Annotated in this window: 96 protein-coding genes, 4 tRNA genes and 1 pseudogene (2 of these 101 only partly in view); 74 read left to right on the forward strand and 27 right to left on the reverse strand. The window is 71.7% G+C overall.

Going from position 1 to position 115343, the window contains the following annotated elements; translation table 11 throughout:
* The 3 genes from Actkin_RS09425 to Actkin_RS09435 form a co-directional block, all read left to right on the forward strand.
* Positions 1–769, forward strand: partial view of a fatty acyl-AMP ligase gene (locus Actkin_RS09425; RefSeq protein ID WP_258906734.1) — the 3' portion only. The gene continues 992 nt to the left of window position 1, outside the view; only the last 769 of its 1761 coding nucleotides appear in the window; the start codon falls outside the window, past its left edge; it ends in the stop codon at positions 767–769.
* Positions 766–2226, forward strand: coding sequence for a glycosyltransferase family 39 protein (locus Actkin_RS09430; RefSeq protein WP_258906735.1), 1461 nt, complete (start codon positions 766–768; stop codon positions 2224–2226). The genes Actkin_RS09425 and Actkin_RS09430 overlap by 4 nt, the downstream gene beginning before the upstream one ends.
* Before the next feature lie 485 nt (positions 2227–2711).
* Positions 2712–3629, forward strand: coding sequence for a DMT family transporter (locus Actkin_RS09435; RefSeq protein WP_189213065.1), 918 nt, complete (start codon positions 2712–2714; stop codon positions 3627–3629).
* Here Actkin_RS09435 and Actkin_RS09440 read toward each other — a convergent pair.
* Positions 3547–4707: a trans-sulfuration enzyme family protein gene (locus Actkin_RS09440; RefSeq protein WP_258906737.1), complete on the reverse strand. Its 1161-nt coding sequence runs from the start codon at positions 4705–4707 to the stop codon at positions 3547–3549. The genes Actkin_RS09435 and Actkin_RS09440 overlap by 83 nt on opposite strands.
* Before the next feature lie 87 nt (positions 4708–4794).
* On the opposite strand from Actkin_RS09440, the gene Actkin_RS09445 reads away from it, so the two are divergent.
* Positions 4795–6189, forward strand: coding sequence for an aminotransferase-like domain-containing protein (locus Actkin_RS09445; protein ID WP_258906738.1), 1395 nt, complete (start codon positions 4795–4797; stop codon positions 6187–6189).
* A 435-nt stretch (positions 6190–6624) separates the two neighbouring features.
* Here Actkin_RS09445 and Actkin_RS09450 read toward each other — a convergent pair whose 3' ends face one another.
* From Actkin_RS09450 to Actkin_RS09460, 3 genes are read right to left on the reverse strand one after another with little or no spacing between them, the layout of a single operon-like run.
* The gene (locus tag Actkin_RS09450) at positions 6625–7176 is read right to left on the reverse strand and encodes a GNAT family N-acetyltransferase (protein WP_258906740.1); all 552 of its coding nucleotides are present in this window, start codon (positions 7174–7176) and stop codon (positions 6625–6627) included.
* A 41-nt stretch (positions 7177–7217) separates the two neighbouring features.
* Positions 7218–7874, reverse strand: coding sequence for a DedA family protein (locus Actkin_RS09455; protein ID WP_189213062.1), 657 nt, complete (start codon positions 7872–7874; stop codon positions 7218–7220).
* Between the two features lie 39 nt (positions 7875–7913).
* A complete protein-coding gene (locus Actkin_RS09460) occupies positions 7914–8378 on the reverse strand; it encodes a hypothetical protein (RefSeq protein ID WP_258906741.1) in 465 nt (154 codons plus the stop codon).
* Between the two features lie 136 nt (positions 8379–8514).
* Here Actkin_RS09460 and Actkin_RS09465 point away from each other — a divergent pair, with 136 nt between their 5' ends.
* Genes Actkin_RS09465 through Actkin_RS09475 form a run of 3 tightly spaced genes read left to right on the forward strand, consistent with a single transcriptional unit; the run spans position 8515 to position 12116 of the window.
* Positions 8515–8715: an MbtH family protein gene (locus Actkin_RS09465; RefSeq protein WP_189213060.1), complete on the forward strand. Its 201-nt coding sequence runs from the start codon at positions 8515–8517 to the stop codon at positions 8713–8715.
* Complete coding sequence (locus Actkin_RS09470; protein WP_258906743.1) at positions 8716–10371, forward strand: ABC transporter ATP-binding protein; 1656 nt, start codon at positions 8716–8718, stop codon at positions 10369–10371.
* Positions 10368–12116 carry an ABC transporter ATP-binding protein gene (locus Actkin_RS09475; protein WP_258906745.1) on the forward strand — a complete coding sequence of 583 codons (1749 nt, stop codon included), beginning with the start codon at positions 10368–10370 and terminating at the stop codon, positions 12114–12116. The genes Actkin_RS09470 and Actkin_RS09475 overlap by 4 nt, the downstream gene beginning before the upstream one ends.
* Before the next feature lie 4 nt (positions 12117–12120).
* Here the strand turns inward: Actkin_RS09475 and Actkin_RS09480 are convergent.
* Positions 12121–13876 (reverse strand): annotated as a pseudogene (locus Actkin_RS09480) (1-deoxy-D-xylulose-5-phosphate synthase).
* Here Actkin_RS09480 and Actkin_RS09485 point away from each other — a divergent pair.
* The 19 genes from Actkin_RS09485 (at position 13797) to Actkin_RS09575 (ending at position 32518) form a co-directional block, all read left to right on the forward strand.
* The gene (locus Actkin_RS09485; protein ID WP_258908104.1) at positions 13797–14036 is read left to right on the forward strand and encodes a hypothetical protein; all 240 of its coding nucleotides are present in this window, start codon (positions 13797–13799) and stop codon (positions 14034–14036) included. The pseudogene Actkin_RS09480 and the gene Actkin_RS09485 sit on opposite strands and share 80 nt — an antisense overlap.
* Positions 14037–14488: 452 nt before the next feature.
* Complete coding sequence (locus Actkin_RS09490; RefSeq protein WP_258906746.1) at positions 14489–14749, forward strand: hypothetical protein; 261 nt, start codon at positions 14489–14491, stop codon at positions 14747–14749.
* Between the two features lie 28 nt (positions 14750–14777).
* Positions 14778–15572, forward strand: coding sequence for a thiopeptide-type bacteriocin biosynthesis protein (locus tag Actkin_RS09495; RefSeq protein ID WP_258906747.1), 795 nt, complete (start codon positions 14778–14780; stop codon positions 15570–15572).
* Positions 15562–17961, forward strand: coding sequence for a lantibiotic dehydratase family protein (locus tag Actkin_RS09500; RefSeq protein ID WP_258906748.1), 2400 nt, complete (start codon positions 15562–15564; stop codon positions 17959–17961). Before Actkin_RS09495 ends, Actkin_RS09500 begins: the two co-directional genes overlap by 11 nt.
* 51 nt (positions 17962–18012) lie before the next feature.
* Positions 18013–18171 carry a hypothetical protein gene (locus Actkin_RS09505; protein WP_258906749.1) on the forward strand — a complete coding sequence of 53 codons (159 nt, stop codon included), beginning with the start codon at positions 18013–18015 and terminating at the stop codon, positions 18169–18171.
* Positions 18172–18947: 776 nt separating this feature from the next.
* Entirely contained in the window at positions 18948–19127 is a 180-nt protein-coding gene (locus Actkin_RS09510) for a hypothetical protein (RefSeq protein ID WP_258906751.1), read from the forward strand.
* 88 nt (positions 19128–19215) lie between these two features.
* On the forward strand, positions 19216–20367 hold the full coding sequence (locus Actkin_RS09515) for an ROK family transcriptional regulator (RefSeq protein ID WP_258906752.1): 1152 nt from the start codon (positions 19216–19218) through the stop codon (positions 20365–20367).
* A gap of 23 nt (positions 20368–20390) precedes the next feature.
* Positions 20391–21707, forward strand: coding sequence for an ABC transporter substrate-binding protein (locus tag Actkin_RS09520; RefSeq protein ID WP_258906753.1), 1317 nt, complete (start codon positions 20391–20393; stop codon positions 21705–21707).
* Positions 21708–21709: 2 nt separating this feature from the next.
* On the forward strand, positions 21710–22651 hold the full coding sequence (locus Actkin_RS09525) for a carbohydrate ABC transporter permease (protein WP_258906754.1): 942 nt from the start codon (positions 21710–21712) through the stop codon (positions 22649–22651).
* The gene (locus Actkin_RS09530; RefSeq protein WP_258906755.1) at positions 22648–23523 is read left to right on the forward strand and encodes a carbohydrate ABC transporter permease; all 876 of its coding nucleotides are present in this window, start codon (positions 22648–22650) and stop codon (positions 23521–23523) included. The genes Actkin_RS09525 and Actkin_RS09530 overlap by 4 nt, the downstream gene beginning before the upstream one ends.
* Complete coding sequence (locus tag Actkin_RS09535) at positions 23520–24767, forward strand: family 4 glycosyl hydrolase (RefSeq protein ID WP_258906756.1); 1248 nt, start codon at positions 23520–23522, stop codon at positions 24765–24767. The genes Actkin_RS09530 and Actkin_RS09535 overlap by 4 nt, the downstream gene beginning before the upstream one ends.
* Entirely contained in the window at positions 24755–25723 is a 969-nt protein-coding gene (locus Actkin_RS09540) for an N-acetylglucosamine kinase (RefSeq protein ID WP_309569126.1), read from the forward strand. The genes Actkin_RS09535 and Actkin_RS09540 overlap by 13 nt, the downstream gene beginning before the upstream one ends.
* Before the next feature lie 79 nt (positions 25724–25802).
* On the forward strand, positions 25803–28055 hold the full coding sequence (locus tag Actkin_RS09545) for a cellulase family glycosylhydrolase (RefSeq protein ID WP_258906757.1): 2253 nt from the start codon (positions 25803–25805) through the stop codon (positions 28053–28055).
* Positions 28055–29296, forward strand: coding sequence for an MFS transporter (locus Actkin_RS09550; protein WP_258906758.1), 1242 nt, complete (start codon positions 28055–28057; stop codon positions 29294–29296). The genes Actkin_RS09545 and Actkin_RS09550 overlap by 1 nt, the downstream gene beginning before the upstream one ends.
* On the forward strand, positions 29293–30195 hold the full coding sequence (locus tag Actkin_RS09555; protein ID WP_258906759.1) for a TolB family protein: 903 nt from the start codon (positions 29293–29295) through the stop codon (positions 30193–30195). Before Actkin_RS09550 ends, Actkin_RS09555 begins: the two co-directional genes overlap by 4 nt.
* 54 nt (positions 30196–30249) lie before the next feature.
* Positions 30250–30402: a hypothetical protein gene (locus Actkin_RS09560; RefSeq protein ID WP_189213042.1), complete on the forward strand. Its 153-nt coding sequence runs from the start codon at positions 30250–30252 to the stop codon at positions 30400–30402.
* Between the two features lie 90 nt (positions 30403–30492).
* Positions 30493–30840: a YciI family protein gene (locus Actkin_RS09565; RefSeq protein WP_189213041.1), complete on the forward strand. Its 348-nt coding sequence runs from the start codon at positions 30493–30495 to the stop codon at positions 30838–30840.
* A gap of 44 nt (positions 30841–30884) precedes the next feature.
* Complete coding sequence (locus Actkin_RS09570; protein WP_396122981.1) at positions 30885–32114, forward strand: RNA polymerase sigma factor; 1230 nt, start codon at positions 30885–30887, stop codon at positions 32112–32114.
* On the forward strand, positions 32111–32518 hold the full coding sequence (locus Actkin_RS09575; protein ID WP_189213040.1) for a PRC-barrel domain-containing protein: 408 nt from the start codon (positions 32111–32113) through the stop codon (positions 32516–32518). The genes Actkin_RS09570 and Actkin_RS09575 overlap by 4 nt, the downstream gene beginning before the upstream one ends.
* Here the strand turns inward: Actkin_RS09575 and Actkin_RS09580 are convergent.
* Complete coding sequence (locus Actkin_RS09580) at positions 32485–33336, reverse strand: substrate-binding domain-containing protein (RefSeq protein WP_258906762.1); 852 nt, start codon at positions 33334–33336, stop codon at positions 32485–32487. The genes Actkin_RS09575 and Actkin_RS09580 overlap by 34 nt on opposite strands.
* Positions 33337–33525: 189 nt before the next feature.
* On the opposite strand from Actkin_RS09580, the gene Actkin_RS09585 reads away from it, so the two are divergent.
* The 7 genes from Actkin_RS09585 (at position 33526) to Actkin_RS09615 (ending at position 42010) form a co-directional block, all read left to right on the forward strand.
* Complete coding sequence (locus tag Actkin_RS09585; protein WP_189213038.1) at positions 33526–34311, forward strand: alpha/beta fold hydrolase; 786 nt, start codon at positions 33526–33528, stop codon at positions 34309–34311.
* A 49-nt stretch (positions 34312–34360) separates the two neighbouring features.
* Positions 34361–35422, forward strand: coding sequence for an LLM class flavin-dependent oxidoreductase (locus tag Actkin_RS09590; protein WP_258906764.1), 1062 nt, complete (start codon positions 34361–34363; stop codon positions 35420–35422).
* Between the two features lie 76 nt (positions 35423–35498).
* Entirely contained in the window at positions 35499–36626 is a 1128-nt protein-coding gene (gene pstS, locus Actkin_RS09595) for a phosphate ABC transporter substrate-binding protein PstS (RefSeq protein WP_396122953.1), read from the forward strand.
* Between the two features lie 37 nt (positions 36627–36663).
* Positions 36664–39129 (forward strand): sensor histidine kinase, encoded by a 2466-nt coding sequence (locus tag Actkin_RS09600; RefSeq protein ID WP_309569127.1) that lies wholly within the window; start codon positions 36664–36666, stop codon positions 39127–39129.
* 72 nt (positions 39130–39201) lie between these two features.
* Positions 39202–39492, forward strand: a complete 291-nt coding sequence (locus Actkin_RS09605; protein WP_258906768.1) for a putative quinol monooxygenase — start codon at positions 39202–39204, stop codon at positions 39490–39492.
* 56 nt (positions 39493–39548) lie between these two features.
* Positions 39549–40217 carry a hypothetical protein gene (locus Actkin_RS09610; RefSeq protein WP_258906770.1) on the forward strand — a complete coding sequence of 223 codons (669 nt, stop codon included), beginning with the start codon at positions 39549–39551 and terminating at the stop codon, positions 40215–40217.
* A 605-nt stretch (positions 40218–40822) separates the two neighbouring features.
* The gene (locus tag Actkin_RS09615) at positions 40823–42010 is read left to right on the forward strand and encodes an exonuclease domain-containing protein (RefSeq protein WP_258906771.1); all 1188 of its coding nucleotides are present in this window, start codon (positions 40823–40825) and stop codon (positions 42008–42010) included.
* A 33-nt stretch (positions 42011–42043) separates the two neighbouring features.
* Here the strand turns inward: Actkin_RS09615 and Actkin_RS09620 are convergent, their stop codons facing one another.
* A complete protein-coding gene (locus Actkin_RS09620; protein ID WP_258906772.1) occupies positions 42044–45469 on the reverse strand; it encodes a DUF8742 domain-containing protein in 3426 nt (1141 codons plus the stop codon).
* Between the two features lie 148 nt (positions 45470–45617).
* Here Actkin_RS09620 and Actkin_RS09625 point away from each other — a divergent pair, with 148 nt between their 5' ends.
* On the forward strand, positions 45618–48275 hold the full coding sequence (locus tag Actkin_RS09625) for a DEAD/DEAH box helicase (protein ID WP_258906774.1): 2658 nt from the start codon (positions 45618–45620) through the stop codon (positions 48273–48275).
* Between the two features lie 16 nt (positions 48276–48291).
* On the opposite strand, the gene Actkin_RS09630 is transcribed toward Actkin_RS09625, so the two are convergent.
* A complete protein-coding gene (locus Actkin_RS09630) occupies positions 48292–49875 on the reverse strand; it encodes a DUF2079 domain-containing protein (RefSeq protein WP_258906776.1) in 1584 nt (527 codons plus the stop codon).
* Between the two features lie 121 nt (positions 49876–49996).
* On the opposite strand from Actkin_RS09630, the gene sph reads away from it, so the two are divergent.
* The 4 genes from sph (at position 49997) to Actkin_RS09650 (ending at position 62028) form a co-directional block, all read left to right on the forward strand.
* On the forward strand, positions 49997–50923 hold the full coding sequence (gene sph / locus Actkin_RS09635; RefSeq protein ID WP_258906778.1) for a sphingomyelin phosphodiesterase: 927 nt from the start codon (positions 49997–49999) through the stop codon (positions 50921–50923).
* Positions 50924–51147: 224 nt separating this feature from the next.
* Positions 51148–60048: a SpvB/TcaC N-terminal domain-containing protein gene (locus Actkin_RS09640; RefSeq protein WP_258906780.1), complete on the forward strand. Its 8901-nt coding sequence runs from the start codon at positions 51148–51150 to the stop codon at positions 60046–60048.
* A gap of 11 nt (positions 60049–60059) precedes the next feature.
* Complete coding sequence (locus Actkin_RS09645) at positions 60060–60527, forward strand: DUF4265 domain-containing protein (protein WP_258906782.1); 468 nt, start codon at positions 60060–60062, stop codon at positions 60525–60527.
* A 235-nt stretch (positions 60528–60762) separates the two neighbouring features.
* Positions 60763–62028 (forward strand): NAD(P)/FAD-dependent oxidoreductase, encoded by a 1266-nt coding sequence (locus Actkin_RS09650; RefSeq protein ID WP_258906784.1) that lies wholly within the window; start codon positions 60763–60765, stop codon positions 62026–62028.
* 152 nt (positions 62029–62180) lie between these two features.
* Here the strand turns inward: Actkin_RS09650 and Actkin_RS09655 are convergent, their stop codons facing one another.
* The 3 genes from Actkin_RS09655 to Actkin_RS09665 all read right to left on the reverse strand — a co-directional run bounded on the left by Actkin_RS09655 (position 62181) and on the right by Actkin_RS09665 (position 65958).
* Entirely contained in the window at positions 62181–62786 is a 606-nt protein-coding gene (locus Actkin_RS09655) for a hypothetical protein (RefSeq protein WP_229787383.1), read from the reverse strand.
* A 57-nt stretch (positions 62787–62843) separates the two neighbouring features.
* Positions 62844–64145 (reverse strand): glycosyl hydrolase family 18 protein, encoded by a 1302-nt coding sequence (locus Actkin_RS09660; RefSeq protein ID WP_258907889.1) that lies wholly within the window; start codon positions 64143–64145, stop codon positions 62844–62846.
* 250 nt (positions 64146–64395) lie between these two features.
* Positions 64396–65958 carry an MFS transporter gene (locus Actkin_RS09665; RefSeq protein ID WP_258906786.1) on the reverse strand — a complete coding sequence of 521 codons (1563 nt, stop codon included), beginning with the start codon at positions 65956–65958 and terminating at the stop codon, positions 64396–64398.
* A 106-nt stretch (positions 65959–66064) separates the two neighbouring features.
* On the opposite strand from Actkin_RS09665, the gene Actkin_RS09670 reads away from it, so the two are divergent.
* The 3 genes from Actkin_RS09670 to Actkin_RS09685 all read left to right on the forward strand — a co-directional run bounded on the left by Actkin_RS09670 (position 66065) and on the right by Actkin_RS09685 (position 68660).
* On the forward strand, positions 66065–66562 hold the full coding sequence (locus Actkin_RS09670) for a GNAT family N-acetyltransferase (RefSeq protein WP_258906788.1): 498 nt from the start codon (positions 66065–66067) through the stop codon (positions 66560–66562).
* A gap of 800 nt (positions 66563–67362) precedes the next feature.
* Positions 67363–67836 (forward strand): hypothetical protein, encoded by a 474-nt coding sequence (locus Actkin_RS09675; RefSeq protein WP_258906790.1) that lies wholly within the window; start codon positions 67363–67365, stop codon positions 67834–67836.
* Between the two features lie 671 nt (positions 67837–68507).
* Positions 68508–68660, forward strand: a complete 153-nt coding sequence (locus Actkin_RS09685) for a hypothetical protein (protein WP_258906791.1) — start codon at positions 68508–68510, stop codon at positions 68658–68660.
* A 35-nt stretch (positions 68661–68695) separates the two neighbouring features.
* On the opposite strand, the gene Actkin_RS09690 is transcribed toward Actkin_RS09685, so the two are convergent.
* From Actkin_RS09690 to Actkin_RS09710, 5 genes are all read right to left on the reverse strand, one after another.
* On the reverse strand, positions 68696–68839 hold the full coding sequence (locus Actkin_RS09690) for a hypothetical protein (protein ID WP_258906792.1): 144 nt from the start codon (positions 68837–68839) through the stop codon (positions 68696–68698).
* Between the two features lie 1793 nt (positions 68840–70632).
* A tRNA-Val gene (locus Actkin_RS09695) sits at positions 70633–70707 on the reverse strand.
* Position 70708: 1 nt separating this feature from the next.
* A tRNA-Cys gene (locus Actkin_RS09700) sits at positions 70709–70780 on the reverse strand.
* A 53-nt stretch (positions 70781–70833) separates the two neighbouring features.
* Positions 70834–70906 (reverse strand) — tRNA-Gly (locus Actkin_RS09705).
* Positions 70907–71010: 104 nt separating this feature from the next.
* Positions 71011–71436, reverse strand: a complete 426-nt coding sequence (locus Actkin_RS09710) for an SsgA family sporulation/cell division regulator (protein ID WP_189213027.1) — start codon at positions 71434–71436, stop codon at positions 71011–71013.
* A 389-nt stretch (positions 71437–71825) separates the two neighbouring features.
* On the opposite strand from Actkin_RS09710, the gene Actkin_RS09715 reads away from it, so the two are divergent.
* From Actkin_RS09715 to Actkin_RS09725, 3 genes are all read left to right on the forward strand, one after another.
* Positions 71826–72236 carry a TIGR02611 family protein gene (locus Actkin_RS09715; RefSeq protein WP_258906794.1) on the forward strand — a complete coding sequence of 137 codons (411 nt, stop codon included), beginning with the start codon at positions 71826–71828 and terminating at the stop codon, positions 72234–72236.
* Between the two features lie 51 nt (positions 72237–72287).
* Positions 72288–72359: transfer RNA gene (locus Actkin_RS09720), tRNA-Val, on the forward strand.
* Positions 72360–72868: 509 nt separating this feature from the next.
* The gene (locus tag Actkin_RS09725; RefSeq protein WP_258906795.1) at positions 72869–73531 is read left to right on the forward strand and encodes a YdcF family protein; all 663 of its coding nucleotides are present in this window, start codon (positions 72869–72871) and stop codon (positions 73529–73531) included.
* Between the two features lie 1790 nt (positions 73532–75321).
* On the opposite strand, the gene Actkin_RS09730 is transcribed toward Actkin_RS09725, so the two are convergent.
* A complete protein-coding gene (locus Actkin_RS09730) occupies positions 75322–76914 on the reverse strand; it encodes an alanine/glycine:cation symporter family protein (protein ID WP_189213025.1) in 1593 nt (530 codons plus the stop codon).
* Between the two features lie 783 nt (positions 76915–77697).
* Here Actkin_RS09730 and Actkin_RS09735 point away from each other — a divergent pair.
* Positions 77698–78039: a DMT family transporter gene (locus tag Actkin_RS09735; protein WP_258906796.1), complete on the forward strand. Its 342-nt coding sequence runs from the start codon at positions 77698–77700 to the stop codon at positions 78037–78039.
* Between the two features lie 222 nt (positions 78040–78261).
* Positions 78262–78429: a hypothetical protein gene (locus tag Actkin_RS09740; protein WP_258906797.1), complete on the forward strand. Its 168-nt coding sequence runs from the start codon at positions 78262–78264 to the stop codon at positions 78427–78429.
* A 169-nt stretch (positions 78430–78598) separates the two neighbouring features.
* On the opposite strand, the gene Actkin_RS09745 is transcribed toward Actkin_RS09740, so the two are convergent.
* On the reverse strand, positions 78599–79570 hold the full coding sequence (locus Actkin_RS09745) for a hypothetical protein (RefSeq protein WP_258906798.1): 972 nt from the start codon (positions 79568–79570) through the stop codon (positions 78599–78601).
* Positions 79571–79912: 342 nt separating this feature from the next.
* Here Actkin_RS09745 and Actkin_RS09750 point away from each other — a divergent pair, with 342 nt between their 5' ends.
* The gene (locus tag Actkin_RS09750; protein WP_258906799.1) at positions 79913–80617 is read left to right on the forward strand and encodes a hypothetical protein; all 705 of its coding nucleotides are present in this window, start codon (positions 79913–79915) and stop codon (positions 80615–80617) included.
* Between the two features lie 219 nt (positions 80618–80836).
* Entirely contained in the window at positions 80837–81943 is a 1107-nt protein-coding gene (locus Actkin_RS09755) for a ScoMcrA-related endonuclease (RefSeq protein WP_258906800.1), read from the forward strand.
* Between the two features lie 48 nt (positions 81944–81991).
* Here Actkin_RS09755 and Actkin_RS09760 read toward each other — a convergent pair whose 3' ends face one another.
* On the reverse strand, positions 81992–83281 hold the full coding sequence (locus tag Actkin_RS09760; RefSeq protein ID WP_258907890.1) for an LVIVD repeat-containing protein: 1290 nt from the start codon (positions 83279–83281) through the stop codon (positions 81992–81994).
* A gap of 392 nt (positions 83282–83673) precedes the next feature.
* Here Actkin_RS09760 and Actkin_RS09765 point away from each other — a divergent pair, with 392 nt between their 5' ends.
* Complete coding sequence (locus tag Actkin_RS09765; RefSeq protein WP_258906801.1) at positions 83674–84192, forward strand: DUF305 domain-containing protein; 519 nt, start codon at positions 83674–83676, stop codon at positions 84190–84192.
* 112 nt (positions 84193–84304) lie between these two features.
* Entirely contained in the window at positions 84305–86314 is a 2010-nt protein-coding gene (gene thrS, locus Actkin_RS09770) for a threonine--tRNA ligase (RefSeq protein WP_258907891.1), read from the forward strand.
* Positions 86315–87006: 692 nt separating this feature from the next.
* Here the strand turns inward: thrS and Actkin_RS09775 are convergent.
* Genes Actkin_RS09775 through Actkin_RS09785 form a run of 3 tightly spaced genes read right to left on the reverse strand, consistent with a single transcriptional unit; the run spans position 87007 to position 89833 of the window.
* Complete coding sequence (locus Actkin_RS09775; protein ID WP_189213018.1) at positions 87007–87786, reverse strand: ABC transporter ATP-binding protein; 780 nt, start codon at positions 87784–87786, stop codon at positions 87007–87009.
* Positions 87783–88829, reverse strand: a complete 1047-nt coding sequence (locus Actkin_RS09780; protein WP_258906802.1) for a FecCD family ABC transporter permease — start codon at positions 88827–88829, stop codon at positions 87783–87785. The genes Actkin_RS09775 and Actkin_RS09780 overlap by 4 nt, the downstream gene beginning before the upstream one ends.
* Complete coding sequence (locus tag Actkin_RS09785) at positions 88826–89833, reverse strand: FecCD family ABC transporter permease (RefSeq protein ID WP_189213016.1); 1008 nt, start codon at positions 89831–89833, stop codon at positions 88826–88828. The genes Actkin_RS09780 and Actkin_RS09785 overlap by 4 nt, the downstream gene beginning before the upstream one ends.
* Before the next feature lie 66 nt (positions 89834–89899).
* On the opposite strand from Actkin_RS09785, the gene Actkin_RS09790 reads away from it, so the two are divergent.
* A complete protein-coding gene (locus tag Actkin_RS09790; RefSeq protein ID WP_189213015.1) occupies positions 89900–90862 on the forward strand; it encodes an ABC transporter substrate-binding protein in 963 nt (320 codons plus the stop codon).
* 4 nt (positions 90863–90866) lie between these two features.
* Here the strand turns inward: Actkin_RS09790 and Actkin_RS09795 are convergent, their stop codons facing one another.
* Positions 90867–91421: an HIT family protein gene (locus Actkin_RS09795; RefSeq protein ID WP_189213014.1), complete on the reverse strand. Its 555-nt coding sequence runs from the start codon at positions 91419–91421 to the stop codon at positions 90867–90869.
* 134 nt (positions 91422–91555) lie between these two features.
* Between Actkin_RS09795 and pgsA the strand changes: the two genes are divergently transcribed.
* The 5 genes from pgsA (at position 91556) to Actkin_RS09820 (ending at position 95346) form a co-directional block, all read left to right on the forward strand.
* A complete protein-coding gene (pgsA, locus tag Actkin_RS09800) occupies positions 91556–92164 on the forward strand; it encodes a phosphatidylinositol phosphate synthase (RefSeq protein WP_189213013.1) in 609 nt (202 codons plus the stop codon).
* On the forward strand, positions 92161–93048 hold the full coding sequence (locus tag Actkin_RS09805) for a phosphatidylinositol mannoside acyltransferase (RefSeq protein WP_258906804.1): 888 nt from the start codon (positions 92161–92163) through the stop codon (positions 93046–93048). Before pgsA ends, Actkin_RS09805 begins: the two co-directional genes overlap by 4 nt.
* Before the next feature lie 32 nt (positions 93049–93080).
* Positions 93081–94199: a glycosyltransferase family 4 protein gene (locus Actkin_RS09810; RefSeq protein WP_258907892.1), complete on the forward strand. Its 1119-nt coding sequence runs from the start codon at positions 93081–93083 to the stop codon at positions 94197–94199.
* A gap of 29 nt (positions 94200–94228) precedes the next feature.
* Positions 94229–94681 carry an NUDIX hydrolase gene (locus Actkin_RS09815; protein WP_258907893.1) on the forward strand — a complete coding sequence of 151 codons (453 nt, stop codon included), beginning with the start codon at positions 94229–94231 and terminating at the stop codon, positions 94679–94681.
* A 170-nt stretch (positions 94682–94851) separates the two neighbouring features.
* Positions 94852–95346 (forward strand): hypothetical protein, encoded by a 495-nt coding sequence (locus Actkin_RS09820; RefSeq protein WP_258906805.1) that lies wholly within the window; start codon positions 94852–94854, stop codon positions 95344–95346.
* 42 nt (positions 95347–95388) lie between these two features.
* On the opposite strand, the gene Actkin_RS09825 is transcribed toward Actkin_RS09820, so the two are convergent.
* Positions 95389–97503 carry an elongation factor G-like protein EF-G2 gene (locus tag Actkin_RS09825; protein ID WP_258906806.1) on the reverse strand — a complete coding sequence of 705 codons (2115 nt, stop codon included), beginning with the start codon at positions 97501–97503 and terminating at the stop codon, positions 95389–95391.
* 202 nt (positions 97504–97705) lie between these two features.
* Here Actkin_RS09825 and pdxS point away from each other — a divergent pair, with 202 nt between their 5' ends.
* Positions 97706–98620, forward strand: coding sequence for a pyridoxal 5'-phosphate synthase lyase subunit PdxS (gene pdxS, locus Actkin_RS09830; RefSeq protein WP_189213010.1), 915 nt, complete (start codon positions 97706–97708; stop codon positions 98618–98620).
* Here pdxS and Actkin_RS09835 read toward each other — a convergent pair whose 3' ends face one another.
* On the reverse strand, positions 98621–99178 hold the full coding sequence (locus Actkin_RS09835; protein ID WP_229787375.1) for a helix-turn-helix domain-containing protein: 558 nt from the start codon (positions 99176–99178) through the stop codon (positions 98621–98623).
* Between the two features lie 76 nt (positions 99179–99254).
* Between Actkin_RS09835 and Actkin_RS09840 the strand changes: the two genes are divergently transcribed.
* The 6 genes from Actkin_RS09840 to Actkin_RS09865 all read left to right on the forward strand — a co-directional run bounded on the left by Actkin_RS09840 (position 99255) and on the right by Actkin_RS09865 (position 104171).
* A complete protein-coding gene (locus Actkin_RS09840) occupies positions 99255–99947 on the forward strand; it encodes an AzlC family ABC transporter permease (protein ID WP_258906808.1) in 693 nt (230 codons plus the stop codon).
* 199 nt (positions 99948–100146) lie between these two features.
* The gene (locus Actkin_RS09845) at positions 100147–100455 is read left to right on the forward strand and encodes a branched-chain amino acid transport AzlD family protein (RefSeq protein ID WP_189213007.1); all 309 of its coding nucleotides are present in this window, start codon (positions 100147–100149) and stop codon (positions 100453–100455) included.
* Positions 100456–100484: 29 nt separating this feature from the next.
* A complete protein-coding gene (gene pdxT / locus Actkin_RS09850) occupies positions 100485–101105 on the forward strand; it encodes a pyridoxal 5'-phosphate synthase glutaminase subunit PdxT (RefSeq protein ID WP_258906809.1) in 621 nt (206 codons plus the stop codon).
* A gap of 18 nt (positions 101106–101123) precedes the next feature.
* Positions 101124–101876, forward strand: a complete 753-nt coding sequence (locus tag Actkin_RS09855) for a YebC/PmpR family DNA-binding transcriptional regulator (RefSeq protein ID WP_189213005.1) — start codon at positions 101124–101126, stop codon at positions 101874–101876.
* Positions 101876–102388, forward strand: coding sequence for a DUF4262 domain-containing protein (locus tag Actkin_RS09860; RefSeq protein WP_189213004.1), 513 nt, complete (start codon positions 101876–101878; stop codon positions 102386–102388). The genes Actkin_RS09855 and Actkin_RS09860 overlap by 1 nt, the downstream gene beginning before the upstream one ends.
* Before the next feature lie 67 nt (positions 102389–102455).
* Entirely contained in the window at positions 102456–104171 is a 1716-nt protein-coding gene (locus tag Actkin_RS09865) for a metallophosphoesterase family protein (protein ID WP_189213003.1), read from the forward strand.
* A 15-nt stretch (positions 104172–104186) separates the two neighbouring features.
* On the opposite strand, the gene Actkin_RS09870 is transcribed toward Actkin_RS09865, so the two are convergent.
* Positions 104187–104471, reverse strand: coding sequence for a DUF4342 domain-containing protein (locus tag Actkin_RS09870; protein WP_189213002.1), 285 nt, complete (start codon positions 104469–104471; stop codon positions 104187–104189).
* Positions 104472–104647: 176 nt separating this feature from the next.
* Here Actkin_RS09870 and ruvC point away from each other — a divergent pair, with 176 nt between their 5' ends.
* From ruvC to Actkin_RS09925, 11 genes are all read left to right on the forward strand, one after another.
* A complete protein-coding gene (gene ruvC, locus Actkin_RS09875; RefSeq protein ID WP_189213001.1) occupies positions 104648–105214 on the forward strand; it encodes a crossover junction endodeoxyribonuclease RuvC in 567 nt (188 codons plus the stop codon).
* An 11-nt stretch (positions 105215–105225) separates the two neighbouring features.
* On the forward strand, positions 105226–105822 hold the full coding sequence (ruvA, locus tag Actkin_RS09880; RefSeq protein WP_189213000.1) for a Holliday junction branch migration protein RuvA: 597 nt from the start codon (positions 105226–105228) through the stop codon (positions 105820–105822).
* Positions 105819–106871 (forward strand): Holliday junction branch migration DNA helicase RuvB, encoded by a 1053-nt coding sequence (ruvB, locus tag Actkin_RS09885; protein WP_258906810.1) that lies wholly within the window; start codon positions 105819–105821, stop codon positions 106869–106871. The genes ruvA and ruvB overlap by 4 nt, the downstream gene beginning before the upstream one ends.
* Positions 106872–106962: 91 nt before the next feature.
* Complete coding sequence (gene yajC / locus Actkin_RS09890) at positions 106963–107310, forward strand: preprotein translocase subunit YajC (RefSeq protein ID WP_258906811.1); 348 nt, start codon at positions 106963–106965, stop codon at positions 107308–107310.
* Positions 107311–107478: 168 nt separating this feature from the next.
* Complete coding sequence (secD, locus tag Actkin_RS09895; protein WP_258906812.1) at positions 107479–109266, forward strand: protein translocase subunit SecD; 1788 nt, start codon at positions 107479–107481, stop codon at positions 109264–109266.
* A gap of 1 nt (position 109267) precedes the next feature.
* Complete coding sequence (secF, locus tag Actkin_RS09900) at positions 109268–110455, forward strand: protein translocase subunit SecF (RefSeq protein WP_258906813.1); 1188 nt, start codon at positions 109268–109270, stop codon at positions 110453–110455.
* Positions 110452–110976, forward strand: a complete 525-nt coding sequence (locus Actkin_RS09905; RefSeq protein WP_258906814.1) for an adenine phosphoribosyltransferase — start codon at positions 110452–110454, stop codon at positions 110974–110976. Before secF ends, Actkin_RS09905 begins: the two co-directional genes overlap by 4 nt.
* Before the next feature lie 187 nt (positions 110977–111163).
* Entirely contained in the window at positions 111164–113461 is a 2298-nt protein-coding gene (locus tag Actkin_RS09910; RefSeq protein ID WP_189212995.1) for a RelA/SpoT family protein, read from the forward strand.
* Positions 113462–113508: 47 nt separating this feature from the next.
* Positions 113509–114375, forward strand: coding sequence for a hypothetical protein (locus tag Actkin_RS09915; RefSeq protein ID WP_258906815.1), 867 nt, complete (start codon positions 113509–113511; stop codon positions 114373–114375).
* Positions 114359–114556, forward strand: coding sequence for a hypothetical protein (locus Actkin_RS09920; protein WP_258906816.1), 198 nt, complete (start codon positions 114359–114361; stop codon positions 114554–114556). Before Actkin_RS09915 ends, Actkin_RS09920 begins: the two co-directional genes overlap by 17 nt.
* Positions 114557–114563: 7 nt before the next feature.
* A complete protein-coding gene (locus tag Actkin_RS09925) occupies positions 114564–114737 on the forward strand; it encodes a hypothetical protein (protein ID WP_258906817.1) in 174 nt (57 codons plus the stop codon).
* Here the strand turns inward: Actkin_RS09925 and Actkin_RS09930 are convergent.
* Positions 114703–115343 carry the 3' portion of a helix-turn-helix domain-containing protein gene (locus tag Actkin_RS09930; protein ID WP_258906818.1) on the reverse strand. Its footprint extends 43 nt past the window's final position, so 641 of the gene's 684 nt are visible here — the last part of the coding sequence; its start codon lies off the right edge, out of view; it ends in the stop codon at positions 114703–114705. The two genes, Actkin_RS09925 and Actkin_RS09930, sit on opposite strands and share 35 nt — an antisense overlap.

Below are 115343 nucleotides of genomic sequence, written 5' to 3' on the forward strand. Positions count from 1 at the left end.
CCGGCACACCTACGGGCTGGCCGAGGCGGTCGTGATGATCTCCGTGTCGCCCGCGGGGAGCCCGCCCCGGCAGCGCACGTTCGACCGGGCCAGCCTGGCCGCCGGTCGGGCGGTGCCGGTGGAGCCGGGGGCGGAGCACGGCTCGACGCTGGTGTCCGCGGGCAGGCCGGTGGACCAGAAGCTGCGCATCGTCGACCCGGAGACCGGGGTGGTGCTGCCGGACGGGCGGGTCGGCGAGATCTGGTCCAGCGGCGCGAACGTCGGCGTGGGCTACTGGGGGCGGGAGTCGGCCGAGGTGTTCGAGGCCGTGGCGACCGACGCCGACGGCGAGCCGGTCGCGCCCTACCCGGGCCGCGCGGGCTGGCTGCGCACCGGCGACCTCGGCGTGGTGCTGGACGGAGAGCTGTTCATCACCGGGCGCATCAAGGACCTGATCATCGTCGACGGGCAGAACCACTACCCGCAGGACATCGAGGTCACCGTCGAACAGGCCCACCCGGCGATCCGCAGGCACACCGTGGCCGCGTTCGCCGTGGCCGGGCCGAGCGGCGAGCAGGCCGTGGTGGTCGCCGAGCGGGCCAAGCAGGTGGCCGCCGCCGACGTCGACACCGCCGAACTGACCGCGGCGGTCCGGGCCGCGGTGTCCCAGGCGCACGGCCTGGCGCTGCGGGAGGTGAAGCTGCTCGAACCGGGGGCGGTGCCGCGCACGTCCAGCGGCAAGATCCAGCGCTCGGCCTGCCGCGCCCGCTACGCCGAGGGCACTCTTTGACCGCGCCGCCGTTCGCCCGCGGGCCGGTGCTGGCCATCGCGGGCGCGGTCGGCGTGGTCCTGCTCGCGGTCAGCGGCCGCTTCGGCTACTTCGGCGACGAGCTGTATTTCCTGGCCACGGGCCGCTACCACCCCGCGTGGGGGTACGCGGACAACCCGTGGCTGCTGCCGACGCTGGCGCGGGCGCTGGACTGGCTGTTCCCCGGCTCGGTGGTCGGCCTGCGGCTGCTGCCGCTGCTGCTGACCTCGCTCGGGGTGGTGGTGTCGGCGCTGATCGCCCGCGAGTTCGGCGGCGGGGCGAAGGCGCAGGTGCTCACCGCGGGGGCGTACGCGTTGGCGTGGCAGATCCTGGCGTCCGGCCACGTGCTGGCGACGTCCACTGTGGACCCGTTCGCCTGGGTGCTGGTGAGCTGGCTGGTGGCGCGGTGGATCAGGGTCCGGTCCGACGGCCTGCTGTGGTGGGCGGGCGTGGTGACGGCGGTGGCGATGCAGGGCAAGTTCCTGATCGCGTTCCTCTGGCTCGCGCTTGCGGCGGGCGCGCTGATCGCGGGCCCGCGCGACCTGCTCCGCCGCCCCGCGCTGTGGGCGGGCGGGGCGCTCACCCTCGCCGCGACCGTGCCCACCCTGCGCTGGCAGGCGGCCAACGACTGGCCGTACCTGCTGATGCACGACGTGGTCGCCGAGCAGAACGCCCGCCTGCTCGGCGGCTCGGTGGCGATGGTCCCGCTGGCCGTGGTGATGGCGGGCCTGGTGGGCGCTTTCCTGGCCTGCCACGGGGTCTACAGCCTGTTCCGCTCGCCGGAGCACCGGCTGTTCGGGTGGGCGGCGGTGGTGGTGACGGTGCTGTTCGTGCTCACGGCGAGCCGGTACTACTACGTGGCGGGGCTGTACGCGGTCCTGTTCGCCGCGTCCGCGGTGCGGATCGAGCAGCACGGCATCGCCCGCTGGTGGCGGTGGGTGCCGACGTGGCCGGTGTACGCGCTGTCGGTGCCGATCGCGGTGTACCTGTGCCTCCCGGTCCGCCCGTCGGACGGCTGGACGGGGGTGGACCTGGTGGACTTCGTGGCCAGCGGCAGCCACGGCTGGCCCGAGCTCGCCGAGACCGCCGCCACCGCCTACCACGCCCTCCCGACCCGGGAGAACACCGCGATCATGGGCGACTCGTACTGGCAGTCAAGCGCCCTGGACGTCTTCGGTCGGCCACTGGGCCTGCCGAGGGCCTACGGACCCGAACGCGGGTACTGGTACACGGGCACGCCACCCGCGACCACGACCCAGGTCCTCTACGTCGGAGGCACGCGCGACTGGCTCACCCGCCACTTCACCGACGTCCACCAGGTGTCGACGGTCCGACTGGAGACCCCGGCGCAGACGGCGAACCAGGGGGTGCCGGTGTACGTGTGCACCGGACCACGGGCGCCGTGGCCGGAACTGTGGGACCGCATGCACCGCCCGTGAGGTGTGGTGACCGAGAGACCGGTGGCCGGTTCGGCGGGCGGCTTCGGTGAGAGCAGGCGGGCGTTGGTGTGTTGGGTGTGTGGGGTTGGCTTCGGCGAGGGCTGGGGTTGGTGCGTCGGGTGGGAGTTTGTGGGGTCGGCTTTGGTGAGGGCAGGCGGGGGTGGGGTGTTGAGCGGGAGTTGTGGGGTCGGCTTCGGGGAGGGCTGGCGGGGTTGGGTGCGCCAGGCGCGAGGCTGGCGGTCAGTGTGAGGGTCCGCTCGAAGAAATGCCCGCCCAACCCGCGCGCCGCGGTGGTCCTCGGCATAAAGGCGGTGGTCGATGCCCGACCGGCCGCTATAGTTCCCGTCGTGCACCGGTTGTTCACGATCACTCCGCCGCCCGCCGCCTAGGGCGGGGCGGGGGCCAGGGCTGCGGCGGTCGTCGCGGCTGTTCGGCGTGCGCTCCGCAGAAGAACGCATTCGTTCCTCTGACGTCGGAGCACATCCTTGTCTTCCACCAGATCCCTTCTCCTTCTCGTGCTCGCGGGCCTGCTCTGGGGCACCGGCGGGCTGGCGGGCGCGCTGCTGCAGTCCCGCACCGGGCTGCACCCCGTCGCCGTGGCGGCGTATCGGCTGTTGATCGGCGGCGGGCTCGCCACCCTGGCGTTGGCCGCGGCCGTCCGGGGCGTTCCGCGCACCGCGGCCGTCGGGCGCAGGTTGCTCGCCGTGGGCGGGCTCGTGGCGTTCTTCCAGGCCGGGTACTTCGGCGCCGTCGAGCTGATCTCGGTCAGCACGGCGACGCTGCTGACCATCGGCAGCGTGCCGGTGTTCGTCGCCGTCGCGTGCCGGGACCGGCGGGGGCGGACGCTCGTCGCCGTCGGGCTCGCCGTGGTCGGGCTCGCGCTGTTGGCGGGCGGGCCGATCACCGGCGACCTCCGGCGGACGGCCGTGGGCGTGGCGCTCTCGCTGGCCGCCGGGGCGGGCTTCGCCGCCGTCACCGTGGTCACCCGGCGGCCCATCCCCGGCCTGGGCGGCGGGGTGACCACCGCGCTCGGCCTGCTGCTCGGCGGTCTGCTGCTGCTCCCGCTCGCCCTGCCGCTGGGCATGGCCGTCCCGCTGCGCGCCGACGTGCTGGTGACCGCGGCGTTCCTCGGCGTCGTCCCGACCGCCGTGGCCTACGGCGCGTACTTCGCGGGACTGCGCGGCGCGCCCGCCGTCACCGCCGCCGTGGCGAGCATGCTCGAACCGCTCACCGCGACCGTGCTGGCCGTCATCCTGCTGGACGACCGGCTGACCGCAGCGGGGGTCGTCGGGGCCTGCCTGCTCGCGGTCGCGCTGGTGCTCACGGCAGTGCCTGCGCGATATCGGCCCACAGGTCGTCCGGGTGTTCCAGGCCCAGCGCGATCCGGACCGTCCCGGCGGTGACGCCCGCCCGGGCCAGCACGGCCGGGTCGACCGAGCGGTGGCTGGTGGTCGCCGGGTGCATGGCCACGGTCTCCGGGCCGCCCAGCGACCCGGCGTTGAGGATCAGCCGCAGCCGGTCGAGGAACGCGTGCGGGTCGGCCAGGTCGAGGGCCAGCGTGCCGCCGTAGCCGCCGTCCAACAGCTTGGTGGCGCGGGCGTGGCTGGGGCTCGCGGCCAGGCCGGGGTAGTGCACCTTCGCCACGGCCGGGTGCTCGGCCAGCCGCGAGGCCATCTCGGCCGCGGTCGAGCACGCCGCGGCCACCCGCAGGGACAGCGTCTTCATGCCGCGGATCACCAGCCACGCGGCGAACGGGTCCATGGCCGCGCCCAGCGTCACCGCCTGCCGCCACGCCCGCCGGTGCAGGTCGGCGTCGGCGAACACGGCGACGCCGCCGATCACGTCGTGGTGGCCGCCGAGGTACTTCGTCGCGGAGTGCACGACCACGTCCGCGCCGAACTCCAGCGGCCTGCACAGCATCGGCGTGGCGAAGGTGTTGTCCACGACGGTGGCCACCCCGGCCGCCCGGGCCGCGGCGACGAGCCCGGGCAGGTCGGGGACCACGCACGTCGGGTTGGCGATCGTCTCCATGACGAGCAGGCGCGTCCGCGGCCGCAGCGCCGCGGTCAGCTCGGCCGGGTCGTCCCCGGGGATGGACGACACGGTGATGCCCCACCGCTCCGCGAGCCCGCTCAGCGCGGCGTGGGTGCCGCCATACAGCGCTTCCTGGACGATCACGTGGTCGCCCGCGCGCAGCAGCGCGAACAGGACCGCGTTGATCGCGCTCATCCCCGATCCGGTGGCGAGCCCGGCGACCCCGCCCTCGAGGTCGGCGAGCCCGTCCTCCAGCGCGCGCACGGTCGGGTTGCCGTAACCGCTGTAGAGGAACGCCTGGTCGGGGCCGGTGAACGCGGCGGCGAGCTCGGCAGCGGTGTCGAAGGCGAAGATCGCGTTCTGGTAGAGCGGCACGCCCACCGGTCGCCCCTCGACGGGGGTGGGCACGCTCATCCGGGTGGCGCGGGTCGCGGGGTGCTGGGTCATGACCTCCACCCTGGAGCAGCCCGCGGCGGCCGCGAAGGTCCAATCGGGGGCAATTGGTTTGCCCGTGAGGCCACTACGCTGCCGGGTGTGCGGGTGTCGCTGGAGGAGCTGCGGTCGCGGCTGGGCCGCTGGTCGGCCGGTCGCGGGCCGCTGTCGGTGCTGCTGGCGGCCCGGCTGCGGCAGATGATCGACGACGGCGAGCTGGTCCCCGACGCCGTGCTCCCGCCGGACCGGACGCTCGCCGCCGGGCTCTCCGTCGGCCGGACCACCGTGGTCGCCGCCTACGACCTGCTCGCCCAGGAGGGCCGGATCGTCCGGCGGCAGGGCAGCGGCACCCGGGTCGCGCCCGCCCCGGCCCCGCTGCGCAGGCGCGACACGGCCAACCCGCTGTTCCGCCACCTGCTGGAGCCCGCCGACCACGTCATCCAACTCGTCTGCGCCGCCCCGGACGCCATGCCAGCCGTCGTGGCCGACGCCTACGCCACCGCTCTGCGGCGCGGGATCACCGACGACATCGGCTACCACCCCGCGGGCCACCCCCGGTTGCGCGCCGCCCTTGCCGAGCGGTACGCGGTCGACCCGGCGACCGTCCTGGTGACCACCGGCGCGCAGCAGGCGCTCTCGCTCATCGCGTCGGCGCTGGTCGCGCCGGGCGACCGGGTCGTGGTGGAGGCCCCGACGTATCCCGGCGCGCTGGAGGTCTTCCGCGACGCCGCCGCCGTGCTGCGGCCCGTGCCGACCACAATGGACGGTCTCGATGTCGGCGCGCTCGTGCGTGCGCTGGGGGAGCGGCCCGCGCTCGCCTACCTCGTGCCGACCAACCACAACCCGACCGGCACCTCCGTGTCCGACCTCGCCCGCAGGCGCATCGCCGCGGCGGCGGCCGGGACGGTGATCGTCGAGGACGAGGCCCTGGCCGACCTGGGCTTCACCGAGCCGCTGCCCGCGATCTCCCGGTACGCCCCGGACCGCGTGCTCACCATCGGCTCGCTCGCCAAGACCGTCTGGGGCGGCCTGCGGATCGGCTGGGTGCGCGGCCCTGAGCCGCTGATCCGCAGGCTGGCCAGGGCCAAGGCGGTGCACGACCTCGGCACGGACGTGCCAGCCCAACTCGCCGCGGCCGAGCTGGTGTCCACTTTGGATGACTTGCGCGCCCAGCGGGCCGCGCTCCTGCGACACCGCCACGACCACCTCTGCGCCCTGCTGCGCGACCTCCTGCCCACCTGGCGCTTCCGCCCAGCCGACGGCGGCCAGACCCTCTGGGTGGAACTACCCCACGGCGACGGCAACTCCTACGCTCAGACCGCCCTCCGCCACGGCGTCGCCGTCCTCTCCGGCACCACCCTCGACCCCAACGGCGACAGCGCCCGTTTCCTCCGCATCCCGTTCCTGTCCCCACCCGACGTCCTCACCGACGCGACCCAACGCCTGGCCAGCGCGTGGCGGGAGTATGCAGCGGGCCCGCGGTCATTGGTGGGTTGAGGGACGGCGACCGCGCAACGTTTGAAACGAGGGTCCGCGAGCTTGCCCGTTAGCTGGGCTATTGGGCAGAACGGCCGCAGACCAGGACTGCGGTCGCTGGTCGGCGAAGGCCGCCCGCCTGTCACGGCCGCGGGCCGCAGCCGCGGCCAACAAAGAAAGCCAGCCGCTCAGCGACGACAGCGCGGCGCACGGAACTGCTTTCCGCCGCTCGGCCGACCGCTCACGGCCCCTGGCGCCTGCTGAGGTGGGCGCGGTCCATGCTTCCTCGCTGTCGACACCGGTTGGCCACCCACCGCTCTCCCACCCACGGACGCCGCCACCGGTCGGCAGCGTGCCGCGTCAGAGCCGGGGCATCGGTCGGAGCGGAGTGGTTGTCAGGCGTCAGCGCTGCCGGAGTCGGGGTGCTCATCGGAAGCCAGGTCCGCCTGCCGAGCGTCACCGGTCGACCGGGCGGTCGAACTGGTAGACGTGGTGCTCCCGGTCGTCGATGGGGTTCTCCGGCTCCATCTCCACCGTCGCGATGCGCCTGGCGCCTGCTTTCTCCAGGGCTCGCCAGGATGCCCTGTTGGCCGCGACGATCGGGATGATGATGACTGACGCGTCCGGGTAGTCGGTCCAGGTGCGGGCCACCGCCCAGCGGATGAGGCGGGTGCCGAGGCCCTTGCCGGTGCGGTGCGGGTCGCCGATGAGGTAGTCGATCGTCATGGTGTCCAGCGGGGTGGGGACCGCCGCGGACAGCTGGTCGAACTCGTCGGCGTAGTCGGCCACGCGGCAGCGCTGGAACAGGGCGACCGGCTCGCCGTCCACCGAGACCAGCCAGTCCTCGCCGGGCTCATCGCCGCGGGCGGCGGCGCCGAAGTCGCGCTCCACCGCCTCCGGGGTGAACTCGTGGTGCCACCAGCGGTGCACGTGCGGCTGGGCCAGCCACCCGGCCAGCAGCGGGAAGTCGGCGGGTGTGACGCGGCGCCAGTCGATCCGGTTCTCCACCCGCCGACGGTAGTACGGCGCATCCACCGCGAGCATCCGATTTAGCGCGCGTGCTCCCGATGCCGCTTGCGCACGCGCTTGACCACGAACCACACGACCGCCGCGCCCACGCCGATGAACACCACTGTCTGGAAGATCGACGCGTACTGGTCCACCACGTGCCAGTTCGCGCCCAGCAGGTAGCCCGCGACGACGAAGACGCTGTTCCACACCAGACTGCCCAGCGTGGTGAGCAGCAGGAAGACGGCGAAGTTCATCCGCTCCACCCCGGCGGGCAGCGAGATCAGGCTGCGGAACAGCGGCACCATCCTGCCGAAGAACACCGCCTTGGTCCCGTGTCTGGCGAACCACCGCTCCGTGCGGTCGAAGTCCTCGACGTCCAGCAGCGGGATGCGCCTGATCAGCGCCCGCGTGCGGTCACGGCCGAGCAGCATGCCGAGCACGTAGACCACGACCGCGCCCGCCACCGAGCCGACCGTCGTCCAGATGAGCGCCGCGAGCAGGCTGAACGCGCCCTGGCTCGCCGAGAACCCCGCGAGCGGCAGCAGGAACTCGCTGGGCAGGGGCGGGAACACGTTCTCCAGCGCGAGCAGCAGCGCGGCGCCGAACCCGCCGAGGGCGTCCATGACGTCGACCGCCCACCCGGCCAGGCCGCCCACCGGCTCCTGGGCGGCGTCGGCGAGCACGAGGTCAGGCATGGGCGCTTCTCCCGGGGTAGGTGGTCGACAGGTGGTGGGCTACCCCGTTCCGCTCCCGGAATCCCCCGGCACCGCCGCGGGCGTGGCCTCGTGCCCGGGTTGCCCCGGGGTGCGGCGGTCGCGCTTGAGCCCGGCCTCCCAGAGGTGCCGCAGCCCGCCGGTCAGCTCCCGGCCCTCGCGCTCGAACGCGCGGAACGGCTCGTAGTAGGTGTCCTCGTAGTCCTCGACCACCTGGAACGTCCACCGCCCCGGCAGCACGTTGCGGCCGAGCAGCTCGGTCTCCAACCGCGTGGCCAGCCCGCCGTGCCCGGCGTCGCGCAGGGCCTTCACGGCCTCCTCCAGCTTGAAGTCGGCCGACCCGGTCAGCTGGTGGAAGGCGTAGAGGTGGCCGTGCGCGATCTGCACGGTCTCCCACGCCTCGGTGAGCAGGCCGACGGCCTTGACGGTGGCGTCGTCGACATCGATCTCACCGGTGAGGCGCGGGTCGCTGGGTTCAGGCTCCATGCCGGTCTAGTACCCCGTGTCCGCCGCCGCGATGTATGTCCGGCGCGGACAGGACAGTGACCGGGAGCACTGGGAGTAGTTTGGTAAGGCTTGCCTTGCTAAGTTCTCCGTGGTTCGGCGCTTGAGGAGGAGACCGGTGGCCAGCAACCCGTTCGACGACGAGTCCGGCACGTTCTACGTCCTGGTGAACGCCGAGGAGCAGCACTCGCTGTGGCCGACGTTCGCCGCGGTGCCGGAGGGCTGGCGCGTCGTGTTCGGGGAGGCCTCGCGCCAGGACTGCCTTGACTACGTCGAGCGGGAGTGGACCGACCTGCGGCCCAAGAGCCTGCGCGCCTGAATGGGCCTCCTGCGGCGCACGGTCGCCCGCAACGGCGGCAGGCTCTGGCCGGGAACCCTGCTGATCTGCCTGTTCCAGGCGTGTGAGGCGTTCGCGCCCGTGCTGATCGGCTACATCATCGATCAGGTCATCGCGGGCGGGGACGGGCTCGGCCTGGCGCTGTGGATCGGCGGGCTCGCCGGGCTCATCCTCGTGCAGACCTCGATGTACCGGCTGGGCGCGCGGCTGCTCATGCTCGCCATCGCGCACGAGAGCCACCGCCTGCGCGCCGAGGTGACCGAGCGCGTCCTCGACCCGCGCGGCATCCGCACCGACATGCGCGCGGGCGAGCTGCTGACGGTGTCGAGCACGGACACCGACAACACCTCCTACCTGCTCGACTACATCCCGCGCGTGGCGGGCGCGGTCACGGCCACCGCCGTCGCGGCCGTCACGCTGCTCTCGATCGACGTCGTGCTCGGCCTGGCCGTCCTCGTCGGCACGCCGGTCGTCCTGCTGGTCCTGCAGGTCGGCTCGCCCGCGATCACCCGGCGGGTCGCCGCCCAGCAGGAGGTCGCGGGCGAGGCGGCGGCGCTGGCGACCGACCTCGTCAGCGGCCTGCGCCCGCTGCGCGGCATCCGCGCGGAGGACGCCGCGCTGCGCCGCTACCGCGAGGTGAGCGGGCGGTCCCTGCGCGCCGCCGTGCGGGCGGCGGGCACCCAGGGCGGCTACCTGGCCGCGTCCAACGCCCTGTCCGCGCTGCTGGCCTGCGGGATCGCCCTGCTGGCCGGGTGGTTCGCGGTGCGCGGGGAGATCACCGTCGGCGAGTGCATCGTGGTGATCGGCCTGGCCCAGGTGCTCATCGAGCCGTTCGGCGTGCTGGCGATCGTGCCGGGCTGGGTCGCCGAGGCGCGCGCCTCGGCAGACCGTGTGTCCGCCGTCCTCACCGCGCCCACGTTGGTCAAGCCCGGTCCGGTCGACCGCGTCGAGAACGTCGAACTCACCCTGTCCGGGGTGTCCTACCGGTCGCTGGACGGCCTCGACCTCACAGTCCGCCCGGGCGAGTTCGTCGGCGTCGTCGTGCGCGGCCCCGAGGACGGCGAGGCGCTGACCGCCCTCCTCGCGGGCCGGGCCGCCCCCGACACCGGCGAGGTCCGCCTCGGCGGCGTCCGCGTCGACACCCTCGACCTCGACCTGGCCCGCGCGACCGTGCTGGCCGAGCCGCACCACACCGACCTGTTCACCGGCACCCTGGCCGACAACCTCGGCCCGGCCGCCGACGCCGACCTGTCCCGCGCGCTGGCCGCGTCGGCCGCCGACCAGGTGGTCGCCGACCACCCCGACGGTCTCGACCAGCTGGTGGCCGAGCGCGGGACCACGCTCTCCGGCGGCCAGCGCCAGCGCATCGCCCTGGCCCGCGCGCTGCTGGCCAACCCCCCGGTCCTGGTGCTGCACGACCCGACGACGGCGGTGGACGCGGTGACCGAGCACGCCATCGCCCACGGCGTCCGGGACCTCCGCGCCGGGCTGTCCACGGTGGTGGTGACCAGCAGCCCCGCCCTGCTGTCGGTCACCGACCGGGTGGTCATGATCGACGGCGGCCGGGTCGTGGCCGAGGGCGTCCACCAGGAACTCGGCGCGAGCCACGAGTCCTACCGCGCGGCGGTGCTGCGGTGAGCGCGCTGCCGGTCGCGTCGCCGCGGGCCACCCGGTCGTGGCTGTGGGCGCGGCTGCGGGAACGACCGGGCGAGGTGGGCGCCGCCCTGCTGGTCGGGCTGGCCGGGGCGGGCGCGCTCGTCGTGCCGCCGTACGCCCTCGGCGTGCTGATCGACCGGGTGAGCGGCGGGGGCGCGATCGCGCCGATCGCGGTGGTGATCCTGGTGGCCGCGGTCGTCGGCGGGCTGGCGTCCGGGCTGACGGCGTACCTGGTGGGCAGGCTCGGCGGACGGGTGCTCGCGCACGCCCGCGAGGCCACGGTGGCGCGCGTGCTGACCCTGCCCGCCACGACGATCGAGCGCACGGGCAAGGGCGACCTCCTGTCGCGGGTCAGCGCGGACGTGGCGACCGTGGGCAAGGCGGCGTCGGACGTCATCCCGACGGTCCTGTCCGCGTTCCTGCTCGGCGTGATGAGCCTGGCCGGGATGGCGGCGCTGGACTGGCGGCTCGGCCTGGCCGGGCTGGTCGCGGTCCCGCTCTACGTGGCCGCCCTGCGGTGGTACCTGCCCAAGGCCGCGCCCGGGTACGCCGAGCAGCGCGCCGCGGTGGGGGAGCGGTCGCGGCTGATGGTGGAGAGCATGCAGGGCGTGCGGACCGTGCACGCCTACCGGCGGGAGGCCGAGCACCTGCGGCGCATCGACGCCGCGTCGGCGCACTCGCGCGACATCTCCGTGCACGTGTTCTCGTACTTCACCCGGTTCGTCACCCGGGTCAACATCGCCGAGTTCGGCGGGATCGCCGCGATCCTCGTCGCCGGGTTCCTCCTGGCCCGCGCGGGCGCGGTGACCGTCGGCGAGGTGTCCGCCGCGGCCTTGCTGTTCCTGCGGCTGGTCGGCCCGGTCTCGATGCTGCTCTACACCTTCGACGAGGTGCAGTCCGCGGTCGCGAGCCTGGCCCGGCTGGTCGGCGTGATCGGCCTGCCCGGCCAGCCGGAGACCGCGTCGGCGACGGCCCGGCCCGTCGACGCCGGGCTCGAACTCGCCGACGTGCGGTTCAGCTACGACGGCGGCACACCCGTCCTGCACGGCGTCAGCCTGCGCGTGGAACCCGGCGAGCGGGTGGCGCTGGTCGGCTCGACCGGCGCGGGCAAGTCCACTGTGGCCGCGATCGCCGCAGGCGTGCTGCGTGGCCGCGAGCTGACCGGGAAGGTGCTGCTCGGCGGGGTCCCGATGGCCGACATCCCGACGGAGGCGCTGCGCGGGCAGGTGGCCATCGTCAGCCAGGAGACCCACGTCTTCGCCGGTCCGCTCGCCGCCGACCTGCGGATGGCCCGGCCGGACGCCGCCGACGACGACATCGCCGCCGCCCTGGGCGTGGTCGGCGCGCTGGAGTGGGTCCGCGCCCTGCCGGATGGCTTCGCCACCGTCGTCGGCGAGGGCGGGCACGACCTGACCTCCGCGCAGGCCCAGCAGCTGGCGCTGGCCCGGCTGGTGCTGCTCGACCCGCCCGTCGCCATCCTGGACGAGGCGACGGCCGAGGCGGGCAGCCTCGGCGCCCGCGCGTTGGAGGAGTCCGCGCGCGCGGCCACCGAGGGGCGCACCACCCTGGTCGTCGCCCACCGCCTGACCCAGGCAGCAGGCGCGGACCGGGTCGTCGTCCTCGAACACGGCCGCGTCGTCGCCGAGGGCACCCACGCCGACCTGGTCGCCGAGGGCGGCCACTACGCCCGCCTGTGGCAGGCGTGGGAGGCCGACACCGCGACCTGACCCGCTATCGCCGTCGTGCGGGCTGGACGCGGCGTGGCGGCGGGACCGGCGGGCGGGCGCCCGCGCCGAGCAGGCCGAGGACCGTGCGGGCGATGCCGGACGCGTCGAGTCGGTGCCCGCGCAGGACCTCCGGCCTCGGGCCCGGGGGCAGGAACGCGGCGGGGAGCCCCAAGGCGTGCGCGGGGGTCGTCACGCCCGCGTCGGCGACGGCCTGGGCGAGGCGAACCCCCACGCCGCCGACGCGGGTGTTGTCCTCGACGGACACCACCAGGCGGTGGGAGTCCGCGAGGGCGACCAGCGCCGGGTTCGGCGGACTGACCCAGCCCGGATCGCACACCGTCACCCCGACGCCCTGGTCGGCGAGCTTCAGGGCGGCCCGCACGGCGGTGACCGCCATCGAGCCGACCGACACGAGCAGGACGTCGCGGGCGGTGGACTCGTGCAGCACGGCCAGTCCGTCCCGTTCGCGCACCGCGGGCACGTCGGGGCCGGTGGCGCCGTCGGGGAAGCGCAGCACGGTCGGGCCGTCGGCGGCGACGGCATCGGCGAGCAGCGCGCGCAGCCGCCGCGCGTCCCGCGGCGCGGCGATCCGCAGCCCGGGCACGGCCTGCAGCAGCGACAGGTCCCACATCCCGTGGTGGCTCGGCCCGTCGCCCCCGGTCACCCCGGCGCGGTCGAGCACGAGCGTCACCGGCAGGCCGTGCAGCGCCACGTCGAGCAGCACCTGGTCGAACGCGCGGCTGAGGAACGTCGCGTGCATGGCGACCACCGGGTGCATGCCGCCCATCGCCAGCCCCGCCGCGCACGCCACCGCGTGCGGCTCGGCGATGCCGACGTCCAGCACCCGGTCGGGGTAGGCCTCGGCGAACGCGGTCAGGCCGGTGGCGCGCTGCATCGCCGCGGTCAGGCACACGATGTCGGGCCTGCGCGCGCCCAGGTCGAGCAGCGCGTCGCCGAACACGGAGGTCCAGGTGGGACCGGCAGGGCCGGGGCCGGGGGGGCGACACGGCGTGCATCCGGTCGACGGCGTCGTCCTCGGCGGGCGGGTGGCCCCTGCCCTTCGTCGTCACGCAGTGCACGAGCACCGGACGGCCCATCGACCGCGCCTTGCCCAGCGCCTCCTCCAGCCTGCCGATGTCGTGGCCGTCCACCGGTCCCACGTACGACAGGCCCAGGTTCTCGAACACCGAGAGCCGGAAGTCGCCGCCGTGCTCGCGCAACTGCGCCAGGTGCGCGCCGACCGCGCCGACGGTGGGCGCGTACGAGCGGCCGTTGTCGTTGAGCACGATCACCACCGGCCGCCCGCCGACGGCGAGGGTGTTCAGCGCCTCCCAGCTCATCCCGCCGGTCAGCGCGCCGTCGCCGACGACGGCCACCACGACGCCGCCCGAGCGCCCGCGCAGCGCGGCAGCCCGCGCCAAACCGTCCGCATAGGACAGCGCGGTGCAGGCGTGCGAGTTCTCCACGAGGTCGTGCGGCGACTCGGCGCGGCTCGGGTAGCCGGAGAGCCCGCCCGGCTGGCGCAGCAGCGGGAAGTCCCCGCGCCTGCCGGTCAGGATCTTGTGCACGTAGCTCTGGTGCCCGGAGTCGAACAGGATCGCGTCGCGCGGGGAGTGGAACACCCGGTGCAGGGCGATCGTCAGCTCGACGACGCCGAGGTTCGGGCCGAGGTGCCCTCCGGTGCGCGAGACCGTCTCGACCAGCAGCGCGCGGATCTCCTCGGCCAGGCCCGGCAGCGCGCAGGCGGGCAGGGCGCGCACGTCGTCGGGGCGGTGGATCCTGTCCAGCGTCGAGCCGGCCGAGACCCGGGGATCGGTGGCGGTCATCACGGGCCTTCCGAAGGGGGAGGAGATCGGCGGCAAGTCGATTCCCTGTGGACGTTGTCGGCAATCCACCCGAAAGGGCTTGATCGATTCCTGACCGCGCAATGGCGTCGGCATAAGCCGGTCGGATGGAAAGATCGCGGGCTTCACTCGTTCGGTGGGCGAATCGATCAGTCGATTTCGCGACGACCAGCCCGGATAACCGCTGATCACCTTGCGGCACTACCGGTGATCCGCTGTCCTGCCAGCTCTTTCGGGCGGTCGGGGCGGCACGGAGCGTGCCGAGGGGACGGGTCGGCCACCCCTTTCGGACGAGCGGAACCCGCCATCGAATGGTCGGAAACCGGTGGCCGTGTTTTGTTTCCCGGGACGCGTCGGGCGGTGTTAGCGTCATGGCGGGTTGGGAATCGCGCGCGAAATGCGCCGGAGGGCCGATGGCGGCCACCACCCCGCTCGCACCGGCGGGAACGACTCGCACCCCGCACGCCGACCGGTCTCACCACCCGCGGCCGTCATCCGCGACCGCACGCCACGAGCAAGGGAGCAGAGATGATCAGGAAGGCCCTGGCCGTCGCCGCGGTCGCCGCGCTCGGCGCGGCGCCCGCGTCCGCGCAGACCGAGCCGCAGCACACTGAACCCGCTGGCGGGCCATCGGCGCCGGTGCTCTTCCTCGGCACGCAGGACTTCTGCGAGCAGGCCGGGCTGCTCGGCCAGGGCCTCGGACTGCTCCCCGAGGGCGGATGGCAGTGCCAGGACGGGCTGATGTCCGCGGCCCCGCCCGCCGCGATCGTGCCCGCCATCGGCCCCTGACCCGCGCCCTCCGCGAAGGGAACCCGCCATGGCCGTGCCGCTGACCGAGCCCGCGCCGACGGCGACCGGCGAGTGGGTGCAGGTCGACCTCGCCGCGACCGCCTGCCAGGTCCGGCTCGTCTACCCGGAACTCGCCCCCGTCGTGCGGGAGTGGCTGCGCGACCGGGTGATCACCGAGTTCTTCTTCACGCACAAGCCGCCCGGCCTGCGGGTGCGCTTCGCCGTGTCCGGGGAGGACGCCGCGGCCGTGCGCACCGAGTTCCTGGTGCGCGCGCTGCGGTGGCGGTACGCGGGCCTGATCTCCGACGCCCGACCCGCGCCGTGCACCCCGGAGGGGTCCCGGTTCGGCGGCCCGGCCGCCATGGCCGCCGTGCACCGGCTGTTCACAGTGGACGCGCTGACCTGGCTCGACTTCCACTCCCGGCGGACCGGGACCCCGGCGTGGCGGCTCTCCCTGGCGATGCTGCGCCACGTGGTGCCCGAGGGCGTCGACACTGCCGTCTGGCCCGCGGTGGCCGCGGCGGGCAGACAGCGTCCGGCGCGCGCGCCGGACACCGCGCTCGCGGCGGCGGGCCTGCGCGCCCTGTGGCGGAGACCGGCGGACCTGCGCGCCGCCCTGCCCCCGGCGACGCTGGCCCTCGCCGACCGCCACGCCGTCCTGATCGACCCGCTCGTGCCGCGCTGGCCCGCCACGCCCGAGGCGCTGGCCTGGTACGTGATCTTCCACTGGAACCGGGCCGCCCTGCGCGTCGGCACCCAGATCCTCATCAGCTCGGCGCTCGGCGCCTCGACGGGTGAGGCGGGGAACGGCGATGTGCGCTGACTACCTCCCGACCGGTCCGGCCTGCCTGCTGCGGGTGGCGGGCGTGCCCGCCGCCGCCCTCGCCGAGTTGGGCGCGCCCGAGCTGTTCGACCGGCTCCGGGCGCACCTGGACGCGGAGTCGGGCTACCGGCGGTTCGCCAAGGCGCTCGCGCTGCGCGTCGGCGACGAGCTCATCCCGCACCCCGAGCTGACGCCCCCGCTGCGCGGCCTGGCCATCACCGTCACGCGGACGCTGCGCCGAGGCGACCTGGTCGACGAGCAGGCGTGCCGGAGGCTGGCGGTGCTCTCCGTGGCGGTCGGCATGGGGGAGGCGCTCGCCGAGAGCCTGCTGCGCGCCGGGGACCGGGCCGAGGGCCTGGCCGCCGCCGAGCGCGACCTCGCCGCCGCCGTCGCCGCCGAGCAGGACCGGCTGACCGGCCTGCCGTGGCGGATCATCACCGCGAGCCCGGCGCTGACGCGCATCATGACCGAGACCGCGCCCGAGGCCGTCGCCGAGATCCGGGCGCGGCTCGCCGACGGCCAGCGGTGGGACGCCAAGCGGCTGCGGCAGCGCGGGGACTACCTGCTGCGGCTGATGGCCCGCTCGGCGTTCAAGCCGACCCCGCGCGGGTGGCTGGGCCAGGTGGCGCTGGTCGACGTGCGGCCCGGTCCGGGGGAGCTGCGCGTCGGGGCGCACGCGGTGCACACGGTCGCCGACATCCAGGACGGGCGCCGCGCCCTGGCCGCCGCCGACGAGCTGCCCGACGCCTGGCTGAGCATGACGGGCCTGCACTGGGTGCGCGGCGACCGGCTGTGCTGCTGGGTCGACGACCAGGCGGGCCTGCGGTTCGTGCGCGTCCGGCGCACCCCGGCCGTGGACGCCGTGCGGCGCGTGCTGGGGCACACCGCGCTGCGGACGCCGACCGTGCTGGAACTGCTCGCCCCCGACCCGGACCGACGCGCGGTGACCCGGGACTTCCTGCGCCACCTGGTGCACCTCGGCGTCGTGCAGGTGTCCGAGCCGCCATCGGCGCGGCTCGACGGCTGGAACGAGCGCCCGCGCCGCGCCGACCGGCCCGGGTTCGTCGACGTCTACCGGCGCGGCGTCGGGCACGTCTCGCTGACCGACGCCGGGCGGTTGGGCGAACTCGTCGCGCAGGCGCGCAGGCTGGCCGCGGTGCTGGCGCCGAGCCCGCCGCGACGTCATCCCATCCTGTCTCTTGTGGACAGCAGGCCGCGGCCGGTCACCCAGGTCGTCGCGGAGTTCCTGGAGCACGAGCCGCCCAAGCGCTCGGCGCGCAGGGCGACTGCGTGGCCCGCGCCGCAGCCGGGCACCTCGTACGCGCGGCTGTGCGACTGGCTGGCTGAGCAGCCCGGCGACGAGGTCGACATCACCGCCGACGTGCTCGACGCGATCGGCGCGCCGCCCGCTGCGCCGCCCGCCTGGCCGGTGGACTGCCTGATCCGGCCGATGACCGACGGCCGGGACGTGCTGGAGGCGGTCATCCCCGCCGGTGTCGCCGACGCCCGCTTCGCCGAGGCGCTGGGCCGCCTGCACGGCCGCGTCCCGCAGGTGGAGGGCTACCGCGCGTTCCTGGCCCACACGGCGGCGCGCTGCGGGGCGGAGCCGGTGGAGGTCCTCGTGCCCCCGCAGGGGGAGCGCGGCGCCAACACCGTGCGCCGCCCGCGCTACACGTCCACGTGGACCGGCGACGCGGACCCGTCGGCCTACCTCGTCGAGCGCATGGGCCGGTATCTGCCGCTGCGGAGCATCACCGTCCGCGAGTCCGGCGGGCGGATCATCGCCGAGGACCCGTCCGGGCGCAGGCTGTGGCCGATCCACCACGCCACCGGCGCGGCGCCTCGGCCGTGGGAGGCCGTGCTGGCCCTGCTCACCGCGGCGAACCCGGTCGCTGAGCTGGTGGCCCCGTTCGCCGTCGGCGACCCGGCCATGGCCTTCCCCGATCGCGCGGTGCGTCCGAGGATCGTCCTCGGCGGCGGGCTCGTGCTCGCGGGCCGGACCGCGCTGGTGCCCCGCGACCGCCTGCCCGCCCCGGGCGCGCCGCTCGCGGCGCGGGTCAGGGAACTCGCCCGGCTGCGAGCGTGGACCGGCGCGCCGCGCTGGAACTTCGTGCGGGCGGCGGGCGGGCGCCGCCCGCTGCCGATCGATCTGGACAGCGTGGGCGCCCTGCGGGTGGTCGACCGGCTGCTCGCCCACCCCGAGGTGACCGAGCTGGCGCTGGAGGAGATGCTGCCCGACCCCGACCACCTCCCGGTGCGCGACGAGCACGACGCCCGGTTCGCCGCCCAGCTCGTGGTCCGGCTGCCCTGCCAGGCCGACCCGGCCCGACTCGCCGAGCGGGCAGCACGGGCGCTGCGCCGCGCGGAGCCGCTGGTGGTCGCGTCCTGACCCCCGAAGCACCACCGGAACCGCCGGTGCGACGAGTGAAACGAGGCAATCATGCGATCGCCGCTCGAACAGTCCGAACTCGACGAGCTGGTCGACCAGCTGGACACCCAGATCACCGAGGTCGCGGCGGACGACGACATCGCGGCCCTGTCCGGCCTGCTGTGCGGCCTGGACGACCGCGATGACGACGGCTGCCCCCACTGGCACTGAGGGGCGCGGCCCGGAGGGAGCGCTGATGGCGGGTCCGCAGGCCGAACGCGCCGTGCCGGACGACGCCGCTCTCCTCCTGGACGCCGCTCTCCTCCTGAACGTCGTCGGCGAGCGCGGCGCGGCCCGCCGCGCTCGCCGCCCTGGTGCCCGACCCGGCCGCGGGCCGGGCCTGGCTGCGCGGGGCGGTCGCCGCCGCGTCGGGCACCGCTCTGTCCGGCGGCCTGGGCGGCGTCGTCGCCGGACCGCGACCGCTCCCCGGCGCCGACTCCGCGGCCGATCGCGCCGCAGCGGTGCTCGCCCAGGCCGCCACGCGCCGCCGCCGTCGGCTCCACCGACCACGACCTGGTCAGCGGGCCGTCGGGCGGCCTGCTGGCGCACCCGGTGGGCTCGATGCCCGTCCTCCCCGCACGGCTGGCCCTGGTCGCGGACCACCTCGCCGCCCTGGCCGACGCCGACCCGGCGGGCCTCGGCGGCCACCGCGGCCATCCCGTGCTCGGCTGGAGCCAGGACGAGATAGTCACCCGCCTCGCGGGCCCGCACGCCATGCTGAGCCTGGCGGTCGCGGAGCCCGCCGCGGTCCGACCCAGGCGACCTGGCTGGCCGCGCGGGCGACCACCGACAGCCGAGGCATCCGCACCTGGTCCGCCCGCGGCCGGGGCGAGCCGGGCACCCTGGACCGCGACCCGATCGCTGGGCGACGAGGGCGCGGCGTTCCGCGCGATCGCCGTCGCGGCCCTGGGCCTCGCTCTGCGCCAAGTGCCACCTGGACGACCTCGGTGTCTGCCACGGCAGGCCTGCTTCTGGTCCCCGGCTGGCTTGCCGACCACATCCACGGCCGTCCCGACAAGGTGGTGCGGATGGGCGGCATGACCCCGCGGACGGGCACCCGGGGCGTCCTCACCGCCAAGCTCACCGTCCACGGCCGCGACTGGCTGCGCAGTCTCGCGCTGACCTGAGCGGCTTGACCCTTGACCCGTGCGCCCGCGCCGCCCTATCGTCCTCTTTTAGTTAGACATACTGCCTAATTAAAGGGGAGGCGGGAGCATGAGCCACCAGGCGGGGTCCGCTCGGATGCTGCGGGAGATCAACGAGGCCGCGGCGCTGGGCCACCTGCTGGACGGCGGCCCGCTGACCCGGGGCGACCTGTGCGCGCTCACCGGGCTGGCCAAGCCGACGATCTCCGAGGCCGTGCGGCGGCTGGAGGAGGCCGGGCTGGTCAAGGTGGTCGGCCGCACCAGCGGCGGCCGCGGCCCCAACGCCGACGTCTACGGCGTGAACCCCAACGCCGCCTACGGCGCCGCGGTCTCCCTGCGCGCGCGGGACTCCACGCTCGTCACCGCCCTCTGCGACCTGACGGGCGAGGTCCGGGCGCGGGTGGAGACGCCGGTCGACTTCGCCGCGACGGACCCGGTCGACGCCATCGCCGACGTGGTGGCCGCCGCCTGCAAGCAGGCCAGGGTCGCCGTCCGCCGCGTGGTCCACGTGCAGCTGGGGGTTCCCGGCTCCTACCACGAGAACGCCGGGGTGATCCGCTACGTCGACGTGCCCGGGTGGTCGCGGCCGGGCCTGGTCGAGGAGATCCGGGCGCGCCTGCGCACCGGGTTGAGCGTGGACAACGACGTCAACCTCGCCGCCGTCGCCGAGCGGTCGCACGGGATCGCCGAGGACGTGGAGGGGTTCGCGCTGCTGTGGCTGGGCGAGGAGGGCCTCGGTCTGGCCATCGACCTCGGCGGCAGCCTGCTGCGCGGCGCGCGCGGCGGCGCAGGCGAGATCGGGTACATGCCGGTCGGGCTGCCCGCGGAGGGCACCGTCCACGACTTCCACGACCTCGTCAGCGGCCAGGCGGTCCACGAACTGGCCGCGCGGCACGGCATCGCCGCCGACACCGGGTACGCCGCCGTCGCCGCTGCGGTCGAGGCGGGCGCGCGGGCCTTCATCGATGAGCTGGCGCTGCGCATCGCCGTCGGGCTCGCCGCGGTCATCGCGGTCCTCGACCCGCCGCTGGTCGTGCTCGCGGGCGAGGTCGGCCACGCGGGCGGCGCGGAACTGCACAAGGCCGTCGGCGCCGCGCTGCGCGAGCTGTCCGTGCTGGACACCGCGGTCGCCTCCACCGGCGTCACCGAGGACCCCGTGCTGCTCGGCGCCATGAACACCACGCTCACCGCGGTCAGGACCGCCCTGCTCGACCGCGGATAGTCCCCACACCCACCGGAGGTCCCATGGCACCCCGCCCCGCCCTGCTCGCCGCCGCCGCGCTCCTGCTCGCGGGCGCCTGCACCCCGGGCAGCACCGAGACCGATGACGTCGCGCCCTCGGGTGGGCAGGCGACCGGGACGGTCGACTTCTGGCACTTCTTCACCGCCCGCGAGGCCGCCGCCGTCGAGGCGGCGGTGGCCGAGTTCGAGCGCGCGCACCCCGGCGTGGACGTGCGGATCACCGCGGGCCAGGACGACGCCAAGGTGCTGCAGGCGATCTCCAGCGGCAACGGCCCCGACGTCGCCCTGTCCTACTCCACCGACATCGTCGGCAAGTTCTGCTCCGGCAACGCCTGGCGCGACCTCACGCCCTACCTCGAGCGCGACAAGGTCGACCTGGAGCAGTACCCGGAGACCGTGCGCTCGTACACGGCCTACCAGGGCAAGCGGTGCGCGATGCCGTTCCTGGCCGACGTCTACGGCCTGTACTACAACAAGGACCTGCTCGCCGAGGCCGGGTACACCGAGCCGCCCCGGACGATGACCGAGCTGGCCGACATGGCCAAGCGGCTCACCAAACGCGGGGCGGACGGCACCATCGAGGTCGCCGGGTTCGTGCCGCTGCTGAACTTCTACGAGCACACCCCCTCGCACGTCGGCCCGTCGTGGGACCTGCAGTGGCTCACCCCGGACGAGCGCTCGGCGATCGGCGGCGACCCCGACTGGGCGGCCATGCTGAAGTGGCACAAGGACCTCGTCGACTGGTACGGCTACGAGAACCTGCAGAAGTTCACCGCGGGCCTGGGCGACGAGTGGAGCGCCGACAACGCCTTCCACAAAGGCAAGATCGCCATGGCGGTGGACGGCGAGTACCGGGTGGCGTTCCTGCGCGACCAGGCGCCCGACATCAAGTTCGGCACCGCTGCTGTCCCGGTCCCCGACACCGCGCTCGACCGCCACGGCGCGGGCTACGTCACCGGGAACATCATGGGCGTCGCGGCGAACTCGGACAACCCGGAGGCGTCCTGGGCGCTGATCAGGCACCTGACGACCGACACGAACGCGATCGTCAGCCTGAGCAACGCGATCAAGAACGTGCCCACCACGCGCGCCGCGCTCGCCTCGCCCGCGCTGGAGGCCGACCCGGAGTTCCAGACGTTCCTGGACATCTTCGCCCACCCGCGCACCGCGACCACCCCGCCGAACGCGGCCGGGCCGAAGTACATCGAGCTGACCCAGGAGTACGTCAACGCCTACCTCTCCGGCCCGGGCGGCGATCCGGCTGCCGGGCTGCCGGACCTCGACAAGCGCATCGACCAGGCGCTCGACCTCGGCCGCTAGCGATGTCCACAGTGGAACGCCACGGGCGGTGGCGGCAGCGGATGACGGTGCTGGGCTTCATGGCGCCCGCCCTGGTCGGCATCGGCGTCTTCTTCCTGTACCCGCTGCTGTCCGCGGTGTACTTCTCCTTCACCCGGTTCGACCTGCTCACCGCGCCGGAGTGGGTCGGATGGCGCAACTACGCCTACCTGTTCGCCCACGACCCGCTGGCCGTCAAGGCGGCGCTGAACACGCTGTGGCTGGTGGCGGTCCTGGTGCCCGTGCGCATGCTCGCCGCGCTCGGCACGGCGCTGCTGCTGACCTGGGTGCGCCGCGGCGGCGGCTTCTTCCGCACGGTGTTCTACCTGCCCGCGCTCGCCCCGCCGGTCGCCGCGACGATCGCGTTCGTCTTCCTGTTCAACCCGGCGACCGGCCCGGTGAACGGGTTCCTCGGCTGGCTCGGCGTCGAGGGCCCGCTGTGGTTCGACTCGCCGGAGTGGGCCAAGCCGTCGCTGGTGCTGCTGGGCACCTGGGCGGTCGGCGACCTCATGGTGATCTTCCTGGCCGCGCTGCTGGCCGTGCCCCGGCACCTCTACGAGGCCGCCGAGATCGACGGCGCGGGCCGCTGGCAGCGGTTCCGGCACGTGACGCTGCCCGCGATGGCGCCAGTGCTGCTGTTCGCCGCGGTGACCGGGGTCATCCAGACCCTGCAGTACTTCACCCAGGCCGCCGTCGCCGCGAGCGTGGCCAGCGGCCAGGCCACGACCGGCGGCGGCATCTCGTCGACGTTCGGCTACCCGGAGGAGGCCACCCTGACCTACCCCCTGCACCTCTACGTGTCCGGCTTCCGCTACTACGACATGGGTTACGCGAACGCGCTGGCCGTCGTGCTGTTCGTGGTCGCGTTCGCCGTCACCCTGGTGCTGCTGCGCCGCTTCCGGGAGTTCGTGGGGAGCGAGCGATGACCGCCACGCTGACCAGACCGACCGCGCCACCGGAGACCGTGCGCGCCCGGCGGGACCCGTGGCTGGTCTGGGTAGCCCGCTACAGCATCCCGATCGCCGTGGCGGTCATCTTCATCGCGCCGTTCGGGTTCGTGGTGCTGACCGCGTTCATGACCAGCGAGCAGGCGCTGACCAGCGACCTGTGGCCGTCGAGCTGGCACCCGGAGAACTTCGTCGACATCTTCACGAAGCTGCCGATGCTGGACTACCTGCTCAACTCCATGATGTACGCGCTGATGGCGACCGGGTTCATGCTGCTGTCCAGCATCCCGGCGGCCTACGCGCTGGCGAAGCTGCGCTGGCGCGGCAGCCGCGCGGTGTTCGTCGTCGTCATCTGCATGATGATGCTGCCGCCGCAGGTGGTCACCGTGCCGCTGTACCTGATGTGGGCCAACGCCGGGCTCACCGGCACGCTGTGGCCGCTGATCATCCCCATGCTGTTCGGCGACGCGTTCAGCATCTTCCTGCTGCGCCAGTTCCTGCTGACCATCCCCGACGACTACCGCGACGCCGCCCGCATCGACGGCTGCTCGGAGTGGCAGGTGCTGCTGCGGGTCATCCTGCCGCTGGCCCGCCCGGCCGTCGCGGCAGTGGCGATCTTCCAGTTCTTCTACGCCTGGAACGACTTCTACGGCCCGCTGCTCTATACCAGCGAGAACCAGGAGAGCTGGACGCTGTCGATCGCGCTGTCGCAGTTCAAGCACCTGCACCACGTCGAGTGGAACCTGGTCATGGCCGCGTCGCTGCTGGTCATGGCCCCGGTGATCATCATGTTCTTCTTCGCCCAGAAGGCATTCATCCAGGGCGTGACGCTGACGGGGGTGAAAGGGTGAAGGTAGCCGTGGTCGGCGGAGGCTCGACCTACACGCCCGAGTTGATCGACGGGTTCGCCCGGCTGGACGCCACCGTGGACGAGCTGGTCCTGATCGACCCGGCCGCCGAGCGGCTGGCGGTCGTGGGCGCCTTCGCCCGGCGGATACTCGACCGCTACGGCCACCCCGGCACGCTGTCGTGGACCGATGACCTCGACGCCGGGCTCGACGGCGCCGACGTCGTGCTCATCCAGCTGCGCGTGGGCGGGCAGGCGGCGCGGATCAGCGACGAGACGTTCCCGCTCGACTGCGGCTGCGTCGGCCAGGAGACCACCGGCGCAGGCGGGCTCGCCAAGGCGCTGCGCACGGTGCCGGTGGTGCTCGACATCGCCCGGCGGGCCAGGGAGCGGGGCGACCCGTGGATCATCGCGTTCACCAACCCGGTGGGCATCGTGACCCGGGCGCTGCTCGACGACGGGCACCGCGCTGTCGGCCTGTGCAACGTCGCCATCGGGCTCCAGCGCAGGCTCGCCGCGTTGCTGGACGTCCCCGCCGCCGACGTGACGCTCGATCACGTGGGGCTCAACCACCTCACCTGGGAGCGCGCCGCCCGCGTGGGCGGTGTCGACCGGCTGCCGGGCCTGCTCGACGCCCACGGCGGCGAGCTGGCCGACCTGGTCGGCGTCCCCCTGGCCGTCCTGCGCGCGACCGGGACGCTGCCGTCGTACTACCTGCGGTACTTCTACTGCCACGACGAGGTGGTCGCCGAGCAGCGGTCCGCGCCGTCGCGGGGCGAGCGGGTCGCCGAGATCGAGCGCGACCTGCTCGCGCTGTACCGGGACCCGGCGCTGGACCGCAAGCCCGACCTGCTGGCCGAGCGCGGCGGCGCGTTCTACTCCGAGGCCGCGATCGGCCTGCTCGGCTCGCTCGTCGGCACGGACCCCGGCGGGGTGCACGCGGTGAACGTGCGCAACGCCGGGACCCTGCCGAACCTGCCCGACGACGCGGTGATCGAGGTGTCCTGCCGGGTGGACCCCTCGGGCGCCGCGCCGCTGCCCACCGCGCTGCCGCCGGACCTCGCGGGCCTGGTCGCGCACGTGTCCGCCTATGAGGAACTGGCACTCGCCGCTGCCCGCGACGGCGGCGCGGAGCGGGTCTTCCGCGCCCTGCTCGCCCACCCGCTCGTCGGCCAGGCCGACCGGGCGCGCGGGCTGGCCGACCGGCTCATCGCCGCCAACGCGGAGCACCTGCCGTGGGCACGCTGATCGCGGTCGACGGCGGGAACTCCAAGACCGAGGTGCTGGTCTGCGACACCGGGGGCGCCGTGCTCGGCCACGCCCTCGGCCCCGGGACCAACCACCAGACGGTCGGCGGGGTGGCCGAGGCGATGGCCCGGCTGGACCGGCTCATCGCCGAGGCGCTGGCAGGCCTGCCCGGCGACGACCCGCCGGACGTCGTGGTCTGCTGCCTGGCGGGCGCGGACCTGCCCGTCGAACTGGCCACGCTCACCGACGCGGTGGCGTCGGCGAACTGGGCGACGAAGTCCGTGCTGGACAACGACACCGTCGCCCTGCTGCGCGCGGGGACCGACGCCCGCGACGCCGTGGCGGTCGTGTGCGGGGAGGGCATCAACTGCGTCGGACGCGCCGCGGACGGGCGGACCGTGCGGTTCCCGGCGCTCGGGCCGATCAGCGGCGACTGGGGCGGCGGCGGGGACATCGGGCGGCTCGCCCTGTGGCACGCGGTCCGCGCCGAGGACGGCCGGGGGCCGGACACCGCGCTGCGCGCCGCGGTCGCCGTCCACTTCGGCCTGGCGACGGCCACGGACGTGGCGATCGCTGCCCATCTGGACCGCGCGGTCGCCGCCCGGGTGGGCGAGCTGGCGCCGGTCGTCTTCCGCGAGGCCGCGGGCGGGGACCGGGTGGCCCGCTCGATCGTCGTGCGCCAGGGGGAGGAGGTCGCTGCCTTCGCGGCCGCGGCGCTGCGCAGGCTGGACCTGGCCGCGTCGCCTGCGGATGTCGTGCTGGGCGGGGGAGTGCTGCGCGGGCGGGATCCCCTGCTGTTCTCCGTGATCGGCGACGGCCTGGCCGCTACCGCGCCGCACGCCCGCATCCGGGTGGTGACCGCCCCGCCGGTCGTCGGGGCCGCCCTGCTCGGCCTCGACGCGCTCGGCGCCCCGCCGCAGGCCGCGGCCGCGCTGCGCCGATGGTCCAGACCTTGACACCGGTTCGGAATGTATAGGAAAGTTGCCTAACAATTTCGTTCGTGACGGCCGCTCGGACCCCTTAGAGGAGAACGCCGTGTCCCGACGACGATGGACCTCCCTGCTCGCCCTCCCCCTGATAGCCCTCTCGATCCCCGTGGTGTCCGGCGCGCAGGCGGCGGAGACCGCCGCGACGCCCGTGGCCGCCAACGGGCAACTGCGCGTGTGCGGCGTCAAGCTGTGCAACGAGCAGAACCGGCCGGTGCAGCTGCGCGGCATGAGCACGCACGGCATCCAGTGGTACGCCGACTGCGTCAACGACGCGTCCATCGACGCGCTCGCCCACGACTGGGGAGCGGACGTCATGCGCATCTCCATGTACGTCCAGGAAGGAGGCTACGAGACCGACCCCGCCGGGTTCACCAACCGGGTGAGCGCGATCATCGACGAGGTCACCGCGCGCGGCATGTACGCCATCGTGGACTGGCACATGCTCAGCCCCGGCGACCCGCACTACAACCTCAGCCGCGCCAAGACGTTCTTCACCGAGATCGCCCGGCGGCACAACGGGAACAAGAACCTGCTCTACGAGATCGCGAACGAGCCGAGCGGGGTGAGCTGGTCGCGGATCAAGAGCTACGCCGAGCAGCTGATCCCGGTGATCCGCGCGGTCGACCCGGAGACGCCGATCCTGGTCGGCACCCGCGCCTGGTCGTCGCTGGGCGTCTCCGAGGGCGCGACCGAGACCGAGGTGGTCAACAACCCGGTCAACGCGTCGAACATCATGTACACGTTCCACTTCTACGCGGCGTCCCACCGCGACGAGTACCTGAACGCGCTGTCGCGCGCGGCCGACCGCATCCCCATGTTCGTCACCGAGTTCGGCACCCAGGACTACGCGGGCGAGGGGCCCAACGACTTCGCGATGGCCCAGCGGTACCTGGACCTGATGGCCCGCAAGCAGATCAGCTGGACCAACTGGAACTACTCCGACGACCACCGCTCCGGCGCGGTCTTCACCGAGGGCACCTGCCCGAGCGGGCCGTACACCGGGACAACGCGGCTCAAGGAGGCGGGCAAGTGGGTCCGCGACCGGGTGCGCGAGGGCGGCACGCCGGGCGACCCGCCCGGTGACGCCCCGCTGATCTCCCGGGGCAAGCCGGTCACCGCGTCCTCGGTGGAGACGTCGTCGCTGACGCCGGACAAGGCAGTCGACGGCAGCACCACCACCCGGTGGGCCAGCGCGGAGGGCATCGATCCACAGTGGATCAGGGTCGACCTCGGCTCCGGGTCGACGGTCTCCCGCGTGCGACTGAACTGGGAGACCGCCTACGCCCGGGCCTACCGGGTGGAGATCTCCGCCGACGGGACGAACTGGACCAGGCTGGCGACGGAGACCGCGGGCAACGGCGGGATCGACGACTGGACCAACCTCTCCGGCTCGGGCCGCTACCTGCGCGTGTACGGCACCGTCCGCGGCACGCAGTGGGGCTACTCGCTGTGGGAGTTGGAGGTCTACGGGGCCAGCGCGCCCAGCACCGGGGCGTTCACCGTGGTCGGCGCTGGCGACATCGCCGACCAGTGCACGGCGAGCCAGTCGACCTGCATGCACTTCAAGACCGCCGCGCGGGCGGAGGCCATCAACCCGGCGTTCTACATCACCATGGGCGACAACCAGTACGACGACGCGCACATCGAGGACTTCCGGGCGTACTACGACAAGTCGTGGGGCCGGTTCAAGGCGAAGACATTCCCTGTGCCGGGCAACCACGAGGCGTACGACGACTGGGAGAACCAGGACGAACGAGCCTACCGCGAGTACTTCGGCTCGCGCGCGACCCCGCAGGGCAAGATGTGGTACAGCTACAACCACGGCAACTGGCACTTCATCGCCTTGAACTCCAACCGCTTCGACGAGCGCGAGCAGCTCGACTGGCTGCGCGCCGACCTCGCCGCGAACACCAGGCAGTGCGTGGCCGCCTACTTCCACCACCCGCTGTTCAGCTCCGGCGACCACGGCAACGACCCGGTGTCCCGACCGGTGTGGCAGCTGCTGCGCAACGCGAACGTGGAACTGGTGCTCAGCGGGCATGACCACCACTACGAGCGGTTCGCCCCGCAGAACCCGGACGGCTCGGCCGATCCGAACGGGATCGTCGAGGTCATCGGCGGCACAGGCGGCAAGGACCTCTACGGAGCGGGCGACTCCGTGCAGGACAACAGCGTCACGCGGATCTGGGACCGCTTCGGCGTCGTCCGGCTCGACTTCACCGACACCACGTTCCGGGTGTCCTTCGTCGACGTGGACGGAGCCGTCCGCGACGCGGGCCCGACCCAGTCCTGCCACTGATGTACCTCGCCGCGAGCAGGGCACGGCAGGACACCGGCGACCCGGCGACCGCCACGGGCGGCCGCCGGGTCGCGGGGGCGGTGATCGCCCTCGGATCGGTCAGCCTGGTCACCGACGTCTCCTCGGAGATGGTCACCGCGGTGCTGCCGCTGTACCTCGTCATCGGCCTGGGCCTGAGCCCGCTGCAGTTCGGCCTGCTGGACGGCCTCTACAACGGCGCCACGGCCCTGGTGCGCCTCGCGGGCGGCCACGCAGCCGACCGCTGGCGACGGCACAAGCTGGTCGCGGGCACCGGATACGCCCTCTCGGTGCTGTCCCGCCTCGGACTGCTCGCCGCCACCCCCGCCGCCCTGTCCACCGCGATCGCCGCCGATCGCGTCGGCAAGGGCATCCGCACCGCTCCCCGGGACGCGCTGATCACCCTGCACTCCGCGGAACACCACCTCGGCCGCGCCTTCGGCGTGCACCGCGCGATGGACACGACCGGCGCGATGCTCGGCCCGCTGGTCGCCTTCGCGCTGCTGTGGCTGACCGCGGGCGCGTACGACGCGGTGTTCGTGGTGAGCTTCTGCATCGGCGCGCTGGGCCTGCTGATCCTGATCGCCTTCGTCCCGGGCGCGGCGGGGCGCGACTCCGGGTCGACATCGCCAGCGGCGCCCCGGAGCGGTCCCTCGCTGCGGTCCACCCTGGCGCTCGTGGGCGCGCCGGGCTTCCGGCGGGTTCTGCTCGCGGCGACGCTCCTCGGGCTCGTCAGCGTCACCGACGGGTTCCTCTACCTGGTCCTGCAGGACCGCCTCGACATCGACACCGCGTACTTCCCGCTCCTTCCCCTCGGCAGCGCGGCCGTGTACCTGGTGCTCGCGGTGCCGCTCGGCCGTCTCGCCGACCGGATCGGCCGCAGGACGCCGTTCCTGCTCGGCCACCTGGCCCTGCTCGGCGCCTACGCCGCCGTGCTGGTCCCCGTCGGCGGCCCTGTCCTGGTCCTGCTGCTGCACGGGATCTACTACGCCGCCACCGACGGCGTCCTGATGGCGCTCGGCGGCCCGCTCGTGCCGAGGGAGCGGCGGGCGGGCGGCCTGGCCCTCCTGCAGACCGGCCAGGCCACCGGCAGGCTCCTGGCCTCCGTCCTCTTCGGCGCGGCCTGGACGGCGTGGGGCATGACGCCCGCCCTCGTGGCGGCCGCCTGCGCGCTCGCCGTGGGCCTGGGCGCGGCCGCCGTCATCCTCAGGGAGGCACGATGAAGGTCATGGCCGTGGTGGCCGCGGGTGTCGTCCTGGCGGCCGTCGCCGTCGGCTACACCGTGCGCGCCGCAGATCGTCCCGCGCCGGAGACCGCGCCCGGCGCGATCGCCCCCGGCCTGCACGTGCGCACCGCGGACGGCACGGTCTCCGGCACCAGCCTGTCCTGCCACCGCTTCTACGCCGCGGGCGACGCCGCCGTCTGCCTTGCGGCCAAGCCCGGCTTCCCGCCCAAGACCACGGCCACCGTGCTCGGCCGGGACCTGACGATCCGCCACGAGGTGGAGTTCGGCGGCACGCCCAACCGCGCCCGCGTGTCCCCCTCCGGCCGGATGGTGTCGTGGACGGTGTTCGTCAGCGGCGACTCCTACACCGCGTCCGGCTTCTCCACCCGCACCGGGATCCTCGACACCCGGACCGGCTACCTCGTCAAGAACATGGAGTCGATCCAGCTCTACCTCGACGGCAGGCGGCACCACGCCCCGGACGTGAACTTCTGGGGCGTCACCTTCGCCGCCGACGACAACCGCTTCTACGCCACCGTCGCCACCGGCGGCCGGACCTACCTCGTGGAGGGCGACATGGCGGCGTGGACGGCGCGCACCCTGCGCGCCAACGCCGAATGCCCGTCGCTGTCGCCCGACGGCACCCGGATCGCCTTCAAGAAGCGCGTGCGGCCGGGCGCGGACGACCCGTGGCGGCTGCACGTCCTGGACCTGGCCACCCTGCGCGAGACCCCGCTGGCCGAGACCAGGAGCGTCGACGACCAGGCGGCGTGGCTGGACGACCGCACCCTCGCCTACGCCCTCCCCGGCCCCGACGTCTGGAAGGTCCCCGCCGACGGCTCCGGCGCGCCGGAACTCCTCGCCGCCGACGCCTCATCGCCGTCGATGGCCCCCTGACGGGTTTCGCCGCCCCGGCCCGGGCTACCCCATCGCGGCGAGAGGAGGCACCCTATGCACCGCGAGAGCGACAAGCACGGCCCCCGGCAGGACGACGAGCTGAAGCACCAGATGGAGGGCATGCTGCGGGCCAACCGCCCGACCAGGGCCGACGAGGGCCGCGACCAGGAACCGATGCCCGACGAGGACGAGACCGAACCGGAGTAGTCGGGCTGTGCGCGCGGGTTCTCCGGGCCAGGATGTCGAGATCGGGGCGGCCCGATCGTCCTAGGGCCGACCCCAATCCCGGAGGACACCGTGAAGTACCTGTTCCTGGTCTACGACTGCACCCCGCCCGCCCCCACCGACCCCGGCTTCGCCGACGCGCTGGCCAGGGTCAACGCGTTCGCCGAGGAGTGCAAGCGGCGCAACGTGCTGGTCACGCACGGCCGCCTGCGCGACGAGAGCGCCGCGACCACCGTCAGCGTCCGCGACGGCAGGACGCTGATCACCGACGGCCCGTTCGCCGAGTCCCACGAGCACATCGGCGGCTACTACGTCCTCGACTGCCGCGACCTCGACGAGGCACTGGAGCTGGCCGCGCTGTGCCCGCTGGCCGAGTGGAGCAGCATCGAGGTCCGGCCCGTCGTCCCCGACGGCTCGTGAGCGACCGGCTCGTCGAGCGGGTCGTCCGCGAGCACCGGGCGCGGATGCTCGCGGCGCTCGTCCGCGTCCTCGGCGACATCGAACTCGCCGAGGACGCGCTGCAGGACGCCTGCGCCACGGCGCTGCGCCGCTGGTCGGACGGCCCGCCCGACGACCCGGTGGCCTGGCTGCTCACCGTGGCGCGCAACCGCGCCTACGACCGGCTGCGGCGCGCCCGGCTGGACCGCGACCCGCCGCCGGGGGAGATCCCGGACGTCGCGGTGGCCCCGGACCTCACTGAGGAGCGCCTGCTCAGGATCGGCGACGAGCGGCTCAGCCTGATCTTCACCTGCTGCCACCCCGCGCTGGCCGAGCAGACCAGGGTCGCCCTCACGCTCCAGGCCGTGTGCGGGCTGACCGCGGGCCAGATCGCGCGGATGTTCCTCGTCGGCGAGGCGGGCATGGCCCAGCGCCTGGTCCGGGCCAAGCGCCGGATCAGGGACACGGGCATCGGCCTGCGGGTCCCCGCCGACCACCTGCTGCCCGAACGCCTCGCGGGCGTGCTCGCCGTCGTCTACCTGATCTACACCCAGGGCTACACCGCCCCCGACGGCGACCTGCTGCGTTCTGAGGCCATCCGGCTGGCCCGGCTGGTCGCCGCGCTCATGCCCGACGAGCCCGAGGCCCTCGGCCTGACCGCGCTGCTCCTGCTCCACGAGTCCCGCGCGCCCGCCCGGCGCGGCGGCGACGGGCCCGTCCTGCTGGCCGACCAGGACCGCGCCGCGTGGGACGCCGACCGCGTCGCCGAGGGCGTCCGCCTGCTCGACCGCGCCCTGCGGCACGGCGTCCCGGGGCCGTACCAGCTGCAGGCGACCATCGCGGCCGTGCACGCCCAGGCCCCGTCCGCCGCCGAGACCGACTGGCAGGCCATCGCCGCCCTCTACGCCGACCTGCTCGCCGTCGCCCCCACGCCGGTCGTCGCCCTCAACCACGGCATCGCCGTGGCCATGGCCGCCGACCCGGAGGACGGCCTCGCGCTGATCGATTGCGTCGACGGCCTGGACGACTACCACCTCTTCCACGCCGCCCGCGCCGATTTGCTGCGCCGCCTCGGCAGGCGGGCGGAGGCCGAGCGGGCCTACCGGCGGGCCGCCGACCTCGCCGTCGACCCCGCCGACCGCCGCTTCCTCGCCGACCGGCTCCGCGAGCTGGGCGCTGTGGCCGATCCGACACCCCGTTTCGCGCCCGAAGCGTCCGGGTACGCGACCGGTGACCGAATCGAAGGAGTGCCATGACCGCGACGCTGGTGCGCATCGGCGACACCGACCTCACCCTCGCCAACCCCGACGACGACGTCCGGGGCCGCGCCGTGTTCGACCGCAAGGGCGAGGAGGTGGGCTCGGTCGACGGCCTGATCGTCGACGAGGACGAGCGCCGGGTCCGGTTCCTGGAGGTCGCCTCCGGCGGGTTCCTCGGAATCGGGCAGCAGAAGGTGCTCGTGCCCGTGGACGCCGTGACCGCCGTCGGGCAGGACGACATCCGCATCGACCAGGACCGCGAGCACGTCGTCGGCGCGCCCGTGTACGACCCGGACCTCACCGTCGAGCGCACCTACGCCGACGACCTGTACGGCTACTACGGCTACGTGCCCTTCTGGGGCGCGGGCTACATGTACCCCGGTTTCCCGTACCGGCCCTGACGGGCCGCGAGCGGGGCGCTGGCCCGGGCGACGATCTCGCCGCGCAGCAGCACGTGCTCCTCGCCGCCCGTCGTCAGCAGCCGCACGAGTTCGCCGACGATCCGGTCGATCGGCTGGCGCACGGAGGTCAGCTCGGCGACCGCGGCCAGCGGCGAGTCGTCGAAGCCGGTGACCGCGACCTCCCCGCGCCCGGCGCGCAGCGCGCCGATCGCCACCTGGTCGTCCACGCCGACGATCGCCGTCGGCGGACGCCTTGAGCCCAGCAGCCGCAGGGCCGCCCGCTCGCCTGCGGCCACGGTGTCCTCCTCGGCCCAGACGACCTCGCCGCTGACCCCGAGGTCGGCGCAGGCCCGCCGCCAGCCCGCCAGCCGCTCGTCCACGCCCGCGGCGCGGGGCGTGCAGGAGCCGAGGAACCCGATACGCCGGTGCCCGAGCGCGACCAGCCCGCGCACCAGCTCCGCGGTCGCCGCCCCGCCGTCCACGTCGACCCACCCGCCGACCGGCGCCCGGCCGAAGGACACCAGCGGCACCCCGAACCCGGCCAGCGCCGCGTGCCGGGGATCGTCGACGACGGTGTCGGCCAGCACGAACGCGTCGACCGCCCGGCGGGCGGCCAGGTCGGTGTAGACCCCGACGCCCTCGGCCCCGGCGGGGGCGTTGAACAGCAGGACGTGGCCGCCCGCTGCCTCGACCCGGGCGGACAACGCGCGCAGGAAGGCGTCCATCAGCAGGTTGGAGCCGGTGTCGACGCAGTACCCGACCAGCCCCACCTCGCGCACGCCCGACTCCGCGGGCCGCTCACGCGCCGTCACCGCCATCAGCGACTCCTGTCATCGACCGGTCAAAACCGTCACCGATGCCCGGGAACCCCGTCAAGTGGTTTGGGCCAACAGGGTGATCACGAATTCGGCATCAGGCCCTCGGCGCTGACGAGAACGGGCGGGCCGGGAGTAGGGACATCGGCGCAAAGCGCCTCGGCGTTCGCCCTGGTGTGCTAAGCCATGGCCATGAGCACAGCGACCTCGGCGGACGGCACCACGATCGACTACGACGCCTACGGGAGCGGGCCCGCCGTGGTGTTCATCGGCGGCGCCACCCAGTTCCGGGCCATCGACGCGCGCACCACGACGGCCGCGAAGCTGCTGGCCGAGCGCGGCTTCACCGCCGTCGACTACGACCGGCGCGGCCGGGGCCGCTCCGGCGACCACCCGGACTGGTCGGTCGAGCGCGAGGTGGCCGACGTCGCCGCGCTGATCGCCGCCGTCGGCGGGACCGCGACGCTCTACGCGAGCTCGTCGGGCGCCACCGTCGCGCTGCCCGCCGCCGCGGCCGGGATCGGGGTGACCGGCCTGGTGCTGTACGAGCCGCCGTTCTTCCCCGGGGCCGACAACTCGGACAAGATCACCGAGCTGCGCCGCCTCCTCGACGCGGGCGACCACGACGCCGCCATGCGCCACGGCCTGACGGCGGTCATCGGCGTGGCGCCCGAGATGGTCGAGGGCATCGCGGCGTCGCCCGCCTGGCCCGCGATGGTGTCCGTCGCGCCCACCCTGCGCTACGACTTCACCGCGCTCAACGACATCACCCTCGACCCCGACTGGCCGACCCGCTGGGCGGGCGTCACCGTCCCGGTCGCCGTCCTCTCCGGCGACCGGACCTTCCCCGGCATGCCCGAGGCCGCCGACGCCGTCGCCGCCGCCCTGCCCACCGCGACCAGGACCGTCCTGCCCGGCCAGGACCACGGTCCGGAGCCCCGGGTGCTGGCCGACGCCCTCGCCGCGATCCTGGAATAACCCGCCCCGGCCCGGGTGTTTGCCGAGGCAACTACTCGGGAGGAGTGGGATGGACACCGACATCCTGGGCACACCGCAGGCGCCGACGTTCGGCCTGGACACCTTCGGCGACGTCGAGAACGGCGCGGACGGGCAGCCGATCGCCCAGGCCGAGGCGATCCGGCAGGTCGTGGCCGAGGGCGTGCTGGCCGACCGGGTGGGCGTCGACTACTTCGGCGTCGGCGAGCACCACCGCCCGGAGATGGCAGTGTCCTCGCCCGACGTCGTGCTGGCCGCGATCGCGGCGCGGACCGAGCGCATCCGCCTGGGCACCGGCGTGACCGTGCTCAGCTCCGACGACCCCGTCCGGGTGTACGAGCGGTTCGCCACCCTCGACGCGCTCTCCCGGGGCCGCGCCGAGGTGACGCTGGGCCGCGGCTCGTTCACCGAGTCGTTCCCGCTGTTCGGGTACTCGCTGGCCGACTACGAGGTGCTCTTCGCCGAGAAGCTGGACCTGTTCACCCGCCTGCTGGACGAGAAGCCGGTCAGCTGGGCGGGCACCGTGCGCCCGCCGCTGGACGGCGCGCAGGCCTACCCGCTCACCGAGTCCGGGCGGCTGCCCGCGTGGGTCGGCGTCGGCGGCACGCCGCAGTCCGTGGTCCGCGCGGCGGCGTACGGCCTGCCGCTGGTGATGGCCGTGATCGGCGGCTCACCCGAGCGGTTCGCGCCGCTGGCCGCGCTGTACCGCCGGGCGCTGCGCGAGGCCGGGCACGACGAGCTGCCGGTCGCGATGCACAGCCCCGGCCACATCGCCGAGACCGACGACCTGGCGGTGGCCCAGCACTTCCCGCACCACCAGGCGTCCTTCGCCAAGATCGGCGCCGAGCGCGGCTGGTCCCCGATGACCCGCGCCGACTACGACGCCATGGCCGGTCCCACGGGCGCGCTGTTCGTCGGCTCGCCGGAGACCGTGGCCCGCAAGATCGCCTGGGCCGTGCGCACCCTGGGCCTGTCCCGGTTCCAGCTCAAGTACAGCGCCGGACCGCTGCCGCACGAGCACCGGATGGCGTCGATCCGGCTCTACGGCGACCAGGTGATCCCCCGCGTCCGTGAGCTGCTCGCCACCGCATGACCCCTGGTCAGTGACCGGACCGATGTTCATCTATCGTTCATTTCATGGCGGTGGACGCGGGTTCCGGGCGGAGGACGTGGCAGTGACGAACAAGCGCGGCGCCGCCGCCGCGGCCGCGCTGTGCCTGGCCCTGTCTGCCTGCGGCAGCGACGTCAACACCGTCCGGTGGTCGATCGGGGGCGGCGACGCGCCCGCGCCGACGGCGACCGTCCCGGTCGAGTGCGGCGGCGAGCAGGCGCTCACCGGGGAGGGCTCCACCGCCCAGAAGGGCGCGATGGACGTGTTCATCGCCGCCTACACGCGCCAGTGCCCCGGCTTCCAGATGTCCTACACGGCCAGCGGTTCCGGCGCGGGCGTCAAGCAGTTCGTCTCGGGCATCGTCGACATCGGCGGCAGCGACTCCGCGCTCAAGGCGGAGAAGGGCGAGGTCGACGACGCCGCGGCGCGCTGCGGCGGCAACCCGGCGTGGAACCTGCCGCTGGTGTTCGGCCCGGTCGCGGTCGTCTACCAGGTCGACGGGCTGACGGACCTCACGCTGAACGGCGCGGTGCTGGCCGAGATCTTCAGCGGGGCGATCACCCGCTGGAACGACCCGGCCATCGCCGCCCTCAACGGCGGCACGGCGCTGCCGGACCTCCCGATCGCGGTCGTCTACCGCGCCGACGAGTCCGGCACCACCGACAACTTCCAGAAGTACCTGACCGCCGCATCCGACGGCGCGTGGACCAAGGGCGCGGGCAAGACGTTCAACGGCGGCATCGGCCAAGGCGGCCAGGGTTCCCCCGGCGTCGCCGAGGCGGTGGCCGCCAGCCGCGGCGCGATCGGCTACGTCGAGTGGTCCTTCGCCCAGGACAAGGGCCTGCGGATGGCGGCCATCGACAGCGGCTCCGGCCCGGTCCCGCTCAGCGTGGAGTCCGCGCGCAAGGCCATCGAGGCCGCGACCATCAAGGGCAAGGGCAACGACCTCGTCCTCGACCTCGACGCCCTCTACGCCAGCGACAGCCCCGGCGCCTACCCGCTGGTGCTCGTCACCTACGAGATCGTCTGCTCCACCGGGTACTCCCCAGAGACCGTGACGGCAGTGAAGGCGTTCCTCAACACCGCGGCGACCGCGGGCCAGGCGGGCATGACCGAGTCCGGGTACGTGCCGCTGCCGGACAAGTTCCAGTCCCGCCTGCTCGACGCCATCGCCGCCATCCGCTGACCCGCGCCGCTTGGCCGCCGCGGAGCAGACTGGGGTCGTGGAGAGCACACGCAGGCGCGGTGAGCTGCGCATCTACCTCGGGGCCGCGCCCGGCGTCGGCAAGACGTTCGCCATGGTGGGGGAGGCGCGCAGGCGGGCGGAGCGGGGCACCGACATCGTGGTCGGCCTCGTCGAGACGCACGGGCGCGCCAGGACCGCCGAACTGCTCGACGGCCTGGAGACGGTTCCGCGTCGCGGCGCCGAGATGGACATCGACGCCGTGCTGGCCCGCAGGCCCGAGGTGGCCGTCGTCGACGAGCTCGCCCACACCAACGCGCCCGGCTCGCGCAACGCCAAGCGCTGGCAGGACGTCGACGAACTGCTCGACGCGGGCATCGACGTGCTGTCCACGGTCAACATCGAGCACCTGGAGTCGCTCACCGACGTCGTCGAGCGGATCACGGGCATCCGCCAGCGCGAGACCGTGCCCGACGCGGTCGTGCGCCGCGCCGAGCAGGTCGAACTGGTCGACATCACCCCGCAGGCCCTGCGGCGGCGGCTCGCCCACGGCAACGTCTACGCCGCCGACCGGATCGATGCCGCGCTGGGCAACTACTTCCGCGTCGCCAACCTCACCGCGCTGCGCGAGCTGGCCCTGCTGTGGGTGGCGGACCAGGTGGACGTCGCCCTGCAGCGCTACCGCGCAGAACAGGACATCACCGACACCTGGGAGGCCCGCGAGCGCGTGGTCGCGGCGATCACCGGCGGGCCGGAGAGCGAGACGCTGATCCGCCGCGCGCGCCGGATCGCCCTGCGCGCGGGCGCGGACCTGCTCGTCGTGCACGTCCTGCGCGGGGGCGGGCTCGAGGGCGCGTCGCCGGGGACCGTCGCCCGCTGCCGCGAGGTCACCGACGACCTCGGCGCGACCTTCCACACCGTGGTCGGCGACGACGTGCCCACCGCGCTGCTGGACTTCGCCCGCGGCGTCAACGCGACGCAGCTGGTGCTCGGCACCTCCCGCAGGCCGCGGCTGGCCCGGGTGTTCGACGAGGGCATCGGCGCGGCCGTCATCCAGGCGTCCGGGCCGATCGACGTGCACATGGTCACCCACGACGAGGCCCGCCGCGGCCTGCGCTGGCGCGTGCTCCGCAGCTCGTTCCAGCGCTCGCGGCTGCTCGTCGGGTGGCTGATGGCCCTGCTGCTGCCCGCGGCGTCCGCGGCGCTGTGCCTGCTGCTGCGCGACCGGATCGAGCTGTCGACGGTGCTGCTCGGCTTCGTGCTGGCCACCGTCGTCGTCGCCATGGTCGGCGGGCTCGGCCCCGGGCTGGTGGCGGCGTTCCTGGGGGCGGGCCTGCTCAACTTCTTCTTCACCGAGCCGTACCACAGCCTCACCGTGGCCGCGCCGCGCAACATCATCTCGCTGGCCGCCATGGTGATCGTCGCCGTGCTCGTGGCGCTGGTGGTCGACCGGGCGGCGCGGCTGGCCCAGCAGGGCGCCCGCGCCCGCACCGAGGCCGCGCTGCTGGCGTCGTACTCGCGGGCAGTGCTCAGCCCGCACCCGCTGGCGCGGCTGCTCACCCAGGTCCGCGAGCACTTCGGCCTCGACTCGGTCGCCCTGCTCGAACGCCGCGACGGCCGGTGGGAGCGGGTCGCCTGCGTGGGCGCGCGGCCGTGCGCCGAACCCGACGACGCCGACGTCGACGTCCCGGTGACCGCCGACGTCCACCTGGCGCTGCGCGGGCGTTCCCTGTCGGCGAGCGACCAGCGGGTGCTGGAGGCCGCCGCCGGTCAAGCCCTCCTGGCGCTGCGCCAGCAGCGGATGGCCGCCGAGACCGCCGATGCCCAGCGGCGCGCGGCCACCACCGAACTGCGCACCGCCCTGCTCTCGGCCGTCGGCCACGACCTGCGCACCCCGCTGACCTCGATCAAGGCCGCCATCGGCAGCCTGCGCGCCCCGGACATCGAACTCTCCGCGGCCGACACCGCCGAGCTGATGGCCGCCGTCGAGGAGTCCGCCGACCGGCTGGCCGGTCTGGTCGACAACCTCCTGGACTCCTCCCGCCTGGCCACCGGCGCGGTCACCCCCCAACTCCGCCCGGTCGGCTACGACGAGGTCGTCGCCCAAGCCCTCGCAGGCATCGACGAACGCCGCACCGTCACCGTCGACGTGGACGAGGGCCTGCCCCCGGTCCTGGCCGACCCCGGCCTGCTGGAACGCGTCGTCGCCAACGTCATCGACAACGCCCTGCGCCACGGCGCGGGCGCCCCCGGCATCGCCGTCCGCGCCAGCACCCACGGCGACCAGGTCGAACTCCGCGTCGTCGACCACGGCCCCGGCCTGCCCAAACAGGCCGCCGACACGGTCTTCACCCCGTTCCACCGCTTCGGCGACCGCGCCACCCCCGGCATCGGCCTGGGCCTCAGCGTCGCCAAGGGCTTCATCGACGCCATGGGCGGGACCATCGCCGCCGAGGACACCCCCGGCGGCGGCCTCACCATGGTCATCTCCCTCCCCGCGGGCTGACGCCGCGCGCCGATGAGTTCGCCTGGGCCGGGACGTATCACCTGGGTGAGGCCATCGACGAGAGGGACGAGCATGGTGATCATCGCAGGGCACGTGGAGGTCGACCCGGGCGAGCGGGACGCGTTCGTGCAGGCCCACCGGGACCTGGTGCGGCGGGCGCGGCGGGCGCCGGGGTGTCTCGACCTGGTCATCGCCGCCGACCCGCTCGACCGGGGCCGGGTGAACAACTTCGAGCGCTGGGAGTCCCGCGCGGCCCTCGACGCGTGGCGGGCGGTCGCCTCGGCCCCGGACACCGGCATCGCGATCGTCGCCGACCGCGTCATGGAGTACACCGTCGCGGATGTGCGTCCGCCCTTCGGCTGACGTCGCGGAATTGTCGGTGGTCGAACGTATGGTCGATACCAACGGGAAGGAGGAGCATGCAGGACATCAGTTGGCGGCTCGTGCACGACGCGGTCATCCCGTACGGCAAGGCGGGATACGACACCGTGGTGCACGCGCGCGCGTTCGAGTCTGGATCCGACGACATCCCGGTGGTAGTGCTCGGTGAGTTCGGGGATCACCGCGGCAGACCCCTGACCCAGGCGTTCGCCGACGCCGCCGCGGCGGCGCAGGCCGCGCTGTACCGGCGCGGCGACCGGCTGCGGTTCGTCCACCACACCCCGCACGGGCAGCGGTTCCACGAGGTGCGGTTCCACGAGCGCCGCCGGACCACCGTCTTCTACCACCGCGGCGCGCCACCCGTGCGGCGCGGGCGCTCCGCGCACTGGTCAACCAGCGCCACCGCGGTCACCGTGCGCGGCGCCCGCAGGCACGTCTTCCAGCCGCCGCGCTGGCAGCAGGACACCCCATGGACCTTCCACGGCCCCAGCTGGACCGAGTTGCGCGTCGAGGGGACGCAGACCATCCCCCAGGCGCGGTCCGCGCAGCCCATGGCGCTGTTCCTGCCCGACCTGCTGGGCGACACCCCCATCCAGGTCTGGCCAGCGGACCGCTACCTGCCCTCGCTCATCGGCGGAGCCACGGCCCGCAAACTCGCCGACGCCCGCAACGACGCTCTCCTGCCGCACACCCCGGTTCTCTTCTAGAAGGGAGACAACGCGATCAGTGCCCGCGCCCCGCCATCGGCAGGCGCGCGCGGTGCAAAGTCCTCGGTCCCCGACTCGACGACGAACCGGCCCACGATGCCGCTGTCCTCGTGAGGACGCGGCAGCGGCACACGTATGACGTCGTCGGGTCGGTACGACCGCCCATCGCGAGCCGCACCTGCGCGCCATTCGACGCGACTATGACGCCCTCCGGCGCGGCCGGGTGCTCCGGCGGCGGCCTGCCGTCCGTCCCGGGCACCAGGAACTGCATGTGCGGGTACTAATCAACTTAGGTGGCTTGCGACCGCGCCGAACTGGTCGCCATGGCCTACCGCCACGGCCACGTCCACCCGGCCGGTCCCCGTCGGGAGCCCGAGACGGATATCCGAATCGAGGGGCCGCTAGCCCCCTCGGAGACGTTGACAGCTGATGGAGAGTCGCGGCCCGGGCGCTCCCGGACTTGTGAACCGCCGTCTCTAGTGGACGCGATTGGTCCAAATGAGTGATCATGGCCCAGCCGGTGACACGTCTGTGGCCGTTTCGCGAAACCACTCCCAAGTGGACGAGCGGCGGCGCGGAGGACCGGGATGGGTGCTGGGTACGCGGTGGTGGATGTGGAGACGACCGGTTTGGCGCCGGGGCGGCACCACCGGGTGGTCGAGGTGGCGATCGTGCGGCTCGATGAGCGTGGCCGGGTGATCGACGAGTGGTGCACACTGGTGAACCCGCAGCGGGACCTCGGGCCGCAGCACATCCACGGGGTCCGAGCGGCGGATGCGCGGAAGGCTCCGGTGTTCGGCGACATCGCGGGCGAGGTCGCCCGGATGCTCAACGGGCGGGTGTTGGCCGGCCACAACGTGTCCTTCGACGCGCGGTTCCTCCAGGCCGAGTACTCGAGATTGGGAATCGACCTTCCATTCACCGACATGCCTTCCTTGTGCACGATGCGATGGGCGGACAGCTTTCTCGACACCGCGGCGCGGACGCTGTCCGCGTGCTGCGCGGCGGCGGGAATCGAGTTGGAGCACACGCACTCGGCATTGCACGACGCGCGGGCTGCAGCCGAGCTGCTCGGGGCATATCTACGATGGGCGGGGGTCCCGGTTCCCTGGGAGGACATCCTCAGGGGAGCGGCTGGCTGGCCGTGGCCGGATCTGGCGTCCGGAGACGTCCGTCCGGTCCAGCGTGGACAGCGTTACCATGACGAGCGGCACTTTCTGGCGAAGCTCGTCGATCTTCTTCCCCGCGTGACGCAGCCGCCGCGGGCTGATGAGTACCTGGCGGTGCTGGACCGCGCGCTGCTTGATCGGCACGTGTCCGCGTGCGAGCAGGATGAGTTGCTGGAGACCGCACGGAGCCTGGGTTTGGGTTTGGCGGAGGTGCTTTCCCTGCATCGCGGTTACCTGATGGAACTCGGCAAGGCCGCGTGGGCGGACCATGTGGTCACCGACGAGGAGGCCGCAGACCTCGACCTCGTCGCCGCGCTGCTGGGACTCGGCGGCGACGATGTCGCCCAAGCATTGGCCCCGCAATCCCAGGTGCGGCTCACTGCCGGGGACGCCGTGGTGTTCACCGGGCAGATGCGAGAACCTCGAGAGGTGTGGGAGCAGCGGGCAGCGGCGTCCGGTCTCGTTGTCGGCCCTGGCGTCTCGAAGAAAAGGACTCGCCTGGTGGTCGCCGCGGACCCGGACACGATGTCGGGGAAAGCGGCGAAAGCGCGGTCCTTCGGCATCCCGGTTGTGTCCGAGGACTCGTTCGCCGGGATGCTCGCCGGACTCGGCCAAGGAGACTAAGCCCGGCGGAGCTGCGGCTCAGCTGTGGATGGGTTAGAAGGGCGCTGTTCCCGCCGCCCATGTCTTCGCCCAATCGATGCGGACGCCGGTGGCGGCAAGGTCGCCGAACTCCACGTTGGTGAACGGCATAGCCAGGTAGCGGACCTGATCGTGGTCGGGACCAGCCGCGCTGACGGTGACGAGCGCCAGCCGATAGTCCGGGCTGGCGTTCTTGGCTGTGACGACCTCGTTGTGGGTCACGTAGAAGTCCGTGGCACCCTCCAGTCGCGCCTTCACCTCGATGCGGATCGATGGTCCGTCGTCCGGTGGGACTGACAGTACGTCGTACCCGGGATTCGTGAACGCCTGCGGCTGCGGTGTTCGACCGAGGTTGCGTTCGACGGCCAACACCAGGTCTACGCCGCGCTGCTCGACGGCTTTGGTCTCCACCGCGCGGATCGGGGCGTCTGAGGGGAGGGCGTCCTGAACCGAGGCCAGGGGCAGCACCAGGGCCGCTGTCATGATGCGCGGAGGCTTCCCGGACAATTGGACCTGCTGGTCGAGGAGCGCCAAGCGATGCGCCCTGCGGACGAGGAGGTCCTGCGCCTTGCGGCGCAGGCTCTCCGCACTCTCGCGGACCTGCGCTCCGGCTGCCTCCCGCAGCCCCACCCGGCGTGCTTCCTGCGTCAGCCGCTCGGCTTCCGAGGCGAGGCGCTCGTCGACGTGGGCACGAAGGCGTTCGATCTCCGCGACCCTGCGAGGAGCCACTTCCGCGAGATAGTCCTGGAGACGGTTGTTAATGATCCACGAGCGGGCTTGTGTCTCGGCCTCGGGGAGCCACGGGAGACCCTTCGCCGACGCCACCGCCTTTGTCTCTGGCGTGGTGACGCAGTCCAGATAGGGTGCCGGACCCGCAGGCGTCACCTTCCCGGTGGAATCGACGTGCGCGTAGCCGAACCGCTTCGCGATGGACTCACCCGCGCCGTCGACGGCCTCCTCGACCAAGCCGACGAGGAGGCGCGGCTTACTCACCTCAGCGGACACGAGCACTGTGCCGCGTTCGAGGACGTGGTTCAACTGCGTGATGGTTAGGTCGATGACGGCGTCAAGCAGAGGATGACCAGGCGCGAGGAGTTGCGGCCGCGGCTTGGTGTCGTCGTTGACCCGGTCGATGTCGAACACGACGCGCTCATACTGCGACGCTATTGGGCCGTACTTGGCCACGGCCCGCACGCCTGCGGGAACTAACGTGATCTCGTATCGTCCCCGTTCCCGCCTGACAAGCCTGCCGCCGAGACGTTGGAAAGCATGCCGGAAAACCCATTCGACATAGTGCGGCTGGAGGCGGCGGGCCTGGGCCTCCTCCATCTGTCGCCGCATCCGACGCAGGTCGGTGTCGGACAGGGCGTCGTGGGTGAGGGCGCGTTCCTCGAGCAGTTCCTTGAGGCCGTGGGCGACTGACTCGTCGATGACCTGCGCCATCCGGGCACGGGTCTCGGGATGGTCGCCATAGCGGATCGCCTCGATCAGCAGATCCCGTAGAGGAGTCTCGTCGAACGCCGCGCCCAGAACGTCGAACACCTTCCCGCCGTACGCCTTGCGTTGTTCATCGATCTTCGCGAGCAGCTTCGTGAAGACCTCGCCCTCGCGAGTGTTTGTCGCTACGAGGTTCCACAACCTGCACACCTCGGTCTGTCCGATGCGGTGGACTCGGCCGAAGCGTTGTTCGATGCGGTTGGGGTTCCACGGAAGGTCGTAGTTGACGACCAAGTGCGCGGCCTGGAGGTTCAGGCCTTCACCAGCCGCGTCGGTGGCCAAGAGGACTCGGCAGGCGGGGTTGGTGGTGAATTCCTCGGTGATCTCGCGACGCTTGCCCCTCGCCACCCCGCCGTGGATGGCCTGGACCGCTTCGGACGTGCCGTAGAGAGACCGGATCTTGCGGACGAGGTAGTTCAGCGTGTCGCGGTGCTCGGTGAAGATGATCAGCTTTCGCAGTTCGGCCGCGTCGGGGTGGATGAGATCGTTGTCGGCCAGGATCCGCCGGAGTTCCACCCACTTCCGGTCGGAATCGAGGTTGCGCACCTGACGGGCGACCGAGACGAGCCGGTCGAGCTCGGCGAGCTCGGTGTCCAGTTCGGCGATGGTCCTGGCGGCGGTGGCCGCGTCCAACAACTCGTCCTCGAGCTGCTCGATCTCGGCCGCGTTGTGCTCGTCATCGTCCCACGAAGCCGGATCTATCGTGGGGTCGGGCGACACGCTTCGCCCCTTCGCCAGATCGTCGCGACGCCGTCGCAGACGGTCCACCCGTCGGACCAGTGACTGGTGGATGGCCTCCGGACTGGACGCCAGTCGCCGCTGCAGCACGGTGAGCGCGAATCCGACCGTGTTGCGCCGGGTGTCGCCCAAGCGCTCGGCACGGTTCATTCCCTCGCGCACGTACTCGGTGACCCGCTCGTACAGGTCCTGTTCGCGAGCGGTTAGTTCGTAGGGCACGGTTTGGGCGATACGCTCGGGGAAGAGCGGCTTACCCTCGAAGGTGAGTAGGTCCTCCTTCACCATGCGTCGCATGAAGCCCTTGGTGTCGGGAGGATTCGCGCCCGGACGCGCCCTCCCCGCGAAGCCGTCGCGGTCGAGCAGCGTGAGGAAGAGTTGGAAGTCGTCGGCCTTTCCCGCGTGCGGGGTGGCCGTCATCAGAAGCAGGTGCCGGGTTCGATCGCGCAGAGTCTCGCCAAGCTGGAACCGCTTGGTCTTGTCGACCCGCTCGCCGAAATAGTGCGCGCCCATGCGGTGGGCCTCATCCACGACGACCAGGTCGAACTCGGTCTCCTCAAGCTGTGAGCGCAGTTCGGTGCTGCGGGCGAGCTGGTCCATCCTCGCGATCAGCAGCGGGTATCGCTCGAAGACGCCGGCGCCGAGCGACGCGTCGGCCATCGACCTGCTCAGGATCTCGAAGCGCAGGCCGAACTTGAAGAACAGCTCATCCTGCCACTGCTCGACCAAACCGCCCGGGACTACCACCAGACACCGTTTCACGTCGTCGCGGAGCAGAAGCTCCTTGATGTAAAGACCCGCCATGATGGTCTTGCCCGCGCCCGGGTCGTCGGCCAGGAGGAACCGCAGTGGGGTCCGGTCGAGCATCTCCCCGTACACCGCGCGGATCTGGTGCGGGAGCGGCCGCACCTCGCTGGTGGCGACCGCCAGCATCGGATCGGACAGGCCCGCGTACCGGATCCGCTGTGCCTCGGCGACCAGGCGGAACTCCTGCGCGTCCGCGTCGAACGGTCTGCTGCCCGTGCTGGAGGGGGTGAGCGCGGACTCGTCGGACCGGAACAGCACCCGCTGGTGCAATCCGCCGTCGGAGGACTTGTAGGTCAGTTCGACCGCGTCGCGGCCGTGCCATTGCGCGGCGATTACGGCGACCGGTTCCCCGGGCACCACTCCCACGACCCGAACACCGGAGACGAGATCCTCCAGCCGCACCGAACACCCTCCCGACGTTCATCGCCAACCACCGCACTGTCCCTACCATCGCGGCCGAATGGACCGCGTTAACAGACAACGCGTAGGTTCGTCCGACCAATGATCTACCCTCGAGCACCCTTGGGAACGCATCGACCTACGGCGGGGCATGGACAGGACAGAGCGCGACGCGCTGCGCGACATCGTGGCGGATCTGCGTCAGTGGGGCGAGTGGGCGACCGCGATGCTCTCCTGGCATGAGTCCGTTCAGGCAGCGGCCAGGACCCATGAGCAACGGCTGATCGCCCGTGCCGTGGAGGTGAGCCGGGCTGGGCAGGCGGCTTGGCAGGTGGTGCCTCTTGGCGAGCCGGACGCCACCTCGGTCGAACATCTCGTCAATCGGGCGAACCTGCCGACGATGACCAGGGAGGACCGCGATCTGACCCGTCTGCTGGTCAAGGAGCTGCGTCCTGTCCTCGACGGTGTCAAGCCAGCGCTCACCGTGCGCCGATTCTTCGCTGGTTCGGCGAAGAAGCAGGCAGCGGTCGAGGCTGGTGAGTCCTTGCGCCGCCACCACGACAAAGCGACGGCCGAGGGCTGGGCGGCGCGTATCGACGAACTCGGCGAATGGGCCGACCGGGTCGACTGTGCACGCTCGGGGCTGGTGGCCCTGCTTAAGCCGGAGGTGGGCTTCTCGCTGGTCGCGCAGGCGAAAGCCTCCGGGGCGAGGATGCTGGAGCGCGCGGCGTTCCATGGCCTTCCCGAGGCGATTCGGGAGATTGATCAAGCCGTCGCAGGCGAGGAGGCCTACCGGAAAGCCGCGACCGAGGCCGGGCACAAGGTCCGCCAAGCCGACGTCGTGCGCGTCCTGGAAACGATGTCCGTCGACCTTCTCAAGTCAGCGACCCGCGACCGCATCCGCCTCAGCCCGCTCACCGATGCGGGCGTCACCACCGTGCGAGAGGTCTTGATCCGCGGGATGGCGCTGCGACTGCTTCCCGGCGTCGGGGAGACATCGGCGCGGCGCATGATCGCTGCGGCCGAGACGCTGCGCAAGTCGGCGTACGACGAGATGCCGGTACGCATCGACATCGGCAACCGCCATCCCGAGACCACCCGGCTGCTGGCCCGGTTGGCCGAGTGGGACGCGTGCCGCCGGACCCGGGGAGCGGCCGCCGACCTGGAACGCGCCCGCGAACTCGCACGACTTGGATCCGCTATCGACAGCGGGACGAGCCACTTGCTGGTGGTTCCCGTGCGGTCGCTGCCCGTCGATGAGCTGCGCGAGGGCATCGAGGTCGTCAAACGGCGCGCCGAGCTGCTGCGGACCGGCCTGCCGTCGGGTAAGCGAGCGGCGGCGACCGCCGATCCGTGGGAGGACTTCCTCGCCCGGCCCGCCGACTACTTCGCGATGCTGTCCGAGCTCGGTTTCCTCACTGAGGACGAGAAGGCCGCGCAGGGTGACCTTCCCGAGGAGATCATTCAGGCGGTGCGCGACCAGGCGCTAAGTGGTGAGCACCTCACCGCGTCACTACGCGGTTATCAGAGTTTCGCTGCCCGTTTCGCACTCGTCCAGCGCAAGGTCGTGATCGGTGACGAGATGGGTTTGGGCAAGACGGTCGAGGCCTTGGCCGTCCTCGCGCATCTGCGCAGTCGCGGAGAATCGCACTTCCTGGTGGTGTGCCCGGCCGCGGTGGTGACGAACTGGACGCGGGAGGTGCACGGCAAGTCGAAGCTCTGGGCGTACCGGATCCACGGGCCGGACCGCGACAGCGCGGCGAAGGCGTGGGCGCGGGATGGCGGCGTCGCCGTGACGACCTTCGAGACGTTGGCGTCGTGGGAGCCCGTCCTCCGAACCGTCCGTCACCTGGCGTGCGTCGTCGTCGACGAGGCTCACTACATCAAGAACCCGCGAGCCCAGCGAACCATCAGGACGAACGCGATCCTCTCCCGCGCGGAGCGCGCGGTGTTGCTCACCGGCACGCCGCTAGAGAACAAGGTGGAGGAGTTTCGGAACCTCGTCTCGTACCTCCGCCCCGATCTGCCGATCGGTGTCGCGGATCTGGAGCCCAAGGCATTCCGCAGGCGGGTCGCGCCGGTGTACCTGCGGCGCAATCAGGAGGATGTGCTGACGGAACTGCCCGAGCTCATCCAGGTGGACGAGTGGCTGCCCATGTCCGCCTCGGAGTCCGCGCTCTACTGGGAGGGCGTGCGGCAGAGCAACTTTGCAGCGATGCGACAGGCGGCGATGCTCGCGGGAGCCGGATCGCAGAAGTTGATCAGGCTGGTCGAGATCGTGCGAGAGGCTGAGGAGAACCAGCGGAGGGTGATCGTCTTCTCCCATTTCAGGGCGGTGCTGGACTTGGTGGCCGAGTCCCTGCCTGGTCCGGTGTTCGGCCCGTTGACCGGGTCGGTCGCCTCGCGCAAACGGCAGGAGCTTGTCGACCAGTTCTCGTCCGCCGAGCACGGAGCGGTACTCGTCGCTCAGATCATCGCTGGCGGTGTGGGCCTCAACATCCAGTCGGCGTCCGTGGTGGTGATTTGCGAACCCCAGCTGAAGCCGACCACCGAGGAGCAGGCCATTGCCCGCGCCCACAGGATGGGCCAGGTGCTGTCGGTGCAGGTTCACCGCCTGCTGTCTGAGGACAGCGTGGACCAGCGAATCACCGAGATCCTCGCCCGAAAGAAGCGGATCTTCGACGAGTTCGCCCGAGTCAGCGACACCGCCGACTCGACTCCGGACGCGGTCGACCTTACCGAAGCCGAGCTGGTCAGGGAGGTCCTCGAAGCCGAGCGGCGGCGACTGGCCGGACGGCCGCAGAGGTAAGGAGCCGAGGCGGGACTCAGCTTTCAAGCCGGTAGTACGCCGAACCCGCCACGGCGACGACGGTGATGTCCGAAACCCCGGGTCGGGCGACCGCGCGCCAGCCCGCGGGGCCGAGGTCGGGCGGGAGGCCGGGGTGGTGCAGCCCGGTGACGCCGCCGCCGACGATGCGGCCGAGCGGGTCGAGCACGAGGACGCAGTCGGCGGGGCGGCCGTCGATGGCGGTCCAGCCGGTGAGCACGGCGTCCGCGGTGGCCGGGCGGGTGTCCACCACGCCGTTCCCGGCGGGCAGGGGGCGGATGTGGGCGCGGTCGACGGTCCCGTCGAGTTCGTGGTGCCCGCAGCCGAGGGTGAAGTCGGTGAACGGGTACATGCCCATGGCCTTCGCGGCCGGGATGACGCCGCTCTGGATGCGCAGCTCCGCGAGGGCGGCGGGCGCCTCGACGCGCAGGGCGGCAGCCGCGACCTCAAGGGGACCGTACGACCGGCGGACGTCGGCCGCCTTGGGCGCGCCCAGGCTGAACGTGACCGCGCCGACGACCAGCACGCCGACGACGAGGTGCCTGCGCGGCAGGCGCTCGCTGAGCGCGAGCAGCCCGATCGCCGCGCACAGGGCGAGCGCGGCGACGATGGCGTACCGGCTGACCAGGCCGACGTTCCCGCCCCCGGTGGTCCGCCCCGCCCCGATCAGCGCGGCCAGGGCGACGGCGTAGCAGGCCAGGCCCACCCAGCCCGCGTCGGTGGCGCGCCGCCGTCCCAGCGCGGAGTAGGCAAGGAGGACGAGCACCCCGGCGGTCACGCCCCCGGCGAGGACGGCCAGGTCCGGGCTCTGCGCGGTCCACACCCCGCCCAGCGCCGCCATGGCGACGGACAGTCGGTCCGCGGGCTGGAACCCCGCGACCGCGCCGGAGTTCATCCCGTCCGGCTTGGTGAGGACCCACAGCAGCGCCACGGCGACGCCGACGGCGGCGGGGACCCACGCGCGGCCGCGGCGGACCCACACGACGAGCGCGAGCGCGAACCACACCGGCAGCCCGGCCCCGAACGACAGCGTCGCCAGTCCCGCGCACGCGTAACCCCAGGCCGTTCGCCCGTGGTGCGCGAGCGAAAGCGCGGCCACGCTGAGGAATACGGCGGGCGCCCAGCTGATCCCGTTGGTCGCCTGCGCCCACAGTTCGAGCGCGTGCGGGCTGAACACGAGGAACGAGAACCCGGCCGTGAGCGCCGCCCGCAGCGTCGGGTCCAGCGCGCGGGGAAGCATGGTGGCCAGCAGGACCACCACGCCCGCCAGCAGCGCCACGGTCATCACGGTCAGGGCGCGGTTGCTGCCGCCGAGCACCTGCGCGTCCAGCCAGAAGATCAACGACGGCACCAGGAACGGCTGCTCGAGGTGGTAGCTCGCGACCTGGCCGGGCACCAGCCCGCCCTGGTCGTCGGTGATCTTCGCGAGGACGTGCCAGTAGTCGAGCAGCACGTGCGTGCGCGATCCGCGCGCCGCCTGCCACAGCGCGAGCGCCGCGGGCGCGGCGGCCAAGACCAGGAGCGCGACGCGCCACAGCCTGCCCTGCTCCCGCGTGCGTCTGTCCTCGTCCACCGCCGTCATGGCTACCCCCTCGTCCTGTGGCGGCGGAAGGTTACCCGTCGGCAGGTGGCCGTCGAGCGCGCGGTGAACACTCGCCCGCCGTGCTTGTGCCCGGCGAGCGCGGGCCAGCATGATCGCCGCCATGAAGATGCGAACCCTGCTCACGTTTGGCCTGGTGGCCGTCCTGGCGGTCCCGCCCGCGCCCGCCGCGGCCGCCGTGGCGCCGAAGATCGCCACCTACAACGTGTTCATGCTGTCCCGCGCCCTCTACCCGAACTGGGGCCAGAGCACCCGCGCCGACCTGATCGACCGGGAGGGCGTCCTCGCCGGGCAGGACGTCGTCGTGCTGCAGGAACTGTTCGACAACGCCGCGGGCGACCGCCTGCTGGCCAACCTCGCCGACACCTATCCGCACCGCACGCCGACCGTCGGCCGCTCGCGCGCAGGCTGGGACGCCACCACCGGCGCCTACGGCGACACCACCCCCGAGGACGGCGGCGTCGCGATCCTCAGCCGGTGGCCGATCGCCGAGCGCGACCAGCACGTCTACACCACCGGCTGCGGCGCGGACCGCCTCGCCAACAAGGGGTTCGCCTACGTCCGACTGGCCTCGCCCGCCGGTCCCGTGCACGTGATCGGCACGCACATGCAGGCCGAGGACCCCGCCTGCGCTGACGCGGCGGCCGTACGCGCCACCCAGCGCGCCGAGATCGCCGCCTTCCTGGCCGCCGAGGGCATCCCCGCCGACGAGCCGCTGTACGTGGCAGGCGACCTGAACGTGATCAAGGACGGCCCCGAGTACCCGGCGATGCTGGCCGACCTGGACGCGCCCGCGCCCCCGTACACCGGGCACCCGCACTCGTGGGACTGCGCCGACAACTCCGTCTGCCGCGGCCAGTACGGCCCTGAGTACGCGTCCGAGCACCTGGACTACGTGCTCACCCTCCAAGGCCCGCTGCTGACCAACGAGACCCGCCGGGTGAAAAGTCCGGTATGGACGGTGACGTCCTGGTTCCGCACGTACTCCTACACCGACTTCTCCGACCACTACCCGGTGTTCGGCCACTGATCGCCCGATCGGCGGCCGGACGCGCCCGACTGGTCCGTCCGGCCGCCGGACGTTCGGGTGACGGCCGCGCCCCGCGGACCCGCTCCCGGTAGCAGTGGTGCGGGCGAACGTGGGATCTCCCGCCGGTCAACCGCGTCCGATCCGGTGACGGCCGCAACGCCGGGAACCGGTCGCGCGAACTACCTGCCGGTGATGAGCGCCTTCCGCGTTGGGGAGTGGTTCACGTGGCCGGATTCCTAGTCGATCGCCCTCGGACGGTCCGGGTGCTGGGCGCGTTCAGCGCGCTCGCGCTGGTCTTCTCCGGGTCGTCCGTTCCCCCGCAGGAGGCTGCCGGTCCGACGGTGGCGCTGGTCGCCGACCAGTGCGCCGACAGCGGCGCCGCTGCCGTGCGGACGGGCGAGCGGGCCGCGCGCGCCGAGGTGGGGCTGCCCGCCCACCAGGTGGTGGTGCGGCCCGGCGAGCCGGGCACGCGCACCATCGCCCACGAGGGCGCGAAGCTGCAGATCGGCCCGGACGCCGTGCGGCTGCCCGTCGGCGTCGGCATCACGCCGCTGGGCCAGGGCCAGCTGCCCGCGCTCGACTCCGGCATGACGAACGTGACCGGACCGCACAAGGGCTACCGGTTCACGCCGACGCCGCACACGTTCTCCGCCGAGATCACGGTGACCATGCCGTACGACCCGGCGCTGCTGACCCCGGACTTCACCGCCAACGACATCTTCACCTTCTTCTACGACGAGCTGGGCGCCTGCTGGAAGCCGCTGCGCCGCGTCGCCGTCGACGAGGCCAACCACCAGATCGTGTCGGCGACCGACCACTTCACCAACATGATCAACGCGACGGTGACGGTCCCCGAGCACGCCGAGGGCGCGTCGTTCGACCCCAACCAGCTCAAGGACATCCAGGCCGCCGACCCCGCGCAGGGCGTCGCGCTGATCGCCCCGCCCGGCCCGAACAGCCAGGGCGACAACCGGCTGAGCCATCCCATCGAGGTGCCGCCGGGCCGCGAGGGCCTGCAGCCCAAGCTGGACGTGCGCTACAACTCCTCCGGCGGCAACGGCTGGATGGGCACCGGATGGGACCTGGCCACGCCCGCCATCGTGACCGAGACCCGCTGGGGCGTCCCGCGCTACGACGACGGCCTGGAGACCGAGACCTACCTGCTCAACGGCGAGCAGCTGACCCCGGTCGCGCACCGCGGGCAGCTGCAGGCGCGCACGGCGGACAAGGTCTTCCACGCCCGCGTCGAGGGCGGGTTCGACCGGATCGTCCGGCGCGGCGACCACCCGTCGAACTACCGCTGGGAGGTCACCGACAAGACCGGCACGACCTACTTCTACGGCTCGGCCAAGGGCGCGCCCGCGCCGGAGCCGGAGGCCAGCCTGGCCGACGCCGAGGGCAACGTGCACCTCTGGGCGCTGCGCGAGGTCCGCGACGCCAACGGCAACCTGCTGCGCTACCACCACGCCAAGGTCGAGGACCCGGGCGTGGACGGCGGAGCCGAGCCCGGCCGCAACCTCTACCCGAAGCGGATCACCTACACCGGGCACGGCGACACCGAGGGCCGCTACTCCGTCACCTTCGTCCGCGACCGCGAGCTGGGCGAGCCGCTGCGCGCGGACAAGACCATCGACGCCCGCGGCGGCTTCAAGCGGGTGACCGGCGACCTGCTGCGCCGCGTCGAGGTCCGCATCGACGACCAGCCCGTCCGCGACTACTCCTTCGAGTACACCACCGGCGCGTTCGCCAAGACGCTGCTGAAGAAGATCACCCAGCACGACGCGACCGGCGCGCTGTTCACCGCGCACGAGTTCGACTACTTCGACGACATCCGCGACGCCGAGGGCCAGTACCAGGCGTTCGACCAGCTCGCGTGGACCAGCCCAGGCGACGACCTCGGCAGCGACGCGCTCAACCTGACCCCGGACGAGGCGGGCGAGGCGAGCGCGCTCAACGCGAACACCAGCGTCGGCGGCGGCGGGCACCTCTACGTCGGCGTGGGCAGCTCGCCGACCAAGTCCGGGTCGGTCGGCGTCAAGGTCGGCTTCAACCACGCCGAGGACAGCGGCCTGCTCGCGCTCATCGACGTCGACGGCGACTCCCTGCCGGACAAGGTGTTCCGCGACGGCGGCCAGGTGAAGTACCGGCGCAACCTCGCAGGCCCCGGCGGCACGCCCCGGTTCTCTGACGACGCGCGCGCGTTGGCCCTACCGGGCATCCAGAGCGAGAGCAGCAACAGCGTCACCCTCGGCGTCGAGGGCTACGCGGGCGCGGTCGCCGCTCAGCTGGACTACGTCAACACCTTCTCCCGCACCACGCAGTACTTCGCCGACGTCAACGGCGACGGCATCACCGACCTGGTGAACGGCACGACCGTCCTGTTCGGACGGCTCGGCGACGGCGGCGTCCCGGTGTACGGCGTCAGCGGCGACACGCCGGTGCCGATCGGCGCGGGGCAGGTCGACACCGACGGGCTGCTCGGCGACTACGCCGCCGACCAGGAACGGCTGATCGACTCCTTCCCGCTGCTGGACAGCGTCCGGCGCTGGGTCGCCCCCTACGACGGCCAGGTCCGCGTCACCGGCGGCGTCCGGCTGGCCCCGGAGACCGCGGCCGAGCGCGACGCCTCCACCACCGCCGACGGCGTCCGCGTCGCGATCCAGCACGAGGGCGCTGAGCTGTGGGCGCAGCGCATCGAGGCCGAGGACGACGCCGAGTACGCCCCCACCGGGGTCGACGCGATCACCGTCAGCCGAGGCCAGCGGCTGTACTTCCGCGTCCAGTCGGCCTTCGACGGCGGCCTGGACGAGGTCGTCTGGAACCCGGTCGTCAGCTATGTCGGCGCCCCGGCGGGCGTCGACGTCAACGGGCTGGCGCACCACACCTTCGACGCCGCGCGCGACTTCACCCTCGCGGGCCGCTCCGCCGAGGTCACCGTCCCGCTGACCGGCACCATGCGGCTGTCCGGAGACCTGGTGAAGAAGGCCGCCACGACCGACGACGTCACCGTGGTCATCACCCGCGACGGCGCGCCGGTGTTCGAGCAGACCCTCGCCGCGAACGCCACGGGCACCATCCCCGTCACCGGCGACATCGCCGTGCAGAAGGGCCAGAAGCTCAAGTGGCGGGTGCGGGTCGACTCGCCGATCGACGTCGACCAGGTGGAGTGGATCCCGAGGGCGCACTACACCGAGGCCGAGGGCGTCGACCGGCTCACCGCGCCCGACGGCAGCCCGCTCGTCGTCGTGCACCCGCCGTACGACCTGGACATCTACCCGGTCAACGGGCTCACCGCGCCGCAGGCGGCCTACGTCGTCCCGGCCGACGGCCAACTCGACGTGACTCCAGCGCTGACGTTCGACTTCGGCGGCGAGACCCCGACCGCCCGGGTGGCGTTCACCGTCAAGCGGCGCGGCGCGCTGGCGGGCAAGGGCTTCTTCGACATCGTCGCGGGCCAGGTCACCGCGCCCGCCCCGCTCGCGGTCGACGCCCAGGAGGGCGAGGAGCTGTTCTTCGACTTCAGCACCACCAGCCCCACCCTGCGCGACGCGCTCACCGGCAGCTCGGTGACCGTCGACGGCTCTGCGGCCCCGCACGCCTTCCACAGCGCGGCCGTGGAGGGCGCGTTCCCGCAGCCGTACCGAGGGTGGGCCACGATCGGCTACAACGGCAACCGCGACCGCGCGGGCCAGCCGATCGTCCAGGACGACCTGGTCATCGACGAGAGCTTCGCCGACCAGCTGCCGGACTCGGTCGATCCGCAGGCGCAGAAGGACGAGTTCGCGGCCGACCCGCGCATCACGCCGCCGAAGGTGGCCCCGTTCTCCCCGTCGCCGCAGGCCAAGCGGTGGAGCGCGGGCGAGCACAACTGGGTCGCCCGGGACCGGTCGAGCAGCTCGCGGCTGGGCGTGGAGTCGATCAGCCTGCCCAAGCCGGAGGACTTCGCCGGAGCCACGGCCGTGCCCCGGCTGTCGCGCTCGGAGCAGATCTCGCTGACCGGCAGCGTCGGCGGCGGGGTCGGCTCCCTCGGCGGCAGCATCGCCACCGGCGACAGCACCGGCGAGGTGGACTTCGTCGACCTCAACGGCGACCAGTTCCCGGACGTCGTGGGCGCGGGCGGCGTGCAGTACACCGACATGGTCGGCGGCCTCGGCGCCACCCGGGGCGCGACGCCGGACGGCGCGGTGCGCCGCTCCGAGACCGTCTCCGGCAACGCCAGCGCGGGCAGCGCGGCGCGCACCATCGGCACCGGGCGCGGCCACGCGTCCCCGCCCGGCCACGCCGCGGCCAACAGCGCCCAGTCCGGCAACGACATGCCGCCGCTGGGCGTGGGCGGCACCATCGGCGGCAGCGACGCGGACACCGCGTTCGACCTGATCGACATCAACGGCGACGACCTGCCCGACCGCGTCTACGAGGACGGCAGGGTCGCGCTCAACCTCGGCTACCGCTTCGGCGCGCCGGAGACCTGGCGCAACCCGGCCGCGGTCAACGACGGCGGCGGCTCGCACTTCGGCCTCAACATCGGGTTCAACACCGACTTCTACGGCTTCGCGGGCGGCGCGTCCTACTCCGAGGGCAGCAGCTCGGCGTCGGCGACGATGATGGACCTCAACGGCGACGGCCTGATGGACCGCGTGTTCGCAGGCACCCCGATCACGGTCGCGCTCAACACCGGCAACGGCTTCGAGCCCGCCGTGCCGTTCCACGGCAGCCTCACCGGCCTCAACGGCGACCAGAACGCCAAGCTCGGCGGCGGCGTGTACTTCACCTTCGGCATCTGCTTCACCGCCGTCTGCGTGGTGATCAACCCCGGCGCGGACATCTCGACCGGGGCCGCCCGCACCGAGCAGTCGATCCGCGACATCGACGGCGACGGCTTCGCCGACCACCTCGCGTCCACCCAGGACGACGAGCTGACCGTGGCGCGCAACAAGACCGGCCGCACGAACCTGCTGCGCTCGGTCAAGCGCCCGCTCGGCGGCTCGATGGAGTTCGACTACACCCGCGACGGCAACACCTACGACCTGCCGCAGTCGCGCTGGGTGCTGAGCCGGGTCGCCGTCGACGACGGGCACCCCGGCGACGGGCCGGACGTCCAGCTCGTCACCTACGAGTACGCTGGCGGCCACTTCGACCGGCTGGAGCGGGAGTTCCTCGGCTACGCCACGCTGACCGAGCGCCACCGCGACCCCGCCGACGGCGACGCCGTGCTCCGCAGCGTGGAACGCGCCTTCCACAACGACAGCCACTACACCCGGGGGCTGGTGCGCTCCGAGCGCACGCTCGACGCGGCGGGCAGGCCGTTCGTCGAGACCGAGCACACCTACCAGCTGCGCGATCTCTCCGGCGCGCCCGCGGACGCGGCCAGCACCACGGCCACGATCTTCCCGGCGCTGGTGCGCACCGACCGCCGCTACTTCGAGGGCGCGCCCAACCCCGGCCTGACCACGTTCGTCACCATGGACTACGACGCCGCGGGCAACATGACCCGCAGGCTGGACACCGCCGACGCGGGCCCGGCCGACGACGTCGAGACCCGGGTCGGCTTCACCGCAGAGGACGCTGCCTGCCAGGCGAGCCACATCATCGGCACGCCCAAGCGCATCGAGGTCATCGGCGGCGGCCAGCTCATGCGCCACCGCGAGTCCACGGTGGACTGCGCGTCCGGCGACGTCACCCAGGTGCGCGCCCGGCTGGCGGACGGGTCCGAGGCCGTCACCGACATGACCTACCGCGACGACGGGAACCTCACGTCGGTCACCCGCCCGGTGAACAAGCACGGCCAGCGGTATCGGCTCGACTACACCTACGACCAGGTCGTGGGCGTGCACGTGGAGTCGGTGACCGACAGCTTCGGCTACCGCTCCCTGGCCACCTACGACCTGCGGTTCGGGCTGGTGGAGACGACCACCGACTTCAACGGCCACCAGGTGCGCAACACCTACGACGCCGCAGGCCGGGTGGACACCGTCACCGGGCCGTACGAGGCCGCCGAGAACCGGGTGACCATCGACTTCGAGTACCACCCCGAGGCGCCCGTCCCGTACGCGATCACCCGCCACGTCGACCGGCAGGCCGACGGCACGGTCCGCCAGGACACCATCGACACCATCACCTTCGTCGACGGCCTGCGCAGGCAGGTCCAGACGAAGAAGGACGCGACGGTCCACACCGGACCCGACACGCCGCCCGCCGACGTCATGACGGTGTCCGGCCGCACGGTCTACGACACCCTCGGCAGGCCGGTGGCCCTGTCGTACCCGGTGACCGAGCCGAAGGGACCGGCGAACGCCGAGTTCTCCCCGGCCGTCGACCCGGTGCCGCCGACGCGGGTGGCCTACGACGTGCTCGACCGCAAGACGTCCACCACCCACCCGGACGGCACGGTCGACACCACCGAGTACGGCTTCGGCGCGGACCGGTCGGGGACGCAGCGCTTCCAGATGGTCACCACCGACGCCAACGGCAAGTCCAAGCGCACCTACGACAACGTGCGCGAGCTGACCACCTCGGTGCAGGAGTTCAACCCGGCGGGCGGCCAGCCGGTCATCTGGACCAGCTACGACCACGACCCGCTCGGCCAGCTCACCGCGGTCACCGACGACCAGGGCAACGCCACCACCGCCGAGTACGACCTCTTCGGGCGGCGCACGGTCGTCGACAGCCCGGACTCCGGCCGCACGGTCACCGAGTTCGACCTGACGGACAACCCGATCCGCAAGGTCACCGCGAAGCTGGCCCAGTCCGGCCACGCCATCGAGTACGACTACGAGTTCAACCGGCTCAGCAAGATCCGCTACCCGCTGTTCACCGCCAACGACGTCACCTACACCTACGGCGCGCCCGGCGCCCCGAACAACGGCGCCAGCCGGGTCGTGGCGATGACCGACGGCGCGGGCTCCCTCACCCGCGAGTACGGCCCGCTCGGCGAGGTGACCCGGGAGAGCCGCACGGTCACCGTCCAGGGCGGACAGGTGCGCGAGTACGCCACGCAGTACCGCTACGACACGTGGAACCGCGTGCTCGACATCACCTACCCCGACGGGGAGGTCCTGTCCTACCGGTACAACAGCGGCGGTCTCGTCGACGGCGCCACCGGGACCAAGGGCGGCATCGATTACACCTACCTGAGCAGGCTCGACTACGACAAGTTCGAGCAGCGCACCCTGCTGGAGACCGGCAACGGCACCCGCACCGTCTACCGCTACGACGACACCACGCGGCGGCTGGACGGCCTGCACGCCCGCCTCGACGCCGAGCACGGCGACCACGTGTTCCAGGACGTGGCCTACGACTACGACGCCGTGGGCAACGTGACCTCGATCAGGGACACCGCGCCGGTGCCCGGCGGGCCCGAGGTCGGCAGGCAGGTCGGCGGGCCGAGCACGCAGACCTTCGTCTACGACGACCTGTACCGGCTCACCCGGGCCGAGGGCACGTACCAGTCCCGCAACCCGAGGACCGACCGCTACACCGTGGACCTGGTCTACGACTCGATCCACAACATCACGAGCAAGAACCAGGTCCACCAGCTGGTCAGCGGTGGCAACACCATCACCCAGCACAAGACCACCTACAACCACGCCTACGGCTACGGCGGCGCCAAGCCGCACGCGCCGGACCGGCTCGGCCCGTTCACCATCGCCTACGACGCCAACGGCAACCAGATCAGCCGCTCGCAGCAGCCCAAGCCCACGCGGCAGCTGATCTGGGACGAGGAGAACCGGCTCGCCTGCACCCACGAGAACGTGCAGTCGCAGGTCCTGCCGCAGGTCCCGACGTCCTGCGACAACGCGGGCGGCACCGCCAACCGCGCCCGGCACCGCTACGACGACCAGGGAAACCGGGTCGTCAAGGACGGCGCCCAGTTCCACGTCTACCCGAACCAGAACTACTCCACGCGCGGCAACCAAGAGTTCAAGCACGTCTACGTCGGCCCGACGAAGCTGGTGACGAAGGCCGTCGAGCCCGACCACCGGCCGGAGGACCGGCAGTACTTCTCGCACGGCGACCACCTGGGCTCCACGTCGTTCGTCACCGACGACCAGGGCGGCCTCGCCGAGCACGCCAAGTACTTCGCGGCGGGGGAGACGTGGGTCAGCGAGCACCCGTCGCAGCCCGTCCCGCACCAGTACACGGGCAAGGAGATCGATCCCGAGACCGGGCTGTACTACTTCGGCGCGCGCTACTACGACCCGCGCACGCAGCTGTGGCAGAGCCCGGACCCGGCGATGGAGTCCTATCTGGACGGCGCGCCCGCAGGCGGGGTCTACAGTCCGGTCAACCTGGCCTCCTACACCTACGCGGGCCACAACCCGATCCGTGTCAGCGACCCCGACGGGCGCTGGCTGAACGTGGTGGTCGGCGCGGGCATCGGCCTGGTGGTCGGCGTCGGCATCGAGGGCGTCCGGCAGGCGGTGACCGGCGAGTTCAACGCGGGCAGGCTGGCGGGCGCGGCGGGCGCGGGCGTCATCTCCGGCGCGGTCGCCGGGGCGACCATGGGCGCGTCCCTGGTCGTGCAGGGCACGGCCGCGGTCGGCGCGGGCGTCACCGGCGGCGTCGTCTCCCGGGCCATCTCCGGCGAGGAGCAGACCGCGGGCGCGATCGCCACCGACGCGGTGATCTCCGGCGTCACGTTCGGCGTGGTCAAGGGCGGCGGCGCGGTCGTGCGGTCGCTGCGCGGCAGCCCGCCGCCCGCGGCGGCCCCGCCCACCACGCCCACGATCCGCCCGGCCACCCAGCAGCCGATGGGCGGGGCTGGCCAGGTCCTGCGGGACGGGCAGGGCGCGACGGCGGCCGAGATCGCGGCCAGCACCGGCGGTCCGACCGGCGGCTCCCGCGCGGGCCAGCAGGCGGTCCGCAACGCCCTGATCGATGAGGCGGACCAGGCTGGCGGCCCCTACGTCTGCTGGCGCTGCAACCAGACGTCGACCAACCCGTCGAACATGCACCTGGGCCACCGCAACGTGCCCACCTCGCGGGGCGGCAACCTGTCGCGGCCCAACGTGTGCCTGGAGGGCGCGGCCTGCAACCTCAGCGCGGGCAACCGCGGCGGGCCGAGACCCGGGATGTCCTGCGCCGAACGCGGAAGCTGCGGCGCTCCCTACGGCAGAACGGATTAGGATCGAGACCCGTGAGCACAGTGCGACTCCTGGTCCAGACGGGGCCCTCCGGGCGGCCGGTGCACGAGGACGTGCCCGCCGTCGCGGAGGGCAGCGGCTGGCGCCTCACCGCGTCCCCCGGCCTCGCGATGGGCGCCGCCGCGGGCGACCTGCTCACCGTCGCCCCCGACCACTCCTTCACGGTCGTCGAGCGCGGCGGCAACATCGCCGTCCACGTCAGCGCCCCCGCCGAGGCAGCCGCCGACCTGTCGTCCCTGCGCGCGGCGGTGGAGCGCATGGGCGGCCGCTGCGACGGCGTCGGCTGGACCCGCGACCGCACGGCCTCGCTGACCGTCTTCACCATCCCGCTGAGCGCGGGCTGGTCGGCCATCGAGTCGGCGATGAACGCCTACCAGGCCAAGGTGCCGACGGGGGAGTGGTACTACGTCAACGTCTACGACCCCGCGGACGACACGACACCCCTGAACTGGTGGCTGTAGGCACATCCCGGTGTCCCTCACTCGTCCTAACGCGCCTTTGTCGCAGCGGCACATTCCCGGGGCGAACGAGTGAATCGGCTTGGCAGTGGGATCGTCCGCCTATTCCGGTGCCATGCTGACTAGCTGTCATATCCGCCGCGACAGGTCGACGATGAAAAGGGTGAATGGTCTGCCTTGAGGTAACTCCTCGTGTTGCGCCTGCCGCGGTGACCGTCGGCGGTGAGGAGTGGGAGCGATGTCCAGACCCGGTGGTGTGGCAGTGGTGGCGGGCGCGTCGATGGCGGGCCTGATGACGGCGGCGGCGCTGCAGCCCTGGTATCGGCGGGTGGTGGTGTTCGACCGCGACGCCCTGCCGGAGACCCCGCGGGCGCGCCGCTGCGTCGGGCAGGGCCGTCACGCCCACGGGCTGCTGACCACCTCGGTCGACGTCCTCGAGGAGCTGCTGCCCGGCATCACCGCGGAGTTCGTGGCCAACGGAGCCCGCCGCGACGACCTCGCCGCCGACGTGGCGTGGGTGAGCAACGGGCACCACCTCGCCACCGCGCCCAGCGACCTGCGCGGCCTGGCCGTGAGCCGGGTCCTGCTCGAACACCACGTCCGGGCCAGGGTCGCGGCCCTGCCCGGCGTCGAGATCCACCCCGAGCACATCGTCACCGGCATCGACGTCACCGACGGCGCGGTGCGCCGCGTCCGGGTCGCCTCGTCGGGTCCGGACCAGTGGGTGGACGCGGACCTGGTGGTCGACGCCACCGGCCGCGCCTCCCGGCTCCCCGACTGGCTGGCGCAGGCCGGATACCCCCGGCCACGGGAGGAACAGCTGCGCGTGGACCTCTACTACGTCAGCCGCGTCTACACCCGCGACCCGGCCCGGATCGACAGCATCCTCATCGGCCCCACCGCCGACGCGCCCCGCGCGGGCGCGCTGCTGTGGCTGGAGGGCGACCGCTGGATCGCCTCCCTGGCGGGCTACGGCGTGCGCCCGCCGTTCGGCGAGGCCGAGTACCTGGACTACGCCGCGAGCCTCCCGTCGCCCCTCATCGCCGAGACGGTCGCCGGGGCCGAGGTCCTCGACGGCCCGCATATCTTCCACATCCCGGCCAACCTCTGGCGCCGCTACGACGAGGCGACCGCATGGCCCGCGGGCCTGCTGCCGCTGGGCGACAGCATCAGCGTCCTCAACCCCCTCTACGGCCAGGGCATCACCCTGGCCGCCATCCAGGCCCGCCTCCTGCGCGACCTGCTCGCCGACCGCCTCGACGACCTCGCGTCCCGCTACCTGCCGCGCTGCGCCGAGCCCGTCGCCAACGCCTGGGCGATCGCCACCGCGGGCGACGCCGCGTTGACGGACCCCTCCTTCCAGCCGGGCCCGGACGACGAGCGCGTCGCCCGCTTCTTCGAGGCCGCCGCCACCGACCCGGACCTCACCCAGCTCTTCCTGGAGGTCATCAACCTCAAACAGCCCTACAGCAGGCTCACCGACCCCCAGACCCTCCCGGTCTGACCCCGCCGTTCAGTCCGCGAACGCCAGCAGGAAGACCCTGGCGTAGGTGGATGACGTGGAAGCCGGGAAGGCCGTGCGAGGGCGGCCTGCAGGGGTCGCGGTCCATCGCCATCTCGTCCCTCCGGGGAACGTAGTGCCCTGCTCCGGCCAATTCAGCGGTTCGCGGGCGTGTACCGCAACCGCCCTTGCTCGGGCAGGAGATACCCGTTCCACCGTTCCTGGGGCACAGAGCCGCGGAGGCCGTCCGCGCTGATGTCTCCGTCGATCTCGAACCCGATCAGGCCGAGCCGGAAGTCGACCTCCTGGAAGACCTGCCCTGCCACCTCCGCCAGCCACGCGTCCAGCGCGGCCCGCCAGTCCAGCGACACCGCCCCGCCGTCCGGCCCGAAGGGGAAGCCCCCGACCCGGCGGTCGACCCGGGCCAACGCGCCTTGCGGTAGGTACAGCGTCAACCAGTCGGCGCCGTCGTCGAGACGAGTGACGACGCATCCGCAGACGACCGGGGTCCCCTCGTGCAGGCGGATGATCCCCCGCAGGTGCCCGAACTCCTCCAGGGACGCCACGGTGACGGGCACCGCCGTCTGCTCGGGCGGTTCCCGGTCGGCGCTGGGGTAGCAGCCGGAGATGGCGGCCGCGCGCCACAACGCGGTCAGCGCGCGCTGGAGGCGGCCGTCGTCGCGGTCGCCCAACTCCAGGGACAGCTCGTAGAAGCCGCCGTGCCAGTTGCTCGGATCGGTGAACGCCGCCGGGTCAGCCACCCCCACAGTATGGAGCCCGTCCGGCCGCGTCGAGCGACCGAACGGGCTCCCCGGTGGTCACCGGCCCTGCAACGCCTTGACGTTGTCCCCGAACGTCCACCCCTTCGAGCCGTCCCAGTTGAGCGACCACGTCATCAGCCCCTTGAGGCTGCCGCCGAAGCTGTTCCACGCCTGGGACACCAGCGCGGGGCCCATGTGGCCGCCGCCCGCGCCCGGCTGGGCGGGCAGGCCGGGGACCTGCTTGTCATACGGCACCCGGATCGTGGTGCCCTGGATGACCAGGCCCTGGTTCAAGCACTCCGTCTGCTTCACGAAGCCCTGGACCGTGCCCGCGGAGTAGGAGTCGCCGCTGCAGCCGTACATGCTTCCGTTGTAGTACTGCATGTTCAGCCACCAGAGCCTGCCGTTGTCCGCGTACTTCTTGATGATCGGCAGGTAGGCGCCCCAGATCGAGCCGTAGACGACGCTGCCGCCGGTGACGTAGGCGGTCTCGGGCGCCATCGTCAGGCCGAAGTTCGACGGCATCTGCGCCAGCACGCCGTCGATGATGTGGATGAGGTTGGCCTGCGAGGTGGACAGCTGGCTGATGTTCCCGCTGCCGGTGAGCCCGGTCTCGATGTCGATGTCGATGCCGTCGAAGTTGTACTTCTTCAGGATCGGCACGATCGTCTGGATGAACCGGTCGGCCACCGCCCGCGAGCCCAGGTCGATGCCCGCGGTCGCGCCGCCGATCGACATGAGGATCGTCTGGCCCGCCGCCTTGGCCTGGCACATCTCGGCCGGGGTGGCGACCTTGACGGTGGCGTCCATCCCGTCCTCCCACAGCACCGTGCCGTCGGAGCGGATCACCGGGAAGGCGGCGTTGAGCACGTTGTACCCGTGCTGCCGGATCGCCGGGTTGGTCACCGGCGTCCACCCGAACGGCGGGTGCACACCGTTCGCGGCGCCGTCCCAGTTCTCCCAGTACCCGACCAGGACCTTCCCGGCGGGCTTCGACTTCACCGGGCAGGTGTCGCCGCCGGGCGGCTGGGTCGTCGTGGTCGTTGTCGGCGGCTCCGTTGTCGGATCCGTCGTCGGCGGCGTGGTCGTCGGATCGGTGGTGGTGGTCGGCGGATCGCCGTCGCACACGCCGGAATCCGTCCACAGCGTGGGCGTGGAAGCGGGATTCCACCCGGTCCCCGGCCACGCGGTGTGGGTCACCTTGGCGGCGTAGAGCCTGCCCTGGTAACTCACCTTGGTCCCCGCGGTGTAGGTGTTGCCCTCCGCCCAAGCAGGCGCATCACAGACGACAAGCGCCGCGGGCGAGCCCGCCGCCGCGGCCCCATTACCCGCCACCACCAGCGTCACCGCCGAGGTCATGACGACGCTGACCACCGCCGCGATCGCGAATCTCTGGGATTTCATCAATCTCGATGGCAAAGACATTTTCGACATTCTTTAATTGTCATGAAACCGGCGGGCCCGTGTCTACAGTTGCGCCGTCCAATGACGCGACGGTCGAGAGATCGGCAAGGCGCGCCATTAGCGGAATAGTGATCATTCCGGTCCGTTGCCTTCCCGCCGATCGCAATTCATTGGCCGTGGCACGCGGTCGGGCTATAGCCCGCGCTCACCGGGATGCGTCGGCGCTTTCCTGGCCTTGCTCGGTCGCGACCGTGAGTTTCCGCAAGCCGACCAGGGCGATGACCGCCATCGCGGCGACCAGGGCCGCTCCGGCGTACGCGGTCACCGCCGTGGCGTTGACGAACGCGAGCCGTGCCGCATCGACGACCTGGCCGCCGAGGTCGCCCGGGAGGTCGCGGGCGGTGGTGATGGCGCCGCCGATGGAGTCCCGGATCGCCGTGTCCGTGGGCGCGGGCAGGTCCGCCGGGGTCAGGCCGTCGACGGAAGCGCGGTACGCGGCCGCGCCGATGCTCCCGAGCACCGCGAGGCCGAGGGCGCCGCCCAGTTCGTTGCTGGTCTCGGAGATGGCCGAGGCCGCGCCCGCGCGCTCGGGCGGAGCCGCGGACAGGACGACGGTGGTCGCCAGCACCGCGGGTCCGGCGAGGCCGACGGCGGCGACGACGGTCCCGGCGATGAACCAGCCGAAGGACTCCCCGACGGTCAGGGCGATGAGGACGTAGCCAGCGGCCGCGGCGGCCAACCCGCCCGCGAGGACGACGACCGGGCGCACCCGGGCCGCGATCGCGGAGGTCACGCCGAGGCCGACCACCATGCCGCCGGTCTGCGGCAGCAGCCACAGGCCTGCGACCAGGGTGTCGTGGCCCTCGACCAGCTGCAGGTACTGCGCGGTGAACAGGTTGAACCCCAACATCACCGCGCCGCCCACGGTCATCGCCGCGATGCCGATGCCGAACACCGGGCGGCGGAACAGGCTGACGTCGAGGAACGGGTCCGCCAACCGGGTCTGCCTGCGGACGAACGCCACCAGCAGCACCAGCCCGGCCAGGAAGGCCGCGGCCGGGCGGACACCGATGCCGTGCTGCACGATCTCCTTCAGCGCGTACACCAGGGCCAGGATCCCGCCGGTCGACACGACGGCGCTGACGAGGTCGATCCGCGCAGGCGCCGGATCGCTGGATTCCGGCAGCAGCACCGGACCGACCACCAGCAGCAGTCCCATCACCGGTATCGCGAGCAGGAAGACCGCGCCCCACCAGGCGACCGACAGGATCGCGCCGCCGACCAGCGGGCCGAGCACCCCGCCGACCATGAACCCGCCCATCCACACGCTGATGGCCGTCGTCCGCTGGCGCTCGTCGCGGAACATCGTGCGCAGCAGCGCCATCGTCGAGGGCATCAGCGTCGCACCCGCCACGCCGAGCACGGCCCGCGCGGCGATCAGCATCTCCGCGCTCGTGGAGTACGCCGCCAGCGCCGAGGCCGCCGCGAAGGCCGCCGCCCCGAGCAGCAGCAGCCTGCGACGGCCGATCCGGTCGCCGAGGTTGCCCATGACCAACAGGAACCCCGCCACCAGGAACCCGTACACGTCGGTGATCCACAGCACCTGGGTGGACGACGGCGCGAGCTCGGCGCTGATGTCGGGGATCGCGAGGTGCAGGACGGTCAGGTCCATGGTCAGCACCATCGTGGGCAACAGGAGGACCGCGAGCCCCAACCACTCCTTGAGCGTGGCGCGGGATGACGGAGGAGCGCTGGCCGTGATTCGCATACCCGTGACCCTAAAAGCTGCAGTTAACTGGAGATCAAGCGGGCGGATACGCTCATCGCGCACCTTTCCTGGCCGCCCACGCGACTTCCGACCGATGAGGACCGTCATGACCGACCCAGGGATGCGGATCAGGCCCTACACCCCCGAGCACCGGGCGGCGGTGCTCGACCTGTCGATACGGGCGTGGGCGCCGGTCTTCCCGCTCACCAGGTCGTCAGTGCCCGCGTTCGTCTACGACTCGTTCTATCCCCACGGCTGGGAAGCCCGCCAACTCGCCGACCTCTCCGCCGTCCTGGACGGAGAACCGGACAACGTGGACCTCGCCTTCCACGGCAACGACCTGGTCGGCTGGGCGTGCACCCGCCTGCACCCCGAGGACCACATGGGCGAGCTGTACGTCCTCGCCGTCCACCCCGCCCACCAACGCCGAGGCGTGGGCACCGCACTCATGGCACGGGCAGCCGAACGCGCCCGAACAGCCGGAATGCGCATGCTCATGGCAGAAACCGGCGACGACCCGGGACACGCCCCCGCCAGGGCGGTCTACGAGCAGGCAGGCTTCCAGCGCTGGCCCGTCGCCCGCTACTTCAAAGAACTCCCCTGACACCCGCCGCCGACCACCACCGCGCCGGTGATTTGCCTGCCCCCGCACCCGCACCCTGAGGACTAATCCAGGCCGGGGCGACAAGCCGCCAACCCGACGGCCGCCCGCGCGCGAGGCGCCTGGAGCCTGCCCGGGCATCGCTGCCTGCGCCACCCTGCCCCACTGCTCCTGCTGCCGAGTACGTCGCCGGAAATCTCGGCATCCCATCCCAACGGCGAGTCCATCCGGTCGGTGGCGGCGGTCCACTTTTCCGACCGCCGAGGAGCACGAGCCCGCTTGCCCTGGTTCACCTTCGACGGGGCAGGCACGCCCCACACGCCTGCGGGAGGAGGTGGCGGTCGTTCACTCACGGCCCTCGCCGCTCCGGAGCGGCGAGAACTCGGGAATTGGTCGAAGACCGTCAAATCGGCCCCATTCACGACTGAGGCCCTGCCCCTCACAAAGAGGGACAGGGCCTATGACCAGCCACTATCACTGGTGGGCGATACTGGGATTGAACCAGTGACCCCTACCGTGTCAACGTAGATAATTCGGCCCTCTGACCTGCGAAAACATGACTTCCGCAGGTCACAGGGTGACCGTTGAGGGTCGTTGAGTGCGGTTCAACGCTGTTGTGTACGTCTGCTAGCTCCCAATTTGTTCCCATCCGGTGCTTCCCACTGCTCCCTGGAGAGGCTGTAGGACGTCCGCTCATGCCGAGGTGAGCGTGTTCGTGTCGCTGGTGGTCTAGGACTGGTCAGTTATTGGACACGTTCGTCCGAGCGGCGGGGCTTGGAGGTGTTCGCTGACATGATGGGCGTGTGGCTAAGGCGCGCAAACGACGCAAGGGTGAGACGTTCGAGACGGAGGTTCGTCGTCAGTTCGGGTCTGTGTCGGAGCGATTCGGTCTCACTGACGAAGAGATCACCGGCAGGCTGGCCGTCCTCGGCGGGGTGAAGTACGTGCGAGGCGGTCTGGCCTACCGGTGGAACTGGGACCCGCGGGAAGGCTACATGTGGGTCCGCATTCTTTTGGACCTCGACGACGACCGCTACAGGATCAGTCTGCGCCGGCTCGTGACCAACACCCAGCCCAAGGGAGACCAGATACTCCTGGACAACTGCCGCTCCTGGCTCGTCCTGCAACGCGCGGTGGCGTCCCACACCCTCTGGGTCGAGCGGCTCCACCCTCGTCTGATCGCCTTGGACGCCCCAAATCTCATCCTCGCCTCCGGTGGCGAGAGACTAGTACCGGCCATGCCGGACGCGGCTCGTCATCGCCGATCGGTCTTGTAGAACGAGCGGAACCTCTCTGTTGGCCAGCGGCTTGGCACAGAGAGGTGCCGCTCGATTCACAGACCCGGCGGGTGATGCGGCTGATGGCGATCGCGGCGATGACCGCGTCGATGCGCAGGACATCGCCTTTGCGCCAGATGTTGGCCCAGACCGCGCCGTCGTCGCAGTCGGAGTTCGTTGAGCCGGTTCATCGGCCAGTGGAGAGGGTGACGGCGACTTTGCCCAAGCGGTCGAAAGGTGCGCGGAGTCTCGGACGGTCAGGCGGTCGGTGCCGTCGGAGGTGATCAGGCGGGCGCCGTTGAAGAACACCAGCACGGTCGAGAAACGTGGCGCGCTGATCCAATCGGCCCACGCACCCCACTCGCGCGGGTCGTCCAGCGACGTCTCGCCCACGTCGAACACCACCGCGGTCACCATGCTCCTACTCCTACGTCACCCACGAACGCCGCGCCACAGAGGCCCTGCGGACAGCGCAGCTCTCGGTGACCGCGCCACTGCGGAAGCCGGTCGAATCGCCGCATGGCCTGCCGCCACGCCGGACACGCAGTGCGCAGATCGGGGCTGCATGGTGAACCGATGAGCACCTCCGGTCCGGGCCGCGGTCGTGACAACTTGGGACGCGCGCTGTTGGCCCAGCACCCTCGTGGCGAGCAATGGCGACAGCTCGATGTGTGGTCCGGACTACTAGCCACTGCGTTGGGTGGATCATCCAGGTTCTCATCGACCGGGAGGTCATCCTGTCCGGCGCCGCGACGGGCGGCGAGCAGCCGTGGAAGTACTACGACCTCGGCGACGGGTACTGCGCCTACGACTTCTTCGCCTAAACGCCCGCACCGCCTCGCCTGTGCCCGCTGCCGTTCTACCTGCCCAGAAATCCAGCGCCGGGCGCTTGCTCGAAGTCAAAGACGGCGTCGACCAGATGCTCGAACGCCTCACCCTGGGCGATGACGAGCGCGCCGCTCCCGAAGGTGACCGTGCCGCACTCGCCGCGCTGGCCGAACACCTCGCCAAGGTCCCACTCCCGCCGGGCCTACACCGGAGCAACCCGGGACCAACCGGGCGTTCATCGCGCTGACCGCCGTCCAGGACAGCATCACCGGAGAACGACCATGAACGCCCAGTCGCTTCTCAACCGGCAGCCCTCGAAAACGCCTGCCCAGTCGGGAGACACACCGCGCCTCACGGTTGTGCGGTTGGCAGCGACAACCGCAACCGCCGGATGCCCCGCAGAACGTCGTCGCGGTTCTTCGCCGACTTAAGCCAAGCCGGAAGTCGTGCCACCATGCTCATCGAGCCAGGACTCGACCTACGTTCACGGAGGCGGGCTGCGACATACGCTTCCAAGAGATCAAGATGCTCGGCGTTGTATGCCCACAAGAGCTTGCCGCAGCACTCTGCCTGGAGCCACAAGGGAAGTCGGAAGTACGGATCTAACGGTCCGCCGAACACACTCCCCGATGGGAACCCGTCCTTGAACAGGCCGCAGGCAAGGCATCTCAGACGCCGCCGAGCCACCAGGAGGGCGTCGCCGCGGTTGGCCTGGTACTCCGGGGCTCCCAGATGGCCGAGCACGACCGCGCACTCACCACACTCTGGACACCGCACCAGCACCTCGGCCGCGAACCGATCCACCCGGACCAACGGATCCCGGAACCGGTCGGCGGCGTTCCCACGGTCGCTCACCAACCCATACTGCCTGAACAGGGACCTCGAGTCAGACGAATAACTGCCGGTCGAAGTCACCGCCTGCCCTCCGCTGCCTCAACGAGCCAGACGGTTGGGCGGAAGCGATCGAGTTCGACCGCGCCATCCGCCACGGCTACCCCAACGCCACCACACAAGGCCAGGAGCTGCGCGCCCAGTACTTCCTCCACCGCTCCTGCAGTCCACTGGACCAGGTCGACCTCGACGTGCCCGTTAGGTCGCGAAACAGAAGGTACCTGCGGCTAATCATCTCCGACTCGGCGGACGTGGCTGCGGACCGTGTGGCGCAGGACGGTGACCCGGATGGATGCTCGCCGTGGTCGTGCCGTTCCGGCGAGCCGAACACCGGGGGCGAACGTCGACGATGCGGCGGGTGCGGCATGAATGCTCGATACCGCGTCGAGTCAATCGGGGGGCACTGTGGTGGCACGGTTCTCAGTGATGTCGAACCGACTGTGGGACGACATGACGTCGACTTCTGATTCAGCGGAACGGGAGGTTGGCGGGGCTGCCGGGGACAATGGTTGCCAGCCGCCGCTTCCGCCGCTAACGGGCCGTTGGGCGGTTTTGACGGCGTGTTGCTTTACACCCCCGTCGCAGGCCGCTGCGCTGCTGTAGGAGCAGCTGAACCGGGCGGTGGAGAACTTCCACGCGATAGCGGCGACCTTGCGTCAGACAGCTGACACTTACGAGCGCGAGGATCTGGACGCCGCCCAGAACCTCAAGCAGACGTACTGAGAGGCCGTGACCGGGTGAACGCCACCGTCCGGAGCTCATCGGACAAGGCCAGGGAGATCGAGCACAAGTGCGGTGAGTTCACCGCGGCGGTCAACGCTACCTCCACACCATCCCGACACCGGCCGATCAAGCCCTTTGCGCACTCGACCGGATCCGACCCCAGGCAGGTGTCAACCGCGCCAACCCGATCAATCAGCGGTTGAACGATCACGCCGGAAAGCGGCGTTTACCTCGGACAACCCCGCTCGGGGCATGACCAAGCGGACGGTCAAACGACGGTCTAGGAATGCCGCAGAGGCAGAAAGGCCCGCCGGTGATGATCACCGACGGGCCGTCTGACCAGCGCTTTCGCGTTGGTGGGCGATACTGGGATTGAACCAGTGACCCCTACCGTGTCAAGGTAGTGCTCTCCCACTGAGCTAATCGCCCGAGGCGGAGGCGGGAATCGAACCCGCGTACAGGGCTTTGCAGGCCCTTGCCTAAGCCACTCGGCCACTCCGCCGTATCCCGAAGGGGGACCTTCGGGGGGCCGGCGCACAGGCCGAACCGCTTCCGAGCGGACGACGGGATTCGAACCCGCGACCCTCACCTTGGCAAGGTGATGCGCTACCAGCTGCGCTACGTCCGCACGCCTTCCGGGTGGTCCGTGGTGGTCCCTCCGGCGTGGTGCGAGTGAACTCTATCGGAGGCCCCCCAAGGGATCCAAATCGGGGGTCCCCTTCACCGGTTTCCTCAGGTCAGGTCGGTGGAGATCAGCTGGGTGAGCGCTTCGTCGACGTCGACCCACAGGTGCTCGTTGCCGGGCACGACGACGTCGTAGGTGCGATCGAGGAAGTCGGCGAGCTCCTGGGCGGCGGCCTCGAACACGGCGTGGCCCGACGGGCTGCTCAGCTCGATGACCACGACCTCGGGGTCGTCGCCTGCCGGGCGGATGCGCACATCGCCGTCGCCCGCCTCGGCGATGAGGCCGTCGGCCAGCAGGTCGCGGGCGAAGACCCATTCCACCCAGCCGGTGCGGCCGGTGCGGAAGGCTGCGACGACCGCGTACGGGTCGCGCGTGTCGTACCGCAGCTCCACCTTGACCGGCACCGCGGGGGTCCTCGGCGCCAGTAGGTCGAACACCGCGGTCGACCGCAGCGTGACGTGATCGTTTCGCATCGTCGCTACCCTTCTGCTCCCTCCCCAGTCAAAACGACTGAGCCCCTTCCATGTGACGCCTCTGCGCAACGAAAAGGTCGCGATTCCGGATGATGTCACCCGGACGGGCCACCGCTCGCCGCGCTGGGCGCTCGTCTCGCTGCGCAGTGTCACCTCGGCGACCCGGGCAGCCTCCCCATACTGGCCGGTTTTCGGGTCGGTTGGTAGCGCCTGAAGTGCGAATCTGGACAGCGGCGGCTGTTCCCGGATGGCAAAATCCGCGCTGACCTGGGAGGGTTCGGTTGATGTGGCAATGACCACGTTCCCGCAGGTCAAGAGCATTGCGGATGCCCCGATGCGCGGCTCCGGGCACAATGACCCACCGGCTCGCCCGGGACGGAGGTGCGCACGTGACGAGCGGGGCCAGTGAGGACAAGTCCATCCGCCCGGACTGGGCCGACCGCAGTAAAACCACCCGACTGGTGTGGCGCGTGGGCGTCGCGGTGATCGGCGGCGCGGTCCTCGCTGGCGGCATCCTGCTGATCCCGTACCCCGGTCCGGGTTGGCTGGTGGTGTTCGCGGGCCTGGCCATCCTCGCCGTCGAGTTCCCCTGGGCCCGCCGCGTCCTCGACTTCGCCCGCGCGAAGTACGACGCGTGGGTCGAGTGGCTCAAGCGCCAGCACATCGCCGTCCGCCTGCTCGTGCTCGCTTTCACGGGTGTCGTCGTCGCGGTCACCCTCTGGCTGTTCGGCGTCTTCTCCCTGGTAGGCGGCTGGGTGGGCATCTACTGGCCGTGGTTGAGGTCCCCGGTTTTCGACTAGTCCCGACCATGTTGTAAGGTTCACCCGTCGCTCCGAGCGGGCGGCAGACCCGGGCGATTAGCTCAGCGGGAGAGCACTTCGTTCACACCGAAGGGGTCACTGGTTCGATCCCAGTATCGCCCACCCAGGTCAAAGGCCCATTCCCAGTCAGGGGAATGGGCCTTTGTCATGGGGTACAGCAGCAAAGTACAGCAGCGGGTCAGCCGAAGTCGTCGCTGGAGCTTGGCCAGCGCGTCCATACCCGGTCGTCGGAGACCTCGGTGTGCCCAAGCATGAGGAGATCGCCGCCGCCCGCGGGGTCACCATCAACACCGTGCGCAAGGCTGTGAGCTTGCTGGAGTCCGAGGGTTTGGTGACCCCGGTGCGGCGCCGGGGGACTGTGGTTCGTGCACGACCCCGAATGAAGCGTCTGGGCGTCGACCGCTACGCCAAGAGCAAGTGGAAGTTCGGCTTGCTCGCCTTCGCCGCGGACCGCGAGGCGTCGGGGCGCGAGTCGAAGCCGGGCGACCAGACGAACGAGGTCCGGCGGACCGCACCTACACCGAGGATGACGAGCCCGTCGAGTTCGCACGCGGTACCCATCGTTCCAGCCATTTCTCCTGGACCTACACGTTCCCGCTGCCGGAGTGACCATGACCGCGCCGATCCCGCCCGAGCACCGCCAGGCGGTCGAAATCCTGTGGGCCTACCACGACCTCGGCCACCAACTGACACCATCCGATGTCGGGATCGGATTGGGCAGTCACGACCTCGGTGTGGCCGCCTGCGCCGCGCAGTTGTGGCACGAGAAGCTGTTCCCGCTGATCCTTCTCACCGGAGCCAACGCGCCGACCACCGTCGAACGGTTTCCCCGCGGTGAGGCCGTCCACTACCGCGAACACGCCCTCACCCTCGGTGTCCCCGACGAGGTGATCCTGATCGAGACCCAGGCCCGCAACACCGGCGAGAACATCGAGAACAGCCGCCGCATACTCGCCGACCACGGCCTTACACCCGCATCCGTGACCCTGATCTCGCGGCCCTACCAACAACGGCGAGCGTTCGCCACCTGCCGGAAACTCTGGCCCGAGGTCACCGTCCAATGCGCATCGCTGCCGCTCCAGCTTGACGACTACGTGGAACAGATCGGCGACGCCGCCCGCGTGATCAACATGCTGGTAGGCGACACCCAACGCATCACCGTCTACGCCGACCAAGGCTTCGCCATCCCACAGAACATGCCCGCAGGCGTCGAGGCCGCATTCCGGCAGCTCGTCGCCGCTGGCTACACCCAACGCCTCATCCCGGAAGCCTGAGCCCGGTCACGGCTTCGGCGTGCGTGTTCAAACTTTCTTCTCTTGTTCAAGGCGGCGGCCCTGCCGGGCCGCCGCGGGCACACTGTGCCGCTCCGGTCGGCGCAACTCCGCGGGCGGCTGCGGCTGCCGCCGGTCCGCCCGCGGGCACCGACCGGAGAGGTGTGCCCACAGGCCGACCAGGTGAGCTGCCATACACGGCGCAGAGATCAAGAGCATGGGCTCGCCGCGCGGGCAGGTCTCCGGGATGGCCGGGAAGGCGCGAAGGCTGCGGTTCGTCGGTGGCTTCCTGCCATCCCGACGACCTCCCAGAGGGCTACCACGGTGCCCACCAGGCGCGCAGAGCCCGGCACCAGGCGCAGACCCACCCGAGGCCGCGAACACCCAGCCCCACGCCCCGTCACGTCGAGGGCGGGACCTCGGGCAGCTCAACGCCCAACCTCACCACCCGTCGAGGGCTGCACGCCTGGTGATCACCGTGGTAGGGCTACGCCAGGTCGACGGGATGGCAGGAAGCCACCGCCTTGCGGTGCTCAGGCCCACTCTCCGTGATGAGCTCAGTAAGGGGTTAGCGCGCACTGAGACCGACTAGGACCGACTAGGACCGACTAAGACGTACTGAAACGTACTGAAACGTACTGAAATGCAGGGAAATGCACTGAAAAGAACTGAGCGATAAGAGGGCTAGCCCTTACTCTGGGTGTTCGCGGTCGGGTAAAGTCGGGTACCGCTTGCCTGCACAACTCTGCAGGACTCTGCGCAACTCTGCAGGACTCTGCAGGACTCTGCATCCAGGCTCTGACCTGGGCGAACTGGTCGCAACTGGTCATGGTTTGACATAACTTGACGTCGGTTGGTCCGCCCCTCCAGGTGGAGGTCCCTGTCAGAGTTGCGAATGGAGGCTGGCATACGCCAGACTTGTCGACAAGCCATCCGATACAGCATGACTAGACTAGGGCGAGCGGCCGTTCAACAATGAACGGCCCCCTGCGGGAACAGGGAGCCGTTCTGGTCTGCCTCAGCGCGTTAGTAGAGACGAGACCACATGAGCGTACCCTCTAGCGACGGGCCGGACCAGCAGAGCGCGGCGGGTGAGAGAGCCGAACCGCTGCTGACGCTGCGCGGACTCGTCCTGCTCCTAGCGGCTGTTGGAGTTGCGGTGCTCCTGATCAACCAACCGTCACTAGCGTTGCCCCTAGGTGGCGCTGTCGCCGCGCTCACGCTCCTAGACAAGATCACCCGACCGTAGACGCGGCATCCGGTGGCGGTCGGACCCGTGCCTGCCATCGAACCGGGCAGGCTGGGTACAGCAGCGAGATACAGCAACGCGAGCAACCGGCAGCGACCTTGAGCGGCGGTGACGGCCGAGTTGTCGACCTGTCCGACCAGCAGAAGCGCTGATGCCGACAGTTCACACCGAAGGGGTCACTGGTTCGATCCCAGTATCGCCCACGGGTTATTCGTGCTGGTCAATGCCCTGCCAACAATCTTGTTGGCAGGGCTTTGATCGTTTGGGGAGCATCTGGCGCCGTTCTCGGTGAGCCAGGTCTGGTGGTGTGGCGCAGGTCGTGGAGGTGCACGCCCTGGGGGCCAGCCTTCGTTCGGGTCGGTCGGCGAAGGTGATCCGGAGCCTGCGGCAGGGGTGGCCGCGATCAACTCAGGCCTCCCGGTCCTGCGCCGCCTGACGACCAGCACCGGGATTCCGGCGCCCCCATCGGTGCGATGGCCGGAAAAGCTACGTCGGCAATGCCGGAGCCCCCCGCGGGCTGGACGGCCCGCGGGGCGCTCGCCGGTCAGGATCCGACCCGGTCGTTCTTCTTGACCTCGCCGGAGCGGATCTTGGCCTGGAAGCTCCGCAGTTCCCGCTTGACCACCGGAGCCAGCAGGTACAGGCCGATGATGTTGAACAGGGCGAGCAGGAACAGCACGGCGTCGGCGAAGTTCAGCACGCTGCCCAGGGTCAGCACCGAGCCCGCGACGATGAACAGGCAGAAGACCACCTGGTAGACGCGCTCGGTGACGGGCGACTTGCCGAACAGGTACGTCCACGCCTTCTGCCCGTAGTAGGCCCAGGTGATCAGCGTCGACAGCGCGAACAGCGCCACCGCCAGGGTGAGCACGTAGGGGAACCAGGGCAGCACGGTCGCGAAGGACTCCGAGGTCACCGTCACGCCATTCGGCACTTCACCGCCCGCGAACACCGATGCCTGGGCGTTCGTCCAGAACTCGGTCTTGGCGATGATGATCGTCAGCGCCGTCATGGTGCAGATGACCACGGTGTCGATGAACGGTTCGAGCAGCGCGACGTAGCCCTCGGTCACCGGATGCCGGGTCTTGACCGCCGAGTGCGCGATCGGCGCCGACCCCAGGCCCGCCTCGTTGGAGAACGCCGCCCGCTGGAACCCGACGATCAGCGCGCCGATGGCGCCGCCGAGCACGCCCTCCGGGGAGAACGCGCCGGAGATGATCGCGCCGAACGCGGAGGGCACCGCGGTGATGTTGGTCCCGATGACCACAAGGCAGGCGAGGATGTACAGGATCGCCATGGACGGCACCAGCTTGCTGGTCACCTTGCCGATCGACTTGATGCCCCCGATGATCACGGCCCCGACGACGGCGGCGAGCAGAATGCCGAAGATCAGCGCGGCCCCGTCCGTGCCGAGGAAGCCCTCGCTCCCGCCGGTGACGTCGCGCAGTTGGGCGAAGGTCTGGTTGGCCTGGAACATGTTCCCGCCCGCGATGGCGAAGAACAGGATCATGACCGAGGCCAGCACGGCGAGCACCCGCCCCACCGCCTTGCCGCCGCGCTCGCCGAACCGCTCGGCGATGCCCTTGCGCAGGTAGTACATGGGGCCGCCGGAGACGGTGCCGTCCTCGTGGGTCTCCCGGTACCGCACACCGAGGGTGCACTCGACGAACTTGGTGCACATGCCCAGCAGGCCCGCGAGGATCATCCAGAACGTGGCCCCCGCCCCGCCGATGGTCACCGCGACGCCCACCCCCGCGATGTTGCCGAGCCCGACCGTGCCCGACACCGCGGAGCTGAGCGCCTGGAAGTGCGTGATCTCGCCCGGATCGTCCTTCTTCGAGTACCGTCCGCGGACGAGTTCCAGGGCCATCTTGAACCCCCGGAACTGGATGAAGCCGAAGTAGACGCTGAAGATCGCCGCGGCGGCGATCAGCCAGCCGACGATCCAGGGGAAGCTGATGCCGAACACGGAGATCTCGGCGAATACGAAGGTGGACAGGCCCTCGGAAAGCGGATCGAAGACGTTGTTGATCCACTCCTCGATCGAACCGAGAGTGCCGCTCTCTGCGGCCAGTGTGAGTGTCGGGGTGTCCGACAGCGGGCTAGTGGTCGGCGGATCAGCGCTGATGGTCCACATGACCCATGAGGGGACCCAACCAGCCGTTCTATCGCAAGTGCAAACCGCGACCTTGACCCCATTGGTGGGTACGCGATGAGCGAGATGCGACGGCGCGGTTAGTCCGATTCTCCGAATCGTTGTTGCGGGTCATATGGTCGGATGGTCGATTCGTCGGATCAGGGATGCCTCCGTCAAGGCGGCCAGGGCGCTGGCGACTCCGACCCGTCGCGCTGCCGGGTCGGTACGTGGCCGATGAAGGTGTCGCTGGATCCCGGTATTGGTGGTGCTCGTCGCGTTTGCCGTGTGGGCCACCGCGTCTGCGGTGGCCGCGTCATGCATGGATGCCGCGCGGCGCGGTATCCCGGCGGCATGGCGGTGGGGAGCTCGAACGGGAGTCGCGTGGTGGCGTATGCCCTGATGGCAGGGGGCATGGCTTTGCGTGCTCGTGCCGTTGCTGGTGCGTCAGGCGGAGGACGGACTGGCCGGGGGAGCGGTTGGGCGTTCGGGACCGGTGGTTGTTGGCGGGCATTGCGGTCGTGGGGACGTTCGGGTTCACCGTGTTGTTGTTCCTGGGGATGCGGCAGGCTCCGGGGGCGGTCGGCGCCGTGGTGATGGCGATGACCCCGGCGATGACCCCGGCGATGACCCCGGCGGTGACCGCGGTCGGGGCGGTGCTGTTCCTGAGCGACCGGATCAACCGGTGGAGCGCGATGGGGCTGGCCTTGGCCGTGTGCGGGGTGCTGGTGGTCAATCTGGGGAGGGCGCGGTCGGCGGCCAGGGCGAGAACGTGTGGTTGGCAGCGTGTTGGTGTTCGGCGCGGGGCTGTTGTTCGCCCCGTTCGCCGTGGTGGACGCGCTGTCGTTCGACTGGGGTGTGCCGTCGGGTGCGGACTGGCTAGCGGTGCTGTGGTGGGGGGCGGCGACGATGGGCCTCGGGTCGGTGTTGTGGTTCTCCGGGATGCGGCGGTCCTCGGGCGCCACCGCGTCGGGGTTCATGGCGGTCATGCCGGTCTCGGCACTGCTGTTGTCCTACGTGCTGCTGGGCGAGTCGTTCCACTGGAGCCATGTGGTCGGCATCGCAGCGGTGCTGCTCGGGCTCGCCGCCGTGATCAGGTCCGACCAGTCCGCCCGCGAGGAGCGGTGACCGAGCCGCTCGCCGACCACGGATTCAAGCGCCGCTTCGCTGGGAAGTGGTGAGCCTGAAGCGCGGCGCAGGACACTCCGACAGCACGTGCACGGCTGGCGGGACGAACGTCGGGAGTCGACGCCTGCGATGGAGCAGCCGCTCACCGAGAAGGACCTGGCGCGGGTGATCACCTCGATCCCGCCGGACCGAACGCCTGCAGGAAGGTGTTGACGGCGGCCCGTGTCACGACGCGTAGCTCAGAAGGCCCGCCTCCGACCGCTCACGGTCCACTACACGGAGTTCAGCAAGGCGTTCCGGACCGGCATCGCCCGCGCTCTCGATGACGACGGGAAGCTCGAACCGACCTTCGCCAAGGAACTGGCCGAGATCCTGCGGCGCGAGTGTTGACCTCGCACCAAGCGCCCGGCAGAGCGGGGTGGAATCCACGGCACGGAGGTCACCAGACGAAGATCCAGGTAGCGGTGGGTGCGTCGCCCCGCAGCGGGCGCGCCCGGCTTTCCGCGGACATCGGTGGTGCGAGGCGGACGCAGCGGTCTCCGCTCAAGGTGACGCAGCACTAGTACGGCGGGACGGTGCTGGTCTTGGCGTTGCCGAGTACTGATCGTCGTAGGTCGATCTGCCAGTGGGACCGCTGGTCGAATGGCTGGTCGAACCTGTGGAACGCGCAGCCCTGGGTGAAGCCGCGCCTGTCCGCGTCCCAGTCGGAGCCGGACTTGAAGTACACCTGGTAGGTACCTGAGATCCCCGTCACCGTCGCCTGGGAGTGGGCCCGCACGTACACCATGACTTGAGGCTTCGACGGGTCTCCGGTCACGACGGACACGGCGACGTCGTCTGCCGTGCCGTTGTCGATGTCGAGGCGGCCTGGCCCGCGCGGGCCGGTGCGCTCGATCACGTGGCCGTTCGGCAGGCGGTTCTGTCCGGCGGGTGGCGGTTCGGGGCTGGCGGGGAGCGGCAGCCTGGGCTCGCTGGAGCGCAGGATCTGGTAGACGTTCGCCTTCGCGTCGTACAGCCGCTCCTGGAGCGTCGTCGGACCGCACTCATCCGTTGACGCGACGTTCGACGAGGGCTTGGTGCCTCGCAATTCCGCGAGGGGCTCGTGCAGTGCTGCCAAGAGGTGGCGTGTCGGCTCCCAGACCTCGTCCGACGGGTGGAACGACGCGATCTCGTTCCACTGCTCGTCCAGCACCTTCGAGAGGTTCGCGGTGGCGGTGTCCACCTCGGCGAGGGAGGACGCCTTCAGCACCCGCTCCACTGCCGTGCGGACCGCTCGATGGGCGGCTTTCTCCTTGGCCCGGAACTCGGCGAGAGTCAGCGTCGGCGCTGGAGTGCGATCGGTGGTCCTCGTCGCTGATGACGGACCTGGCCGCGCCGCTGGGTCGACTCGATCCCCTGCGGAGAGGACGCTGATCCCCACCGTGCTGAGCATCGCGACCAAGAGCAGGCCGAACACCCACCTGCCGGGATGCTGGGTACGCAAAGAGGCTGTCATGTCAGCCTTGAGAAGGTGTGGCGAAAGGTCGGGCACCGCATCGGAGCGTCGACTTCCGCCACCTGGTCATGGCTTTCTCCATTCGGTGCGCACGTCGAACGGTCAAGCACGCTGAGACGCCGACGGATCGCCAGCTCCGTCACCAGGCTTACCAGACACCGGCACACGGTGACGTACTGCGATCGGTGGATGCGCGAGTGCGGCGGTCTGCCTGAGTGGTGCTCACATCGTTGACTGCCATGACGAGGGGACGTGCTGTCCCTGAATGACCTGAGGGCTCGTCGATCCGATCCGACAGCTCGTGTCTAGCCGCTATGCCGGAACTGGAAACCCAACGAAGCGTGATTGGGTTGGTGCGCTAGGTCCACACTAGGGCGCGTGGAGCGCTGGCCGAGTCGATGGGTTGCCCGGGTCTTCGGCGGTAGGAGCCGCTCAGCGGATGATGGAGTGACCGAAGCCCGTCAGAGCGGGCTTGTGTTCAACACCGTCACGGCGGAGTCGAGTGCGGTGAACGTGCAGGCCGGACGGGATGTCCACTTCCACGCGTCGCAGGTGCGGCTGGTGCGGGCGCGAGTGGAGTCGGTGCTGGGACGGGCACGACTCGCGTCGGTGCTCGGGGTGGTGGCCTTGAGCTTCCTCGTGACCCCCGAACCCCTGGACGACCGACCGATCGTGCTCCCGCCTCCCACGACCATCACGGCCGAACCGACGACGAGCATCGCTTCCCCCGTGCCGACGCCGACCAAGACCCCGACACCACGGCCCGTGCCCGCGCCGACCACGACAACGACCACCCTCGCCACGTCGTCGAAACAGCCCCCAGCCGAGTCCACCGAGCCCATTGTGGAGGTGTCGCTCGGTAGGCCCGAGGACGACGTCAACGGCTGCGCGTCGCCCTGTCACGCCATGTTCATCCGCATGCGGGGATTCCCACCGAACGCCCGGTTCAACGTCGTTCCCCACTCATCGGAGTGGGACAGCCCGTTCAACCCAGGGGCCACCCTCGATGTCGACGCCGACGGGACGAAGGAGTTCCACCGGTTCGCGCTGCCCCCGAACGACACGAAGTGTGGGTCGTCGTGACCTTCGACGGTGGTGAGGTGGAGTCGAAACACTACCGCTGGCCCCTTCACTGAGGCGTCGACCAACTACCTCACCGACTGATGGCTGACAACCTGACCTCCGCCGACGGGTGGGTGACGGCATGTGGAACCAAGCCAAAATCAGGGGCTGTCTTCGATCCGATCGGTCAGGGTTCCAGGGCTTCTTCCGACGGTGCTGAGGTGGATCTAGGATCCGCTCATGGGCTTAGGGGAGGTCACGGTCGAGTCGGTGCGGCGGGCGGTTGCCGAATTCGACCGGCTCGGTGGTGACGAGTTCCGTTCGACCTACGGATTCGGGCCTGCGCGCAAATACGTGCTGGTGCATGAAGGGCGCGCGTACGACTCCAAGGCGATCGTCGGTGTCGCTCATGGGTTCGCCACGGGCACGTTCTGGCGGGCGGCGGACTTCACCGGCGGGCTGGCGTCCGTGGTTCGCGTGCTGCAGGATCTCGGCTTCGACGTTCGGACCGCCGAGGAACACGAGCGCGCAGGCTTCGGGGAGATCGCTGGGCAGCCCGCAGGAACCCGCTACGCGAGCCGGGAGGCCGCCTCGCGGGCTGGAGTGCACCTGCCGCTGACGGAAAGCGTCTGCGGGACTGCTGGCGCAGGCGCCGAATCGATCCTCGTCCCCGCCGACCAGGAGGTCGACGGTGAGATCATCTACGCCGGTCAAGGGGAAGCAGGCCGGGACCAGAGCTTCAAGACGCCCGCCAACGCCGCGCTGCTGACCAGCAGGCTGACCGGTATTCCGGTGCGGGTCTTGCATGGCATGCGTGAGCCTGGTTATCGCTATCTCGGGCTTTTCCGAGTAGTGGACGCGTGGAGGGACGTCGACCGCAAAGGGCGCAAGGTGTGCCAATTCCGCCTGACACCCGTGATCGACGCCGACAAGACCAATTCTGTCGCGCCGGAAGGTACCGTCAAGCCTGGTCGACGTGATTCGACCGTTCAGCGGGTCGTGCGCTCGACAGTCGTCTCCCGCTACGTGAAGGCGATGTACAGCGACACCTGCCAAGCGTGTCGGGTCAGGCTGATGATCGGTGATCGCGGGTACTCCGAGGGGGCGCACATCCGGCCGCTCGGAAGCGGGCACGATGGCCCGGATGTGCCGCAGAACGTCCTGTGCCTGTGCCCGAACTGCCACGTGCTCTTCGACGCGGGCGCGCTCGTGATCGACGCAGACCTCACCGTGCGGGTCAACGGCGTCAGCCAGGGAGTGCTTGCCGTTGACGAGGAACACGGCCTAGACGTGCGGCACCTCGTCTACCACCGGGAGCGCTACGGCCAGCAGAGCGAGGCCGAGTAGCGACAGGCCGATGCCCCGGCCGATCGACCGGGGCATCGGCGCGTCGGGTCAGCGGTAGGAGTGCTGGGACTGGACGTTCAGCTCGGTGAGGTGGACGCCGCGGGCGGGGTTGGTGCGGGGGTCGTTGACCTGGAGCACGTCGAGGCCCTTGCCCAGGTCGCTGGAGTAGATGTAGCCGTTGTAGTAGTACGCCGACCAGGAGCCGCCGCTCTCGTCCGGGTTCGCGGCGGGGCCGCGCTCGAAGTAGCCGATCTCCTTCGGGTTGGTGGAGTCGGTGAAGTCGATGATCTGGACGCCGCCCATGTACCAGGCCTGGACGAAGATGTCGCGGCCCGGGACGGGGATCAGCGAGCCGTTGTGGGCCACGCAGTTCTCCGACGACGTCTGGTGCCGGTCGATCTTGTAGAGGCTGCGGAACTCCATCAGGCGGTTGTCGCCGCGGCCGGTGATGTCGTAGATGGCGTTGGCGCCGCGGTTCGGGCCGATCTCGGCGTTGCAGGTGGCCGCGCCGCCGCCGCCGAGCTCGTCGGTGAACAGGACCTTGGTGCCCGCGTTGTTGAACGTCGCCGAGTGCCAGAACGCGAAGTTCTCGTTGTCCTGGACGCGGTTGATGACGCGCGGCTTCTCGCGGTCGGAGATGTCCATCAGGATGCCGTCGCCCATGCAGGCGCCCGCGGCGATGTTCTTCGACGGGTACGCGGTGATGTCGTGGCAGCCGGTGGTGGCCGAGACGTAGCCGGTCTGGACCGTGCCGGGACGCCCGGGGTTGCCGCCGTCGGGGAACAGGTTCGGCGTGGCCACGAGCGCGGCCGACGCCGGGTCGCGCAGCGGGATCTTCACGATGGAGATCGAGTCGTGCGGCGGCTTGCACTTGGAGAGGGTCTGCGAGGGCCCGTAGGAGGACACGTAGACGTACATGTCACGGCCGCGCTTGTCGGGCACGAGGGTGTGCGTGTGCGACCCGCAGGCGGTCTCCACGGCGGTGACGTAGCGCGGGTTGCGCTTGTCGCTGATGTCGAAGACCTTGATGCCCTCCCAGTACGGCTTGCTGCCGTCGTTCTGGGAGGTCGACGAGCAGGACGCGTCGCTGCGGCGGGAGTCGGTCGAGAGTACGACGAGGTTGCCGGTGACGGACACGTCGTTCTGCGAGCCGGGGCACAGGACCTGGCTCAGGATCGCGGGCCGCTTGGGGTTCTTGATGTCGTAGATCGTGAAGCCCAGGTAGTTGCCGACGATCGCGTAGTCGCCGGTGAAGGCGAGGTCCGTGCCGACCGACGCGGAGCCCGCGAGCGGCGCGGTGGCCGGAATGTTGGCGACGTGCGTGACGTTCGCGCTCATGACGGTCTCGTCCGGCGCGGGGAACTCGCTCTGCGCGGTCGCGGAGGTCGTCCCCAGCACCGTGGCGGCGACGAAGGTCGTTCCCAGGATCGCAACTGGTGTTCGGCGGCGCCGGTCACGTCGGGATGAAGACACGCTGCACACCCCTCTCGGTTTCGGGTGCCCGAAGTATCGTCGTTGTTAGCTATTCAAACCACCCTCACTTTTCGGGTGGTTTTACCAGTTGAACGTTTATCCCCGACGAGGCCGCCGAGGAGGTACGGTCGTCGGCGTCGTCGCAGTTGGGAGGGCATGTGCGGGCTTGGCTCACGGTTGTCGCCATTGCGCTGTTCGGAGTATCGGCCTGCTCTGAAGAGCCCCCAGCACCTGACCATACGATTGTCCAGCCCGGTTTGCCGGGTGAGCCCAACCGGACCCTCTCCGCGGAGGAAGCGGAGTCCGCGCTCCCCGACACCGAGCCCAACGACGAGGACGTCTCCTACGTCCGGAACATGATCATCCACCACCAGCAGGCGGTGGAGATGAGCGCGCTCGCCCCCGAGCGGGCAGCCGACGAGCGGGTCAGGGGCCTGGCCTCGCGCATCCACGACGTGCAGGGCCCCGAGATCGGCATGATGAACCGCTGGCTGACCGGCCACGACCTGCCCGCGGTCAACCCCACCGAGGCGCACGCCCACGCCGACATGCCCGGCATGGCCACCGCCGAGGAGCTGGCCGCGCTCACCGCGGCGCGCGGGCCCGAGTTCGACCGGCTGTTCCTCGAACTGATGATCCGCCACCACGAGGGCGCCATCGAGATGGCCAGGGCCGTGCAGGTCTCCGGTGTGGACGTGCGGGTGCAGGAGATGGCCGACGACGTCATCGCCGAGCAGGCCGACGAGATCCGCCGCATGCGGGAGATGCAGGGATAACCGGCGCGCGTGCTGCCGGACCCCCTCGATAGCATCGACGGGTCAAGCGCACCCGAGCCGACCAGGAGTCGTCGTGTCCCAGCCGCAGCCCGTGCCCGCCGTCCCCACCAGCGTGGTGGTGCGCGCGGGGACTACCGCGGGCGCCGCCGTCCGCGAGGCCGGACTGCCCGGCAAGGGACCCGACGCCGTCGTCGTCGTCCGCGACGCCGACGGGCGGCTGCGCGATCTCGCGTGGACGCCGGACGCGGACGCCACCGTCGAGCCGGTCGCCGCCGACAGCGAGGACGGCCGCGCCGTCATCCGCCACTCGTGCGCGCACGTGCTCGCCCAGGCCGTCCAGCAGCAGTTCCCCGAGGCCAAGCTGGGCATCGGCCCGCCGGTCAAGGACGGCTTCTACTACGACTTCGACGTCGACCGCCCGTTCACCCCGGAGGACCTGCAGGCGCTGGAGAAGCGCATGAAGCAGATCATCAAGGGCGCGCAGCGGTTCTCCCGGCGGGTCGTCGAGTCGGTCGACGCGGCCAAGCAGGAGCTGGCGGGCGAGCCGTACAAGCTGGAGCTGGTCGACATCAAGAGCGACGTCGACACCAGCGAGGTCATGGAGGTGGGCGGCGGCGAGCTGACCATCTACGACAACCTCGACCCGCGCTCCGGCGAGCGCGTCTGGGGCGACCTGTGCCGCGGGCCGCACGTGCCGACCACCAAGCACATCCCGGCGTTCAAGCTGATGCGGGTCGCGGCGGCCTACTGGCGCGGCAGCGAGAAGAACCCGCAGCTGCAGCGCATCTACGGCACCGCGTGGGAGTCGCAGGAGGCGCTCGACCGGCACCTGGAGCTGCTGGCCGAGGCCGAGCGGCGCGACCACCGCAGGCTGGGCGTCGAGCTGGACCTGTTCAGCTTTCCCGACGAGATCGGCTCCGGACTGGCGGTCTTCCACCCCAAGGGCGGCATCGTCCGGCGGGTCATGGAGGACTACTCGCGCAGCAGGCACGAGGAAGAGGGCTACGAGTTCGTCTACTCCCCGCACATCACCAAGGGGACGCTGTTCGAGACCTCCGGGCACCTGGACTGGTACCGCGAGGGCATGTACCCGGCGATGCACCTCGACGCCGAGCTGAACGCCGACGGCACCGTCCGCAGGCCGGGGCAGGACTACTACCTCAAGCCGATGAACTGCCCGTTCCACGACCTGATCTTCCGCTCGCGCGGCCGGTCGTACCGGGAGCTGCCGCTGCGCATGTTCGAGTTCGGCTCGGTGTACCGCTATGAGAAGTCCGGCGTCATCCACGGCCTGACCCGCGTGCGCGGCATGACGCAGGACGACGCCCACATCTTCTGCACGCCCGAGCAGGTGCAGGACGAGCTGCGGTCGCTGCTGTCCTTCGTGCTCGGCCTGCTGCGCGACTACGGGCTCACGGACTTCTACCTTGAGCTGTCGACCCGCAACGAGGAGAAGTACATCGGCTCCGACGAGGTGTGGGCAGAGGCGACGCAGACGCTGCGCGAGGCCGCCGAGAGCTCCGGCCTCGAACTGGTCCCCGACCCGGGCGGCGCGGCGTTCTACGGCCCCAAGATCTCCGTCCAGGCCAAGGACGCCCTCGGCCGCACCTGGCAGATGTCCACGATCCAGGTCGACTTCATGCTCCCGGAGAAGTTCGAACTGGAGTACACCGCCGCCGACGGCTCCCGCCAGCGCCCGGTCATGATCCACCGCGCCCTGTTCGGCTCGATCGAGCGCTTCTTCGGCGTGCTGACCGAGCACTACGCGGGCGCCTTCCCGGCCTGGCTGGCCCCGGTCCAGGTGGTCGGCATCCCGGTGGCCGACGAGCACATCGACCACCTCATGGGCGTGGCGAAGGACCTCAAGACCCGAGGCCTCCGCGTCGAGGTGGACACCTCCGACGAGCGGATGCAGAAGAAGATCCGCAACCACACGCTGCAGAAGGTCCCGTTCCTCCTGCTGGCGGGCGGCAAGGACGTGGAAGCAGGCGCAGTCTCCTTCCGCTTCCGCGACGGCACCCAGGTAAATGGCGTGCCGGTGCCCCAGGCGGTGGCCGCGATCGAGGCCTGGGTAGCACGCCGAGAGAACTCGTCTCCCACCGCAGAGACCTTCTCGGTCTAGAGCACAAAAAGAAGAAGCAGCGCAACCACCCCCCCACGCAACACGCCCCACCAACACTGTCCGATGGGGTGGACCCGCATTCGTGGGGAGCGAAGCGTCGCTACCCTCGCTCGGGCGCGGACGGCTTGCCCGCTCCGCCGCTTCTCCGCGCCCGCGACGCTTCGCTTAGGGGCCCCGCGAATGCGGGTCCACCCCATCGGACCCACAAATCAACTCGCGAAGCGCGCCACGCCACCTAGGGAGGACGAGGTGGGCACCTGGGGCACAGGTGGGGGGTGAAAGCCGGAGCTGGCCAGGCTGAGAGAGCACCTGCCGCTGCCGGGGCGGAGGGTGAGCTGAGGGGAGTGCGGAGAGGTGGCTGGCACGTGCCACGGGGCAGAGGTGTGGTTCAGCAGGCAAGGTTGAATGCCCGCCAGAGGGGCGGACGGGCGAGGCAAGGTTGAGAGTTCGCCAGCGTGGTGGGCAGGCAAGGCGGAGTTAAGGCTCGCCGGGGTGACGGGCGGGAGAAGTGAGGTTGGGAGTTGCTGGGGTGGGGGAAGTGGGGATGAAAGCCCGCCGGAGCGGTGGGCGGGCAAGGCGGGGTGAGAGCCGCTGGGCGGCGGTGGGGTAAGGCGGGTCAGAGTTCGCCGGAGTGGCAGGCGGGCAAGGCAAGGTGAGAGCCCGCCGGAGTGGCAAGGTCAGCGCGAGCGGGCCTACCGTCCCAAAGGGATCACCATGAGCGAGCCCGTCTCCTCATCCTCACGCACCCGCGCTCGCAAGCCGAACACCTCCAGCAGCAACTCCTCCGTCAACACCTCCCCAGGCGCCCCCACGGCCACGATCCGGCCGTTCTTCATCGCTACCAAACGGTCGGCGTAGCGGGCGGCCAACGCCAGTTCGTGGAGGACCATGACGATCGTGCGGTTGGTGTCCCGGTGGAGGTCTCGGACCAGTTCCAGGACGTCGATCTGGTGGGCCAGGTCCAGGTGTGTCGTGGGCTCGTCCAGCAGGAGGATGTCGGTTTCCTGGGCCAGGGCCATCGCGATCCAGGCTCGTTGGCGTTGGCCGCCGGAGAGTTCGTCGAGGGTGCGGTCGGCGAACTCGTCCGCCGCGGTCTTCTTCAGGGCCTGGTTGACGGCCTCCTCGTCGGCGGAGGACCAGCGGCGGTACCAGGTCTGGTGGGGGTGTCGGCCGCGGGCGACCAGGTCGGCGACCGTCAGGCCGTCGGGGGCCACGGGGGACTGGGGGAGCAGGCCGACGACGTTCGCCACGGACCGGGTCGGCAGTTTGTGGACCGGTTGGCCGTTGAGCAGGACGTGGCCCTCCACCGGCTTGAGCAGCCTGCCGAACGCGCGCAGCAGAGTGGACTTGCCGCAGCCATTGGGGCCGATCACGGCGGTCACCGTGCCCTGGGGGATTTCGAGGTCCACACCGTGCACCACGGTGCGTTCGTCGTAGGCGAGGGTGAGGCGCTCGGCGCGCAGGTCGGTCATGTGCGGGCCTTTCCGCTGCGGACGAGCAGGTACAGCAGGTACGGCGCGCCGAGTGCGGCCGTCAGGACGCCGACCGGCAGTTCGACGGAGCCGAAGGCCGTGCGCCCCAGGACGTCCGCCCAGACGGTGACGGCCGCGCCCAGCAGGGCGGACGCGAGCAGCGGCGGCGTGCCCGTGCCCAGGAGCCGGACCGCGAGCTGCGGGCAGGCCAGGGCGACGAACGCGATCGGCCCCGCCGCCGCGGTCGCGGTGGCGGTCAGCAGGACCGCGATGACGATCAGCACCGCGCGCGTGGTGTCGATGCGGACGCCGAGGCCGCGCGCGGTGTCGTCGTCGAAGTTCAGGGCGCCGAAGGGGAACGACAGGACCAGCGCGGCGGGCAGCAGCACCACCAGCGCGATCCCGACGGCTTGCGCGTTCTCCCACGTGGCCGCGTTCAGGCTGCCGTTGAGCCAGACGATCGCGCGTCCGGCGTCCACGATGGACGCCTTCACCAGCAGCCACGAGATCAGGCTGGTCAGCACCGCCTGGATGCCGACGCCCACCAGGAGCACCCGGTACCCGGACAGCCCGCGGCGCACCGCGAGGACGTACACCAGGACCGCCGCCGCCAGCGCCCCGCCGATCGAGGCCAGCGGCACGCCCACCTCGGCGAGCGGCCCGCTGACCGCGCCGTACTCCCCGGCGAGCACGATCACCGCGACCGCCCCGGCCCCCGCGCCCGCGGTGACGCCGAGGATGTCCGGGCTCGCCAGCGGATTGCGCCCGACGCCCTGGATGATCGCCCCCGCCAGCCCGAGCGCCGCCCCGACCATGGCCCCCACGGCGGCCCTGGGCAGCCGGAACTGCAGGACGACCAGCCGGTCGGTGCGGTCGCCCCCGCCGAAGAGGACCCCGACGATGTCGCTGGCCGGGATGTCGAACTCGCCGCGCCCGGTGTTCGCCACGATCGCGGCGAACAGCGCCACCAGGGTGACGGCGGGCACCAGCACGTGCCGGGGGCGGATGACGGCCGAGACCGGGCCGACGCGGATCGCCTTCACAGCCGCACCGGCTTCCGCCGACGGATCAGGTAGATGAACACCGGGGCGCCGATGAACGCCAGCATGATCCCCACCGGCAGCTCGCTCGGCCGCGCCACCAGCCTGCCCAGCACGTCCGCGGCGACCATGAGCGCCATCCCGACCAGCGCCGAGTACAGCAGCACCCACCGGTAGTCCGGGCCGGTGATCGAGCGGGCGATGTGCGCGGCCATCAGGCCGACGAACCCGATCGGCCCGCACGCGGCCACCGCGACCCCGGTGAGCAGGGTGATCGCGGCCATGCCCACCAGCCGGGTGAGCCCGACCCGCACCCCGAGCGCGCGGGCCACGTCCTCGCCGAGGGACAGCGAGTTGAGCCCGCGCGCGTTGGCCGCGGCCAACACCAGGCCCGCGACGACGAACGGCAGCATCTGCGCGGTGATCTCGGCCGGACGCCCGGAGACCGAGCCGACGGTCCAGAACCGGTAGAGCTCCAGCGCCTGCTCGTCCAGGATCAGCATGCCCGCGGTCAGCGCGGTGAACAGCGCGTGCACCGCCGCGCCGCCGAGCGCGAGGGTGACCGGTGTCGCGCCGCCGCGGGTGCGGTTGCCCACGAAGTAGACGATCGCCGAGGCCAGGAACGCCCCCGCGAAGCCGAACCAGACGTAGCCGTAGAGCGTGGTGACGCCGAGCAGGAAGATCCCGCCCGCGACGAACATGCCCGCGCCCGCGCTCACCCCGAGCAGCACCGGGTCGGCGATCGGGTTGCGGGTGTGGCCCTGCATGAGCGCGCCCGCCACCCCGAGCGCGCAGCCGGCGACCAGGGCGAGCGCGGTGCGCGGCAGCCGCAGCGAGCGGACGATGACGTCGCCCTCGGCGCCGGTGGGCGTCCACAGGCCGTGCCACACCTCGGGCAGGCTCAACGCCTTGCTGCCCAGCGCGATGCTGAGCAGCACCACGCCGAGCACGGCGGCGGCGACCACGACCAGGCCCCGGCGCCGCAGGCTGGTCCGGGCCTGGGTCACGCGTTCCTCCGAGTGTTAGCTTAGGGCAGCCTACCTTTACAAATGACCTTGAAGGACACCCCTCGCATGAGAGCACGCTCCCTAGTCGTCGCACTGGCCCTCGCCGCCACCGCGTGCGGCGGCGCCGAACCGGAATCGCAGGGCGGCGCGGCCGCGGGCGGGGGCGCGTTCCCGCGCACCGTCACCCACGCCATGGGGACCGCCGAGCTGCCCGAGCGGCCGCTGCGGGTGGTCGCGCTCGACATGACCTTCGTGGACGCCACGCTGGCGCTGGAGGGCGAGGTCGTCGGCTTCACCACCCTCGCGGGCGGTGACGACAGGCTGCCCGACTACTTCGGCGGCGACGTGGCGAAGTACGCGCCCAAGGCCGTCCCGGTCGGCACGCTGAGCGAGCCCAACCTGGAGAAGATCGTCGAGCTCGACCCCGACCTGATCCTCTCGGCGAAGGTCCGCCACGAGAAGCTCTACGAGCAGCTGACCGCGATCGCGCCGACGGTGTTCTCCGAGACCACCGGCGGCACCTGGAAGGCCAACCTCGAACTCGTGGGCCGGGCGCTGGGCAAGGAGGACCTGGCCAAGCAGAAGATCGCCGCCTACGAGACCAGGGCCAAGGCCGTCGGCGACGCCGTGCGCGCCGCCGAGGGCGCCAACCCGACGGTGTCGGTCGTGCGGTTCGTCGACGGCCCCACCCGCATCTACAAGGACGACACCTACATCGGCGTCATCATCGGCGACCTCGGCTTCGACAAGCCCGAGGCCGCGACCGGCACCGGCTTCAACACCGAGATCTCCGACGAGCAGATCGGCCTCATGGACGCCGACGACATCTTCGTCTCCGTCTACGCCGACGAGGCGGGCCTGAGCGCGCAGACCAAGGAGAAGTTTGAGGCCAACCCGCTGTGGGGGCAGCTCAAGGGCACCGTCCACGAGGTCAGCGACAAGACCTGGATGAGCGCTGTCGGCCTGTACGGCGCGAACGTGGTGCTCGACGACATCGCCAAGGTGTACGGGGTCGACCCGGCGCGCTAGCCGGTCAGTCGACCGTGCGCCACGCGTCGGCCAGCAGCGCCCTGGTCTCGCCGAGCAGCTGCGGCAGGACCTTCGTGTGGCCGATCACCGGCATGAAGTTGGCATCGCCGCCCCACCTCGGCACCAGGTGCTGGTGCAGGTGGGCGGCGATGCCCGCGCCCGCGATGACGCCCTGGTTCATGCCGATGTTGAACCCGTGCGGCGCGGCCACCTTGCGCGCCACCCGCATCGCCCGCTGGGTGTGCTCGGCCAGCTCGACCGTCTCCTCCGCGGTGAGGTCGGTGTAGTCGGCGACGTGGCGGAACGGCACCACCATGAGGTGGCCGGGGTTGTACGGGTACAGGTTGAGCACCACGTAGACCAGCTCGCCGCGGGCGATGATCAGCGCGTCCGGGTCGTCGAGCTGGACGAGGGTGCAGAACGGGCACAGCTCGCGCTCGTCGCCGACCGGCTTGTTCTCGCCGCGGATGTAGGCCATGCGGTGCGGCGTCCACAGCCGCTGCAGGGCGTCGGGTATCCCGACGCCTTCCTGGGCGACGAGCTCAGGGTCCACGGCCATGCCCCGATCCTAGTGGCGGGTCCCGGTCCGGCTCGGCCGCCGACCGGAGGACGGCACGCACGCGGGGTGCCGAGCGCACGATCGTGGTCGGGTTAGGCTTCCCCAGCCCTGTTCATCTCCGCCGGTAAGGCCCCATGCTGAACATATTCGCCAGAGCCTCGGTGTCCCGAGTCACCGATCCCGTCGGCAGGTGGCTGGTCGGTGTCGGGCTGACCCCCAACGCGATCACCCTGGTGGGCACGGCGGGCGCCATCGCGGGCGCCCTGTGGCTCTTCCCGGCGGGCCACCTCCTCGCGGGGACGTTCGTGGTGTGGGGCTTCGCCATGTTCGACCTGCTCGACGGCGCGATGGCCAGGGCCCGCGGCGGCGGCACGCGCTACGGCGCGGTGCTGGACGCGACCTGCGACCGGCTCGCCGACGGCGCGCTGTTCAGCGGGATCGCCTGGTACGCCTTCTTCGTGGCGCAGGACGCGCTGCTGGCCTCGACCGCGCTGATCTGCCTCGTCACCGCGCAGGTGATCTCCTATGTGAAGGCGCGCGCGGAGGCCAGCGGGCTGTCGGCGGACGGCGGGCTCGTGGAGCGGGCGGAACGGCTCATCACCACGCTGGTCGGGACCGGCCTGGTGGGCCTCGGCGTGCCGTACGCGCTGCACGTGGCGCTGGTGCTGCTGTCGGTCGGGTCGGTGGTGACGGTGGCGCAGCGGCTGGTCGCGGTGCGCCGGAGCGCGGAGGAGCGAGCATGAGCTGGGGGGAGCGGCTGGCCGACGCGGGGTACGCGGCGGGCTGGCGGCTGGTGCGGACGCTGCCGGAGCCGGTCGCGGCCGGGCTGTTCCGCGCGGGGGCCGACCTCGCCGCCCGCCGCGAGGGGCCGGGCGCGCGGCGGCTGCGCCGGAACCTGTCGCGGGTGGTGCCCCAGGCGGGCGCGGCCGAGCTGGACGACCTGGTGCGGGCCGGACTGCGGTCCTACGCCCGGTACTGGATGGAGGCCTTCCGGCTGCCGTCGATGGACCTGGACTCGGTGTACCGGCGGGTCGACGCGGGCGTCACCGGGACCGAGTACGTGGACAAGGCGCTGGCCGACGGCAACGGCGTCGTATTCGCGCTGTCGCACTCGGGGAACTGGGACGCCGCCGGGGTCTGGCTGGTGCGCGCGTACGGCCGGTTCACGACCGTCGCGGAGCGGCTGAAACCGGAGTCGCTGTACGACCGGTTCGTCGCGTACCGCGAGTCGCTGGGGTTCGAGGTCGTCCCGGCCACGGGCGGGGAGCGCAACCCCGCGGTGGTCCTGGCCGAGCGGCTGCGGGAGAACGGGCTGGTCTGCCTGCTCGCCGACCGCGACCTGACGCCGAGCGGCAGGACGGTGACGTTCTTCGGCGCGGAGACGAAGATGCCCGCGGGCCCGGCGTACCTGGCCGCCCGCACCGGGGCGGCGCTGATCCCGGTCGGCTGCTGGTTCACCGAGGACGGGTGGGGCGTGCGGTTCCACCCGCCGCTGCCGGTGGCGGGCGTGCGCGCGGTGCCGTCGGCGACCCAGGCGCTGGCCGACGTGCTGGCCGCGGACATCGCCGCGCACCCGGAGGACTGGCACATGCTCCAGAACCTGTGGCTGGAGGACGTGACGTCGTGAGCGGGCTGGCGAGCGGACCATCGGCACAGCGACTGCGCGTCGGCATCGTCTGCCCGTACTCCTTCGACGTCCCCGGCGGGGTGCAGGCGCACGTCGTCGACCTGGCCAGGGCGCTGCGCGGGCTGGGGCACTCGGTCGACGTGCTCGCGCCCGCCGACGACGACACCCCGGTTCCCGACTTCGTCCAGCCCGCCGGCCGGGCGCTGGGCATCCCGTACAACGGGTCGGTGGCCCGGCTGTCGTTCGGGCCGCTGTCCTTCGCCCGGGTCCGGCGCTGGATCCGCGAGCACGACTTCGACGTCCTGCACCTGCACGAGCCGACCGCGCCGAGCCTGTCGATGCTGGCGCTGATGGTCGCCGACGGGCCGATCGTGGCGACGTTCCACACCTCGACCCCGCGCTCGCGCACGCTGAGCGCGTTCCAGATGGTGCTGCAGCCGTTCCTGGAGAAGGTGACGGCCCGCATCGCGGTGTCCGCGCTGGCGCGCCGGGTGCAGGTGGAGCACCTGGGCGGCGACGCGGTGGAGATCCCCAACGGCGTGGACGTCGCGTTCTTCCGCGACGCCGACCCGCTGCCGGGGTATCCGCGCGGCTGCTCGGTCGGGTTCGTCGGCCGCTACGACGAGCCGCGCAAGGGGATGCCGGTGCTGCTGGAGGCGCTGCGCCCGCTGGCCGCGGAGTTCCCGGAGCTGCGGCTGGTCGTGGTGGGCCGGGGCGACGCACCCGAACTGCGGAAGGCGGCGGGCCCGGTGCGGGTCGAGCTGCTGGGGCAGGTCGACGACCGGGAGAAGGCGTCGATGCTGCGCGGCATCGACGTCTACTGCGCGCCCAACACCGGCGGGGAGAGCTTCGGGATCATCCTCACCGAGGCGATGGCCGCCGGGACCGCCGTCGCCGCGAGCGACCTCGACGCCTTCCGCCGGGTGCTGGACGACGGGCGCGCCGGGGTGCTGACGCCGGTCGGGGACGCGCCCGCGCTGACGGAGGCCTTGCGCTCGCTGCTCTCCGACCCCGAGCGCCGCGCCGCGGTGGCGGCCGAGGGACACCGGCGGGTGGCCGCGTACGACTGGTCGGTGGTGGCCGCGCAGGTGCTGCGCGTCTACGAGCAGGCGGTCGCGGCCTGCCCGCGCCCGGTGGGGGAGGCGCAGTGAGCTGGTGGATCGTCCTGCTGGTCGCGGTCATGGTGTTGGGCGGCGTGTACCTGGTGGGGACGGCGAACCGGCTGGACCGCCTGCACATCCGCACCGACGCCGCCTGGGCCGCCCTCGACGCCGCCCTGGCCCGCCGCGCCGTGGTCGCCCGCGCCGTGGCGGGGGTGCTGGGGGTGGAACACCTGCGGATGGAGGCCGAACAGGCCGAACACGCCCCGCGGGTGGCCCGGGAGGACGCGGAGAACGTGCTGACCCGATCGCTGTCCGAAGTGGACCGCTCCCGGCTGCCGTCCGCGCTGACCGCCGAACTGACCGACGCCGAACACCGCGTGGTCATCGCCCGCCGCGTCCACGGCGACGCCGTCCGCGACACCCTCACCCAACGCCGCCGCCGCGTGGTCCGCTGGTTCAAACTCGCAGGCGGCGCGCCGCGCCCGGAGTACTTCGAGATCGCCGAGCCGGACCTGGCCCAGGAGCCTTAGCCAGACGGGTAACAGCGCCAGTCGATCTTGCGATGCGGAAGAGGACTGCGACGTGGGGAGCGGCGTGATGGGTGTTCTGGAATTCATCCACCGCCTGGTGGATACCCTGGCCTGGCCCGCGGCGACCGTCGTGCTCGTCTTGGCGCTGCGGTCCCGGCTCGGGGCCGCTGGTGGGCGAGCGGCTGAAGGCGCTCAGGGCGGGGCCGGGCGGGCTGGAGATGGAGTGGAACGAGACGGCCCAAGAGGCCGAGAAGCAGCTCACCGGCGAGGTCGCCGCGACCGAGCAGGCCACCGACCAGACGATGCCGCTGCGGCTGCGTGAGGTGGCCAAGGCGTCACCGCGCGGCGCGGTCCTGGACGCTGCGGCCGAGATCGAGAGTGCTCTGCGCACCCTTCTCGCGCGACACGGCCTGTCCGCCGACGAGTTGCGGATGGGGATGCGGCAGCTGAGTTCCACGGCGGCGGAGCGGGAACTCATCAGCCTGTCCACGCATCGCGCGATCGAGAATCTCTCGGTGCTGCGGAACCTGGCGGCGCACGGCCGGGGGCGGGTCGAGTACGCCCAGGCGGTCGACTTCCTCGCCCTCGCCGACGCCGTCATGTACTCGCTGACCGCGGCGCGGTCGGTCGGGCTGGGGCGGTTCGCCGAGGTCGGGCCTGCTTGACGGGTCCGGGACGGCCTCGTCAGGTCGTCCCGGACCGCGCGGCTAGGCCATCTGCGTGGCCAGGGAGGTCGGCATGGGGTCGAAGCGGGCGAAGCGGCGGGTGAAGGTCGCCGAGCCGGAGGTCAGGGAGCGCAGGTCGATGAGGTAGCGGACCAGGTTGGTGGCGGGGACCTCGGCGGTGACGATCGTGAAGCCCGAGCCCTCCGACTCCGTGCCGAGGACCCGGCCGCGGCGGGCCGACAGGTCGCCGAGGACCGTGCCCAGGTGCTCGTCCGGCAGGCGGACCGTCACCGAGTCGATCGGCTCCAGCAGGGAGATCGTGGTCTTCGCCGCGGCGTCCTTCAGCGCCAGCGCGCCCGCTGTCTGGAAGGCCGCGTCGGAGGAGTCCACGCTGTGCGCCTTGCCGTCGACGAGCGTCACCCGGATGTCCACCATCGGGTTGCCGGTCGACACGCCCCGGGCGAGCTGGGCGCGGATGCCCTTCTCCACGCTGGGGATGAACTGGTGCGGGACCGCGCCGCCCACCACCCGGTCGAGGAACTCGAAGCCAGCGCCGGTCGGGAGCGGCTCGACCTCGATGTCGCACACGGCGTACTGGCCGTGGCCGCCGGACTGCTTCACGTGCCTGCCGTGGCCCCGCGCGGGCCCGGCGAACGTCTCGCGCATCGACACCTTGACCGGCTCGGTATCGATCTCCGCGCCGCCCGCGCGCAAGCGGGCCAGCACGACGTCGGCGTGCGCCTCGCCCATGCACCACAGCACGAGCTGGTGGGTCTCCGGATTGCGGTCCATGCGCAGGGTCGGGTCGCCCGCCACCAGCCGGGCCAGGTTGCGGGCCAGGGCGTCCTCGTCGCTGCGGGTGCGGGCGACCACGGCGACCGGCAGCAGCGGCTCCGGCATCGTCCACGGGGACATCAGCAGCGGGTCCTCGGGCGCGGACAGGGTGTCGCCGGTCTCCGCCGAGCCGACCTTGGTCAGCGCGCACACATCACCGGCGATGCAATAAGGGACCTCGCGCAGCGAGGCCCCCAGGGGAGAGTAGACGTGCGCGACGCGCTCGTCCGCGTCATGGTCCTCGTGGCCGCGATCGGCCAATCCGTGGCCGGAGACGTGCACCTGCCGTTCCGGTCGCAGGGTCCCGGAGAACACCCGCACCAGCGACACCCTGCCCACATAGGAGTCGACCGCCGTGCGGACGACCTCCGCGGCCAGCGGCCCCCGGGGGTCGGGGATGATCGCCGCGTGCGGGCGGCCGTGCGGGTCGGTCACCTCGGGCAGCGGGTGCTCCAGCGGTGACGGGAAGCCGCGGGTCAGCACCTCCAGCAGTTCCTCGAGGCCGAGTCCGGTGAACGAGCACACCGGCACGACCGGGAAGAACGAGCCGCGGGCGACCGCCTTCTCCAGGTCGGTGATGACGGTCTCGGTGTCGATCTCCTCGCCGCCGAGGTAGCGGTCCATCAGGGACTCGTCCTCGCTCTCGGCGATGATGCCCTCCAGCAGTTCCGCGCGGGCGTCGGCGATGGCGTCGCGGGCGGCGTCGTCGAGGTCGGTGAGCGTCATCCGGCCGCCGGAGTGGTCGTAGCGGCGCTGGGTGATGAGCCCGTCGAGGGCGGAGTCGCCGTGCGGCAGCCACAGCGGCAGCACGTTGGCGCCGAAGGCCTCCCGGCAGGCGACCAGCTCGGCGGTGAAGTCCGCGCGCGGGTGGTCGAGGCGGGCCACGACGAGCGCGCGGGGCATGCCGACCGCATCGCACTCGCGCCACAGCGCGATGGTCGCCGGGTCGACGCCCTCGGCCGCGCACACCACGAACAGCGCCGCGTCCGCCGCGCGCAGTCCCGCCCGCAGCTCGCCGACGAAATCGGCGTAGCCGGGGGTGTCGATCAGGTTGACCTTGACGCCGTCGTGCATCAGCGGGGCCACCGCCAGCCCCACCGACCGCTGCTGGCGCTGCGCGGCCGGATCGTGGTCGCAGACCGTGGTCCCCTCGGTGACGGTCCCCGCCCGGGGGAGCACGCCGGTGGCGGCCAGCAGCGCCTCGGCGAGCGTCGTCTTCCCCGAGCCGGACGGGCCCACCAGGGCCACGTTCCTGATCCGCGCCGGGTCGTCCACCGTCACGGCGGACTCGGCATGACCGTTGTCGGCGTGCTTGCTGCCCATCTCCCGCACCTCCCGCTCGACCCGCCCTTGTGTCGGATCTCACATCTTGTCACCGCTGGTGACCAGCGCGCTCCCCGCAGGTCGGAAGTGGCCTGCCGAGATAGCCCCGCATTGGCTGCCTTCAGCGGTCCACATCACACGTAAGCTGTGGTCAGCGGCCTTTCGTGAGCCGCATACCCCAAGACGATTCGAGAGGCGAACCGTGTCCGACGCACAGACCACCACTGCCCCCCAGCCGGAGACCGGCACGTCCCGGGTCAAGCGCGGCATGGCGGAGATGCTCAAGGGCGGCGTGATCATGGACGTCGTCGACGCCACCCAGGCCAAGATCGCCGAGGACGCGGGCGCCGTCGCGGTCATGGCGCTGGAGCGGGTGCCCGCCGACATCCGCGCGCAGGGCGGCGTGGCGCGCATGAGCGACCCCGACCTGATCCAGGGGATCATCGAGGCCGTCTCCATCCCGGTCATGGCCAAGGCCCGCATCGGCCACTTCGTCGAGGCGCAGGTGCTGCAGTCCCTCGGCGTGGACTACATCGACGAGTCCGAGGTGCTGACCCCGGCCGACTACGCCAACCACATCGACAAGTGGGCCTTCACCGTCCCCTTCGTCTGCGGCGCCACCAACCTCGGCGAGGCGCTGCGGCGCATCACCGAGGGCGCGGCGATGATCCGCTCCAAGGGCGAGGCGGGCACCGGCGACGTCTCCAACGCCACGACCCACATGCGCAAGATCCGCGGTGAGATCAAGCGGCTGACCTCGCTGCCCGAGGACGAGCTCTACGTCGCTGCCAAGGAGCTGCAGGCGCCGTACGAGCTGGTCAAGGAGGTCGCGACCACCGGCAAGCTGCCGGTCGTGCTGTTCACCGCAGGCGGCATCGCGACCCCGGCCGACGCGGCGATGATGATGCAGCTGGGCGCCGAGGGCGTGTTCGTCGGCTCCGGCATCTTCAAGTCCGGCGACCCGGCCAAGCGCGCCGACGCCATCGTCAAGGCCACCACCTTCCACGACGACCCCGACATGATCGCCAAGGTCTCCCGCGGCCTGGGCGAGGCCATGGTCGGCATCAACGTCGAGGACGTCCCGGAGCCGCACCGGCTCGCGGAGCGCGGCTGGTAGTCAGACGTGCTCGGAGACCAGGCACGCCGTCGTGCCCGGCTCCAGCGCCTCGAACACGTGCGGGATGTCGCCGGGATAGGCGATGTAGTCGCCCGGTCCGAGTTCCACCGGCTCGTCGGTCGGGCCCAGCCGGGCCCGGCCGCTGGCCAGGACCACGTGCTCGACCACGCCGGGGAAGTGCGGGTCGGACTCCCTGCGGCTGCCCGGCTCCGCGCTGATCAGGTAGATGTCGCGGCGGGCGTTCGGCGGGCAGGACGCGAGCAGGGTCGCGGCGTAGTCCGCGCGCTCGGAGTACACGATCGGCCCCTCGCCCGCCCTGATCACCTGCACGCGCGGGGTGGGCGGCTCGACGAGCCGGGAGAACGGCACGCCGAGCGCCACGCTCAGCGCCCACAGCGTCTCCACGCTCGGGTTGCCGGACGCCGCCTCCAGTTGCGACAGCGTCGACTTGGCGATGCCCGCGCGCTTGGCGGCCTCGCTCAGGGACAGGCCCGCGCGCTCGCGTTCGCGGCGCAGCGAGCGGGCGATGACGTCCAGTGGGGCGCCGCGCTGGTCCACCGGGCCTCCCGTTCGGTGTGACGGACAAGTCGTTCGGCTTGACGAACGACCGGAGCATTGTTCATCGTAGGACACTATGCGTTCGATCTGGCGAACACTCGATGCGGAGCTGTGGCGCGGCGTGCTGGCCATCGCGGCCGCCGCCGCGGTCAACGGCGCGTCCTTCGGCGCCATCTCCGTGGCCTCCGGCCTGCCGATGTGGGTCCCGGTGGCCATGTCCCTCCTGGTCTTCGCGGGCGGCTCGCAGTACCTGGCCGTCGGCGTGACGGCGGCGGGCGGCAGCCCCGTCGCCGCGGTCCTCGGCGGGCTGCTGCTCAACGCCCGCCACCTGCCGTTCGGCCTGGCGGTCGGCGAGCTGGTCGGCCGAGGCTGGGCGGCCCGCCTGCTCGGCAGCCACCTCCTGATCGACGAGTCCGTCGCCTTCGCGATGGCCCAACGAGACGCGGTACGCGCGCGAGCGGCCTACTGGGCGTGCGGCGCGACCCTGTTCGTCGCCTGGAACCTCGGCGTCTTCGGCGGCGCCGTCGCGGGCCAACTCGTCGGCGACGCGGACGCCCTCGGCCTCGACGCGGTCTTCCCGGCGGCCATGCTGGCCCTGGTCCTCCCCGCGCTGAAGGACGCGAAGGCCCGCATTCCCGCCCTGGTGGGCGCCGCGGTCGCCCTGGCGGCCACCCCGTTCCTGCCGACGGGCGTGCCGATCCTGCTGGCGCTGCTCGGCCTCCTCGCGGTTCCCCGGCCTGCCCGGAAGGCGCCGGAGGTGGTCGCGTGACCGGCGTGCTAAGCCCGCCGACCGTGTCGTCCCTGGTCCGGAGAGGTGGTGACGTGAGTGGTCCGCTTGCGTCGGTCCGGGGCGGGGAAGGCTTCGGAACCGAGAGCGGGCCGTCGGACGATTTCGCCCGGAGGGCGTCGTGGGCCGGGGGTCCGACTGATCTGCCCGCCGTCCCGCGTCGTGTCTCGGAGGTTCTGCTGTGACGCTCTTGCCGATCCTGATCCTCGCCGCGGGGACCTTCGCGTTCCGCTTCGGTGGGGTGCTGTTGCGCGACCGGTTGACCTTCTCGGACCGGGTGAAGGAGCTGCTGTCCACCTCGGCCGTCGTGCTGCTGTTCGCGCTGGTGGCGACGTCGGCGCTGGCCAAGGGGCAGGACTTCGCGGGGTGGGCGTTGCCCGCCGGGGTGCTTGTCGCGGGTGTCCTGGCCTGGCGCAAGGCGCCGTTCGTGGTGGTTGTCGTGGCCGCCGCGTTGACCACCGCTCTGCTCCGTCTCGCGGGGCTGGCCTAACCTCGACCCGTACGAAAGGAATCGAACCGGTGTCCACCGACCGACCCCTGATCGGGGTGCTCGCCCTGCAGGGCGACGTGCGCGAGCACGTCGCCGCGCTCACCGCGGCGGGCGCCGCGACCACGAGTGTGCGCAGGCCCGATGAGCTGTCCCGAGTGGACGGGCTGGTGCTGCCGGGCGGGGAGTCCACCACGATCTCCCGCCTGCTGGCCACCTTCGACCTGCTGGAGCCCCTGCGCGCCCGGATCGCCGACGGGCTGCCCGTCTACGGCTCGTGCGCTGGCATGATCCTGCTCGCCGAGAAGATCATCGACGGCCGCCCCGACCAGCACCAGGTCGGCGGCATCGATATGGTCGTGCGGCGCAACGCGTTCGGCAGGCAGGTGGACTCCTTCGAGGCCGACCTCGACGTCACCGGCCTCGACGACGGCCCGGTGCACGCGGTCTTCATCCGCGCGCCGTGGGTCGAGTCGGTCTCGGCCGAGGCCGAGGTGCTGGCGAGGGTCCCCGACACCCAGGCCGCGGGGGAGGCCGGCGGTAGGATCGTCGCCGTCCGCCAGGGCAGGGTGCTGGCCACCGCCTTCCACCCCGAGCTCACCGGCGACCACCGCGTGCACCGCCTGTTCACGGACCTGGTCCGTGAAGCCTGACCTGACGACGGAGGATAGATGAGCGGCCACTCCAAGTGGGCGACGACCAAGCACAAGAAGGCCGCCCTCGACGCCAAGCGTGGCAAGCTCTTCGCGAAGCTGATCAAGAACATCGAGGTCGCGGCGCGCACCGGCGGCGGCGACCCCGAGGGCAACCCGACCCTCTACGACGCCATCCAGAAGGCGAAGAAGAGCTCCGTCCCGAACGACAACATCGAGCGGGCCCGCAAGCGCGGCGGCGGCGAGGAGGCGGGCGGCGCCGACTGGCAGACGATCATGTACGAGGGCTACGGCCCCAACGGCGTCGCGGTGCTGATCGAGTGCCTGACCGACAACCGCAACCGCGCCGCCACCGAGGTCCGCACCGCCATGACCCGCAACGGCGGCTCCATGGCCGACCCGGGCTCGGTGTCGTACATGTTCAACCGCAAGGGCGTGGTGATCGTCCCGAAGAACGGCCTGACCGAGGACGACGTCCTCATGGCCGTGCTCGACGCGGGCGCGGAGGAGGTCAACGACCTCGGCGAGAGCTTCGAGGTGGTCTCCGAGGCCGGTGACATGGTCGCCGTCCGCAAGGCGCTTCAGGACGCGGGCTACGACTACGAGTCCGCCGACGCTAGCTTCCTGCCCATGTCCACCGTCCAGCTCGACGCAGACGGCGCGCGCAAGATCTTCAAGCTGATCGATGCGCTCGAGGACTCCGACGACGTGCAGAACGTGTACGCCAACTTCGACGTCGCCGACGACGTGATGGCCGAGGTCGACGCCTAGTGTCCCTGCCCGCCCTCACCCCGGACGAGGAGCAGCTGCGCGAGTGGCTGCTCCACACCGCGGACCAGGACGGGTACGCGGCGGTCGAGGTCGCGGGCGACGCCGACGGGGCGCCATACGCCTTCACGGTGGGCGTGTGGCGCCGCTTCGCCGCGCCGGAGGCGGTCGTGGTCGGGCTGCCGGTCGACATGGCCCGCCCGCTGCTCGACCTCTACGTGCGCCGCACCGCCGAGGGCGAGCGGTTCTACCCCGGCCTGCCCTACCTCGACTTCTTCGAGGGCACCCCGGTGGTCGTGGAGCGCGTCCACAAGGGCCACTACCCGGAGTTCTTCGGCAGCGCGTTCCTCGTCTACCCGCAGGGCGACTTCCCGGCGATGCAGCTGATCGTCGCCACCCCGGACGGCAGGTTCCCGTGGAGCCCGGACGCCCCGGACGGCTTCGACATCTGGCAGCCGGTGCTCACCTACACCGGCAGGCCGGAGACCTGGCGCCCGGGCATCGACGGCCCCTGAACGGGCCTATCCGCCGCCCCGACGCCCGAACTAGGATCTTGGTCCGGTTCGGCGGAAGGGGAGCCGCATGTCCACCGAGCGGCCCCGGCCGAGCGCGTGCACCGAGGTCGAACTCGGCTTCCGCCCCCAGCCCGCGGTCCGCTGGCTCGCGCCGAAGGTGCTGGTCAGCACCGGCATCCAGTCCGCGATCGCCGCGGTGTTCGGGTCCTACGCCGACAAGCGCGAACTGCAGGGCGGCCTGCCGTCGACCATCCACCGGCGCATCGGCGACGAGCTGTGGTTCGACTTCGCCGCCGACGTGGGCGACGGCTTCGACGCCACCTACTCTGTGGCCTCCCTGCTGGCCGCCGAGTCGCTGACCCTCGACGGCGACACCCTCCCGCGCGGCAGCCTCCTGGTCCTCGGCGGCGACCAGGTCTACCCGGGCGCGTCGACCCGCGCCTACGAGGACCGCACCAAAGGCCCTTACCGCGCCGCACTGCCCAGCACGACCGGGGACCGGCCGGTCCTGTTCGCCCTGCCGGGCAACCACGACTGGTACGACGGCCTGACCTCGTTCCTGCGCGTGTTCGCCCAGCGCAGGCCCATCGGCGGCTGGGACACCGAGCAGACCCGGTCCTACTTCGCCGTCCAGCTCCCGCACCGCTGGTGGCTGATGGCCATCGACACCCAGTTCGACGACTACGTCGACGCCCCGCAGCTGGAGTACTTCCGCACGGTCTCCCGCGACATCGAGCCCGGCGACGGCGTCATCCTCTGCACCCCGTCGCCTGCGTGGATCGCCGCGGGCGCGGGCGGGTCGACCAAGTGCCACGACACCATCGAGTTCTTCAACCGCGAGATCGTGCGCGCCCGCGGCGCCGAGATCCGGGTGATGCTCTCCGGCGACACCCACCACTACGCGCACTACGCCGAGCGCGACGGCGGACGGCACCTGATCACCTGCGGGCTGGGCGGGGCGTACCTGGCCGCCACGCACGAGCTCCCCGACGAGCTCCGCCTGCCCCCGACGGCCTCGCGCGTGCGCGACCCGTCGCCGCCCACGGCCTACGACCTCGCCGCCCGCTACCCCGACGTGGCCGCGTCGCGCCGCTTCGCCACCGGCGTCTTCAGCCTGCCCTGGCGCAACCCCGGCTTCTGGGCGCTCACCGGGACCTTCCAGACCCTGATGACCCTGGCCGTGCTGTACGGCCTGGTCAGCACCCTCGCCGACGACGAGCAGCGCGGCTTCTTCGGCAAGGTCGCCAGCTGGGCGCCCGCGATCGGCGTCGGCATCGTCCTCGTCTTCGGCGGCCTGGCGTTCGCCCGAATACAGCACATCCGCCAGGGCCCCAAGGCCACCGCGGCCGGACTGCTGCACGCGATCGCCCACATCGGACTGAGCGTCGGCTGGTCCCTCACCGTCGTCGCCCTGCACACCGACGTCCTGCCGGACGGCGCGGTCGGCGACTGGTCGACGCTGTCGATCGTCCTGTTCGGCACCCCGCTGCTGATCGGCTTCATCGACGCCGAACTCGTCGCCGTCTACCTGCTGCTCGCCTCCCGCGCGGGCATCAACGTCAACGAGGTCATGGCGGGGCAGAGCATCGAGGACCACAAGGGCTTCCTGCGCATGCACATCGACACCGAGGGCGTGCTCACCATCCACCCGGTCAAGCTCGACACGGTCTGCCGCGCCTGGTCGGCGCGGCCGGACGGGGCGCCCCACGAGCCGTGGCTCGCCCCGGCCCGGCCGCTGCGCCCCGCCCGGATGGACCGTCCGATCACGGTCACCCGGCGCTGACCGCCCGGTCGAGGCCTACTCGGCGTCGACCGTCGCGGGCGGGGCCGAGGGCGGGGTCCGGTTCTCGATCTTGATGCCGCACTTGCCCACCAGCGCGACCCCGGCGCCGATCGTGGTGGCGACCGGCGCGGCGAGCGCGGCGACGATGCCGACCGCGACCGGCACGTCCACGACCACGTCGTTCTTGCTGTCGCGGACGACGACCCTGCGGTTGATGCCCTCGCTGAGCAGCCCCCGCACCGCGTCGACCATGGAGTCGGCCGCCGATCGGACGGTGTCGGCCTTGTCGGACTCGTTCATTCGTGCTCCTGTTCCTGCGGCTCCCCTGACACCACCCATGGTGCCCGCGTCCGGCCGCCGGGCCATCAGGGTTTCCCCGGGGGCCGCCCTGATTTCGCCCGTCCGCGTGTCGGGGCCCCGCCGCGGGCGCCGCGCCCCCTAAGCTCTCGAACGAGTGTTCACGGAAAGGGGCGGGCGTGCGCGTGCTGGGAGTCGACCCCGGCCTGACCCGCTGCGGCATCGCCGTGGTCGACGGGGCCGCGGGCAGGCGCGTCACCGCGGTGGCCGTCGACGTCATCCGCACCCCGGTCGACGACTCGCTCGCGGTGCGGCTGCTCAAGGTCGCCGACGGCGTGGAGGACTGGCTCGACCGGCACAAACCCGACGTCGTCGCCATCGAGCGCGTGTTCAGCCAGCACAACGTGCGCACCGCCATGGGCACCGCCCAGGCGGCGGGCGTGGTCGCCCTCGCCGCCGCCCGGCGCGGCCTCCCGGTGGAGTTCCACACCCCCAGCGAGGTCAAGGCCGCGGTCACCGGATCGGGACGGGCCGACAAGGCGCAGGTCACGACCATGGTGACCCGGTTGCTCGGGCTCGCGACCGCCCCCAAGCCCGCCGACGCCGCCGACGCGCTCGCCCTGGCCATCTGCCACCTGTGGCGGGCGCCGGTGCGCAACCGGCTCGCCGAGGCCGAGGCGAGGGCGGCCGAGCTGGCGCGCAAGCACCGTGCCAGGCTGGCGGCGGCCCGCAAGACCCAAGCGTGAAAGATGATGCTGTGATCTCCTCGGTTCGCGGACAGGTGGCCTCGGTCGGACTCGACCACGCGGTGGTCGACGTGGGCGGTGTCGGCCTCGCCGTGCAGGCCACCCCGCACACGCTGGCCGGGCTGCGCCGGGGCGAGGAGGCCGCGCTGGCCACCGCGCTGGTGGTGCGCGAGGACTCGCTGACCCTGTTCGGTTTCGCCGACACCGACGCCCGCGACCTGTTCCGCCTGCTGCAGACCGTGTCCGGCATCGGACCGCGGCTGGCACTGGCCACGCTCGCCGTGCTGGAGCCCGAGCAGCTGCGCCACGCCCTGGCCGACGGCAACATCACCACCCTGACCCAGGTGCCCGGCATCGGCCGCAAGGGCGCGGAGCGGCTGATCATCGAGCTGCGCGACAAGGTCGGCGCGCTGGCCGGGAGCGCGGAGGCGCCCGCGGCGCAGTCGCCGAGCCGGGTGCGCGGCGCGGTCGTCGAGGCGCTCGTCGGGCTCGGGTTCGCCGCCAAGCAGGCCGAGCAGACCGTCGACGGCGTGCTGGCCGCCAACGGCCAGGCCGACATGTCCACCGCGCTGCGCGAGGCGCTGGCCGTGCTCGGGCGCAAGCGGTGACCGAGGACGAGGACTGGAAGTCCCCGGTCTCCGCCCACGCCGACCCCGGGGAGCGCGACGACGAGTCGACCCTGCGGCCGAGGACCCTGGCCGAGTTCGTCGGCCAGCCGCGCGTGCGCGAACAGCTCGAACTGGTGCTCAAGGGCGCGACCCGGCGCGGCGCCCCGCCCGACCACGTGCTGCTGTCGGGCCCGCCCGGCCTCGGCAAGACCAGCCTCGCCATGATCATCGCCGCCGAGCTGGGCAGGCCCATCCGGATCACCTCCGGCCCGGCCATGGAACGCGCGGGCGACCTCGCCGCGATGCTGTCCAACCTCGTCGAGGGCGAGGTCATGTTCATCGACGAGATCCACCGCATCGCCCGTCCCGCCGAGGAGATGCTGTACCTGGCGATGGAGGACTTCCGCGTCGACGTCGTCGTCGGCAAGGGGCCGGGCGCCACATCGATCCCGCTGGAGATCGCCCCGTTCACCCTGGTCGGGGCCACCACCCGGTCCGGCGCGCTCACCGGGCCGCTGCGCGACCGCTTCGGCTTCACCGCGCACATGGAGTTCTACGCGCCCGAGGACCTGGAGCGGGTGCTGCGCCGCTCCGCGACGATCCTCGGCGTCGACCTGCGCCCGGACGGGGCCGCCGAGATCGCCTCCCGCTCCCGGGGCACCCCGCGCATCGCCAACCGCCTGCTGCGCCGGGTCCGCGACTACGCGGAGGTGCGCGCCGACGGCGCGGTCACGCTGGAGGTCGCCAAGGCGGCGCTGGCCGTCTACGACGTCGACGACCTCGGCCTCGACCGGCTGGACCGGGCCGTGCTCGGCGCGCTGGTGCGCTCCTTCGGCGGCGGGCCGGTCGGCGTCTCGACGCTGGCCGTTGCGGTGGGGGAGGAGCCGACTACCGTGGAGGAGGTGTGCGAGCCCTATCTCGTGCGCGCGGGCATGCTGGCCCGGACTCCGCGCGGCCGGGTCGCCACCGCCGCCGCGTGGGCCCACCTGGGTCTGTCCGCCCCGGTAGACGCGCCCGGACGCGGCGCGCCTACCCTGTTCGACGAGTGACGCGCGCGATCCCGCGCCGCACCCGAATCGTGAAAATCGGACTTCTCCCCGGCGTCCGCCCGGAGGGAACGGTTCCGGCGAACGGAGAGACATGGAACAGGCCCTGCTTCCGCTGCTGCTGATCGCCGTGCTCGCGATCCCGCTGATCCTCGGCTCGCGCAGGCAGAAGAAGATGATGCAGCAGCAGCAGGAGCTGCAGAACTCGCTCACCGTGGGCGACCGCGTCATGACCACATCGGGCCTCTACGGCACCGTCTCCGACATCTCCGACGACGCCACCATCGGCATCGAGATCGCCCCCGGCGTGGAGACGACCTGGCTGCGCCAGGCAGTGCGGGAGAAGGTCGGCCCGGACGTGGAGGACGACGAGGTGACCGACGAGGTCGACGAGACCACCGCCGAGGTCGCCGAGCCCATCGAGAGCGACAAGCGCAACTGATCCGACCGGTGGTCGCGGGGTGACCCACGCAACACAGGGTTCACCCCGCACCGGGTACGCTGCGCCCTCACCCTGTGCGTTCGGGTGCGGGCGCAGCGGCATGGCGTGACACCCATGCGCGTCCCCAGCGCGCGCACCCGCTAGACGAGTCGAGGAGAACGACCGACCGTGGCACCACCGGCCGGGCAGATCCGCCCAGGACGCTACCTCGCGTTCTTCGTGGCGATCGTTGCCATCCTGTACGCGCTGGTGTTCTTCACCGGCGACCGCAAGCTCACCCCGAAGCTGGGCATCGATCTGCAGGGCGGCACGCGCGTGGCGCTGACCGCGCGCACCGAGAGCGGTGAGCCGCCGTCGCGGGAGTCGCTCGACATCTCCCGGCAGATCATCGAGACCCGCGTCAACGGGCTCGGCGTGAGCGGCGCGGAGGTCGTCCTCGACGGCAACAACATCGTCATCACCGTCCCGGGTGAGAACGGCGAGCGCGCCAAGGAGCTCGGCCAGACCGCGCAGCTGCGGTTCCGCCCGGTGCTGAACGCCGTGCCCGCGGCGCCGCAGCCGACGGCCCCGCCGACGACCACGGCCCCCGGCGGCACCACCACCGCGCCCGCCACCACCACCCCGGAGCCGCCCGCGGCAGGCGGGGCGACCACGACGCCGTCGCCGCAGGGCCGCCCGCTGCCCCTCGCGCAGCAGCCCACGACGACCACGGCCCCGCCGACCTCGACGTCCGGGACGCCGACGGGCGTGGAGGTCTGCGAGAACTACGCCAAGCTGCTGGCCGACGAGGACGCCGACGACGCCGAGGTGATCACCGCGGCCAAGGCGTGCCGCCAGGCGCCCAACCTCGCCCCCAGCCCGGACGGCGCCGCCGCCGACCCGGTGCTGCAGCAGGCCGCGCTGGCCACCCTGGACTGCGGGACCGGCGTCGCCGACCCGCTGGTCGGCAACGACGACCCCAAGCTGCCGCTGGCCGCGTGCGACCAGGACGGCGTCGAGAAGTTCATCCTCGGCCCGTCGTTCCTGGAGGGCACCCAGATCAGCGACGCCAACGCCAACCTCGACCCGCAGGGCATCGGCTACGTCGTCGTCCTCAGCTTCGAGCCCGAGGGCTCGGACATCTGGTCGAAGTACACCGCCTCGCACGTCGGCGAGCGCGCGGCGTTCGTGCTCGACACCGAGGTCGTCTCCGCCCCGACCATCGAGGGCGCCATCAACGGCGACACCACGATCACCGGCGGCGACGGCGGGTTCAGCCAGAGCGAGGCGGGCAAGCTGGCCAACGTCCTCAAGTACGGCTCGCTGCCGCTGTCCTTCGAGTCGTCCGAGGCCGAGACGGTCTCGGCGACGCTGGGCCTGGCCTCGCTGCAGGCGGGCCTGATCGCGGGCGGCATCGGCCTGGCGCTGGTGTTCGTCTACTGCCTCTTCTACTACCGCCTGCTCGGCCTGCTGACGATCCTGTCGCTGGTGCTCTCCGCCGTGATCGTCTACGCGGTGCTGATCCTGCTCGGCCGCTGGATCGGGTTCACCCTCGACCTCGCGGGCATCGCGGGCTTCATCATCGCCATCGGCATCACCGCGGACTCGTTCGTCATCTTCTTCGAACGGTTGAAGGACGAGGTGCGCGACGGCCGCACGTTCCGCTCGTCGGTGCCCAGGGCCTGGGTCCGCGCCCGCCGGACGATCCTGTCCGCCGACGCGGTCAGCTTCCTGGCCGCCGCGGTGCTCTACCTGCTCGCCGTCGGCCAGGTCCGGGGCTTCGCGTTCACCCTGGGCATGTCCACCGTGCTCGACCTGATCGTGGTGTTCCTGGTGACGCACCCGCTGGTCGCGCTCGCGTCGCGGTCGAAGTTCCTGTCCGACCCGAGGCTCTCCGGTCTCGGCGGCGCCCAGCGCTCCGCCGCCCTGCAGCGTTCGGCGCGGGTCGGCGCGACCCCGGCCGTGAAGGAGGTGTGAGGTGAAGCGGCACCTCCTGGAAGGGCTCTACACCGGCAACGGCGCCCTCGACATCATCGGCAAGCGCAAGCGCGGCTACATCATCTTCAGCGTGCTGTTCCTGGCGTGCATCGCCTCGATCGTGTTCCGGGGTTTCAACCTCGGCATCGACTTCGAGGGCGGCACCCGGGTGCAGTTCCCCGCGACGAGCGCGGCGGGCCCGATCGATACCCAGCGGGCCGAGGACGTCTTCACCGAGGCGCTGGGCAAGGAACCCGCGTCGGTGCAGACGGTCGGCGCCGGGGACACCGCGACCATCCAGATCCGCTCGGAGGCGCTGACGCCCGACCAGGTGTCCAAGCTCAAGGGCGCGCTGTTCGAGCAGCTCAAGCCGGTGGCGCCGAACGGCACCTCCAGCGAGGCGCTGATCAGCGACAGCGCGGTGTCCGGCAGCTGGGGCGGGGAGATCTCCTCCAAGGCGCTGTGGGCGCTGCTGGTGTTCCTCGCCCTGGTGTCGGTGTTCCTCGCGCTGTACTTCGAGAAGTGGATGGCGGTCGCGGCGCTGGTCGGTCTGTTCCACGACCTGATCGTCACCGCGGGCGTCTACTCGATGGTGGGCTTCGAGGTCACCCCGGCCACGGTCATCGGCCTGCTGACCATCCTCGGCTTCTCCCTCTACGACACGGTCGTCGTGTTCGACAAGGTCAAGGAGAACACCCGCGGCCTGCTCGGCCTGACCAGGCGCACCTACGGCGAGGCCGCGAACCTGGCGGTCAACCAGACCCTGATGCGCTCGATCAACACCTCGCTGATCGCGCTGCTCCCGGTGACCGGCCTGCTGGTGATCGGCGTCGGCCTGCTCGGCGTCGGCACGCTGGCCGACCTGGCGCTGGTGCAGGCGACCGGCATGCTGGCAGGCGTCGTCTCGTCGATCTTCCTGTGCACCCCGGTGCTGGTGGACCTCAAGATGATGGACCCGAAGTACAAGCTGCAGGCCCAGCGGGTCGCGCAGCGGCGGGCGAACATCGAGCGCAGGCACAGCGCCGCCGCTGCCGACGACGTCGACCTGAGCGACGACGACGCCGTCGACGCCGAGGTCCGCAAGGAGCGCGCGATGGTCGTCGCGGGCGGCGTCCCGGCCCGCAACCCCAAGGCGGTCGACCAGCGGCGCAAGCCCGGGGGCAAGCCGCAGGGCAAGAAGCGCAAGTGACGGAGGCACTCACCAGGGCGCTCGCGCTCATCCGGGAGGTCCCCGACTTCCCCGAGCCGGGCGTCCTGTTCCGCGACCTGACCCCGATGCTGGCCGACGGCCCGGCGCTGCGGGCCGTGGCCGAGGCGCTGGGGGCCGACCTTGACCCCGAGGTGACGACCGTCGTCGCCGTCGAGGCCAGGGGCTTCCTGTTCGGCGCGGCGCTGGCGGCCGTGCACGGGCTGGGCGTGGTGCCGGTGCGCAAGGCGGGCAAGCTCCCGCTCGTCGCCGACCGCCAGACCTATGAGCTGGAGTACGGCACGGCGACGCTGGAGCTGCCCGACGGCGGGCTGCGGCTGGCCGAGAAGGTGATCGTCGTCGACGACGTGCTGGCCACCGGCGGCACCCTGGCCGCGGCGTGCGACCTGGTCGAGCGGGCGGGCGCGCGGGTGGCCGCGACGCGGGTCGTCGTCGAGATCGCCGCGCTGGCGGGCCGGGAGCGGCTGAGCGGCAGGGACACGGGCGCGCTGCTGACCGTCTAGGCACGCCGAGTGGTCGTTCGCGACCAGCCGAACGGAACATTTCCGGCCTCTGGGCGTGTGATCCGGGTCCTTCGCAGCGGGCCTCCCGGTTCGCCCAGGTGAACGGAGTTATCCTCGGTATCCGGGTCACACTCGTGGCCCGGAAGGCCGAGCGCCCCCGGGCGTGGCGAGCTTGCCGGGAGCATGGGTGACACACGACGTGGGAATCGCGGCGGAGACCGACTCCTCGCCCGCGGGCCGCGAGCCATCGGCCACCCGGCGCGTCCGGGCCCGGCTGGCCCGCCGGATCACCGCGCAGCGCGCCGCGCCGGTCAAACAGGTGCTGGAGCCGCTGGCGGCGGTGCACCGCGAGCTGCACCCCAAGGCCGACCTCGCCCTGCTGCAACGCGCGTACGACGTCGCCGAGGAGATGCACCGCTCGCAGCGGCGCAAGTCCGGCGACCCGTACATCACCCACCCGCTCGCCGTGGCCACGATCCTGGCCGAGCTGGGCATGGACACCACGACGCTGGTCGCTGCCCTGCTGCACGACACCGTCGAGGACACCGAGTACTCCATCGAGCGGCTGCGCGGCGACTTCGGCGACGAGGTCGGGCACCTGGTCGACGGCGTCACGAAGCTGGACAAGGTGCAGCTGGGCTCCGCCGCGGAGGCCGAGACCATCCGCAAGATGGTCATCGCCATGGCCCGCGACCCCCGGGTGCTGGTCATCAAGCTGGCCGACCGGCTGCACAACATGCGCACGATGCGCTTCCTGCCGCCGGAGAAGCAGGCCAAGAAGGCCCGCGAGACGCTGGAGGTGCTGGCCCCGCTGGCGCACCGGCTGGGCATGGCCACCGTGAAGTGGGAGCTGGAGGACCTGGCCTTCGCCATCCTGCAGCCCAAGAAGTACGACGAGATCGTGCGGCTGGTGGCCAACCGCGCGCCGTCGCGGGACACGTACCTGAAGAAGGTCGTCACCGAGCTGAGCAAGCACCTGGAGCAGTCCCGGATCGGGGCGCGGGTGGAGGGCAGGCCGAAGCACTACTACTCGATCCACCAGAAGATGATCGTCCGCGGCCGCGACTTCGACGACATCCACGACCTGGTCGGCGTGCGCATCCTCGTCGACGACGTGCGCGACTGCTACGCGGCGATGGGCGTCGTGCACGCCCTGTGGCAGCCGATGCCGGGCCGGTTCAAGGACTACATCGCCCAGCCGAGGTTCGGGGTGTACCAGTCGCTGCACACCACCGTGATCGGGCCGGACGGCAAGCCGCTGGAAGTGCAGATCCGCACGCACGAGATGCACCGGACGGCGGAGTACGGCATCGCCGCGCACTGGCGGTACAAGGAGACCAAGGGCACCCACTCCGGCGTCGACGTCGACGAGATGGCCTGGATGCGCCAGCTCCTCGACTGGCAGCGCGAGGCCGCCGACCCCGGCGAGTTCCTGGAGTCGCTGCGCTACGACCTGGCCGCGCGGGAGATCTTCGTCTTCACGCCCAAGGGCGACGTGGTCACCCTGCCCGCGGGCTCGACGCCGATCGACTTCGCCTACGCCGTGCACACCGAGGTGGGGCACCGCTGCATCGGCGCGCGGGTCAACTCCCGGCTGGTGGCGCTGGAGCGCAAGCTGGAGAACGGCGAGGTCGTCGAGATCTTCACGTCCAAGGCCGAGGGCGCGGGCCCCAGCCGGGACTGGCTGGACATCGCCGCGTCGCCGAGGGCCAAGGCGAAGATCAAGCAGTGGTTCGCCAAGGAGCGCAAGGACGAGGCGATCGAGTCCGGCAAGGACGCCATCACCAAGGAGGTGCGCCGCGTCGGCCTGCCGATGCAGCGGCTGGTGTCGGTGGACTCGGTGGCCGCCCTGTCCCGCGAATTGCGCTACCCGGACGTGGGCACGCTGTACGCGGCGATCGGCGAGGGCCACATCTCCGCCCGGCACGTGGTGCAGCGGCTGGTTGCGCTGCTCGGCGGCGTGGAGCACGCCGAGGAGGAGCTGGCCGAGCGGTCCACGCCGTCGACTATCACCCGGCGCCGCAGCACCGGCGACGCGGGCGTCATCGTCAAGGGCGCCTCGGACGTCTGGGTGAAGCTGGCGCGCTGCTGCACGCCCGTCCCCGGCGACGACATCCTCGGGTTCGTGACCCGCGGCGGCGGGGTGAGCGTGCACCGCACGGACTGCACCAACGCCGACGACCTGCTGCAGACGCCGGAGCGGCTGCTGGAGGTGGAGTGGGCGCCCTCGGAGTCCTCGGTGTTCCTGGTGGCCATCCAGGTGGAGGCGCTGGACCGGCACCGGCTGCTCTCGGACGTGACGAAGGTGCTGGCCGACGAGCGGGTCAACATCCTCTCGGCGTCGGTCACGACCTCGCGCGACCGGGTGGCGGTGAGCCGGTTCTCCTTCGAGATGGGCGACCCGAAGCACCTCGGCCACGTGCTCAAGGCGGTCCGCAGCGTGGAGGGCGTGTACGACGTCTACCGGGTCACGTCGGCGTCCTGACCGTTTCGTTCAAGCGCGCGGTCCGGGGAGCGGCCTAGGTTTGCCTGGTGTCGATTACCGCTGCTGAGACGTTCCTCTTCACCCACGCGCGGCTGCTGGACCGGCGTCGGTTCGCGTTCCTGTTCGGGTCCGGCGACGCCGAGCCGGTCGTGCGCGCGCTGGACGCGTACCGCAACCCCGACGGCGGCTACGGGCACGCGCTTGAGCCCGACGGCCGGGGCGCGGACAGCCAGCCGCTCGCCGCGCTGACCGCCGTGTCGGTCCTGCGCGAGGTCGGCGCCCTAGACGCGTTCGCGCCCGCGATCGCCGATCACCTGGCGAAGATCAGCGACGCCGACGGCGCGGTGCCGTTCGCCGTGCCTGCGGGGGAGTACCCGCACTCGCCGTGGTGGCAGGCGTCGACCGAGGGCGCGCTGCTGCCGACGGCCAACCTGGCGGGCGCGCTGGCCGACGTCGACCATCCCTGGGTGGCCCGCGCGGCCGACTACTGCTGGCCCCGGATCGAGGCGCTGACCTCGTCGCACCCGTACGAGGTGCGGGGATGCCTGGAGTTCCTGGAGGGAGCGCCCGACCGCACGCGGGCCCGGGCGGCGGCGGACCGCCTCGGCGAGCTGGTCCGCTCGTCCCGGATGGTCCGGCTCGGCTCGGACATGGGCGAGACGCCGCAGGGCTACACGGTCGCGGAGCTGCCGTACCCGCACGAGTACGCCCCAACGCCGAACTCCCTCGCCGCGTCGTGGTTCTCCGCAGCGGAGATGGCCGAAAGCCTGGACGCGCTGACAGCCGAGCGGGGCGCGGACGGCGGCTGGCGGCCGCGCTGGCTCATCTGGACCCCGGTGGTGGAGCACGAGTGGTCGGGCCCGGTGACGATCGAGGCGCTCAAGACCCTGCGGGCTTATGGACGAGAGCTGTGAGCGGGGCCTGAGCGAGGTCCCGGACGTCGCGGGCGAGGTGGGTTGGTCGGCGTGCCCGGCCGCGGGCGGTGGTTGGTGGCTGTGCTGGTTCATGGGGGCGCCGGTGGTGGAGCACGTGTGGTTGGGCCTGGTGAGGGTCGAGGCGCTCAAGGCCCTGCGGGCGTATGGACGAGAGCTGTGAGTGGTGTTTGGGCGAGGTTCCGGACGTCGCGGGCGAGGTGGGTTGGTCGGCGTGCCCGGCCGCGGGCGGTGGTTGGTGGCTGTGCTGGTTCATGGGGGCGCCGGTGGTGGAGCACGTGTGGTCGGGGCCGGTGACGATCGAGGCGCTCAAGCCCCTGCGGGCGCACGGACGAGAGCTGTGAGCGGGGCCTGAGCGAGGTCCCGGACGTCGCGGGCGAGGTGGGCTTGGTCGGCGTAGCCGGCTCGGGCGGCGACGTCGGTGAACCGCAGGCCCGCGCGGGCCAGTCGGAGGGCGCGCTGGAAGCGCAGGACGCGGTGCAGGGTCTTGGGGCCGTAGCCGAAGGCGGCAAGGCAGCGTCGGCGCAGTTGGCGTTCGCCGTAGCCGACGGCGTCGGCGATGTCGCGCACGCGGCCGGTCTCGGCCAGCAGGCGCACCCGGGCGGCCAGCGGGTCCGGCGCGGCGGGGGCGGCCAGCAGGAGGATCCGCTGGGCCTCCTCCGCCGTCGCTCCGCGCAGGCGCTCGGTCAGCGCCTCCGCGGCCTGCCTGCCCCAGACGTCGGCCAGGTCGGGGCGGCCGTCGCGCAGCGCGTCGGCGGGGACCCCGAACCCGGCCGCTCCCGGGAGGTAGCGGACGCCGACCAGGCGCCCGGGCGGCAACGCGGTGGTGTGCGCGGTGGTGTCGGGTCCGGCCACGAACAGCCGGTCGGCCGCCGCGTGCCACATCAGGTCCGTGCAGCCGTCGGGCACCACCCGGCCGCCGGGGCCGTCGACGTCGACCGACCACAGGC

Source organism: Actinokineospora sp. UTMC 2448, assembly GCF_024760565.1.
GTDB lineage: Bacteria > Actinomycetota > Actinomycetes > Mycobacteriales > Pseudonocardiaceae > Actinokineospora > Actinokineospora fastidiosa.

Bases quoted from the DNA above. Each gene is read 5' to 3' on its own strand.
- Actkin_RS09650 (WP_258906784.1), top strand. From the start codon at position 60,763: ATGTCCAGACCCGGTGGTGTGGCAGTGGTGGCGGGCGCGTCGATGGCG.
- Actkin_RS09805 (WP_258906804.1), top strand. From the start codon at position 92,161: ATGAGCTGGGGGGAGCGGCTGGCCGACGCGGGGTACGCGGCGGGCTGG.
- Actkin_RS09625 (WP_258906774.1), top strand. From the start codon at position 45,618: ATGGACAGGACAGAGCGCGACGCGCTGCGCGACATCGTGGCGGATCTG.
- Actkin_RS09515 (WP_258906752.1), top strand. From the start codon at position 19,216: ATGAGCCACCAGGCGGGGTCCGCTCGGATGCTGCGGGAGATCAACGAG.
- Actkin_RS09760 (WP_258907890.1), bottom strand. From the start codon at position 83,281: ATGAGCGCGAACGTCACGCACGTCGCCAACATTCCGGCCACCGCGCCG.
- Actkin_RS09855 (WP_189213005.1), top strand. From the start codon at position 101,124: ATGAGCGGCCACTCCAAGTGGGCGACGACCAAGCACAAGAAGGCCGCC.
- Actkin_RS09920 (WP_258906816.1), top strand. From the start codon at position 114,359: ATGGACGAGAGCTGTGAGCGGGGCCTGAGCGAGGTCCCGGACGTCGCG.
- Actkin_RS09755 (WP_258906800.1), top strand. From the start codon at position 80,837: ATGGGCTTAGGGGAGGTCACGGTCGAGTCGGTGCGGCGGGCGGTTGCC.
- Actkin_RS09560 (WP_189213042.1), top strand. From the start codon at position 30,250: ATGCACCGCGAGAGCGACAAGCACGGCCCCCGGCAGGACGACGAGCTG.
- Actkin_RS09670 (WP_258906788.1), top strand. From the start codon at position 66,065: ATGACCGACCCAGGGATGCGGATCAGGCCCTACACCCCCGAGCACCGG.
- Actkin_RS09630 (WP_258906776.1), bottom strand. From the start codon at position 49,875: ATGACGGCGGTGGACGAGGACAGACGCACGCGGGAGCAGGGCAGGCTG.
- Actkin_RS09520 (WP_258906753.1), top strand. From the start codon at position 20,391: ATGGCACCCCGCCCCGCCCTGCTCGCCGCCGCCGCGCTCCTGCTCGCG.
- Actkin_RS09865 (WP_189213003.1), top strand. From the start codon at position 102,456: ATGTCCACCGAGCGGCCCCGGCCGAGCGCGTGCACCGAGGTCGAACTC.
- Actkin_RS09505 (WP_258906749.1), top strand. From the start codon at position 18,013: ATGCGATCGCCGCTCGAACAGTCCGAACTCGACGAGCTGGTCGACCAG.
- Actkin_RS09530 (WP_258906755.1), top strand. From the start codon at position 22,648: ATGACCGCCACGCTGACCAGACCGACCGCGCCACCGGAGACCGTGCGC.
- Actkin_RS09795 (WP_189213014.1), bottom strand. From the start codon at position 91,421: ATGGCCGTGGACCCTGAGCTCGTCGCCCAGGAAGGCGTCGGGATACCC.
- Actkin_RS09730 (WP_189213025.1), bottom strand. From the start codon at position 76,914: ATGTGGACCATCAGCGCTGATCCGCCGACCACTAGCCCGCTGTCGGAC.
- Actkin_RS09870 (WP_189213002.1), bottom strand. From the start codon at position 104,471: ATGAACGAGTCCGACAAGGCCGACACCGTCCGATCGGCGGCCGACTCC.
- Actkin_RS09825 (WP_258906806.1), bottom strand. From the start codon at position 97,503: ATGGGCAGCAAGCACGCCGACAACGGTCATGCCGAGTCCGCCGTGACG.
- Actkin_RS09585 (WP_189213038.1), top strand. From the start codon at position 33,526: ATGAGCACAGCGACCTCGGCGGACGGCACCACGATCGACTACGACGCC.
- Actkin_RS09470 (WP_258906743.1), top strand. From the start codon at position 8,716: ATGGGCCTCCTGCGGCGCACGGTCGCCCGCAACGGCGGCAGGCTCTGG.
- Actkin_RS09460 (WP_258906741.1), bottom strand. From the start codon at position 8,378: ATGGAGCCTGAACCCAGCGACCCGCGCCTCACCGGTGAGATCGATGTC.
- Actkin_RS09500 (WP_258906748.1), top strand. From the start codon at position 15,562: ATGTGCGCTGACTACCTCCCGACCGGTCCGGCCTGCCTGCTGCGGGTG.
- sph (WP_258906778.1), top strand. From the start codon at position 49,997: ATGAAGATGCGAACCCTGCTCACGTTTGGCCTGGTGGCCGTCCTGGCG.
- Actkin_RS09525 (WP_258906754.1), top strand. From the start codon at position 21,710: ATGTCCACAGTGGAACGCCACGGGCGGTGGCGGCAGCGGATGACGGTG.
- yajC (WP_258906811.1), top strand. From the start codon at position 106,963: ATGGAACAGGCCCTGCTTCCGCTGCTGCTGATCGCCGTGCTCGCGATC.
- Actkin_RS09490 (WP_258906746.1), top strand. From the start codon at position 14,489: ATGATCAGGAAGGCCCTGGCCGTCGCCGCGGTCGCCGCGCTCGGCGCG.
- Actkin_RS09790 (WP_189213015.1), top strand. From the start codon at position 89,900: ATGAGAGCACGCTCCCTAGTCGTCGCACTGGCCCTCGCCGCCACCGCG.
- Actkin_RS09610 (WP_258906770.1), top strand. From the start codon at position 39,549: ATGCAGGACATCAGTTGGCGGCTCGTGCACGACGCGGTCATCCCGTAC.
- Actkin_RS09440 (WP_258906737.1), bottom strand. From the start codon at position 4,707: ATGACCCAGCACCCCGCGACCCGCGCCACCCGGATGAGCGTGCCCACC.
- Actkin_RS09550 (WP_258906758.1), top strand. From the start codon at position 28,055: ATGTACCTCGCCGCGAGCAGGGCACGGCAGGACACCGGCGACCCGGCG.
- pgsA (WP_189213013.1), top strand. From the start codon at position 91,556: ATGCTGAACATATTCGCCAGAGCCTCGGTGTCCCGAGTCACCGATCCC.
- Actkin_RS09590 (WP_258906764.1), top strand. From the start codon at position 34,361: ATGGACACCGACATCCTGGGCACACCGCAGGCGCCGACGTTCGGCCTG.
- Actkin_RS09570 (WP_396122981.1), top strand. From the start codon at position 30,885: ATGCTCGCGGCGCTCGTCCGCGTCCTCGGCGACATCGAACTCGCCGAG.
- Actkin_RS09775 (WP_189213018.1), bottom strand. From the start codon at position 87,786: ATGACCGACCTGCGCGCCGAGCGCCTCACCCTCGCCTACGACGAACGC.
- Actkin_RS09710 (WP_189213027.1), bottom strand. From the start codon at position 71,436: ATGCGAAACGATCACGTCACGCTGCGGTCGACCGCGGTGTTCGACCTA.
- Actkin_RS09815 (WP_258907893.1), top strand. From the start codon at position 94,229: ATGGTGTTGGGCGGCGTGTACCTGGTGGGGACGGCGAACCGGCTGGAC.
- Actkin_RS09840 (WP_258906808.1), top strand. From the start codon at position 99,255: ATGCGTTCGATCTGGCGAACACTCGATGCGGAGCTGTGGCGCGGCGTG.
- Actkin_RS09455 (WP_189213062.1), bottom strand. From the start codon at position 7,874: ATGCCTGACCTCGTGCTCGCCGACGCCGCCCAGGAGCCGGTGGGCGGC.
- Actkin_RS09580 (WP_258906762.1), bottom strand. From the start codon at position 33,336: ATGGCGGTGACGGCGCGTGAGCGGCCCGCGGAGTCGGGCGTGCGCGAG.
- Actkin_RS09605 (WP_258906768.1), top strand. From the start codon at position 39,202: ATGGTGATCATCGCAGGGCACGTGGAGGTCGACCCGGGCGAGCGGGAC.
- Actkin_RS09495 (WP_258906747.1), top strand. From the start codon at position 14,778: ATGGCCGTGCCGCTGACCGAGCCCGCGCCGACGGCGACCGGCGAGTGG.
- Actkin_RS09660 (WP_258907889.1), bottom strand. From the start codon at position 64,145: ATGACCTCGGCGGTGACGCTGGTGGTGGCGGGTAATGGGGCCGCGGCG.
- Actkin_RS09575 (WP_189213040.1), top strand. From the start codon at position 32,111: ATGACCGCGACGCTGGTGCGCATCGGCGACACCGACCTCACCCTCGCC.
- Actkin_RS09665 (WP_258906786.1), bottom strand. From the start codon at position 65,958: ATGCGAATCACGGCCAGCGCTCCTCCGTCATCCCGCGCCACGCTCAAG.
- Actkin_RS09725 (WP_258906795.1), top strand. From the start codon at position 72,869: ATGACCGCGCCGATCCCGCCCGAGCACCGCCAGGCGGTCGAAATCCTG.
- Actkin_RS09555 (WP_258906759.1), top strand. From the start codon at position 29,293: ATGAAGGTCATGGCCGTGGTGGCCGCGGGTGTCGTCCTGGCGGCCGTC.